General features: G+C 74.6%; 84 protein-coding genes, 3 tRNA genes, 1 pseudogene and 1 riboswitch. Of the genes and pseudogenes, 55 read left to right on the forward strand and 33 right to left on the reverse strand.

Translation table 11 applies throughout. The annotated features are described in order from the left end of the window. From FA014_RS19770 to FA014_RS00020, 5 genes and pseudogenes are all read left to right on the forward strand, one after another. A pseudogene (locus FA014_RS19770) lies at window positions 1–992 on the forward strand (hypothetical protein); the annotation flags it as partial. A gap of 95 nt (window positions 993–1,087) precedes the next feature. Beyond that, entirely contained in the window at window positions 1,088–2,149 is a 1,062-nt protein-coding gene (gene trxB / locus FA014_RS00005; protein WP_154727666.1) for a thioredoxin-disulfide reductase, read from the forward strand. 8 nt (window positions 2,150–2,157) lie between these two features. Next, window positions 2,158–2,496, forward strand: a complete 339-nt coding sequence (gene trxA, locus FA014_RS00010; protein ID WP_154727667.1) for a thioredoxin — start codon at window positions 2,158–2,160, stop codon at window positions 2,494–2,496. Between the two features lie 128 nt (window positions 2,497–2,624). Continuing rightward, window positions 2,625–3,965 (forward strand): aminotransferase-like domain-containing protein, encoded by a 1,341-nt coding sequence (locus tag FA014_RS00015; protein WP_154727668.1) that lies wholly within the window; start codon window positions 2,625–2,627, stop codon window positions 3,963–3,965. 147 nt (window positions 3,966–4,112) lie between these two features. Further along, complete coding sequence (locus FA014_RS00020) at window positions 4,113–5,075, forward strand: D-alanine--D-alanine ligase family protein (RefSeq protein ID WP_154727669.1); 963 nt, start codon at window positions 4,113–4,115, stop codon at window positions 5,073–5,075. Between the two features lie 74 nt (window positions 5,076–5,149). Here FA014_RS00020 and FA014_RS00025 read toward each other — a convergent pair whose 3' ends face one another. The 8 genes from FA014_RS00025 to rpmH all read right to left on the reverse strand — a co-directional run bounded on the left by FA014_RS00025 (window position 5,150) and on the right by rpmH (window position 13,387). After that, on the reverse strand, window positions 5,150–6,361 hold the full coding sequence (locus tag FA014_RS00025; RefSeq protein WP_154727670.1) for a ParB/RepB/Spo0J family partition protein: 1,212 nt from the start codon (window positions 6,359–6,361) through the stop codon (window positions 5,150–5,152). After that, window positions 6,358–7,347: an AAA family ATPase gene (locus FA014_RS00030; protein ID WP_328288154.1), complete on the reverse strand. Its 990-nt coding sequence runs from the start codon at window positions 7,345–7,347 to the stop codon at window positions 6,358–6,360. The genes FA014_RS00025 and FA014_RS00030 overlap by 4 nt, the downstream gene beginning before the upstream one ends. Continuing rightward, window positions 7,344–8,075 carry a 16S rRNA (guanine(527)-N(7))-methyltransferase RsmG gene (gene rsmG, locus FA014_RS00035; RefSeq protein WP_230322750.1) on the reverse strand — a complete coding sequence of 244 codons (732 nt, stop codon included), beginning with the start codon at window positions 8,073–8,075 and terminating at the stop codon, window positions 7,344–7,346. Before rsmG ends, FA014_RS00030 begins: the two co-directional genes overlap by 4 nt. A gap of 2,563 nt (window positions 8,076–10,638) precedes the next feature. After that, window positions 10,639–11,151: a Jag family protein gene (locus FA014_RS00040; protein ID WP_154727672.1), complete on the reverse strand. Its 513-nt coding sequence runs from the start codon at window positions 11,149–11,151 to the stop codon at window positions 10,639–10,641. Window positions 11,152–11,202: 51 nt separating this feature from the next. After that, window positions 11,203–12,522: a membrane protein insertase YidC gene (gene yidC / locus FA014_RS00045; protein ID WP_154727673.1), complete on the reverse strand. Its 1,320-nt coding sequence runs from the start codon at window positions 12,520–12,522 to the stop codon at window positions 11,203–11,205. A gap of 19 nt (window positions 12,523–12,541) precedes the next feature. Next, the gene (yidD, locus tag FA014_RS00050; protein WP_154727674.1) at window positions 12,542–12,859 is read right to left on the reverse strand and encodes a membrane protein insertion efficiency factor YidD; all 318 of its coding nucleotides are present in this window, start codon (window positions 12,857–12,859) and stop codon (window positions 12,542–12,544) included. Then, entirely contained in the window at window positions 12,856–13,236 is a 381-nt protein-coding gene (rnpA, locus tag FA014_RS00055) for a ribonuclease P protein component (RefSeq protein WP_154727675.1), read from the reverse strand. Before rnpA ends, yidD begins: the two co-directional genes overlap by 4 nt. A 13-nt stretch (window positions 13,237–13,249) precedes the next feature. Beyond that, a complete protein-coding gene (gene rpmH / locus FA014_RS00060; protein ID WP_010849920.1) occupies window positions 13,250–13,387 on the reverse strand; it encodes a 50S ribosomal protein L34 in 138 nt (45 codons plus the stop codon). 497 nt (window positions 13,388–13,884) lie between these two features. Between rpmH and dnaA the strand changes: the two genes are divergently transcribed. The 11 genes from dnaA to FA014_RS00110 all read left to right on the forward strand — a co-directional run bounded on the left by dnaA (window position 13,885) and on the right by FA014_RS00110 (window position 26,212). Continuing rightward, complete coding sequence (gene dnaA / locus FA014_RS00065) at window positions 13,885–15,321, forward strand: chromosomal replication initiator protein DnaA (RefSeq protein ID WP_230322755.1); 1,437 nt, start codon at window positions 13,885–13,887, stop codon at window positions 15,319–15,321. A gap of 730 nt (window positions 15,322–16,051) precedes the next feature. Continuing rightward, window positions 16,052–17,182, forward strand: coding sequence for a DNA polymerase III subunit beta (gene dnaN / locus FA014_RS00070; protein ID WP_154727677.1), 1,131 nt, complete (start codon window positions 16,052–16,054; stop codon window positions 17,180–17,182). Window positions 17,183–17,345: 163 nt separating this feature from the next. Next, window positions 17,346–18,278, forward strand: coding sequence for a phosphogluconate dehydrogenase (NAD(+)-dependent, decarboxylating) (gnd, locus tag FA014_RS00075; RefSeq protein ID WP_154727678.1), 933 nt, complete (start codon window positions 17,346–17,348; stop codon window positions 18,276–18,278). Window positions 18,279–18,288: 10 nt separating this feature from the next. After that, a complete protein-coding gene (gene recF, locus FA014_RS00080) occupies window positions 18,289–19,551 on the forward strand; it encodes a DNA replication/repair protein RecF (protein ID WP_154727679.1) in 1,263 nt (420 codons plus the stop codon). Beyond that, window positions 19,541–20,131, forward strand: coding sequence for a DUF721 domain-containing protein (locus tag FA014_RS00085; protein ID WP_154727680.1), 591 nt, complete (start codon window positions 19,541–19,543; stop codon window positions 20,129–20,131). The genes recF and FA014_RS00085 overlap by 11 nt, the downstream gene beginning before the upstream one ends. A 243-nt stretch (window positions 20,132–20,374) precedes the next feature. Then, a complete protein-coding gene (gyrB, locus tag FA014_RS00090; RefSeq protein ID WP_230322751.1) occupies window positions 20,375–22,375 on the forward strand; it encodes a DNA topoisomerase (ATP-hydrolyzing) subunit B in 2,001 nt (666 codons plus the stop codon). A gap of 50 nt (window positions 22,376–22,425) precedes the next feature. After that, window positions 22,426–25,041: a DNA gyrase subunit A gene (gene gyrA / locus FA014_RS00095; protein WP_154727682.1), complete on the forward strand. Its 2,616-nt coding sequence runs from the start codon at window positions 22,426–22,428 to the stop codon at window positions 25,039–25,041. Then, on the forward strand, window positions 25,038–25,775 hold the full coding sequence (locus tag FA014_RS00100) for a DUF3566 domain-containing protein (RefSeq protein ID WP_230322752.1): 738 nt from the start codon (window positions 25,038–25,040) through the stop codon (window positions 25,773–25,775). Before gyrA ends, FA014_RS00100 begins: the two co-directional genes overlap by 4 nt. Window positions 25,776–25,845: 70 nt before the next feature. After that, window positions 25,846–25,919: transfer RNA gene (locus FA014_RS00105), tRNA-Ile, on the forward strand. Between the two features lie 26 nt (window positions 25,920–25,945). Further along, window positions 25,946–26,065, forward strand: coding sequence for a DLW-39 family protein (locus tag FA014_RS20510; RefSeq protein ID WP_218707942.1), 120 nt, complete (start codon window positions 25,946–25,948; stop codon window positions 26,063–26,065). Window positions 26,066–26,136: 71 nt separating this feature from the next. Continuing rightward, window positions 26,137–26,212: transfer RNA gene (locus tag FA014_RS00110), tRNA-Ala, on the forward strand. Window positions 26,213–26,272: 60 nt separating this feature from the next. Here the strand turns inward: FA014_RS00110 and FA014_RS00115 are convergent. Further along, entirely contained in the window at window positions 26,273–27,142 is an 870-nt protein-coding gene (locus FA014_RS00115) for an AraC family transcriptional regulator (protein ID WP_154727683.1), read from the reverse strand. Window positions 27,143–27,255: 113 nt separating this feature from the next. Between FA014_RS00115 and FA014_RS00120 the strand changes: the two genes are divergently transcribed. Then, on the forward strand, window positions 27,256–27,696 hold the full coding sequence (locus FA014_RS00120; protein WP_154727684.1) for a universal stress protein: 441 nt from the start codon (window positions 27,256–27,258) through the stop codon (window positions 27,694–27,696). A 136-nt stretch (window positions 27,697–27,832) separates the two neighbouring features. Here the strand turns inward: FA014_RS00120 and FA014_RS00125 are convergent, their stop codons facing one another. Next, window positions 27,833–28,759 carry a hypothetical protein gene (locus FA014_RS00125; RefSeq protein WP_154727685.1) on the reverse strand — a complete coding sequence of 309 codons (927 nt, stop codon included), beginning with the start codon at window positions 28,757–28,759 and terminating at the stop codon, window positions 27,833–27,835. Between the two features lie 149 nt (window positions 28,760–28,908). Here FA014_RS00125 and FA014_RS00130 point away from each other — a divergent pair, with 149 nt between their 5' ends. Next, entirely contained in the window at window positions 28,909–29,451 is a 543-nt protein-coding gene (locus FA014_RS00130) for a peptidylprolyl isomerase (protein ID WP_154727686.1), read from the forward strand. 139 nt (window positions 29,452–29,590) lie between these two features. Next, window positions 29,591–30,310, forward strand: coding sequence for a rhomboid family intramembrane serine protease (locus tag FA014_RS00135; protein WP_328288155.1), 720 nt, complete (start codon window positions 29,591–29,593; stop codon window positions 30,308–30,310). A 257-nt stretch (window positions 30,311–30,567) separates the two neighbouring features. Here the strand turns inward: FA014_RS00135 and FA014_RS00140 are convergent, their stop codons facing one another. Next, the gene (locus FA014_RS00140; RefSeq protein ID WP_154727688.1) at window positions 30,568–30,816 is read right to left on the reverse strand and encodes a cell division protein CrgA; all 249 of its coding nucleotides are present in this window, start codon (window positions 30,814–30,816) and stop codon (window positions 30,568–30,570) included. Between the two features lie 120 nt (window positions 30,817–30,936). On the opposite strand from FA014_RS00140, the gene FA014_RS00145 reads away from it, so the two are divergent. The 5 genes from FA014_RS00145 (at window position 30,937) to FA014_RS00160 (ending at window position 34,829) form a co-directional block, all read left to right on the forward strand. Continuing rightward, a complete protein-coding gene (locus tag FA014_RS00145) occupies window positions 30,937–31,914 on the forward strand; it encodes a DUF881 domain-containing protein (RefSeq protein ID WP_230322753.1) in 978 nt (325 codons plus the stop codon). Further along, window positions 31,911–32,759 (forward strand): class E sortase, encoded by an 849-nt coding sequence (locus tag FA014_RS00150; RefSeq protein ID WP_154727689.1) that lies wholly within the window; start codon window positions 31,911–31,913, stop codon window positions 32,757–32,759. The genes FA014_RS00145 and FA014_RS00150 overlap by 4 nt, the downstream gene beginning before the upstream one ends. After that, a complete protein-coding gene (locus FA014_RS19775) occupies window positions 32,759–32,920 on the forward strand; it encodes a hypothetical protein (protein WP_166938077.1) in 162 nt (53 codons plus the stop codon). The genes FA014_RS00150 and FA014_RS19775 overlap by 1 nt, the downstream gene beginning before the upstream one ends. Before the next feature lie 2 nt (window positions 32,921–32,922). Continuing rightward, the gene (locus FA014_RS00155; RefSeq protein ID WP_154727690.1) at window positions 32,923–33,546 is read left to right on the forward strand and encodes an aminodeoxychorismate/anthranilate synthase component II; all 624 of its coding nucleotides are present in this window, start codon (window positions 32,923–32,925) and stop codon (window positions 33,544–33,546) included. Window positions 33,547–33,917: 371 nt separating this feature from the next. Beyond that, window positions 33,918–34,829 carry a hypothetical protein gene (locus FA014_RS00160; RefSeq protein ID WP_154727691.1) on the forward strand — a complete coding sequence of 304 codons (912 nt, stop codon included), beginning with the start codon at window positions 33,918–33,920 and terminating at the stop codon, window positions 34,827–34,829. A 140-nt stretch (window positions 34,830–34,969) separates the two neighbouring features. On the opposite strand, the gene pknB is transcribed toward FA014_RS00160, so the two are convergent. Genes pknB through FA014_RS00195 form a run of 7 tightly spaced genes read right to left on the reverse strand, consistent with a single transcriptional unit; the run spans window position 34,970 to window position 43,886 of the window. Further along, window positions 34,970–36,988 (reverse strand): Stk1 family PASTA domain-containing Ser/Thr kinase, encoded by a 2,019-nt coding sequence (gene pknB, locus FA014_RS00165; protein ID WP_154727692.1) that lies wholly within the window; start codon window positions 36,986–36,988, stop codon window positions 34,970–34,972. After that, the gene (locus tag FA014_RS00170) at window positions 36,988–38,385 is read right to left on the reverse strand and encodes a serine/threonine-protein kinase (RefSeq protein ID WP_154727693.1); all 1,398 of its coding nucleotides are present in this window, start codon (window positions 38,383–38,385) and stop codon (window positions 36,988–36,990) included. Before FA014_RS00170 ends, pknB begins: the two co-directional genes overlap by 1 nt. Next, a complete protein-coding gene (locus tag FA014_RS00175; RefSeq protein ID WP_154727694.1) occupies window positions 38,382–39,839 on the reverse strand; it encodes a peptidoglycan D,D-transpeptidase FtsI family protein in 1,458 nt (485 codons plus the stop codon). The genes FA014_RS00170 and FA014_RS00175 overlap by 4 nt, the downstream gene beginning before the upstream one ends. Next, a complete protein-coding gene (locus FA014_RS00180) occupies window positions 39,836–41,311 on the reverse strand; it encodes an FtsW/RodA/SpoVE family cell cycle protein (protein ID WP_154727695.1) in 1,476 nt (491 codons plus the stop codon). Before FA014_RS00180 ends, FA014_RS00175 begins: the two co-directional genes overlap by 4 nt. Continuing rightward, window positions 41,311–42,642 (reverse strand): Stp1/IreP family PP2C-type Ser/Thr phosphatase, encoded by a 1,332-nt coding sequence (locus FA014_RS00185; RefSeq protein WP_154727696.1) that lies wholly within the window; start codon window positions 42,640–42,642, stop codon window positions 41,311–41,313. Before FA014_RS00185 ends, FA014_RS00180 begins: the two co-directional genes overlap by 1 nt. An 8-nt stretch (window positions 42,643–42,650) precedes the next feature. Then, window positions 42,651–43,151, reverse strand: a complete 501-nt coding sequence (locus FA014_RS00190; RefSeq protein WP_154727697.1) for an FHA domain-containing protein FhaB/FipA — start codon at window positions 43,149–43,151, stop codon at window positions 42,651–42,653. A gap of 21 nt (window positions 43,152–43,172) precedes the next feature. Further along, window positions 43,173–43,886 (reverse strand): FhaA domain-containing protein, encoded by a 714-nt coding sequence (locus FA014_RS00195; protein ID WP_154727698.1) that lies wholly within the window; start codon window positions 43,884–43,886, stop codon window positions 43,173–43,175. 269 nt (window positions 43,887–44,155) lie between these two features. Here FA014_RS00195 and FA014_RS00200 point away from each other — a divergent pair. Then, a tRNA-Leu gene (locus FA014_RS00200) sits at window positions 44,156–44,238 on the forward strand. Between the two features lie 248 nt (window positions 44,239–44,486). Here the strand turns inward: FA014_RS00200 and FA014_RS00205 are convergent. Then, on the reverse strand, window positions 44,487–44,672 hold the full coding sequence (locus FA014_RS00205) for a hypothetical protein (RefSeq protein WP_154727699.1): 186 nt from the start codon (window positions 44,670–44,672) through the stop codon (window positions 44,487–44,489). Between the two features lie 40 nt (window positions 44,673–44,712). On the opposite strand from FA014_RS00205, the gene FA014_RS00210 reads away from it, so the two are divergent. Beyond that, window positions 44,713–45,078: a hypothetical protein gene (locus FA014_RS00210; RefSeq protein WP_154727700.1), complete on the forward strand. Its 366-nt coding sequence runs from the start codon at window positions 44,713–44,715 to the stop codon at window positions 45,076–45,078. A gap of 148 nt (window positions 45,079–45,226) precedes the next feature. Here the strand turns inward: FA014_RS00210 and FA014_RS00215 are convergent, their stop codons facing one another. From FA014_RS00215 to FA014_RS00240, 6 genes are all read right to left on the reverse strand, one after another. Further along, window positions 45,227–45,598, reverse strand: a complete 372-nt coding sequence (locus FA014_RS00215; protein WP_154727701.1) for a hypothetical protein — start codon at window positions 45,596–45,598, stop codon at window positions 45,227–45,229. Window positions 45,599–45,830: 232 nt separating this feature from the next. Further along, window positions 45,831–46,256 carry an ASCH domain-containing protein gene (locus tag FA014_RS00220; protein ID WP_154727702.1) on the reverse strand — a complete coding sequence of 142 codons (426 nt, stop codon included), beginning with the start codon at window positions 46,254–46,256 and terminating at the stop codon, window positions 45,831–45,833. Beyond that, window positions 46,256–47,773: a hypothetical protein gene (locus FA014_RS00225; RefSeq protein ID WP_154727703.1), complete on the reverse strand. Its 1,518-nt coding sequence runs from the start codon at window positions 47,771–47,773 to the stop codon at window positions 46,256–46,258. The genes FA014_RS00220 and FA014_RS00225 overlap by 1 nt, the downstream gene beginning before the upstream one ends. Window positions 47,774–47,893: 120 nt before the next feature. Next, complete coding sequence (locus FA014_RS00230) at window positions 47,894–49,939, reverse strand: GNAT family N-acetyltransferase (protein ID WP_154727704.1); 2,046 nt, start codon at window positions 49,937–49,939, stop codon at window positions 47,894–47,896. 1,629 nt (window positions 49,940–51,568) lie between these two features. Further along, window positions 51,569–52,330, reverse strand: a complete 762-nt coding sequence (locus FA014_RS00235; protein WP_154727705.1) for an SRPBCC family protein — start codon at window positions 52,328–52,330, stop codon at window positions 51,569–51,571. A gap of 134 nt (window positions 52,331–52,464) precedes the next feature. Then, complete coding sequence (locus FA014_RS00240; RefSeq protein ID WP_154727706.1) at window positions 52,465–52,962, reverse strand: small multidrug efflux protein; 498 nt, start codon at window positions 52,960–52,962, stop codon at window positions 52,465–52,467. Between the two features lie 153 nt (window positions 52,963–53,115). Between FA014_RS00240 and FA014_RS00245 the strand changes: the two genes are divergently transcribed. From FA014_RS00245 to FA014_RS00285, 9 genes are all read left to right on the forward strand, one after another. Further along, window positions 53,116–54,360: a sensor histidine kinase gene (locus tag FA014_RS00245; RefSeq protein ID WP_195969093.1), complete on the forward strand. Its 1,245-nt coding sequence runs from the start codon at window positions 53,116–53,118 to the stop codon at window positions 54,358–54,360. Next, the gene (locus FA014_RS00250) at window positions 54,357–54,959 is read left to right on the forward strand and encodes a response regulator transcription factor (protein ID WP_154727708.1); all 603 of its coding nucleotides are present in this window, start codon (window positions 54,357–54,359) and stop codon (window positions 54,957–54,959) included. The genes FA014_RS00245 and FA014_RS00250 overlap by 4 nt, the downstream gene beginning before the upstream one ends. 151 nt (window positions 54,960–55,110) lie before the next feature. Continuing rightward, window positions 55,111–55,827 (forward strand): GTP pyrophosphokinase, encoded by a 717-nt coding sequence (locus FA014_RS00255; protein ID WP_154727709.1) that lies wholly within the window; start codon window positions 55,111–55,113, stop codon window positions 55,825–55,827. A gap of 49 nt (window positions 55,828–55,876) precedes the next feature. Continuing rightward, window positions 55,877–56,035, forward strand: a complete 159-nt coding sequence (locus FA014_RS00260; protein WP_154727710.1) for a hypothetical protein — start codon at window positions 55,877–55,879, stop codon at window positions 56,033–56,035. Beyond that, a complete protein-coding gene (locus FA014_RS00265; protein WP_154727711.1) occupies window positions 56,029–56,175 on the forward strand; it encodes a hypothetical protein in 147 nt (48 codons plus the stop codon). Before FA014_RS00260 ends, FA014_RS00265 begins: the two co-directional genes overlap by 7 nt. Continuing rightward, a complete protein-coding gene (locus FA014_RS00270; protein ID WP_154727712.1) occupies window positions 56,172–57,128 on the forward strand; it encodes a universal stress protein in 957 nt (318 codons plus the stop codon). The genes FA014_RS00265 and FA014_RS00270 overlap by 4 nt, the downstream gene beginning before the upstream one ends. A 60-nt stretch (window positions 57,129–57,188) precedes the next feature. Beyond that, a complete protein-coding gene (locus FA014_RS00275; protein ID WP_230322754.1) occupies window positions 57,189–57,854 on the forward strand; it encodes a response regulator transcription factor in 666 nt (221 codons plus the stop codon). Then, complete coding sequence (locus FA014_RS00280) at window positions 57,851–59,065, forward strand: sensor histidine kinase (protein ID WP_154727713.1); 1,215 nt, start codon at window positions 57,851–57,853, stop codon at window positions 59,063–59,065. Before FA014_RS00275 ends, FA014_RS00280 begins: the two co-directional genes overlap by 4 nt. Window positions 59,066–59,124: 59 nt before the next feature. Continuing rightward, window positions 59,125–59,697 (forward strand): YdeI/OmpD-associated family protein, encoded by a 573-nt coding sequence (locus FA014_RS00285; RefSeq protein ID WP_154727714.1) that lies wholly within the window; start codon window positions 59,125–59,127, stop codon window positions 59,695–59,697. Between the two features lie 7 nt (window positions 59,698–59,704). Here FA014_RS00285 and FA014_RS00290 read toward each other — a convergent pair whose 3' ends face one another. Continuing rightward, on the reverse strand, window positions 59,705–60,154 hold the full coding sequence (locus FA014_RS00290) for a hypothetical protein (RefSeq protein ID WP_154727715.1): 450 nt from the start codon (window positions 60,152–60,154) through the stop codon (window positions 59,705–59,707). Between the two features lie 130 nt (window positions 60,155–60,284). Between FA014_RS00290 and FA014_RS00295 the strand changes: the two genes are divergently transcribed. Then, the gene (locus tag FA014_RS00295; RefSeq protein ID WP_154727716.1) at window positions 60,285–61,055 is read left to right on the forward strand and encodes a DUF1206 domain-containing protein; all 771 of its coding nucleotides are present in this window, start codon (window positions 60,285–60,287) and stop codon (window positions 61,053–61,055) included. A 42-nt stretch (window positions 61,056–61,097) separates the two neighbouring features. Beyond that, window positions 61,098–61,691, forward strand: a complete 594-nt coding sequence (locus FA014_RS00300; protein WP_154727717.1) for a dihydrofolate reductase family protein — start codon at window positions 61,098–61,100, stop codon at window positions 61,689–61,691. A gap of 9 nt (window positions 61,692–61,700) precedes the next feature. Here the strand turns inward: FA014_RS00300 and FA014_RS00305 are convergent, their stop codons facing one another. Then, a complete protein-coding gene (locus tag FA014_RS00305; RefSeq protein ID WP_154727718.1) occupies window positions 61,701–62,264 on the reverse strand; it encodes a dihydrofolate reductase family protein in 564 nt (187 codons plus the stop codon). 93 nt (window positions 62,265–62,357) lie between these two features. Here FA014_RS00305 and FA014_RS00310 point away from each other — a divergent pair, with 93 nt between their 5' ends. After that, window positions 62,358–63,305: an LLM class flavin-dependent oxidoreductase gene (locus FA014_RS00310; protein WP_154727719.1), complete on the forward strand. Its 948-nt coding sequence runs from the start codon at window positions 62,358–62,360 to the stop codon at window positions 63,303–63,305. Then, window positions 63,302–64,171 (forward strand): endo alpha-1,4 polygalactosaminidase, encoded by an 870-nt coding sequence (locus FA014_RS00315; protein WP_154727720.1) that lies wholly within the window; start codon window positions 63,302–63,304, stop codon window positions 64,169–64,171. The genes FA014_RS00310 and FA014_RS00315 overlap by 4 nt, the downstream gene beginning before the upstream one ends. Before the next feature lie 186 nt (window positions 64,172–64,357). On the opposite strand, the gene FA014_RS00320 is transcribed toward FA014_RS00315, so the two are convergent. Further along, window positions 64,358–66,844, reverse strand: coding sequence for an Ig-like domain-containing protein (locus tag FA014_RS00320; RefSeq protein WP_154727721.1), 2,487 nt, complete (start codon window positions 66,842–66,844; stop codon window positions 64,358–64,360). Window positions 66,845–67,115: 271 nt separating this feature from the next. Between FA014_RS00320 and FA014_RS00325 the strand changes: the two genes are divergently transcribed. Further along, window positions 67,116–67,511, forward strand: coding sequence for a winged helix-turn-helix domain-containing protein (locus tag FA014_RS00325; RefSeq protein ID WP_154727722.1), 396 nt, complete (start codon window positions 67,116–67,118; stop codon window positions 67,509–67,511). Window positions 67,512–67,553: 42 nt separating this feature from the next. On the opposite strand, the gene FA014_RS00330 is transcribed toward FA014_RS00325, so the two are convergent. Next, window positions 67,554–68,189 carry an NADPH-dependent F420 reductase gene (locus FA014_RS00330; protein ID WP_154727723.1) on the reverse strand — a complete coding sequence of 212 codons (636 nt, stop codon included), beginning with the start codon at window positions 68,187–68,189 and terminating at the stop codon, window positions 67,554–67,556. A 373-nt stretch (window positions 68,190–68,562) separates the two neighbouring features. Further along, complete coding sequence (locus tag FA014_RS00335) at window positions 68,563–69,138, reverse strand: GNAT family N-acetyltransferase (RefSeq protein ID WP_154727724.1); 576 nt, start codon at window positions 69,136–69,138, stop codon at window positions 68,563–68,565. A 61-nt stretch (window positions 69,139–69,199) separates the two neighbouring features. Here FA014_RS00335 and FA014_RS00340 point away from each other — a divergent pair, with 61 nt between their 5' ends. The 3 genes from FA014_RS00340 to map are packed head-to-tail and all read left to right on the forward strand — an operon-like array spanning window position 69,200 to window position 71,457. Beyond that, a complete protein-coding gene (locus tag FA014_RS00340; protein ID WP_154727725.1) occupies window positions 69,200–70,057 on the forward strand; it encodes an alpha/beta fold hydrolase in 858 nt (285 codons plus the stop codon). Continuing rightward, entirely contained in the window at window positions 70,050–70,655 is a 606-nt protein-coding gene (locus FA014_RS00345; RefSeq protein WP_154727726.1) for a TetR/AcrR family transcriptional regulator, read from the forward strand. The genes FA014_RS00340 and FA014_RS00345 overlap by 8 nt, the downstream gene beginning before the upstream one ends. A 31-nt stretch (window positions 70,656–70,686) precedes the next feature. Beyond that, a complete protein-coding gene (gene map / locus FA014_RS00350; protein ID WP_154727727.1) occupies window positions 70,687–71,457 on the forward strand; it encodes a type I methionyl aminopeptidase in 771 nt (256 codons plus the stop codon). Window positions 71,458–71,674: 217 nt separating this feature from the next. Here the strand turns inward: map and FA014_RS00355 are convergent, their stop codons facing one another. Continuing rightward, window positions 71,675–72,559 carry an NAD(P)H-binding protein gene (locus FA014_RS00355; protein ID WP_154727728.1) on the reverse strand — a complete coding sequence of 295 codons (885 nt, stop codon included), beginning with the start codon at window positions 72,557–72,559 and terminating at the stop codon, window positions 71,675–71,677. 168 nt (window positions 72,560–72,727) lie between these two features. Between FA014_RS00355 and FA014_RS00360 the strand changes: the two genes are divergently transcribed. From FA014_RS00360 to FA014_RS00385, 6 genes are all read left to right on the forward strand, one after another. Further along, entirely contained in the window at window positions 72,728–74,272 is a 1,545-nt protein-coding gene (locus FA014_RS00360) for a SulP family inorganic anion transporter (RefSeq protein ID WP_154727729.1), read from the forward strand. Between the two features lie 88 nt (window positions 74,273–74,360). Beyond that, complete coding sequence (locus FA014_RS00365) at window positions 74,361–74,876, forward strand: low molecular weight protein-tyrosine-phosphatase (RefSeq protein WP_154727744.1); 516 nt, start codon at window positions 74,361–74,363, stop codon at window positions 74,874–74,876. Between the two features lie 80 nt (window positions 74,877–74,956). Then, entirely contained in the window at window positions 74,957–76,141 is a 1,185-nt protein-coding gene (locus FA014_RS00370) for a pyridoxal phosphate-dependent aminotransferase (RefSeq protein ID WP_154727730.1), read from the forward strand. A gap of 94 nt (window positions 76,142–76,235) precedes the next feature. Further along, window positions 76,236–76,520, forward strand: coding sequence for a TFIIB-type zinc ribbon-containing protein (locus tag FA014_RS00375; RefSeq protein ID WP_154727731.1), 285 nt, complete (start codon window positions 76,236–76,238; stop codon window positions 76,518–76,520). A 157-nt stretch (window positions 76,521–76,677) separates the two neighbouring features. Continuing rightward, window positions 76,678–77,763 (forward strand): lactate/malate family dehydrogenase, encoded by a 1,086-nt coding sequence (locus tag FA014_RS00380; RefSeq protein ID WP_154727732.1) that lies wholly within the window; start codon window positions 76,678–76,680, stop codon window positions 77,761–77,763. Beyond that, entirely contained in the window at window positions 77,760–78,299 is a 540-nt protein-coding gene (locus tag FA014_RS00385; protein ID WP_195969094.1) for a hypothetical protein, read from the forward strand. The genes FA014_RS00380 and FA014_RS00385 overlap by 4 nt, the downstream gene beginning before the upstream one ends. A 7-nt stretch (window positions 78,300–78,306) precedes the next feature. On the opposite strand, the gene FA014_RS00390 is transcribed toward FA014_RS00385, so the two are convergent. Next, window positions 78,307–80,322 carry a DUF4214 domain-containing protein gene (locus tag FA014_RS00390; RefSeq protein WP_154727734.1) on the reverse strand — a complete coding sequence of 672 codons (2,016 nt, stop codon included), beginning with the start codon at window positions 80,320–80,322 and terminating at the stop codon, window positions 78,307–78,309. Window positions 80,323–80,440: 118 nt separating this feature from the next. Beyond that, window positions 80,441–80,556, forward strand: a riboswitch (glycine riboswitch). Window positions 80,557–80,755: 199 nt separating this feature from the next. On the opposite strand from FA014_RS00390, the gene gcvP reads away from it, so the two are divergent. The 6 genes from gcvP to FA014_RS00420 all read left to right on the forward strand — a co-directional run bounded on the left by gcvP (window position 80,756) and on the right by FA014_RS00420 (window position 86,892). After that, entirely contained in the window at window positions 80,756–83,782 is a 3,027-nt protein-coding gene (gcvP, locus tag FA014_RS00395) for an aminomethyl-transferring glycine dehydrogenase (RefSeq protein WP_154727735.1), read from the forward strand. After that, window positions 83,779–84,954, forward strand: a complete 1,176-nt coding sequence (gene gcvT, locus FA014_RS00400) for a glycine cleavage system aminomethyltransferase GcvT (protein ID WP_268865872.1) — start codon at window positions 83,779–83,781, stop codon at window positions 84,952–84,954. Before gcvP ends, gcvT begins: the two co-directional genes overlap by 4 nt. Window positions 84,955–85,023: 69 nt before the next feature. Next, on the forward strand, window positions 85,024–85,395 hold the full coding sequence (gene gcvH, locus FA014_RS00405) for a glycine cleavage system protein GcvH (RefSeq protein WP_154727736.1): 372 nt from the start codon (window positions 85,024–85,026) through the stop codon (window positions 85,393–85,395). A gap of 249 nt (window positions 85,396–85,644) precedes the next feature. Beyond that, a complete protein-coding gene (locus FA014_RS00410; RefSeq protein WP_154727746.1) occupies window positions 85,645–85,884 on the forward strand; it encodes a helix-turn-helix domain-containing protein in 240 nt (79 codons plus the stop codon). Window positions 85,885–86,050: 166 nt separating this feature from the next. Further along, entirely contained in the window at window positions 86,051–86,662 is a 612-nt protein-coding gene (locus tag FA014_RS00415) for a hypothetical protein (RefSeq protein ID WP_154727737.1), read from the forward strand. Next, window positions 86,662–86,892 carry a helix-turn-helix domain-containing protein gene (locus tag FA014_RS00420; protein ID WP_154727738.1) on the forward strand — a complete coding sequence of 77 codons (231 nt, stop codon included), beginning with the start codon at window positions 86,662–86,664 and terminating at the stop codon, window positions 86,890–86,892. Before FA014_RS00415 ends, FA014_RS00420 begins: the two co-directional genes overlap by 1 nt. Here the strand turns inward: FA014_RS00420 and FA014_RS00425 are convergent. Continuing rightward, window positions 86,889–87,815 carry a LysR family transcriptional regulator gene (locus tag FA014_RS00425; RefSeq protein ID WP_154727739.1) on the reverse strand — a complete coding sequence of 309 codons (927 nt, stop codon included), beginning with the start codon at window positions 87,813–87,815 and terminating at the stop codon, window positions 86,889–86,891. The genes FA014_RS00420 and FA014_RS00425 overlap by 4 nt on opposite strands. Between the last annotated feature and the right edge of the window lie 73 nt (window positions 87,816–87,888).

The raw sequence follows: 87,888 nt of genomic DNA on the forward strand, positions 1-87,888 counted from the left end.
ACACCCCGGACGACGCGGGCGCCGCCGCGCAGCCGGTGCGCCGCACCACCTCCGTGTTCGGCCGGTCGCCGGGGCGGGGCGCGGCAGCTTCGGGTGCCGCGGGTGCCGCGGGTGCAGCCGCCGCGCAGCCCACCACGTCGGCCGACGCCGCGACGTCCGCGCCCGTCGAGCCCGGTCCCGCCGGCGGCTGGCGCCCGAGCGTCCCCGATGCCGGGGAACCGCCGGTCTTCCCGCCGTTCGGCTCCGAGCCCGCCGGGACCGCGGGGGCCACGCCCGCCGACGGCCCGGCGGACCGCCCGGGCTGGGACCTGCCGTTCCCGGCCGAGGAGCGTGCGACGCCCGTCGCCGAGCGGCGCATCGACCCGACCCGCTGGGTGCTGGGCGGCGTCGCGCTGGCCGTGATCATCGGCGTGATCATCGCGATCAGCAACGTGCTCGCGCCGTTCCGGTCGCCGGGCGACGGCACCGCCGAGCCGGCTCCCGCCCCGGCCACCTCCGCGCCCGCCGCCGAGGCGCCCGCGGAGGAGCAGCCGCCCGCCGGTGAGGAGCAGGCACCGGCCGCGGCGCCTCCCGCCATCGCCGCCGTCACGACCATCGACCCGTCCGACGGCGACGGCGAGCACGAGGAGCTCGTGGGCCGGCTGGTCGACGGCGATCCCGCGACCTCCTGGTACACCCACACGTACAACCGGCCCGACTACGCCGGGTTCAAGGACGCCGTCGGGCTCGCGATCACCCTGCAGGCGCCCGCGACGGTCACGGCGATCACGCTCGACGTCAACGGGTCGGGCGGCGCCGTCGAGGTGCGCTCGACGGACGCCGCCAACCCGACGGCGGGCGACGTGCTGGCCTCCGGCGCCCTCGCGCCCCAGACCGTGCTGACCCTGTCGCAGCCGACCGAGACCCAGAGCATCGTGCTCTGGTTCCCCTCCCTGGCGCAGACGCCCGACGGCCAGAACCGCATCGAGATCTCCAACCTGTCGGTGTCCTGACCCCTGCGACCAGGCACCCCGGCGGCGCGGAACAGACCGCGCCTAGGATCTGTTCTCCGCTGCATCAGCTCGTTCCCCGACCTCGAGGAAGCACCGTGACCGAGACCCCCGTCCGCGACATCGTCATCGTCGGCTCCGGCCCCGCCGGGTACACCGCCGCGATCTACGCCGCGCGCGCGGGCCTGGCCCCCTACGTGGTGGCGGGCTCCGTCACCGCGGGCGGCGCGCTGATGAACACCACCGACGTCGAGAACTTCCCCGGCTTCCCCGACGGGATCCTCGGCCCGGACCTCATGGACAACCTGCAGAAGCAGGCCGAGCGGTTCGGCGCCGAGGTGCTCTGGGACGACGCCGTGGAGCTGGACCTGGCCGGACCGGTGAAGACGATCGTCACCGGCGGCGGCGAGACGATCCGCGCCCGCGCGGTCATCCTGTCGACCGGTTCCGCCTACCGCGAGCTCGGCCTGGACGACGAGAAGCGGCTCTCCGGCCGCGGCGTGTCCTGGTGCGCGACCTGCGACGGGTTCTTCTTCCGCGACCAGGACATCATCGTGGTCGGCGGCGGCGACTCCGCCGTCGAGGAGGCCACCTTCCTCACCCGGTTCGGCAAGTCCGTGACGATCGTGCACCGCCGCGACGAGCTCCGGGCCTCGAAGATCATGGCCGACCGCGCGAAGAACGACCCGAAGATCCAGTTCGCGTGGAACTCCGAGGTCGTGGGCATCCACGGCGACGAGAAGGTCACCGGCGTCACCCTGCGCGACACCGTCACCGGCGAGACCCGCGAGCACGGCGCGACCGGCGTCTTCGTCGCGATCGGCCACGTGCCGCGCACAGAGCTGCTGGCGGGCCAGGTCGACCTGGACGAGAACGGCTACATCGTCGTCGAGGGCCGGTCGACCCGGACCAACCTGCCGGGCGTCTTCGCCGCGGGCGACGCGGTGGACCACACGTACCGCCAGGCGATCACCGCCGCCGGCTCCGGCTGCTCCGCCGCGCTCGACGCCCAGCACTACCTCGCCGCGCTCGGCGACGTGGACCCCGCCTCGCCGGCGGAGATCCCCGCCGCCGTCGAGCAGGCGGACGTCGACGCCGCGGACGCGCTGGACGCGCAGGGCGCCGACACCGCCTCGGCCGCGGCCGCCGCCGGGCACTGAGCCCCGGCGTGGCCGCCCTCGCGGTGACCGCCGCGACCTTCGAGCAGGAGGTGCTGCGGTCCGAGCTGCCCGTCGTCGTGGACTTCTGGGCGGACTGGTGCGTGCCGTGCCGCATGGTCACGCCGGTGCTCGAGGAGCTCGCCGGCACCTACGCGGGTCGGCTGCGGTTCGTCGCCGTCGACACCGAGGCGGAGCAGGACCTGGCCGCTCGGTACAACGTCGTGTCGATCCCCACCCTGTACGTGTTCCACCAGGGCGACCTGGTCCGGACGCTGGTCGGGGCGCGCGAGAAGCGGGCCTACGCGGCCGAGCTGGACGCGGCGCTGGCGGAGATCGCCACCTGGTGACCGCCCCGCCCGGCACCCGCTGACCCCGGAGCCTCCCCGTCCCGCGGACGGGGAGGCTTCGTGCACGTGCGGCGCGCCCGCGGTGGACAGGGCGGGGGACGGCGGGAGTGGCGTGGCACACTCGGGAGATGACCGCTCTCGAGCGGCCCGACGGCACGGCGTCGGGCCCCCACCCGACCCCGGCCGCCGGCACGCGGCTCGACCCCTGGCTCGGCTCCTACGCCGAGCGCACGCACGGCATGCGCGCCTCGGAGATCCGCGCGCTGTTCGCCGTCGCCAACCGCCCCGAGGTGGTGTCGCTCGCGGGGGGCATGCCCTACCTCGAGGGCCTCCCCCTCGACGTCATCGGCGACCTCGCCCAGCGCGTCGTCGCGACCCGCGGCACCACCGCCCTGCAGTACGGCTCCGGCCAGGGCGACGAGACCCTGCGCGAGCAGATCCTCGAGGTCATGCGGCTCGAGGGCATCGAGGCGCACCCGGACGACGTGGTCGTGACGACCGGCTCGCAGCAGGCCCTCGACCTCGTGACCCGGCTGTTCGTCGACCCGGGTGACGTCGTGGTCGCGGAGGCGCCGTCGTACGTCGGTGCGCTCGGCGTGTTCCGCGCGTACCAGGCCGAGGTCGTGCACGTGCCGCTCGACGCCGACGGGCTGGTCCCCGAGGCGCTGGAGACGACGCTGGCGGACCTCGCGCGGCAGGGCCGGCGGGTCAAGTTCCTCTACACCGTCCCGAACTTCCACAACCCGGCCGGCGTGACGCTGTCGGCCGAGCGGCGGCCGAGGATCCTCGAGATCGCCGCCCGCTACGGCGTGCTCGTCCTCGAGGACAACCCGTACGGCCTGCTCGGGTTCGACCGGGAGCCGCTCCCCGCCATGCGGTCGCTGAGCGACGAGGGCGTCATCTACCTCGGCTCGTTCTCCAAGACGTTCGCACCCGGGTACCGCGTCGGCTGGGCGGTCGCACCGCACGCCGTGCGCGAGAAGCTCGTCCTGGCCTCGGAGTCGGCGATCCTCTCCCCGTCGAACGCCTCGCAGCTGGCCATCAGCGCCTACCTGGCGACCTGCGACTGGAAGGGCCAGGTCAAGGCCTTCCGCGAGCTGTACCGGGAGCGCCGGGACGCGATGGTCGGCGCGCTCGCCGAGCACCTGCCCGACGCGTCGTGGACCGTGCCGGACGGCGGGTTCTACACGTGGGTCCGGCTGCCCGAGGGCCTGGACGCCAAGGCCATGCTCCCGCGGGCCGTCACCGCCCGGGTCGCGTACGTCCCGGGGACGGCGTTCTACTTCGACGGGCAGGGCGCCGACCACATGCGGCTGTCGTTCTGCTTCCCCACCCCGGAGCGCATCCGCGAGGGCGTGCGCCGGCTGGCCGGCGTGGTCTCCGCGGAGAGCGAGCTCGTGTCGCTGTTCGGCACCGGCGCCCACGCGGCCCGCGGCGACGTGCAGTCCCCCGGCCCCGACCTGGCCTGACGCCCCGTCCGGGCGGCCGGGCGGCGCGCGCCCGGCCGCACCCCGCGACCCGGTACGGTCGAGGCGGCGCCCGCTGCCCGTGGACACCGGTGCCACCCCGCCCGTCGACGACCGGCCGCCCGCGGCCGTACCAGGAGGACCCGACCCGTGCCGCTCGACCCCGCCCCCGCCACCCCGCGCGTCGTCGTCCTCGCGGGCGGTCTGTCGCACGAGCGCGACGTCTCCCTCCGCTCGGGCCGGCGGGTCGCGGAGGCCCTGCGCTCGGCGGGCGTCGACGTGTCCGTCCACGACGTCGACGCCGACCTGGTGCCCGCCCTCGCGGAGACCCGGCCGGACCTCGTCTGGCCGCTGCTGCACGGCGCGAGCGGCGAGGACGGCTCCGTCCGCGACGTCCTCGAGCTCCTCGACGTGCCGAGCCTCGGCACCGGCCCCCGCGCCAGCCGGGTCGCCTGGAGCAAGCCGATCGCCAAGACCACGGTCACCCGCGCCGGGATCGCGACCCCCGAGTTCGTCACCCTCCCGCAGAGCCTGTTCCGCGAGCTCGGGGCCGGACGGGTCATGGACGCCGTGGTCGCGAAGCTCGGGCTGCCGCTCGTGGTGAAGCCCTCCCGGGGCGGCTCGGCGCTCGGCGTGACGCTCGTGCGGACCGCCGAGGAGCTCCCCGGCGCGATGGTCTCCTGCTTCGCCTACGGCGACACCGCGCTCATCGAGCGGGCCGTCGAGGGCATCGAGGTCGCGGTCGGCGTCGTGGACCTCGACGGGTCCCCCGTGGCGCTCCCCGCCGTCGAGGTCGTCACCGACGGGCCCTACGACTACGACGCCCGGTACAACCCCGGCCGCACTGAGTACTTCGCCCCGGCCCGGCTGCCGGACGAGCTCGCGGCCCGCGCCGCCGAGACGGCTGTGGCCGCCCACCAGGTGCTCGGCCTGCGGCACCTGTCCCGGACGGACCTCATCATCGACGCCGACGGCCAGCCCTGGTTCCTCGAGGTGAACGTCGCACCGGGCATGACGGAGACCTCCCTGTTCCCGCAGGGCGCCGAGGCCGGCGGGCACCACCTGCCGACGCTCTACCGCCGGCTGGTGGAGGCGGGCCTCGCCGACCGCTGAGGGCGGCCCGCGACACACGCAGCGAGGCGCCGGCATCCCGGACGGGGAAGCCGGCGCCTCGTGGCGTCAGGCGGTCAGGAGCGCAGGATGCCCGGGTCGTCGGGCGCCAGGCTCGACAGGATGCGGTTGAGGTCCTGCACCGACGCGAACTCCACCGTGAGCTTGCCCCGCTGCTTGCCCAGGTCGACCTTCACGCGGGTCTCGAACCGGTCGGAGAGCCGGCTCGCCAGGTCGTCCAGGGCCTCGTTGCGCAGCCCCGCACGCGGCCGCCGCTGCTTCGGGGTCCCGTCCTCGGCGCCGAGGGCGACGATCTCCTCGACCGCGCGCACCGACAGCCCCTCCGCCACGATCCGCTGCGCGAGCCGCTCGATCGCCGCGCCGTCGCTCAGGCCGAGCAGGGCGCGGGCGTGGCCCGCGGACAGCACCCCCGCGGCGACGCGGCGCTGGACGAGCGGGGGCAGCCGGAGCAGCCGCAGCGTGTTCGAGATCTGCGGGCGGGACCGGTGGATCCGCCGGGCCAGCTCGTCGTGCGTGCAGCCGAAGTCGTCCAGCAGCTGCTGGTACGCCGCCGCCTCCTCCAGCGGGTTGAGCTGCGAGCGGTGCAGGTTCTCGAGCAGGGCGTCGCGGAGCAGGTCCGCGTCCTCCGTCTGCCGCACGATCGCCGGGATCGTGTCGAGACCCGCCGCCTGGGTCGCGCGCCAGCGCCGCTCGCCCATGATCAGCTCGTAGCCGTCGTCCACCGCCCGCACCACGACGGGCTGGAGCACGCCGATCTCGCGGATGGAACCGACGAGCTCGTCGAGCGCGTCCTCGTCGAACACCGACCGCGGCTGCCGGGGGTTCGGGCGGATGGACCCGACCGGGAGCTCCGCGAACACCGCACCGGGCACGGGGACCAGGTCGTCCACCTCGGCCGTGGGCGGCATCGGCGGGACCTCCGCGGCCGGGGCCTGCTCGGCCGGCGCCTGCGACCGGGCGCGGGACGGCTGCCGGACGGTCAGCGAGGGCACGCCCTTGCGGCCGTTGGACCGCGTGGCGGTGGCCGCCGGAGAGGTCGCGGGCGACGCGGTCGAGGCCGGGGTCGAGGGGCCGCCGACGGGATCGGCGTCCGGCGGCGACTGGGTCGACTGTCGGGTATCCCTGCTGGTCAGCGCCTCGGGACGGCCGTCCGGGGCCGTACGGTCCGGGAAGAAGACGTCGACGGGCCGGTCCCCCTCACGGGGCTCCGCCCCGGTGGGGATGAGCGCGCCCAGGCCGCGCCCGAGACCTCGCCGCTTCTCGCTCACACGTCCTCCTTCTGCCGGGCGGCGGTGGTGCCGCGCTCGGCGAGCTCTCGCGCCGCCTCCAGGTAGGCCAGGGCACCGCTCGAGCCGGGATCGTACGTCAGGACCGTCTGCCCGTAGGACGGCGCCTCCGACACCCGCACCGACCGTGGCACGGTCGTCCGGAGGGTCTTGTCGGGGAAGTGCTCCCGGACCTCCTGCGCGACCTGCTGGGCCAGGTTGGTCCGCCCGTCGTACATCGTTAGCAGGATCGTCGACACGTGCAGGCCGCGGTTGAGGTGCGCCTGGATCAGCTCGATCGACTTGAGCAGCTGGCTCAGCCCCTCCAGCGCGTAGTACTCGCACTGGATCGGGATCAGCACCTCGTCCCCGACGACGAAGGCGTTGACGGTCAGCAGCCCGAGGCTCGGCGGGCAGTCCACGAGCACGTAGTCGATCCGGGGCTCGCCCCGGCGCTCGCGCTCCTCCAGATAGGCGTGCACGGCGTTCCGCAGCCGCGTCTCCCGGGCCACCATCGACACCAGCTCGATCTCGGCGCCGGACAGGTCGATCGTCGCCGGCGCGCACCACAGGTTCGGCACGTCCGGGCTGGGGTACACCGCCTCGGCGAGCGGCGTCCCGTCCACGAGCACGTCGTAGACCGAGGTCACGCCGGCGCGGTGGTCCACGCCCAGCGCCGTGGACGCGTTGCCCTGCGGGTCGTTGTCGATCACGAGGACGTGCAGTCCGGACTGCGCCAGCGCCGCCGCCAGGTTGACCGTCGTCGTCGTCTTGCCGACGCCGCCCTTCTGGTTGGCGACCGTGATGACCCGCGTCCGGTCCGGCCGCGGGAAGGTCCGCCCGCGCAGCTCGATGCGGCGGCGGGCGTCGCGCCGCAGCTCCGCCATCAGCGGGGTGTCGTCGTCCGCGGGCGGCAGGCTCTCGACGAGCGCGGCACGCCGCCGCTCGTCGGGGTCCTCGGTCGCCCAGCGGCTCGGGTTCGTCGTCACGCGCCCTGTCCCTTCGTCGAGCGGCGCGGTCGACGGGACCGGCCCTCCGTTCCACGTGAAACGCGGCGGGCCCCCGGGTCCGGCGCGACGCCGGGGCCCGTCCGGGTCACCAGCACCACGCTGGTCGGCTCCAGCCCAGGCAGGGTCGGCGCGACCTCGATCGACGCCGGTCCGCCTCCGAACCGCTCCCCCACCGCGGTGGCGGCCTCCGCCTCGTCCTGGGCCCGGCCGCCCTTGAGCGCCACGAGGCGGCCGTCCACCGCCAGCAGCGGCAGGGTCCAGCCGTACAGCTTGTCCAGAGCGGCGACGGCGCGCGCCGTGACGGCGTCCGCCCGCAGGGAACCGATCTGGTCCTCCGCGCGGCCGCGCAGCACGCGGGCGTTGGCCAGGCCGAGGGCGTCGACGACCTCGGTGAGCCAGTCGGTCCGGCGCTCCATGGGCTCCAGCAGGACCACCTCGGCCCTCGGTCGCATGGCCGCGACCACGATGCCCGGGAGGCCGGCGCCGCTGCCCACGTCGACGATCGTGCCGGTCTCGGGGAGGAACGGGACCACTGCGGCGGAGTTCACCACGTGCCGCTCCCAGAGCCGCGAGACCTCGCGCGGGCCGACCAGTCCGCGGAGAACGCCCTGGTCACGCAGCATGGCGTAGAAGCCCTCGACGGCCGGCCAGGCAGCGCCGAAGTGCTCCGGCAGCCGCGGGTCGCCGTCCAAGGGGTCGACGGCCACGTCGCGCTCCTCGTCGTCGCGCGCGGGGGCGGACTCAGGCCGCACAGCACTCCCCTGCTCTCGGGATCGGGTGGTGCGCGGGTCGATCACGGACCGGTGCGCACTGGAGTCCTACGGTACCGCGCGGCTCCGACGCGACTTGTCGCCGGAGGGGTGTGGCGGACGCTCATGTTCCACGTGGAACAGCGCGACGTGTGCTGTTCCACGTGGAACGAAGCTGCCCGCGCGGTGCCGGGGTGCCTCGCGGAGGTCGGCCTCGGTGGGTACCCGGGACCGCTCCATGCGTTGTCCGGCCGCTTCCGCCTCGGCCGCTTCCCCCGGACCGCCGGTCTGAGCCCGACCGGTTGCTCTCCTCGAGTTCGGCCGTCGGGCGGCTGCCCGGCTGCCGTCACTTCGCGGCCGCCGGGCGGACCTCGTGGGCTCGCGACGGTGCGGGCCCGCCGTCGGGCGCGCAGTACCGCGCGACGCTGCACGAGGGGCCACGCGTCCACGATCGCGGCGGCGTCCGGAGGGCCCGGGTGCCCGGTCGTCGGGGCGTCGCCGGGAGGGCCCGGGTGCCTGGTCGTGGCGGCGGCGCTCCACGTGAAACACGTCCCCGGGACGGGCGGGCGCCGCCCAACCCGGGACGGGCACGGCGCAGCCCGGCATGAGCGCCGTCCAGCATGCGCGCCGCCGGCGGAGCTCGGTACCTGGCCCGGGTCGGCCCCGCAGAGCGGACCGCGGGAATCGGGGCCGGCCGCGAGCCGAGATGAGCGCCGCCGGCCTGCAGGAGGCGGGGCTCGGCCCCTGCCGAGCGCCACACCGTGGCGTGCGCTGTTCGTGACCAGGGTGGCACTCGCCCCACAGGGCGCACGGGGCCCCCTGACGCGGAAGCCCGCAGGGCGGTCGCCGTCCGTCGGGAGGTCGGGCCGCGATCCACGTGAAACGCGACGCCAACACGTGCACCGGCGGACGATCGCCCGCAGGAGCCGGGGCGGCCCGCTCTCTCCTTGTGCCCCTGGCCGCGTGCCCCATGCCGCCCCAGGGGTGCGCGCGGATGACCCCGCTCGCTCACCCGCCACCAGGGTGCCCGCCGCCGCGTGCGCCGCATCGAGCGCCTGGAGCTGCGGCCCTTGCCACCCCACACGCGCTCGTGGCGCCCGCGGCGCGGGGAGCCGCCCGACCGAGATGCGCGTTCCACGTGGAACGGACCGCACAGGTGGGGCAGCGAGAGCCTCGCGCAGCAACCGACAGGCCGCTGCTCCATCACGACGAGCCCTGCGCCGCGGCACGCCGCGGCCACACGGTGTCGCGCCGGTATGTTCCACGTGGAACAGACCCCTTCTCACCATGCAGGATGGGCACGGGACCGCTCTGCAGGCGCGGGAACGGCATCGGTCGACCCACGCCGACGCGGGTCCGCGCACGACGACGCTGCGAGTGGGCCACGCACCGCCGCGCCCTCCGCACCAGGCGAGCGACTCGGGACGCCACCCGCTGCAGGGCCGCCTGTCCGATCAGGAGAGTGCGGCGCGCCGCACCACCCCGCGGCGTGATCGTGTGCGCCGTGGTGTGCGTGCCACGTCGACCGCCGCGTGCTCATCAGCCGGACGCGCGGCATCAGGTGGTGTCGTCGTGCGCCGATGCCCTCGTCGTGCAACCCCTCCGCCTCTCCCGGGCGCACTGCTCCTCCGGGGAACGCGGGGCATCCACGAAGGTCTTCCGGAACACCGGGTCACGGTCCTGAGACGCCACGCCGAGGCCATGCCCCGCCCCCTCGCACCCTGCTGACGGACGCTGACGCGCCTCCGTGCGTTCTTCGGACGGCGCGACGTGCGCCGAACGGCCCGACAGCGGCCTGCCCGCATGGCGTTCCTCCGCCGCCCTGACACCGGCCTGCCCAGCATCGCGTTCCTGCGCCGACCTGCCGTTCGCCCATTCGGCATCGCGTGCGCGCGACCGGTCTTCACCCCTACCGACTTGCCACCCACGCTGCTGCCCTCACGCGCGCGCTAAGCGGTGCCCCCGGGTCGCCGCGGTCGACACTCCCGCCGGCCATAGAGGAACGCGACCCGCCGGCCGTCCCGGCCGGCCGAGGAGACCGCCCTTGACCGAACGACCGCGCGCTCCCCTCCCCCGCCGGCGGGCCCGCGTGCTCGCCCGGCGACCAGGCGTCGCCGGCTCCCGGGCGGCACCCCTGACCGGGAGCTGTCCCGCGTGGGACCGCGCGCCCGTCCCCCGCACGCCCTCGCCACCGCCCCCTGGCGTCGGCACGGCCTCGCCGAGATCGGTGCTTCGCGTCGAGATCGGTGGTCGCAACGACCGATCTCGGGACGAAGCGCCGATCTCGGCGGACGAGCCGCGCCGGGCGCGCGGGGCGGGTGGCAGACGCGGTGAGACGCGTGGTCGGAGCCCTCCGCGCCCGCGCTTGGCAGCATCTCGATGTCCGCTCGGAATTCGCCGTCTCTTTACCGCGAAACGAGTTCGCACAGACCGCCTGAGAGGGCGGCCTCCGGAACGACGAGAGGCCGGTCCCGTCCGGGACCGGCCTCTCGATGGCTCCTGTCGAAGCGCCTGCCGAGCCTCAGCTCGCCGGCTTCACGACCACGTAGCGCGACGGCTCCACGCCCTCGGAGTCGGAGGTCATCCCGGCGGCCGCGACGGCGTCGTGCACGACCTTCCGCTCGAACGGGTTCATCGGCTCCAGCGACACCGCAGCGCCGGACGACCGCACCTCGGCGATCGCCTGCTCCGCCACCTCGACCAGCTCCGTCTTCCGGCCGGCCCGGTACCCGGCGATGTCCAGCATGAGCCGGCTGCGGTCGCCGGTCTTCGCCTGGACCGCGAGGCGGGTGAGCTCCTGCAGGGCGTCGAGCACCTCGCCGTCCTCGCCGACGAGCCGGCGGAGGGCGCGCTCGGTGCCCTCCTCCGCGACGATCTCGACGGCCGCACGGCCGTGGTCGACGTCGATGTCGATGTCCCCGTCCAGGTCGGCGATGTCGAGCAGCTCCTCGAGGTAGTCGGCCGCGATCTCGCCCTCCTCCTCGAGGCGGGTCACGGCGCCGGCCTCACCGGCTGCGTCGGTGGGAGTGGTCATGTGGGGCTCTCCTTGCTGGGAGGGTCGGGTCGCGCCGAGGGCGCGGAGGTCTCAGTCGTCGGTCGCGCTGCCGGACGGGGTGCCACCGGGCCGGCGCTGCGCCGCACCACCCGTGCCCTGGCCGGTGCCGCTCCGCTTCTTCTTGCCGGAGGTCGCCTGGCCCGAGCCCGCGCCGCCCGCGGGCCGGCTGCCCTGCCCGGATCCCGAGCCGGACGAGCCGGTCCCCGACGCCTTGGCCGCGCCGGCGCCGCCCTTGGCCGCAGCGCCCGCGCCCTTCGCCGTGCCCGCGCCACCCGTGGCCGCGGTGTCCCCGGCCCCGGAGGCGGCCTTCGCCGCACCACCGGACGCAGCAGCTGCGCCGGACGAGCTGCCGCCCGCCGCACCCGGCGTGCCCGCCGGACGCTTCTTCGCCCGCGCCTTGCCCACCGGCTGCTGCCGCTGGCCGCTGACCGGCTTCTCCTCGATCGTGAGGGTGTCGGACTCCTCGATCGCGATCCCGCCGTGGTGCGCGGCCTTCTTCGCCTGGCGGGCCTTGAGCGCCTTCTCGGCCTGCGACCCGGGCGCCGGCATCCGGCGGATCGTGTAGAACTGCTGGCCCATCGACCACAGGTTGGTGGTCGTCCAGTAGATGAGGACACCGATCGGGAAGTTCACGCCGGAGAAGGCGAAGATCAGCGGGAAGACGTACATGAGCATCTTCTGCTGCTGCGCCATCGGGCCCTCGAGGGCGGCCGGTGGCATGTTCTTCATCGTCAGCTGGCGCTGCGTGGTGAAGGTCGTGAGCGACATCGCGACGACGAGCAGGATCGTCACCCAGCGCACGTTCGCCGCGGCGTCGCCGAACTGGGCGGCGTTCATGAAGGTCGCCGACAGCGGCGCGCCGAAGATGCTGGCGCTCTCGGCCTGCGCGGCGAGCTCCTGGGTCAGCGGGCCGAGGTTCGGGCGCGGGTAGTCGCCGCTGGCGAGCTGCGGGAGCGAGTTCAGGACCCGGAACAGGGCGAAGAAGATCGGCGACTGCGCGAGGATCGGCAGGCACGAGGAGAACGGGTTGGTGCCGTGCTTGCGGTACAGCTCCATCGTCTCGCGGCTCATGGCCTCGCGGGACGCCGGGTCCGTCTTCCCCTTGTACTTCGCCTGGATCTTCTTCATGTCCGGCGCGAGCATCTGCATGCCGCGGGACGCCTTGATCTGCTTGAAGAACAGCGGGATCAGGATGATCCGCATCACGATCACGAGGCCGACGATCGAGAAGCCCCACGCGGCGCCGCCGGCCGGGTCGAGACCCAGCCAGGTCAGCAGCGAGTGGAACTGCACCATGATCCAGGCGACCGCGACCATGATCGGGTACAGGATGTTGTCGAACCAGGACATCGTGGACTTCTCCAGGTGGTCAGTGCGCGGAGGCGACCGCGTCGTGCGGGTGTCGACGGTGCGACCCCGCCGGTGGAACGTCGTCGACGCCGCCCGGGTTCCACGGGTTGCAGCGCAGGATCCGCCAGACCGCCAGCCGCGTGCCCTTCACGACGCCGTGCCGCTCGAGGGCGATCACGGCGTACGCGGAGCACGACGGGTAGAACCGGCAGGTCGGCGGGGTGAGCGGGGACAGGTAGCGCTGGTACCCGCGGATCAGGAGGACGAGCACGCGGCGGGGCAGCCGCACGACGGCACGCAGGGCGCGGGCCACGGCGCCCGCCCGGTCGGAGGTCATCGGCCCGGACCCGCCGAGGCCCCGGCCCGTTCGGCACGGCGCCGGGACGCCGTGCGCAGCGCCCCGTCGAGGTCGCGCCCGAGCGTGGCGTAGTCGGCCCCTGCCGACGGGGCCAGCGCCCGGACCACGAGGTCGGCGTCCGGAGGCAGTGCCCCCAGTCGCTCGCCCGTCAGGGCCCGCAGCCGCCGCTTGACCCGGTTGCGGGTCACGGCGTTGCCCACGCCCTTGGACACGACGAAACCGACCGCCGGACCAGGTCCGGGGTCGGTTCGCGTCACGAGGTGCACCACCAGCGTGCTCCGCCCGGCGCGCGCGCCGCCACGGACGGCCCGCTCGAAGTCGGCGGACCGGCGCATCCGGTGCGCGGCGGGCAGCACCGCGTCGGGTGGGTCAGGCCGACAGCTCGGCGCGACCCTTGCGCCGACGGGCGGCGAGGATCGCGCGGCCGGCACGCGTCCGCATGCGCAGACGGAAGCCGTGCGTCTTGGCGCGACGCCGGTTGTTCGGCTGGAAGGTCCGCTTGCTCACGATGGTCTCCAAGTACTTCGGTACATCGGCCGACGTCCGGCCAGGTCTGCTGTGCCCGTGCTCGACTGCTCCGGTACCCACGTCATCGACGCGGCCGACGTCAGGGCACGCCAGCAGGAGCCATCTCAAGGCTGGTCAACGTTACGTCGCCCGCGCTCATGGGTCAAACCGCGAGGCCCGGGCCGCGGGGCGGATCGCCCCGGCCCCCTCCCGCGTGGTCCCGGCGACGATTAGCATCGTCCACCGACGCGTCCCGCAGCAACCCGGTCCCCACCCCGTGGACAGAGCCGGCCAAGCCTGTGGACGACGCCGCACCGGACGACCGGACACGCCACGGCGAGCCCGAGATCCTGCGCGATCCACCGTCGCGCACAGGTGTGGACAAGTCTGTGGACACGTCACCGCGGCGTGCGACACTCGACCACGCGACTCACGACGGCAGCGAGGTACAGGTGTCAGGACAGGACGATCAGCTCACGCAGGTCTGGTCGGCCGCGATGGCGCAGCTCGAGGTGAGCCCCGACATCACGCCCCGCCAGCTCGCCTTCGTGCGGCTGGCCAAGCCGCTCGGCCTGCTCGACGGCACGATGCTCCTCGCGGTCGGCAACGACCTCACCAAGGACTACCTGGAGACCCGGGTCCGCCAGGAGGTGTCCGACGCCCTGGCCGCCGCGCTCGGCCGGGAGGCACGGTTCGCCATCACGGTGGACCCCTCGATCGACACCGACGCCCCCGGTCTCGCGACCGCACCGCCCGCGCGCGGCCCGGAGTCCGGCCCGACGCCGGTCGTCGCGCACGCCGCCACCGGGCACCCCAGCACCGGCGAGGCCGCGCAGGTCGAGCCGGCCCGCGCCGAGCCGTTCCGCCGCGAGCCCGCCGGGCCCACCCCGAGCGCCGAGCCGGCGCGGCTGAACCCGAAGTACCTGTTCGAGACGTTCGTCATCGGCTCGTCCAACCGGTTCGCGCACGCCGCGGCGGTCGCCGTGGCCGAGGCGCCGGCGAAGGCCTACAACCCGCTGTTCATCTACGGCGACTCCGGGCTGGGCAAGACCCACCTGCTGCACGCGATCGGGCACTACGCCCGGAACCTGTACCCCTCGGTGCGCGTGCGCTACGTGAACTCCGAGGAGTTCACCAACGACTTCATCAACTCCATCTCGGAGGGCAAGGCTGGCGCCTTCCAGCGCCGCTACCGCGAGGTGGACGTGCTCCTCATCGACGACATCCAGTTCCTGCAGGGCAAGGAGCAGACGATGGAGGAGTTCTTCCACACGTTCAACACCCTGCACAACGCGAACAAGCAGATCGTCCTGACGTCCGACCTGCCGCCCAAGCAGCTCAACGGGTTCGAGGACCGGATGCGCTCCCGGTTCGAGTGGGGCCTGATCACCGACGTGCAGCCGCCGGACCTCGAGACCCGCATCGCGATCCTGCGGAAGAAGTCGGCCAACGACAAGCTCCAGGCGCCGGACGACGTGCACGAGTACATCGCGTCGAAGATCTCGACGAACATCCGCGAGCTCGAGGGCGCGCTGATCCGGGTCACCGCGTTCGCCAACCTCAACCGGCAGCAGGTCGACCTGTCGCTCGCCGAGATCGTCCTCAAGGACCTGATCACCGACGAGGACCAGGCGGACATCACCGCGACCGCCGTCATCGGGCAGACCGCCGCCTACTTCGGCCTCACCATCGAGGACCTGTGCGGCTCGTCGCGGTCCCGCGTGCTGGTCACGGCGCGGCAGATCGCCATGTACCTGTGCCGCGAGCTCACCGATCTGTCGCTGCCGAAGATCGGCCAGGCGTTCGGCGGGCGGGACCACACCACCGTCATGCACGCGAACCGCAAGATCCGCGAGCTGATGGCCGAGCGGCGGTCGATCTTCAACCAGGTCACCGAGCTCACGAACCGCATCAAGCAGGAGAGCCGCGGCTGACCGGCCGCGGCGCCCTCAGCGCCCGAGCAGCACCCCGACGACCCGCCCCGGCACCCGCCGGCGGCGGGTCGTCGCGTTCTCGTGCCCGCAGGGCGCAGGATTCAGGCCTGGGACGAATGTGCACACCTGTGGACACGCCTGTGGAAACCGGTGGATGACCCCCTGCATTCGTGTGGACGGATCCTGCGGTCACGGTGGACGGAGAAGGACGCCTGGAGCACTGTCCACGTCCGACCGCGTCGTCCCCAACCGGTCCACAGGCACCGTGCACACGCCCCTCACGACCCTGACCAGCGCGAACACCAGCAATCCCCAGAGTGCACAGAAGCGACGATGACGACGACTGATCCCTAGGAAGAAGATCCACAGCCCGTCAATGCTCTGCCGGGCCGACCGGCGACCGACCGGCAGCGCTCCCGGCATGTCGGGAGACGAGCGCCAGGACGGACCGACCTGTGCACGAGTCGTGAGGTCCCGAAACGTTCGCCCAGCGCCCTCGTACGGGCGCCGGGCGCTGCCGCCGCACCGACCGGCGCCGCCGGGCCCGCTTCTGGTGCCGTCCTGACGCACGTTCCGAGCCCTCCACCGGTGTCCACAGGCCACCCCGGGTTCGGTACCGCACCCCTGGTCACTCGCGTAGTGTTCGGGGCGACCCCTGCCCTCCACCGGCCGGGGTCGTTCAGCACCGCGCACGGGATCCCCGCGATCCCCCAGACCGAGAGGGTGGGGCATGAAGTTCCGCGTCGAACGTGACGTCCTCGCAGAAGCCGTCACGTGGATCGCTCGCAGCCTGCCCACCCGTCCGCCGGTCCCGGTGCTGGCCGGTGTCCGCATCGAGGCCGAGGCCGACGGCACGCTCCGCCTGGCCTCCTTCGACTACGAGGTGTCGGCGCGCTCCGAGATCCCCGCGGACGTGAGCGAGCCCGGCACGGTCCTGGTGTCCGGCCGGCTGCTCGCGGAGATCTCCCGCGCCCTGCCGAACAAGCCGGTCGACGTGCAGCTCGACGGCACCAAGGTCTCCGTCACCTGCGGCGCGAGCCGGTTCACCCTGCTCACCATGCCGGTCGAGGACTACCCCCAGCTGCCCGCGATGCCGGCGCTGACCGGCACGGTCGACGGCGACGAGCTCACCCGCGCGGTCGCCCAGGTCACCGTCGCCGCGAGCCGCGACGACACCCTCCCCCTGCTCACCGGCGTCCGGGTCGAGATCGAGGGCGAGAAGGTCACGCTCCTCGCCACCGACCGCTACCGGCTGGCGCTGCGCGAGCTCACCTGGCACCCGGCCGACCCGGGCGTCTCCGAGGTCGCGCTGGTGCGCGCCCGCACCCTGTCCGACGCCGCGAAGTCGCTCGGCGCCTCCGGCTCGGTCAACGTCGGCCTCGCCGCGGGCCAGGGCGTCGACCTGATCGGTTTCGAGGCCGGCGGCCGGCACACCACGTCGCTGCTGGTCGACGGCGACTACCCGGCCGTGCGCCGGCTGTTCCCCGACGAGTCGCCGATCCACGCCGTGGTGAACACCCAGCTCCTGGCGGACGCCGCCAAGCGCGTCGCGCTCGTCGCCGAGCGGAACACCCCGATCCGGCTGACCTTCACCGACGGCCAGGTCGTCCTCGACGCGGGCCAGGGCGACGACGCGCAGGCGTCCGAGGCGCTGGAGGCCACGCTCGTCGGCGAGGACATCGCCGTGGCGTTCAACCCGCAGTTCCTGCTCGACGGCCTGGGCGCCCTGACCACGTCGTTCGTGCGGCTGTCGTTCACGCACCCGAACAAGCCGGTCGAGTTCACCGGCCAGGAGTCGCTCGAGGGCGAGGACCTCAAGGAGTACCGCTACCTGCTGGTCCCCATCCGCTTCGCGTCCTGAGCACGGGCGCACCGGCCCGGAGCCGGTGCGCCACCGGGTGTGACCTGCGAGACGAGCCCACCGGTCGTCAGCACCCACGTCGCCGCAGGAGAATGGCGGGCGACAAGGACGCCGCGGGACGCGAAGCCGTCCCGGCGGCGGTCGGGCGAGGAGAGGTGGAGCGATGCGGATCGGCCTGGTGGGTCTGGGCAGGATGGGCGCGAACATGCGCGACCGGATGCGGAACGCGGGGATCGAGGTCACCGGCTACGACCGGAACCCGGACGTCTCCGACGTCGCGTCGCTGGCCGAGCTCGTCGAGGCGCTGCCCGCCGGTGAGCGCGTCGTGTGGGTCATGGTGCCGGCCGGCGCCGTCACCCACTCCGTGATCGAGGAGCTGGGCGGCCTGCTGTCCGAGGGCGACCTGGTCATCGACGGCGGCAACTCGTACTTCGGGGACGACAAGGGCCACGCCGAGCAGCTCGGCGCCAAGGGCGTCCACTTCGTCGACGTCGGCGTCTCGGGCGGCGTGTGGGGCCTGGCGAACGGCTACGGCCTGATGGTCGGCGGCGACGCCGCGCAGGTCGAGCGCGTCATGCCCGTCTTCGACGCGCTGCGCCCCGAGGGCCCGCGCGAGGAGGGCTTCGTGCACGCCGGCGCCGTCGGCGCGGGCCACTACGCGAAGATGGTGCACAACGGCATCGAGTACGGCCTGATGCAGGCGTACGCCGAGGGCTACGAGCTGCTGGCCGCCAAGGACATCGTCACCGACGTCGCCGGGACCATGAAGGCCTGGCAGCGCGGCACCGTCGTCCGCTCCTGGCTGCTCGAGCTCCTGGTCAAGGCGCTCGAGGAGGACCAGCAGTTCGAGGCGATCGACGACTGGGTCGCGGACTCGGGCGAGGGCCGGTGGACCGTGGACGAGGCGATCGAGGCCGCGGTGCCGCTGCCCGTCATCACGGCCGCGCTGTTCGCCCGGTTCCAGTCCCGCCAGGAGCAGTCCCCCGCCATGAAGGCGGTCGCGGCGCTGCGCCAGCAGTTCGGCGGGCACGCGGTGAAGGCCGCGGGCGCCCCCATCTCCGGCGACGCCCCGTCGGGCGTGCGCTCGGAGGGCTGACGCCCCGCCGATGTACGTCTCGCACCTGTCCCTGACGGACTTCCGGTCGTACCACCAGGTCGACCTCACCTTCGAGCCGGGCATCAGCGCGCTCGTCGGGCCGAACGGGCAGGGCAAGACCAACCTCGTCGAGGCGATCGGCTACGTCTCGACGTTCAGCAGCCACCGCGTGCCGACCGACGCCCCGCTCGTGCGAGCCGGGGCGTCGGCGGCCGTGGTGCGCTCGCGCATCGTGCGCGCGCAGGACGACGGCTCGGAGCGCGCGCTCGTCATCGAGGCGCAGCTCGGCTCCGGCCGGTCGAACCGCGTGAAGCTCAACGGCGCCCCGTCCCGGGCCCGCGACGTCGTCGGCGCCCTGCGCTCGGTGCTGTTCGCCCCCGAGGACCTGGCGCTCGTCAAGGGCGACCCGGACGGCCGCCGGCGGTTCGTCGACGAGCTCGCGGTACAGGTGACGCCGCGGCTCGCGGGGGTGTTCTCCGAGTACGACCGCGTCGTCAAGCAGCGCACCGCCCTGCTCAAGTCCGCCGCGGGGTTCCGCGGGTCGCGGTCGAACCTGGACCTGAGCACGCTCGACGTGTGGGACGCCAAGCTCGCCGAGCTCGGCGCCCACGTCATCGTCGCCCGGCAGGCCGTCGTCGCGGCGCTCGACCCGTACGTCGGCGACGCCTACGAGCGGGTCAGCGACGGCCAGGGCGCGGCGCGGATCGGCTACCGGTCCTCGCTCGCCGCGGCGCTCGCCGGCGCGGACGCCGAGCGCGACACGCTGCCCCCCGTCGCGGGGCCGGCCCAGCCCGGCGCCGACTCCGCCACCCCCGCCAGGGCTGTCGAGGCCCAGATGCTCGAGGCGCTGGCCCGGGTGCGGCCCAAGGAGCTCGAGCGCGGGGTCTGCCTGGTCGGGCCGCACCGCGACGACCTGGTGCTGACCCTCGGCGAGCTGCCGGCGAAGGGCTACGCGAGCCACGGGGAGTCCTGGTCCGTCGCGCTCGCGCTGCGGCTCGCGTCCTACGAGCTGCTCACCCACGGCCCGCAGTCCGGCACCACCGAGGACGCGGCGCAGCTCTGGGTCGCCGACTCCGGGCCCGACGGCGAGCCGGTGCTCATGCTCGACGACGTGTTCGCCGAGCTCGACGCGAGGCGCCGCGAGCGGCTGGCCGAGATGGTGGCCGGGGCCCGGCAGGTGTTCGTCACGGCGGCGGTCCCGGGCGACGTGCCCGGGCGGCTGGCCGGGTCGCGCTACGACGTGCTGGCGTCGGAGGTCGCCCGTGTCGCCTGACGACGCGCCGACCACGCGCGAGGACGGCGACGCCGACGCCACCGCGCTCGACCCCGCGGTCCCCGTCTGCGAGCAGCTGGAGATCACCCCGCCCGCGCAGATGGCCCGGCTCTCCCTGGCCCGGTTCCGCTCCGTCGCCCGGTCGAAGGGCTACCGGCCCGGTCAGGCGCCGCGCGGCCGGTCGCCGCTGTCCCCCGCCGAGCGCGGCGGCCCGGGCGTGCACCCCCGCGACCCGCTCACCGTGTCCGCGACGATGGCGTCGCTGTTCCGGGACCGCGGCTGGGCGCAGGAGGTGTCGGTCGGCGGCGTCGTCGGCCGGTGGCGCGAGGTCGTCGGCGACCAGATCGCCGACCACTGCACGCCGGAGACGTTCGCCGAGGGGGTGCTGGTGGTGCGGACCGACTCCTCCGCGTGGGCGCAGCAGCTCAAGATGCTCGCCCCGCAGCTGGTCCGGCGGATGGCCGAGGACGTCGGCGAGGGCGTCGTGAAGGACGTGCGCGTCCTCGGCCCGCAGGGTCCCGGCTTCGGCAAGGGCAAGCGGTCCGTCCGGGGTCGCGGACCCCGGGACACCTGGGGCTGAGCGCGCGTCCACAGGCAGGGCGGTTCGCAGGGGTTTCCGGCGCGGGGCCGGGTACACTGGGAATCGACATCTCTGGCGCGTCTGCGCCGGTCCAGGACGCACGATCTCCGTCGTCGTGGAGTGATCCGCCCTCCCGCCCGGGGGACGGGCGCCTCCGCCGCGTGTGAGAACTGAGGAGCACCACCGCCCGTGGCTGACCAGAGTCCCTCCACCGGACCTTCCTCCGCCGCACCCGGGGGGACGGTGAACGGGACTCCCGCCTACGACGCGTCCGCGATCACCGTGCTCGAGGGCCTCGAGGCCGTCCGCAAGCGTCCCGGCATGTACATCGGCTCGACCGGCGAGCGCGGCCTGCACCACCTCGTCTACGAGGTCGTCGACAACTCCGTCGACGAGGCCCTCGCCGGCTACTGCGACCACATCGAGGTGACGCTGCTGGCCGACGGCGGCGTGCGCGTCGTCGACAACGGCCGCGGCATCCCCGTCGCGATCCACCCGACCGAGGGCAGGCCGACGGTCGAGGTCGTCATGACGATCCTGCACGCCGGCGGCAAGTTCGGCGGCGGCGGCTACGCGGTGTCCGGCGGCCTGCACGGCGTCGGCATCTCCGTGGTCAACGCGCTGTCGACCAAGGTGCAGACCGTCGTCAAGCGCGACGGGTACACCTGGGAGCAGGACTTCGCCGACGGCGGCAAGCCGAACGGCGAGCTCCGCCGGGGCGAGGCCACCGAGGAGACCGGCACCTCGCAGACCTTCTGGGCGGACCCCAGCATCTTCGAGACCGTCGAGTTCGACTTCGAGACGCTGCGCTCCCGGTTCCAGCAGATGGCGTTCCTCAACAAGGGCCTGCAGATCTCGCTGACCGACGAGCGCCCGCAGCACGGCGACACCGAGGACGAGGTGGCCGGCGACGACACCCCGGCCGCGGACGTGCCCGCCGCCCGCACCGTCACCTACCGGTACGACGGCGGCCTCGTCGACTACGTGAAGCACCTCAACTCGGCGAAGAAGGTCGACCTGGTGCACCCCGAGGTCATCGACTTCGAGGCGGAGGACGTCGAGCGCAAGATCTCGGTCGAGGTCGCGATGCAGTGGACCAGCGCCTACTCCGAGTCGGTGCACACCTACGCGAACACGATCTCCACCACCGAGGGCGGCACGCACGAGGAGGGCTTCCGCGCGGCGATGACCTCGCTGGTCAACCGCTACGCGCGCGACAAGGGCATCCTCAAGGAGAAGGACGACAACCTCACCGGCGACGACATCCGCGAGGGCCTGACCGCCGTCGTGTCGATCAAGCTCGGCGAGCCGCAGTTCGAGGGCCAGACCAAGACCAAGCTCGGCAACACGGAGGCCAAGACCTTCGTGCAGCGCGTGGTCAACGAGCAGTTCGGCGACTGGCTCGACTCGCACCCGAACGAGGCCAGGGACGTCATCCGCAAGGCCATCCAGGCGTCCCAGGCGCGGCTCGCGGCCCGCAAGGCGCGCGAGGCCACCCGCCGCAAGGGCCTCCTCGAGTCCAACTCGATGCCCGGCAAGCTCAAGGACTGCCAGTCCAACAACCCCGCCGAGTGCGAGATCTTCATCGTCGAGGGCGACTCCGCCGGCGGCTCCGCCGTCCGCGGGCGCAACCCGCAGACGCAGGCGATCCTCCCGCTGCGCGGCAAGATCCTCAACGTCGAGCGGGCGCGCCTCGACCGCGCCCTCGGCAACGCCGAGGTCCAGGCGCTGATCACGGCGTTCGGCACCGGCATCGGCGAGGACTTCGACCTCTCCAAGCTGCGGTACCACAAGATCGTGCTCATGGCCGACGCCGACGTCGACGGCCAGCACATCCGGACGCTGCTGCTGACCCTGCTCTACCGCTACATGCCGGAGCTCATCCTCAAGGGCCACGTCTACATGGCGCAGCCGCCGCTGTTCCGCATCAAGTGGTCGAACGCGCCGCACGACTACGTGTACTCGGACCGCGAGCGGGACGCCGTGCTGGTCGACGGCCAGGCCAACGGCAAGCGGATCCCGAAGGAGAACGGGATCCAGCGGTACAAGGGCCTCGGCGAGATGGACTACTCGGAGCTGTGGGAGACCACCATGGCCCCCGAGCACCGGACGCTGCTGCAGGTCACCCTGGACGAGGCAGCCGCGGCGGACGAGATCTTCTCGGTGCTCATGGGCGAGGACGTCGAGTCCCGGCGCTCGTTCATCCAGCGCAACGCGCGCGACGTGCGGTTCCTGGACATCTGACCCCGCTCTCCCGACGTCTCGTCGCGCCACCACCCGAAGGACACTGACCTGTGACAGAGCTGACCGGCGACAACATCGAGCACGGCCGCATCGACCAGGTGGACCTGCAGCTCGAGATGCAGCGGTCCTACCTGGACTACGCGATGGCCGTCATCGTGGGCCGCGCGCTCCCGGACGTCCGCGACGGCCTCAAGCCGGTGCACCGCCGCGTCCTGTACGCCATGTACGACGGCGGCTACCGGCCCGACCGGCAGTTCTCCAAGTGCAGCCGCGTCGTCGGCGACGTCATGGGCAAGTACCACCCGCACGGTGACACCGCGATCTACGACGCGCTGGTCCGCCTGGTGCAGGACTGGTCGCTGCGGTACCCGCTCGTCGCCGGCCAGGGGAACTTCGGCTCCCCCGGTGACGACCCGGCCGCCGCCCCGCGGTACACCGAGTGCAAGATGGCGCCGCTGGCCATGGAGATGGTCCGGGACATCGACGAGGACACCGTCGACTTCCAGGACAACTACGACGGCCGCACCCAGGAGCCGTCGATCCTGCCGTCGCGGTTCCCGAACCTGCTGGTCAACGGCTCGGCCGGCATCGCGGTCGGCATGGCGACCAACATCCCGCCGCACAACCTGCGCGAGGTCGCCGAGGGCGTCCGCTGGCACCTGGACAACCCGGAGGCCTCCAAGGAGGAGCTGCTCGCCGCCCTCCTGACGCGCATCAAGGGCCCGGACTTCCCCACCGGCGCCACGATCCTCGGCCACCGGGGCATCGAGGAGGCGTACCGCACCGGCCGCGGCTCGATCACGATGCGCGCCGTCGTCGAGGTCGAGGAGATCCAGGGCCGGATCTGCCTCGTCGTCACCGAGCTGCCGTACCAGGTCAACCCGGACACCCTGGCGAAGAAGATCGCGGACCTGGTCCGGGAGAACCGCGTCCAGGGCATCGCGGACATCCGCGACGAGACCTCCGGCCGCACCGGCCAGCGCCTGGTCGTCGTGCTCAAGCGCGACGCCGTCGCCAAGGTCGTGCTGAACAACCTGTACAAGCACACCCAGCTGCAGGACACCTTCGGCGCGAACATGCTCGCGCTGGTCGACGGCGTGCCCCGCACGCTCAGCCTCGACGCGTTCATCCGGCACTGGACGACCCACCAGCTCGACGTCATCGTGCGTCGGACGAGCTTCCGGCTGCGCAAGGCCGAGGAGCAGATCCACATCTACCGCGGCTACCTCAAGGCGCTGGACGCGCTGGACGAGGTCATCGCGCTCATCCGCCGCTCCCCCGACGCCGACGAGGCGCGCTCCGGCCTCATGGCCCTCCTGGACATCGACGAGATCCAGGCGAACGCGATCCTCACCCTGCAGCTGCGCCGCCTGGCCGCCCTCGAGCGCCAGCGCATCCTCGACGAGTACGCCAAGCTCGAGCAGGAGATCCTCGGCTACCGGGCGATCCTGGAGTCCCCCGAGCGGCAGCGCACGATCGTCCGCGAGGAGCTGGACGAGATCGTCGACAAGTACGGCGACGAGCGACGCACCACGATCCTGCCGTTCGACGGCGAGGTGTCCGTCGAGGACCTCATCGCCGAGGAGGAGATGGTCGTCACCATCACCCGCGGCGGCTACGCCAAGCGCACCCGGTCGGACAACTACCGGGCCCAGCGCCGCGGCGGCAAGGGCGTGCGTGGCGCGCAGCTGCGCGAGGACGACATCGTCGACCACTTCTTCGTGACGACGACGCACCACTGGCTGCTGTTCTTCACCAACCTCGGCCGCGTCTACCGCGCCAAGGCCTACGAGCTGCCCGAGGGCGGCCGCGACGCCAAGGGCCAGCACGTCGCGAACCTGCTGGCGTTCCAGCCGGGCGAGAAGATCGCCCAGGTCCTGGACCTGCGCGACTACGACCAGGCCGAGTTCCTGGTGCTCGCCACCAAGCGCGGGCTGGTCAAGAAGACCCGCCTGTCGGAGTACGACTCCAACCGTTCAGGCGGCGTCATCGCGATCAACCTGCGCGAGGACGAGGACGGCCAGCCGGACGAGCTGGTGTCGGCCCGCATCGTCGACTCGGTCAACGACCTGATCCTGGTGTCCCGCAAGGGCCAGTCGCTGCGGTTCACGGCCACCGACGAGGCGCTGCGCCCCATGGGCCGCGCGACCTCCGGCGTCACCGGCATGAAGTTCCGCGCCGACGACGAGCTGCTCGCGATGGACGTCGTCCGCGAGGAGGCGTTCCTGTTCACCGTGACCCAGGGCGGCATCGCGAAGCGCACCGCGCTCACCGTGGAGAACTACCGCGTCCAGGGGCGCGGCGGGCTCGGCATCAAGGTCGCCAACCTGCCCGAGGCGAACGGTGACCTGGTCGGCGCGCTGGTCACGGACGCGGACGACGAGGTGCTGGTCATCATGGAGCGCGGCAAGATCGTGCGCTCCGCCACGTCCGAGGTGAACGCCACGGGCCGCACGACCCAGGGTGTGATCTTCGCCAAGCCCGACAACGGCGACCGGATCATCGCGGTCGCGCGCAACATCGAGCGTCACCTCGGTGAGGAGGCGGGTACCGTGGGTGAGACGGGCGAGCCGGACGTGACCACGTCCGCGGCCCTCGAGGACACCAGCGCCACCACAGCTCCGGACGCCCCGGTGGCTGACGAGACCTCCGAGGAGGACGCGTGAGCGACACGCCTCCGTCGATCCCGCCCCGCAAGGGCGACGCCGGCGACAAGCCCACGGGCCGCACCGCCACCGAGCAGGCCGAGCGCGCGTCCGCGCCCGCCGCCAAGGCGCCCGCCGCCAAGGCACCGGCCGCGAAGGGCCCGGCGACCAAGGCCACCCCCGCCTCCTCGGGCGGGTCCGGGCGCACATCCGCCTCCGCGGCCCCGACGACCACCCAGGAGCCGGTCCGGCCGGCCACGGGCGGGTCGGCCAAGCCGGCCGCGGCGGGTGCCGCTGCGGCGGGCGCTGCCGCGTCGGGCACCTCGGGCGCGAGCACGGGGACGTCGACCGCCACCGCCGCGCGGCCCTCCGGGACGTCCGCGCTCACCGGTTCCGGCCCGCGCCGGGTGCGGCTCGCGATCTCGCGCGTCGACCCGTGGTCGGTCATGAAGCTGTCGTTCCTGATGTCGGTCGCGATCGGCATCATGATCGTCGTCGCGACGGCCGTCGTGTGGATCACGCTCGACTCGCTGCACGTGTTCGCCACGATCAACGACCTGGTGACCGAGATCCTCGCGGACTCGACCATCGACCTCATGCAGTACGTCGAGTTCGACCGGGTGCTGTCGATCGCCACGCTGGTCGCGGTCGTGGACATCTTCCTCATCACGGCGCTCGCGACGATCGGGGCGTTCCTGTACAACATCACGGCCGCTCTGGTCGGCGGCGTGCACGTGACGATGACGGACGAGTGACCCCTGGTTTGGGCGGGACGCCCCGGCTGGGGTAGTCTCGACCGGCACGCCAGCGCGCCTGGTGTGCGGAGGGCCTATAGCTCAGACGGTTAGAGCGCTTCCCTGATAAGGAAGAGGTCAGAGGTTCAAGTCCTCTTAGGCCCACTCCCGAAGACCCGCTGGAGGACTCCGTGAAGAAGCTGCTGCTCCTCGTGGCGGTCGCCGCCGCGGGTTACGTCCTCTGGACGCGGTACGCCGCCGAGCGCGACGACCGCGACCTGTGGGCCGAGGTCACCGACTCCGTCGAGTAGGACCCGCCCGCACCTCCGCCGCCGGCAGCGCGACGGAACCTGGTCGCCGCCCCCGGGGCGGACGGCCGCGCGGGGCCATGGCGCAATTGGTAGCGCACCTGCTTTGCAAGCAGGGGGTTAGGGGTTCGAGTCCCCTTGGCTCCACCACACGGCCGCTGAGCGCGGCCTGATCTCGCCGAGATCGGCGGTCCCGCCCGAGATCGGCACTCACAGCCGCCGATCTCGGCGCGAAGCACCGATCTCGGGCTCGTAGGCGTCCAGCACCGACGTGGACGCCCCCGCGGCCCGGTACCGCCCCGGCGTCATGCCGACGAGCGGGGTGAACTGCTCGATGAACTGGCTCGTCGTCGCCCAGCCGCAGGCGGCCGCGGTGTCGGTGACGCGCGCACCGCCGGCGAGCAGCACGAGCGCCCGATGCACGCGGAGCTGCAGGCGCCACTGCCGGTACCCCATCCCGGTCTCCGCGCGGAACAGCCGGCTGAGGGTCCGTGCACCGACCCCGACGGCCGCGGCGGCGTCCTCGAGGGACATGGGCGCGGAGAGGTCGGCGTCGACGAGCCGGGCGACGGCCCGCAGGCGCCGGTCACGGGGCTCCGGCAGGTGGAGGGGCTGCTCCGGGACGGCCGTCGCCTCGTCGACCACCACGCGCAGGAGGTGCGCTCGCGCGGCGGCCGACCGCGGGCGCCCGGCGGTGGCGGCGAGGACCGCCTCCCGGGCGAGCGGCGAGGCGACGAGGACCGCCGGCCGTTCGGGCAGCTCCGCCGCGAGGGCGTCCGCCAGGTACACGATGCGCATGTCGGTGCGCCCGTGCGCGCGGTGCCGGTGGACGAAGCCCGCGGGGACCCACGTGAGCCGGTTCGCCGGCGCGATCCACGTCCCGTGCTCCGTGATCAGGGAGAGCACCCCGGAGGCGGCGTGGACGAGGTGCCCCTGGCGGTGCGCGTGGTCCGGCGTGACCGCCGCGTGCTCGACGAGGAACGCCCCCGCCGTCGCGCTCCCGGCGTGGCCGCCGTCCTGCCCCCGCGCCTCGGACTCCAGGAGGGCCGTCCAGCCGGGCGCATGGCGAGAAACAGACATCACCGGGCACTCTACGTGTTCCGCGCCGCGCAGCGGGCGCTGTCTACTCGGGGCATGACCACGACCTGCACCCCCACCTCGGCCGCCCAGCTGCTCCGGGACGAGGTGGCGGCATGAGCCTGCGGAGCATCGTCGTCGGCGTCGACGGGGGCGAGAAGTCGTCCCGCGCGCTGGCCTTCAGCCTGGGCCTCGCCGGACGGGAGGCCGCCACGCTCAGCGTCTGCTACGTCCGTCCACCGGTGCCCTGGACGTCGTTCGCGCTGACGTCGATGTCGATGTTCTGCTGGGACGTCGGCGCGCTGGTGCACGCCTCGCACGACCACGTGGCGGCGGAGGTCGCCGCGGAGGCGTCCGACGCCTTCGCCCGCACCGGCGTCCGCGGCCAGCTCGTCCTGCGGAGCGGGGACGTGGTGGGGGAGCTCGCCGAGCTCGCCCGGGTCCGGGAGGCCGACCTGGTCGTGGTGGGTCGGTCCCGGCGCCTCGGGGGAGGCCGGTTCTCCGCCGCCCGCCGCCTCACGGACGGGTACCGGCGAGCGCTGCTCATCGCCTCGTAGCGGGTCCGCGCCCGCGCGCGGTCCTCCCGCGGCGGACCGGGACCGAGGACCCCCGGCGACGGCACGGCACAGGCCCCGCGACGGACGACGGCCCGGCCCCCTCTCGGGGAGCCGGGCCGTCGTCGTCGAGCGGGGGTCAGACGGTCGGGGTGCCGCCCTCGGTGCCCTCGGTCGCGCCGCCCTCGGCCGGCGTGTCCGGCTTCTTGGGGGCCGCGCGGCGCGGGGTCGCCTTCTTGGCGGCCTCGGTGACCTTCTCGGTCGCCTCGGCGACGCGCTCCTCGGCGGCCTCGCGGACCTCCGCGACGCGCTCCGCGGCCTTGTGGGTGGCCTCGCGGCCCCGGGCCACGGCCTCGCCGGCGGCCTGGCCGACCGCGTCCGCGGCGTCGCCCGCGCGGGAGCGGAGCTGGTCGCCGGCGGGCGCCTCGGGCTCCCACGGCTCGGCCCACGGGTCCGTGGTGGTCCGGGAGCGGGTCCAGGCGAACACCGCGGCGCCCGCGCCGAGGAGCGTCGCGACCAGGAAGAAGCGCTTGGCGCCCTTGTGCTGCTTCTTGTCCGCCTTCTTGGCGGCGGCAGCGGCGGCGGCCGCAGCGGCGGCGGCGCGCGCCTTCTTCTTGCCCGCCTCCTTGTCCGCGACGTGCTCGACGGCCGAGCCGGCACGCTCGGCGGCCTCGTTGACCGCCTGCACGAGCTTGGGCAGCAGGTCGTCGACGAGCTTGTCGTGCGCGGTGTCGATCACCGGGCTGGCCTTCTCGGCCGCCTTCTCGACCCGCGGCGCCGCCGCCTTGACGCTCTCCTTGTACAGGTGGTCGATGCGCGGGATGAGCCACTCGACCGCCGCCTCGACGCGCGGCTGGGTCCACTCGACCGCCTGCTCGGCGGCGCCCTTGGCCAGGACGGCCGCCTCGCCGGCCTGCACCTTCGCGGTCGCGGCGAGCTTGCCGGCGCCGTCGGCGGCCTTGCTGCCCGCCTCCGCGAGGGCCGCGGCTGCCTGGCCCTTGAGGCGCTCGGACGTCAGGTGGTCGGTGACGGCTTCGATCTTGCTCCGTCGGGTCAGGAACGCCATGTCCACACTCTCCTGCTCGGGCTGGTCAGGTGACCTCCCACTCTGCCACCGTCCGGCCTTCCGCGCAGGTGGCAGACGTGTGTTCGTCCCGCGTGAACACGCCATCCTCACCGGGTCACCGCCTCGTGGACCGTGACAGGATGACGGGCATGCGAGCGACCCTGCACACCAACCGTGGCGACATCCGCCTGGAGCTGTTCGAGAACCACGCCCCGAAGACCGTGGAGAACTTCCGCGGCCTCGCGACGGGTGAGAAGGAGTGGACCGACCCGGCGACGGGCGAGACCCGCACCGGCGCCCCGCTCTACGACGGCGTCATCTTCCACCGCGTCATCGACGGCTTCATGATCCAGGGCGGCGACCCGCTCGGTCGTGGCACCGGCGGCCCCGGCTACACCTTCGACGACGAGATCCACCCCGAGCTGCGCTTCTCCGAGCCGTACCTGCTCGCGATGGCGAACGCCGGCCTGCGCCGCGACCCCATCACCGGCCAGGTGGGCGGCACGAACGGCTCGCAGTTCTTCATCACCGTGACCGAGACGCCGCACCTCAACGGCAAGCACACGATCTTCGGCAAGGTCCTGGACGACGAGAGCCGCGCGGTCGTGGACGCGATCGCCACCACGCGCACCCGCCCGGGCGACCGCCCGGTCGAGGACGTGGTGATCGAGTCGGTCTCGTTCGAGTCCTGACGCCTCGATGACCCAACCGCAGCCGGGCCCCGCGCCCACCCCGCCCCCCGTCTGCCCGCGGCACCCCGACCGCATCGCGTACGTGCGGTGCCAGCGGTGCGGCCGGCCGGCGTGCCCGGAGTGCCAGCGCCCGGCTGCGGTGGGCATCCAGTGCGTCGACTGCGTGCGCGAGGGGCAGCGCGCGCAGCGCCCCGCCCGCACCGCGTTCGGCGGCCGCGTCGCCGGCGGCCGTCCCGTCGTCACGCTCACCCTGATCGGGCTGTGCGTGGCGAGCTACGTGCTCCAGCAGGTCAGCGACCGCTGGACGATCGACCTCGCGTTCGTGCCGTTCCTCGGCGAGACGGAGCCGTGGCGGTTCCTCACCTCGGCGTTCCTGCACTCGCCCAGCAGCCTGTTCCACATCCTGTTCAACATGGTGGCGCTCTGGTCGGTCGGGCCGTTCCTCGAGGCCTCGTTCGGGCGCTGGCGGTTCCTGGCGCTGTACCTGCTCAGCGCCATCGGCGGGTCCGTGATGTTCCTGCTGCTGGCGACCCCGTACTCGGCGTCCTGGTTCACCGTGCTGGTGGGCGCCTCCGGCGCGGTGTTCGGCCTGTTCGGGGCCGTGCTGGTCGTGCTGCGCCGGGTCGGCCGGTCCGCCGGCGGCATCGTCGGCGTGCTCCTGATCAACGCGGTGCTGGGCTTCGTGCTCCCCGGCGTCGCCTGGCAGGCGCACCTGGGCGGCCTGGTGGTGGGCGCCGCGCTCGGCGCGGCCTTCGCCTACGCCCCGCGGGAGCGGCGCACGGTGGTCGCCGTCGGGTCGTGCGTGGCGGTCGCCGTGCTGCTCGTGGGGGCCGCCCTGGTGACCTACGCGGGGGTCTGAGGTCGATCCCCAGCGTTGCTCACAGGTGTGGAATTACACCCGTGTAGTTATCCACAGGGTTGTGCACCGCTGGGGACACGGGGCCCGATCGCCCCGATCTTCCGCGAGAACATCGGGGGACGCACTGGGGACAACCCCGCCCGGCCTGGGGACGACGGGGGTGCGCCGCCGCGGCGGGGGACCGGCACGGCCCGCACGCCGGGCGGCGCGGACGCGGGACCGGACGACGGCGGCGTCGACCGGGTCCCGGCGCCCGGTCACTTCCAGCGCGTGGCCATCCCGAGCCCGACCAGCGCGAACGCGAAGCCGATGGCGAGGTTCCACGAGCCGATGCCCGGGATCGGGTAGCCGAAGTTCGTCAGGTAGGTCACGACGATCCACAGCAGGCCCGCGACGAGCAGGCCGCCCAGCACGGGGACGAACCACGGCGGGTTCACCGTGGGGCCGGAGGGGCGCTCGGTGGGCGCGGTGTAGTGCGACTTCTGCCGCGTCCTGGACTTGGGCACGGGATGCTCCTGACGTCGACCGTCTGGCTCGGCGGATCTCGCCCGCGCCGCGCAGCGGACGCGCGCACGGACCCGCGTGGACGTGGCCTAGCGTAGTGGGGAAGACCGAGGGGGATGAGCGTGCCCGAGCAGCACCCTGAGCGGCGGGCCCACGGGGTCCACGCGGCGCCGGACGCGGCAGACGCGCCGGCCGTCCCGGGCGTGCCCGCGGCGGCCCCGGAGCCGTCCGGGCCAGCCGAGCCGTCGGCGCGCCTGCGGGCCGCGCGGGAGCACGCGCAGCACCGCATCCAGCGGCACCGCCGGGGCCGCGCCCTGCGGGGGACGCTCTCGATCGGCCTGGTCATGGCGCTGGCCGGTGCCCTGTTCACGGCGAACGCCCGGCTCGCCAGCGGGACCGACACCCGGCAGCCCCAGGACCTCGCCGGGCTCCAGTCGAACGAGGACACCCGCCGGGAGCGCCTGGCCGACCAGGTCGCGGCGCTGCGGTCCGAGGTCGACGCCCTCACCCAGCAGCAGACCGACTCGGTGGGGCTCGAGTGGCAGTCCGCGGGCGAGGCGTTCGACATCGCCTCGGGCAAGGTCGCCGTGACCGGCACCGGCATCACGGTCAGCCTGGACGACGCGCCGGCCGACGGACCCCGCCCCGCCGGCACCGGGCCGGACGACCTGGTCGTCCACCAGCAGGACCTGCAGGCGGTCATCAACGCGCTGTGGGCCGGGGGAGCGGAGGCGATGGCCCTCATGGACCAGCGCGTCATCTCGACCAGCGCCTTCCAGTGCATCGGCAACGTGCTGTCGCTGCAGGGCCGCCGGTACTCGCCGCCCTACGTCGTCACCGCCGTCGGCGACCCGGAGGACCTGCTGGACGCGCTCGCGACCGACCCCGCCGTGCGCGCCTACCGGTCGTGGGTCGACGCCGTGGGGCTCGGGTACGAGGTCACCCGCCCGGACCAGGGCGTCCGGGTGCCCGCCTACGATGGCGCCGTCGACATGCGGTACGCCAGCGTCCCCCCCGGCACGGAGGTCCTCCCGGGGCTCGTCGCCGAGGACGGCACGGCGACCAGCACCGGCGCGCGACGGGAGGGCACCGAGGGATGAGCGGGACGGAGATCGCCCCGCCCGGGCTGGGCGGGCGCGGCGACGAGCCCGGGGCGTCCGGCGGGTCCGGCGGCGGACGGCGCGCCGCGCGGCGCGGCGACCGCTCGCGCGACCGCGAGCCCGCGCGCGGCGGCGTCGTCCTGGGCGCGGTGGGCGTGCTCGGCGAGCTGCTCATCACGGCGGGCGTCCTGCTGCTGGCGTTCCTGGCGTGGCAGCTCTGGTGGACCGACGTCGAGTCGAACCGCGAGCAGGCCCAGATCGTCCAGGAGCAGGGCTGGGACGAGCCGCTCGCCCCCCTGGACGCCCCCGACGGCCCCGCGATCGTCACCCCGCGCTACGACGAGCCGCCCGTGCCCGACGAGCCCGGGTACCTCACCACCTTCGCGTCCATGCGGGTGCCGCGCTGGGACAGCGAGCCGACCCGGACCATCACCCAGGGGACCGACCGTCCGAACGTGCTCAACCCGCTCGGCGTCGGGCACTACGAGGGCACCGCGATGCCCGGCGGCGTCGGGAACTTCGCGCTCGCCGCGCACCGCACCACGTACGGCAAGCCGTTCAACCGGATCGCGGAGCTCCAGGAGGGCGACCCGATCGTCGTCTGGACCGAGGACACCTGGTACGTCTACCGCGTCACGTCCTCGCAGATCGTCATGCCGGACGACGTGCAGGTCATCGCCCCGGTGCCCGACCAGCCGGGCGCCGAGCCGACCGAGCGGTACATCACGCTGACCACCTGCCACCCGATGTTCTCCGCGCGCGAGCGGTACATCGTGCACGGCGTCCTGGACTACTGGGCCCCCGTCTCCGAGGGCGTGCCCGCCGAGCTCGCGGAGGTCTCCTGATGTACGGGTGGCTGTGGCGGCACCTGCCCGGGCCGGCCCTGGTGCGCGTCCTGATCCTGCTGGTCCTCGCGGTGGCCGTCCTGGCCGCCTGCTTCGTGTGGGTGTTCCCCTGGCTCGCCCCGTACATGCCGTTCAACGACACCACCGTGGGGGAGGGCTGACGATGAGCCGCATCCTGGTCGTCGACAACTACGACTCGTTCGTCTACACGATCGTCGGGTACCTGGACCAGCTGGGCGCCGAGACCGTCGTCGTGCGCAACGACGCCGTGCCGCCGGTCTCCGAGCGGGCGGACTTCGACGGGGTGCTGATCTCGCCCGGTCCGGGGACGCCGTCCGAGGCGGGGTCGTCGATGCAGGTCATCCGCGACTGCGCCGAGGCGGGCACGCCCATGCTGGGCGTGTGCCTCGGGCACCAGGCGCTCGGCGAGGTGTTCGGCGGCACCGTCACGCACGCCCCCGAGCTCATGCACGGCAAGACGAGCCTGGTGTCGCACGACGGCACGGGCGTCTTCGAGGGGCTGCCGACGCCGTTCACCGCGACCCGCTACCACTCGCTGGCCGTCGTCGAGGGCACCGTCCCGGACGAGCTCGAGGTCACCGCCCGGGCGAACGGGATCATCATGGGCCTGCAGCACCGGACGCTGCCGCTGCACGGCGTGCAGTTCCACCCGGAGAGCGTCCTCACGGAGGGCGGCCACCGCCTGCTGGCGAACTGGCTGACCCTCACGGGAGAGCCGGACGCGGTCGCCCGCTCCGCGGACCTCCACCCCCTCGTCCGCCCGTAGCCCCGGGCGCCCGGCCGGCGCGGCACGTCCGCGCGCCCTCGCCCGCCGCGCCCGTTTCGGCGAGATCGGCGTTCCCGCTCGAGATCGGCGCCTCTGCGGACCGATCTCGGCGCAGGACACCGATCTCGGCGCCGCGCTGCGGCCGGGCTCCGAGTCCTCCACAGGGGGCGATCGCGCACGGGAGCGGGTCGGGCTGGGGACGAGCGCCGGTCCACCCGGCGGTCGGCCGCGACCGTCGAGGCATGCGCTCCCCTCGGACCCCTGCTCTCGCTCCCGCCTCCGCCCTCACCCCTGCCTCCGCACTCGCTCCCACCGACGACCGATCCCCCCGCCGCGCGCTCGCACCCGTCGTCCGGCCCGTCGTCCCGCGGGTGCTGCTCGCTCGCGACATCCCGCCCGACGACCTCCGTGCGCGGGTGCGGGACGGCAGCCTCGTGCGGGTCCTCCGCGGGGCCTACGCCGAGCCGGCGACCGAGACGGAGCCCTGGTCGGCCGCGCTGCACCTGCTCCTGTGTCGTGCCGTCGCGGTCCACGCCGCGCGACCGGGTGTGCACTGGTTCAGCCACCGCACCGCGGCGGCGCTGTGGGGCTGCGCGCTCGACCTCGTGCCGACGGCGGTCGACGTCACCGCCCCGGTGGCACGCCGGTCGACCCGCGACCGTCGGCGGACGGGCGTCGTCGAGCACTGGACGGCGGATGCCCGCCGCGCCGCCCAGGTGACCGACGTGCTCGCCCTGCCCGTGACGTCGCTGGCGCGGACGCTCGTCGACTGCGCGTCGACGCTCCCCGGGCCCAGCGGTCTCGTGGTCGTCGACTCCGGGCTGCGTGCCGGCGCCGACCCCGACGAGCTGCGCCGGGTCCTGGCGGGCTCGACCGGGCAGCGCGGGATCCGGCGCGCGCGGACCGTGGTCGAGCGGGGAGACGATCGGGCGGAGTCGGCGGGGGAGTCGCTCGTCAGGTGGCACCTGCTGGCGCAGGGTGTGCCCGGCCCCGAACCGCAGGTCGCGGTCGAGACCCGCCTGGGCCGGCGCTGGGTGGACCTCGGCTGGCGGGAGGAACGGCTGGCCGTGGAGTTCGACGGCCGGACCAAGTACGGCGGCGAGGGGCGCGCGGCCGCCGCCGCGGTGTTCGCGGAGAAGCGCCGGCAGGACGCTCTGGAGGAGGCCGGCTGGCGCGTGCTCCGCGTCACCTGGGCGGACCTGCGCGACCCGCCGTCTCTGGCGTCCCGCGTCCGTGGGGCGTTGCGCGCGGTGGGGCGTGGTCCGGCGAGATCGGTGGTCTGACCCCAGATCGGTCCTTGGGCGCACCGATCTCGGGTGGAGGCGCCGATCTCGGCGTGACGGCTCGACGTGGCGGCGGGGATGCGCGACGGGCCCCGGTCCTCCCGGAGGAGGCCCGAGGCCCGGGGCGGGTGCGGGGTGGGTCAGCCGCCGGTGTTGCCCGCGCTGCCGTTGTTGCCGGTGTTGCCGCCGTTGCCCTGGTTGCCGGCCGTGGGGTTCGGGCCGGAGGACAGGGTCAGCGTGACCGTGCTGCCGATCGCGACCTTCGAGCCGACGCGGGGGTCGGACGAGATGACCGTGCCGGCGGGCTGGTTGGACGGGTCGTCGGAGGACACGGCGTCCACCGTGAGGCCGAGGCCCTGGAGCTGCGCGGTGGCATCCGCCTCGGTCTTGCCGACGATGTCGTTCGGGATGGTCACGGTGGTCGGGGCCGTGGCGATCGTCAGGTTCACGACCGTCCCCTGCGGGACGAGCCCCGGCGCCCGGTCCTGCCGGATGACGGAGCCGGCCGCCACGTCCGCGCTCTCCTCGGTCGAGGTGTTCGCGGACAGCTTGAGGCCGTTCAGCGTCTGCTTCGCGGCGTCCTCGGTCTGCCCCGACAGGTCGGGGAGCTGGACCAGGCCGGAGGAGATCACGAGCGTCACCGGCGACCCCTCGGCGACCGACTGGCTCGCCCCGGGCTCCGTGCCGAGCACGCGGCCCTCGGGCTGCGCGGGGTTGTCGTCCTCGCGGACCGAGCCCACGGTGAGGCCCGCGTCGGTGAGCTGCTGCCGCGCCTGGTCCTGGGTGAGCCCCGAGACGTCCGGCACGGTGACGGCGGTCGGTCCCGTGGAGACGAACAGCGTGACCTCGGAGCCCTCCTCGGCATCCTCGCCGCCGGCGGGGTCGGTGCGCGTGACGCTGCCCTGGGGCACGTCGGCGCTCGGCTCCTCCTGGCGGACGACCTCGAACCCGGCGGTGGTCAGCGTGCTGGTCGCGGCGGCCTCGGCCTGGCCCGCGACCGCCGGCACCTCGACCATGCGGACGTCCGGCTCCCGGTCCTGCGTGAGCAGCCAGACGAGGCCACCGACCGCGAGGACCGCGATCACGCTGAGCGTGATCCACAGCCACCGCTTCGACTTCTTCTCCTCCTCGGGCTCCTCGCCGTCCTGCGCGGGCAGCACGGAGGTCCCGGGGCCGGTGGGCGCCCACGCGGGTGCGTCGCCGGGCATGACCTGGGTCGCGCCGGCGTCCGGGGTGAGCACCTGGGTCGCGGCGCCGGCGCCGAGCAGCGCGGGCGCGACGGCGGGTGCGGACACCGCGCCGCCGCGGGCGGCGGCCTCGAGGTCGGCGCGGAACTCGGCGGCGGAGGAGTAGCGGGCGTCCCGCTCCTTGGCCAGCGCCTTGGCGGTGATCCGGTCCAGCACCTCGGGGACGTCGGAGGCGACGGAGGACGGCGCCGGCGCGATCTCGCGGACGTGCTGGTAGGCGACGGCCACGGGCGAGTCGCCGGTGAACGGGGGCCGGCCCGTGAGGAGCTCGAACAGCAGGCAGCCGGCGGAGTACAGGTCGGAGCGGGCGTCGACGGTCTCGCCGCGGGCCTGCTCGGGCGACAGGTACTGCGCGGTGCCGATGACGGCCTGGGTCTGCGTCATGGTGGCCGCGGAGTCGGCGACGGCGCGCGCGATGCCGAAGTCCATCACCTTGACCGCACCCGTGGGGGTCAGCATGACGTTCGCCGGCTTGATGTCGCGGTGCACGATGCCGGCGTGGTGCGAGTACTCGAGCGCCGACAGCACGCCGGCGGTGATCTCGATGGCCTCCTCGATCGGCACGGCCTGCCCGTCGCGGAGGATGTCGCGGACCGTGTGGCCCTCGACGTACTCCATGACGATGAACGGCACGTGCGCGGTCGCGCCGGTCGGCTCGGTGTAGACGTCCTCGCCGGTGTCGTACACGGCGACGATCGACGGGTGGTTGAGCCCGGCGGCGGCCTGCGCCTCCCGGCGGAACCGCGCCTGGAAGGACGGGTCGCGCGCGAGGTCGGAGCGCAGGATCTTGATCGCCACGGTGCGCCCGAGGCGCGTGTCGTGCCCGATGTGCACCTCGGCCATGCCACCGCGGCCGATGAGCTCACCGACCTCGTACCGTCCGGCGAGGATCCGGGATCCGTCGTCCACCACTAGGCGTCCTTCGCTGTCGTCGTCTGCGCGTCCGGCGCGGCTGCGCCGGGCTGTGCTCGCCAGATCATCCCACCCTCTGCGGCCGCCCGGGTGTACTCGCCGGTACCCACGGGCGCGAGCGACCCCGTGTCCCCCGTCAGGCGGTCGGCCAGCGCCGCACCCAGGAGCGCCACGACGAGCACGGCCAGCACCAGGAGCGGCCAGCGGACGTGGAACCGCCCGCCGCCGGCGCCCGCCTGCACGCGGGCGTGCGCCCGGGTGGTCGGGTTGCTGTGCGCGCCGCCGCGGCCCGCTGTGGCGCGGTAGGTCGGCGCGACGGCACCGGCGCCGGTGGTCGGCCGGCCGGTGCGGGGGTCGAACGAGGGTGGTGCGTCGGCGGTCGCGGCGTGGGTGGGGGCGGCCGAGCCGCGCACCCGCATCGCCCCGGCCTCGCTGGGCCGCGACCCGGTGACGCCGCGCGCCGGGGAGTCGCCGCCGCGCGCACCCGCGCCGGTCCCGGCGGCCGCCGCACGGGCGCCGCCCGCGGACGACACCGCCCGTCCGGGCACGATCGACACCGGCGCGCTGCCGCCGGCGGGGGTGTGCGGGACGAGCGCGTCGAACAGGTCGGCGAGCTCCTCGGCGGTCCGCGGCCGGTCGGCGGGGTCCTTCGCGAGCAGCCGCATGACGAGCCGGGCGATCTGACGGTCGACCGACGGCGGGAGCGGCGGCACGGGCGTGTTCACGTGGGCGACCGCGATGTCGACGGCGGTCGGCCCGGTGAACGGCCGGTGCCCGACCAGGGCCTCGTAGGCGACGATCCCGAGCGCGTACATGTCGGACGCCGCCGTGGCGGGGCCGCCGACGGCCTGCTCGGGGGAGAGGTACTGGGCGGTGCCCATGACCATGCCGGTGGCGGTCATCGGGACCTGGTTGCTGGACAGCGAGACGCCGAAGTCGGTGATCTTCACCTTGCCGGTGGGCGTGATGAGGATGTTGCCGGGCTTGACGTCGCGGTGCACGACGCCGGCCTCGTGGGCGGCGTGCAGGGCGCGCGCCGTCTGGGCGAGGATCGGCAGCAGCCGGCGCGGGGGCAGCACGGGCTCGCGCTCCAGCAGGTCGCTCATGGGTTCGCCGACGATGAGCTCCATCGCGAGGAACGCGGAGCCGTCCTGCTCGCCGTAGTCGAACAGCGCGGCGATGCCGGAGTGCGACAGGCTGCCGGCGTTGCGCGCCTCCGTGCGGAACCGCTCGAGGAACCCGGTGTCGCCCGCGTACTCCTCGCGGAGCACCTTGATGGCGATGTCCCGGGCGAGGGACTCGTCGTGGGCGGCCCAGACCTCGCCCATGCCGCCGACGGCGATCTGGCGGGTCAGGCGGTAGCGGCCGCCGAGGACGACGCCGGGTGCGGGCCTCACTGGTTGATCACCGCCTCCATGACGGCCTTCGCGATCGGCGCGGCGACGCGCCCGCCGGTGGCCTCGGAGCCGACGGAACCGCCGTGCTCGACGATGACCGCGACCGCGACCTGCGGGTCGTCCGCGGGCGCGAAGCCGGTGAACCAGGCGTGCGGGGCGTCGCCCTCGATCCCGGTCTGCGCCGTGCCGGTCTTGCCGGCCACCCGGACGCCCGGGATCTGCGCGGAGGTGCCGGATCCGGACTGCACGACGCCGACCATCATGTCGGTCAGCTGCTGCGCCGTGGCGTCGGAGACCGCCTGGGACAGCTCGGACGGCTCGGCCTCGCTGACCACGTCGAGGTTGGCGGTCCGGATCGTCTGCACCAGGTACGGGGTCATGAGGGTGCCGCCGTTCGCGATCGCGGCGGCGACCATCGCCATCTGCACGGGCGTCGCGCGGACGGACTCCTGGCCGATCGCGGACAGCGCGGTCTGGGCGTCGTTCAGGTCGTCGGGGTACTGGGACGCCGCGACGCGCATCGGGACGGTGAGGTCGGTCTGGCCGAAGCCGAACTTCTCCGCCTGGGCCCGGATCGCGTCGTCGCCGAGATCGACGCCGAGGGACGCGAACGCGGTGTTGCAGGAGATGCGCAGCGCGTCGGCGAGCGTGGTCTGCTGGTTCGCGCCGCACGAGGAGCCACCGAAGTTCGGCAGCGTCGTCCGGGTGCCGGGCAGCGTGTACACGTCGGGCGCCGACAGCACCGAGTCCGGGGTGTAGCCGCCGGACTCGAGCGCGGCGGCGGCCGTGACCAGCTTGAACGTGGACCCGGGCGGGTAGTTCTCGCTGGTGGTCTTGTTGATCAGCGGGTCGCCGTCGGCGGCCAGCAGCTGCTGGTAGGCGGCGTTCGCCGCGGTGGTGTCGTGCGTGGCCAGGGCATTCGGGTCGAAGCCCGGCGTCGACACCATCGCGAGGATCCTGCCGGTCGACGGCTCGACCGCCACGACCGCGCCCTGCTGGCCGCCGAGCGCGTCGTACGCCGCCTGCTGCGCCGCCGGGTCGATCGTGAGCTCGATCGACGAGCCCTGGGGCTGCGCGCCGGTGATCAGGTCCTGGATGCGCGACCAGAACAGGGAGTCGGCCTGGCCGGTGAGCACGTCGTTCATGGCCCGCTCGAGCTGCGACCCGCCGTTGACGACCGAGTAGAAGCCGGTGACCGTCGAGTAGAGGTCGGGCTGGCTGTAGGCGCGCTGGAAGCCGAACGGGTCGTCCACGGGGGTCGACTGCGCGATCGGCTGGCCGGCCACGATGATCGGCCCGCGCGGCTTGCCGTACTCCCGGTAGAGCGTGCGGACGTTGCGCGAGTCGTTGTTCAGCGCGGACGCCTGCCCGAACTGCACCCAGGTGGTGCCGGCGAGCAGGGCCAGGAACATGACGACGACGACCGTCGCCAGGCGGCGGAGGGCGGTGTTCACGCGCGACCACCTCCGGACGTGCGGCGCAGCTGCTCGGTGGGCTGGTCGTCGCCGGCGACGGCGACCGGGTTGCGCGCGTCCTCGTCGAGCGGCAGGCCGCCGGCGGGGGTCGACAGCAGCTCACCGCCGGGCTCGGGCGCGGGGCGCCGGGCGTCGTCGGAGATCCGCAGCAGCAGCGCGGCGACGATCCAGTTGGCGAGCAGCGAGGAGCCTCCGTAGGCGAGGAACGGCGTGGTCAGGCCGGTCAGCGGGATGATCCGCGTGATGCCGCCGACGACGACGAAGCACTGGAACGCGATGACGAACGCGAGGCCGGCCGCGAGCAGCTTGCCGAACCCGTCGCGGACGCCGATCGCGGTGCGCAGGCCGCGCTGGCACAGCACCAGGTAGACGGTGAGGATCGCCATGAGGCCGGTCAGGCCGAGCTCCTCGCCGAGCGAGGCGATGATGAAGTCCGACTCGGCGAACGGCACCAGGTCCGGGCGTCCCTGCCCCCAGCCGGTGCCGAACAGGCCCCCGCTGGCCAGGCCGAACAGCCCGCGCACGAGCTGGCCGGAGCCGCCGGGGGACCGCTCGAAGACGTCCTGGTCGAGCGCGTGCAGCCAGATGTGGAACCGCGCGGCGACGTGCCCGAACGTGGCGGTCGCGACGGCGACGCCGCCCGCGAACATCACCAGGCCGATGATGATCCAGGACAGCCGCTCGGTCGCGACGTAGAGCATGGCGACGAAGAGGCCGAACAGCAGCAGCGACGTGCCGAGGTCGCTCTGCAGCACCAGGACCGCGATCGAGGCGGCCCAGACGACGGCGATCGGGCCGAGGTCGCGCAGCCGGGGGAGCTGCAGGCCGAGCACCTTGGGTCCCGCCAGCGCGAGCGTGTCGCGGTGCGTGACGAGGTAGCCGGCGAAGAACACGGCCAGCGCGATCTTGGCGAGCTCCGCGGGCTGCAGCGAGAACCCGAGCGCGCGGACCCAGATGCGCGCGCCGTTGATCGTCACGCCCAGCCCCGGGACCAGCGGCAGCACGATCAGTACGAGACCGACGACCATCGCGGTGTAGGTGTAGCGGCGCAGGGTGCGGTGGTCGCGCAGCACGACCAGCACCACGCAGGCCAGCACGACGGAGATCGCCGACCAGGCGAGCTGCTTGCCGGCGAACATCTCCGTGCCGCCGCGGGCCTGGCGTGCCAGGTCGATCCGGTAGATCATCGCGAGCCCGATGCCGTTGAGCGCGATCACCGACGGCAGGATCACCGGGTCCGCGTAGGGCGCGCGCCAGCGCAGCACGAGGTGCACGACCAGGGCCAGACCCGCGAGGCCGGCGCCGTAGCCCAGCACGTCGGCCGGCAGCTCGTCGGTCGCGCCCAGCCCGACCAGCCCGTACGCCGCGATGGCGATCGCCAGCGCCAGGACCAGCAGACCCAGCTCGGTGCCGCGGCCGGCGCGCACGCGGTGCGCCTCCACCGTCGCCATCAGGGGCCCACCGGCGGGGCGGTGGCACCGGGCGTGGCGGCCGGGGCGGTGGGCTTCGTCGGGGTCGGCGTCGGGCTCGGCTCCGGCTCGGCGTCCTCGGCGAGCGACGCGACGCGCTCGCGGGCGTCGGCGAGCGTCGCGGTGTGGATGGTCTGGTCGAGGCGCTCGCGCACGAACGCCGGCAGGTCGTCGACGACCACGTCGCTCGTCTCGACGACCTCGGAGAGCGCCAGCGGGCCCACCGACTGGGGGATGCCGCGGTAGATCGCGACGACCTCGCCGTCCACGCCGACGTAGTACTGGGTCTGCGTCCAGCGGTAGAAGCCGAACGCGGCCCCGGCCACGACCACGACGGCCAGCACGCTCAGCACGACGCGGCGTGCCCGTCGGCGCCGGCGCGCGCGTCGCTCGTCCGGGTCGTCCTCCGCGTCGTCGGCGTCGTCCACCACGGCCACGCCCCCGCCCGGGGTGCTGGCCTGGCGGGACAGCTCGGCCGCCCGCGCGGCGGGCCCGTCCTGCGCCGCGGTCGGGCGGTTGCGGGACACGGCCGCCGAGCCGACGACCACGGCGTTCGTGGTCGGCCCCGCGCCGTCGCGCACGTCGTTGAGCTCCAGCACGTCGGCGACGACGACCGTGACGTTGTCCCCGCCGCCCGCGCGCAGCGCGAGCTGGACCAGCCGCTCGGCGCAGGTGTCCACGTCCGGCAGCTCGTACAGCGTCCGGGCGATCGTCTCGCCGCTGACGAAGCCCGAGAGCCCGTCGGAGCACAGCAGCCACCGGTCCCCGGCGCGCGCCTCGCGGACGGACAGGTCGGGTGCGATGTCGACGTCGAAGTCGCCGAGCACCCGCATCACGACGGAGCGCTGCGGGTGCGTCTCCGCCTCCTCGGGCGTGATCTTCCCGGTGTTGACCAGGTGCTGGACGAACGTGTGGTCGGTCGTGACCTGGGTCAGCACGCCGTCGCGGAGCAGGTAGCCGCGGGAGTCGCCGAGGTGCACCATCGCGAGCTTGTTGCCGGCCCGCAGGATCGCCGTGACCGTCGTCCCCATGCCGGCGAGCTCGGGGTTGGACTCCGAGCGGCTGATGATCTCCTCGCGGGCCTCCTCGAGCGCGCGCTCCAGCTCGTCCAGCGCGTCGTCGGGGCCGTGCGACTCGCCGTCCAGGGGCGCGAGCGCGGCGATCGCCACGGACGACGCGACGTCGCCGCCGGCGTGCCCGCCCATGCCGTCCGCGACCACCAGCAGGTGCGGACCGGCGTACGCCGAGTCCTGGTTGTTCGACCGGACCAGCCCCACGTCGGACCGGGCGGCGTACCGCAGCGCGATGCCCACGATCCCCGCTACCCCTGCAGCTCGAGGACGCTCTGGCCGATGCGGATCTGCGCACCGGGGCGGACCTGGACCGCGGAGGTGACCTTCTGGTCGTCGAGGAACGTGCCGTTGGTCGACCCCATGTCCTCGACCAGCCACTGGCCGCCCTCGGGGTACACCCGGGCGTGCCGCGAGGACGAGTAGTCGTCGTCCAGCACCAGCGTGCAGGAGGGCGCCCGGCCGATCAGGACCGCCGTCGACCCGAGCGGGAGGGTGGTGCCGCGCAGCGGGCCCTCGGTCACGACGAGCCGGGTCGGACCGGTGCGCCGGCCGCGGCCGCGCTCGGCGGCGGGTGCCGGTGCCGGGGTGGTCGCGGGGCCGGCGGCGGGGGCCGCGGCGCGCGGCTTGCGGCGGCTGGTGATCCGGGTCCCGTAGAGGTCGCGGCGCAGCACCCCGATCGCGGACAGCACGAACGCCCACAGGAGCACGAGGTAGCCCAGGCGGAGCAGGGTGACCGTCAGCTCACTCATGCGTGCCTTGCGTGCCGTGACTCACTCGTCCTGGTCCTGTCCGTCGCCGTCGCCCGTCCAGAACATGATGCGGGTCCGGCCGATGGTCAGCGTGTTCCCGTCCAGGAGTGTCGCGGCGGGGACCTGGTGGCCCTCGACGAACAACCCGTTCGTGGAGCCGAGGTCCGAGGCGACGACGCCCTGCGGGGAGACGCGGATCTCCAGGTGCCGCCGGGACACGCCCGGGTCGTCCACCACGATGTCCGCCTCCGAGCCGCGGCCGATGACCGTGACCGGGCCGGTGAGCAGGTAGCGCTGCCCGTCGATGTCGATGAGGGGGTGCCGCGGGCTCGGGGCGGCGGTCGTCGCCGGGGCGGCCGCGCCGCGCACCGTCGCCGACTTCACCCGGAACCGGCCCGTCTCCAGGTCCTCGTACTCGTGGAACGCCACGGTCACCGGGCCCACGAACGCGTACCGCTGGCTCGTCGCGTGCTCCGTGACGTTCGCGGCCAGCTCGTCGGCGAGGGCCTCGGCGCCCCACGCCTCCACCTGGTCGTAGTCCGACGGGGACAGCTCCAGCGTGAACTCGTTCGGCACGACCGTGCGGTCACGGCCCACGACGGCGGCCCGGTCGTCGACCTCGCGGCGCAGGGCGCTCGCCAGCTCGACGGGCTTCACCTCGCTGCGGAAGGCCTTGGCGAACGCGGTGTTCACGACGCGCTCCACACCGTGCTCGAACCGGTCCAGGATGCCCAACGCCCACCACCTCCTCACCGCACGCGCGAACGGTCGGGCACGGACGTGCACCCGACACACTGCGTCGATGGTAGCCGCGGACCAGGTGCGCGGGCTCTCCCTGTGGACGACGGGAGTGGCGCGTCCCTGGTGAAGACGTCGCGGCGGGGCGTGCGGAAGGTGTGCAGGTGGGGTCGCCGGGCGGGTCCAGGGGTGGCGCGCAGGCCGCCCGGGCCCCGCACCGGGGAGTGGTCAGGAGGCCCCGCGGAATCGTGTTAATCTTCTGCGGCGCGCGAGTGGCGGAACGGCAGACGCGCTGGCTTCAGGTGCCAGTGTCCGAAAGGGCGTGGGGGTTCAAATCCCCCCTCGCGCACACAGGCTTGTTCGTCTAGGACAGGCAGAGCAGTCCGGGTAACCCCCGGTCGGAGAGTCTCCGACCGGGGGTTCTTCGTTTCTGGGCCTGACCTGCGGCTTCGTTACACGCTGGTGTGCTGGGCGCCGCGCGGGAGGTCGTCGGCGGCGCTCGCGGGCGCACGCCGAAGTGCCCGCTGACCGTGGTGGTCAGCGGGCTCTGCGGATGGTGCTGTTCAGTTCGTGCGGCGGAGTCGCCCGCCCGTTGGCCTAGCCGGGTTGGTGCGGTGGGGTGTGGTCCTGCGCGTCGCGGGCGGTGCCGGCGGTGTCGGACTCGGCCCGGGCAGCGGCCTCGGCGGCTGCGCGCAGGTGCTTGGGACCCAGGTGCTTGGGCACGAACGGGTACCGGGCGCGGGGTTCGGTGCGGCGGGGGATGTCACCGGTGGTGACCCGCACGTGCAAGGCCGTGCCGCGGGGCTCCGCGGCACGGCGTGGCGTGAAGCTCGTTGACCCCGCGAGATTCTCCGGGCGCTGGCTCGTCACAACGAGCTCGGGTGCCCGGCACCTGGTCGAATCCACGCCGGGACCGCTGTGGACGATCACCATCACGCGGATCGGCTCCACGACCGGTGGTGAGGCAGCTGGGTTCGGGATGAGCGACCTGCGGCGGGACGGCGCGCCGCTACGTGTCGGGTCCGTCCGGCACTTCCACGACGGAGCCGCTCACAGCGGTATCCGCGTGAGGGAAGAAGTGCACCTGATCCTCGAGCCTCTCGACCCCGCTGCGCTCCTCACCGTCCGCTGCACCACCCCCGTCGTGAGCATCGAGGAACTCCTTGACGAGGACGGCGACGACGAATGACCGCGGCCGGGGGAGTGCGCGTGCCGCACGGCCCCGACCTCGTCACAAGTCGGCGGACGGTGAGTACGCACCCCGAGCGGCCGAGTCCCGGCGCCACGATCCGGGCCGCCCGGTCAGCGGCCCAGCCCGGATCGTGCGTGCCGTGGCCTCACTCGTAGTAAGGGTCGTTCAGATCATCGATGTCGGGCTCCCCGACAGTGATGGTGACGGAACCACTCACCTGACCGTTGACGACCTCGGTGGTGTAGACGGTCTCGTCGCCCCGGGCGTCCTGACCCGCTAGCGCTCGACGGACCTCCACTGCAGCGGTGTAGGACGCGGTCGCGTCGTCCCCGTCGTCCTCGATCTTGAGGGAGTCGACGTGCACGGTGACCGTGGTCTGGTCCTGGTCCTCGAACGTCTCGTACTGCTCCGGGCGGTCACCGACGAAGTCCTGGATGATCTCGCTGTTCTCGAGGTGGTGAGCAATCGCGCGCCGCAAGTTCTCCTCGGAGTTGAACGCGTCTCGGCCGAACGTCATGGTGCTTCGCCTCTCATATCCGTGAGCGGGATCCAACGGCCGGCCCGCTGCCGCCTGCCGTCGCCGCCGGGTAGGTGACCCATGCCCACGTTGCCAGGTGGACGGACACGAGAGCCGTGAGACGGCGCTGACCGGCGACGGATCACCCGTCCGGCTCAAGAGGGCCCGCTTGCCGTGAAGGAAGCGTGGGCGACGTGGGGCTGGGCGGTGGGTCGAGTTTGGCTGGGCGGCGCTATCCCACGAGCGCGAGCTCCGCGCGGAGCTGCGCTTGCGCTGTTGAAGCGGCAGCGTGCGGGTTCAGGGGCAAGTAGAGGAAGCTCTGCGGCGCCGTGAGCTCCAGGTCCAGCTCGCTGAGCCGCACAGGGCGAGCGAGTCGCCGTGCGTCTCTCACCAGAATGCCCACCGCCAACGGCGAGCCGCGGTAGTACTCGCGGTAGCCGACTCGTGTGATCCCGGCATGACCCTTGTGCCGCTCCCAGACGGCCGTGGGACTGGCGATGTCGTAGCCGGCGACCTCGAAGGCGCCGACGATGCGTCCGACAGGCATCGTGGAGTAGATCAGTACCGTGCTCACATCGGGCGCCAGGCGGCGCTTGCGGAACTCGACCCGTTTCGTCCCCGCGAGGATCGCGTCGGCGAACTGCGGCTTGATCGACATCACTGCGACGCGGCCAGCTGCTGGTGCACCCACGGTCGTCCTCCTTCACGTACTTCGGTGATGCTCTGCGGCGGCCCGTTCAAGGCCCCCATCAGGCGCAACGTCCTGAGCGAGACCGGGGGATCGAGCAGCCGGTCCTGCCTGAAGATCAGGGCGTGCAGTTCACCATGGTCTGCCTCCATGTCCGCCAGGTCTTGCGGCGTGTACACGGTGCGTCGTCCGACGAACTGTCTGATCGACTCGGAGTCGGTCGAGACGTGCACATCTTCCACCACGCCTACGACAGTCGCGGCCTGCAGGTCTGCGGACCGGTAGAACAGCAGGGTGTCTCCGGCGCCCACGAGGCGTGAGCGGCTTCCGCTGACGTACGCCTTGCGTAGCGCGTTGCCGTACGCGTGGTTGCCGGTCCACAGACCGAAGCCCATCTCGAAATCCGGGAAGAGTGCATCGTGCCAAACCGGGATGACCGGGACGACGAACGCCCGCGCAGCGGGGTGGACGTACGGCGGCCCGTGCAGCTGGTGTGCGGTGAGTGGGTCGGTCACGGAAGGATCGGCTGGCCGCCGGTACTTCACCAGGACCAGTTCCTCGTCCTCGGTGGCTGGCGAGTTGTGGTGCACGAAGCCGAAGTCCCCTAGAAGTTCGATCAAGCGGTCTTGCTTGGGGTAGGTGGTCACGTACACCGTGTCGTAACTTCCGGCGTGCAGGACCCCGAACAGCGTCTTGAGCAGCAACTCGCCGTACGCGCGGCCCATCGCATGCGGAGCGACCTTGAACGTGCAGAGCTTCAGAACCTTGCCCGGGAACTCGGTGTCCTCCGGTGGCTCGTCCTTGACGATCATCAAGGCGCCGTAGCTGCCGTCTTCGACCTCGATCACCCAGGAGGGACGTCCCGGGGCCTGACGTGCTCGTGCGAACCAGGCGTCGAACCCGGTGTAGTCCTCGCGCAGGGAGTCGAAGATCGGATCGTGCGGGTCGAGGTTGTACGTCCGCAACGGAGTCACCGCCGGAGGTGGCACGCTCGCGCGTGGCATGAGTCGGCGGAGGAACGCGACTGCCTCGACGATCGTCAGGACTCGCTCGCCGATCCCGGCTCGGACACCACGACGCCGCAGCTTGTTGTCCTGGGTGACGAGGAAGTCGACCGCTCCCACCCAGACGGCTGCGAGCATCTCAAGATCGACGTCGTTGTTGTGGTGACGGCCCGGAGGCGGGGCGTCTTCTTCGAGGACCGCAAGCAGGTCTGCCGGTGGCGTGATCGGTTCGAGGTGTTGGTACTTGCGCGCCAGCAGGTGGTTCGCGCGGCGGCGTTCGGTTCGTGCGTCACGGTCGATGTCGTGACTGGTTCCGGCCGAGAGGTAGAACCGGTGGCCGCCGAGCTGTGCGAGGTGCACCAGCTCGGCTGCATCTGGCAGGTCGCTCTGGAACGACGGTGACGTCGGCTCCAACGCGATGAAGGCGTTGGTATCCAGCAGAAGCGCGAAGCGCGAAGCCGGGTCAGCGCCGCCTGTGCTCACGACGGAAGCATCTCGGCCGTAGTGCGACGGGGGAACAGGACACGCCGACCTGGGGCTGGATGCACCTGGATGGCGCCGTTGGTGGGCGTCAGGTCGATGCGTGCACGCACGGTCAGCACGTCATCGGGCGGTGCCGGTGCCATAGGCGTAGATCGCGCCGAACAGCTCGCTCGAGATCTTGCTCGGTCCGCGAAGTGTCGGGATCTTGTCGGCGTCGGGCAGGCGGCGCAGCCGTTCCAGCGGCACCTGACGCTCGAGACGTTCGGTGTCGACGTACCGCAATGCGGAGGCCCTCCCGGCAGGGTCGTACCTTTCGAGGTCTTTCCGCTGGTAGACGCCGAGCCTGCGGTAGCGCCGGAACAGGACGTTCGGGGTCGCGGTCTCGACCTGAATCAGGAGCGAGACCGCGACGACCGAACTGATCTGGTCTCCGGCGTCGTCGCTGGATGCGTACCAGGCGATCCGTGCGGGAGCCTGCGGGTTGGCACGCGGGGAGCGGTAGTACACGTGCTCACGGCTCGTGCCGAGCAGGTCGTTCTCGACCCAGAGCGTCTCGGTGAGGGCGAACAACGGGCGGGCCCAGCGGGGCTGGATCGGCACGAGGTAGCACGGCAGGTCCGTATCGAGCAGTTTGGCCGGCCAGAGCGTGCGCTCCAGAGCCGCTACCCGCTCTGGGGACGAGGCAGCGGACACCGTGTCGCGTACGACCGCATGCAGCGGGTGCGTCGGGTCGAGGGCGTCAGCCGCGGAAGGGGTGTCGCGGACGTCAAGGACCGCCGCCTGCATGCCCATGCGTGTTCGTAGGTACCCGTCCGACTTCAAGTCCCTCAGGAGATTGTCGGGGATGGAGGGGTCGGTGACGAGAATGGAGTTCAGGTTCTGCCGGCGCGCGTCGTGGCGCAGCCGGAACGCGATCAATCGGCCGAGAGTGGCGCCCGCAGTGGTGTCGACGACCCGGAGGAACGGGACCTCCAGCGTCCGCGTGGTCGGCCGCGGGTGCCAGCCCCACGCTGCGACGAGCGTTCCCGACGGGTCCCGGACCCACCAGCCGCGGGCCTCGGCTTGTCCGGCAAGCTCACGCAGGATGCGGTGGTACTTGCTCTTGTGTTCCCCCGATCGGTGAGACAGAAACAGGTCGAGCTCGCGCTCCGCCCCGACGCCGTACTCGCTCACCTGGTAGTTCGTGCCCCGCAGATCCACCGGACGGTAACGCGATCCGTTGACGAGCTCGTCGAGGTGCACGGTCAGCTCGGAAGGGCGGATGACGGTGACGCCGAAGATGTTGTACGCGTGCTCCGCGTACCTCTCGATCAGCTTGTCGTCTCTCGTGACGAAGATGCGCGCGCCGCCGGCGGCAGTGCTGATCAAGTGATCGCGATCGGCGCTGTCCTTCTTGGGGACCTCCGGCACGACCGACCGCCATCGCGTGGCCGCTTCATCGCGCTGGGCGGGGGAGTGCTGGAGCGCTGGGAAGGCGCTGAGGGTGTTCAGCTGGCGCTGTCGTTCGCGCTCGTCCGTGTTCTTCACAGCCTCCTGGGCCGAGACCGCGGTGACCTTCAGGACGACGGATTCAGGCAGCCATTCGTCGGTCAGCCAACGCGACTCCTCAGCGCCGGAGCGTGTGGGGTCTAGGAGGTCCATGAAGATGTTGTGGTCGATCGCGACGACGATGTCGCCGTCTGACTCCGAGACCGAGAACAGGTCAGGCAGGTGGTGAGACAGCCACCAATGGATCAGCTGTGCGCGGTCACGACCGCGACCCGAGCTCTCTCCGGTCGGTGCGAAGCCCAGGACCGGCCACGCGGCGGTCGCCTCGACATAATCGCGTCGGCACCGCACCCCGATGCCTGTGGTCTCGGGGTGCAGCTCACTGATCCGACGAACCAGCGCGCGCGCGACCCCCCGCCGGCGGTGCGCTGCAGCGACGCACAGGTGAATGAGCCGGACTCGCCCTCGGGCAACCGAGAACAGCGCGTAACCGGCGAGACCGTCGCCGTCGCGGCACGCGAGGAGGCCGCCTGCCGCTGCCAGTTCCGGGAAAGCGCCCCGCGGCATGAGGCCGAGCGTCACGCGGTTCTGGTCAGCAAGTTCGACGACCGACTGGAGAAGACGTACGTCTTGGGGCCGGACCAGAGTCAGGCTGAGGGTGGAGGGCAGCGCTCCCATGCGAGATTCGTACCGTTCACGATCAGGGCGCTGCGCCCGCCATTCGGGTGCTCTCGTGCAGGCAGGAACCAAGGCCGCCTGGTCCGACAGAAATCACGCAAGAGCCACGAGGGTGTTCGCGACTGGACGTCTTGGTCGCCGTGATCCCCCGGCGCGGCGTGGACACGTACCGGGCGCGGCTCGCGCCTCGGCGCTCTCAGCGCGCGGCAGGCCCGGAGGTGGCAGCGGAATCGTGAGGCACGCAAGCGGGTGTGAACGGCCCCCGGTCCCACGGAGCCTCTCAAATCACGGAGGATCGCAGTCATGGCTGCACGGAGGACGTAGCGGCTCAGTGCATCTTGAGTGCGTACATCCGCTCGGTTCGCATGACGTCCGCCCACTGACCTACCAGCGTCGTCTCACCGACCTGGTAGTAACCGATATCGGAGCCCTTGTGGTTCATCCCACCGCAGGAGCACACGCAGTCGTCGCCCTCGGCCTCCACGCAGCGCGTGTCGCACTTGGTGCTCTGCGAGACCCGGCTGTCGGTCACAACGTGGCACGAGCCGTACTCCTGCAGCAGCGCGGACAGCAGTGTCCCCTGGTGGTCGCGGCTGACCTCCCACTTCTTGGTGCCGCGGTTGAACTGCGAGCGCGTGCGATCTCCGAGGCACGAATCCGGGTTGGATGGTGGGTCCGCGAAAGGCGAGATTCCGGGCTCGCGTGAACGGCGAGCCTGCCTGCCCGCGCGCCGAGCTTGCCGATGCGGTGCGGGACATCCCGCCTGTACACACCACCGCCCTCAGCCTGTACACGGCCTCTGAGCAGTGAAGACGCACCACCTGGTCGGAGAGTTAGCCGAACATGCCACACATGACGGGGAACCCCCGGTCGGAGAGATCCGGCCGGGGGTTCTTCGCGTCCCGGGCCGAGGTGCAGCCGGCGGCGTGCTGAGCGATCATGCCGCCGCCCTCCCGGGCCGGGCCGGTCACGCTTCAGCGCGTCCCGGGCCTTCGACGGCCGGGTGCGCGGAGGCAGCGTGCGCAGGGTCGTGAGCAGCGCCCGCAGCGCCCAGACGTCGTGCTCGGTCGGCTCGGGCCGCGGGTGGCCGGCGAGGTCGTCCAGCGCGAGCGCGTGCTCGGCGACGGCGCCGTCGATCGGTGCTCCCTGGGTGTGCCGCAGCCACCGCTCGCCGGCGGGGTCGAGCCCGTGGCCGTCGCGGTGGCCGCACACGCGGCAGACGTCGGAGGCGGGGGAGTACGGCTCCGCGGGGTGCACCGGGACGACGGCACCCACCGCCGCGCCGGTCAGCGCGCTGCGCCAGCCGAACGGTGCGGACCACAGGCCCGACACCCACGCCGCCGCTGCGTCCTGCAGCGTCCACCGCGCCGCGTGCGCGCGCAGCGCGGCGACCGCGTCGTCGTGCCCGAGGGCACGCTGGTCCGGGGCGCGACCACTGCCCTCGGCGGGGCGCAGGTCGGCGATCAGGGCGGCGTGCGTGGGGGCGGTCACCCGCCGCATCATCTCCGGTGGGGCGGCACGCGGCCAGCCCTCTCGGCACCGAGGACGAGGGCTGAGACGACGCGCGGACCCAGCCGGATCGCTCCGGCCGGGGTCCGCGCGTCAGCGGGGGCCGCGCCCCGGGGTGGGTCAGATCCGCGCGGCGGGGTCGGTGCCGTCGTCGGGGGCCGTGCCGGGCGGCGGGACGTCGACCACGGGCTCGGTCTCGACGACCACGGTCTCGGTCTCCACGACGACCGCCTCGACCGGCTCGACGTCGTCGGCCGTCGTGCCCTCGCCCGTCCGCCCGGCCCGCGCCGTCCCGGCCACGGCGGCAGCGGCACCGGCCGCGGCCACGCCGAGCCCCGCCGCGACGGCCTTGCCGGAGAGGCCCGCCTTGCCGGAGTCGCCCTCCGACGCGGCGGCGTCCGCGACCCCGGGGGTGCCCACGCCCGCGCCCTCGCGCACCTCGCCGCGCCAGGCACCGGTCGCGTAGCCCTCGGCCTCGATGAAGTCCTTGAACCGCTCGAGGTCCTTCGCGGCGCGGTTCTCCACGACGTGCAGCTTGTCGCCGACCTTCTCGACCAGGCCCTCGGGCTCGTACTCGAGGGACAGGTGCACGGAGGTCTGCCCGCCGCCCAGGTCCTCGAACGTCACGGCCCCGGCGTTGGTCGCGCCCTCGGTCGCCGCCCAGGCCACCTTGCTGTCCCGGACCTGCTCGAGGATCCGCGCCTCCCACTCCCGCTTGACGCCGGCGATCTCGGCGACCCAGCGGAGCCGGTCGTCGCTCAGCTGCGTCACGGACTTCACGCCCCCCATGAACCGCGGGAACTCCTCGAACTGCGTCCACTGGTTGTACGCGACGCTCACCGGCACGTTCACCAGGACCGACTCCTCGACCTTCGTCGTCATGACGTCTCCTCGTCCGAGCTGGGCGCCGGGCGGCAGCGCTGCACCCGGCCCGTCCAGCATGCGCGCGGACGCGTGGCAGCGCCCGCGGTCACCGCGCGGACGCGATGAGCGCGGGCGCCAGGGGACGCCCGGGGTCACCGCGCGAACGCGATGACTCCCGTGATGACCAGGCTGATCGCCACGGTCCACAGGGTGATCGCGACGCCCTGCCACGTGAGGATCCGGGCTCGGGAGACCCCGGACGCCGAGAGGGCGGCGGCGGTGAAGTGGGTCGGGATGAGCAGCGGGCCGAGCAGGCTGACGCCGGCGACGCCGTACCGGGCGAACGCGCGGTCGAACTTCTGCCGGCGCGGGCTCGGGGCGACGGGGGCACGGCCCCCGCGGGTGACGACCGCCGCGCGGGTGCGGACGCCGACCGTCACGACGAGCAGCACCGCGAGGAAGTTGCCGGCGATCGCCGCGGCGACGGCGGCGACGGGGTGGATCCCGCCGACGACGCCGATCGCGGCGGCGCCCTCGCCCTCGACGAACGGCACGGCGCCGGCGAGCGCGACGCCCGCGGGCTGCAGCCAGTCGGGCAGCTGGGCCACGAGCTCCTGGAACTCGGGGACGATGTCGGGCAGACCTGCCATGGTGACCTCCGGGGGATGCGGCTGGGGTGGTGCTCGTCGGTGCCTCCAGCCAACGGCGTCGCGGCCCCGCGCGGCAGTGCCGCGGTGTCACCGGCGCACGTGGGGTCGCGCGCGTCCGCCCGTGACGGATGTCATGGCCGTACGGTCGGCGGCATGGCTTCTCCGGCGGCAGGGATGGGTGCCGCGGTCGGCAGCCCGTACGCCGGCGGCGTGCGGGCCACCTGGTGGTACACGGTGGCCGGGCTCGTGTTCCTCGACCTCGTCGTCCTGATGAACTGGTGGCTGTGGCTGGGCCAGCTCCCGGCGCACGCGGTGCTGCCCGGCGGGCCGGCGCTCGCGGCCCTGGGCGTGGCGCTCCAGCTCGGCGCGGCGGCGGTGCTCGTGCGGGACTACCCGGTCGCGGTGCCGCCGGCCGACGCCGAGGACACCGTGACCGCGCCCCGCCGCCGCCGGGGCGCGGTGGCCCTGGCCGTCGGCACGGTCGGGGCGGCGCTGCTCGGCGTGACGACCGGGTCCTGGATGCTCGGGGTCGGTGTGCTCGCGTTCCTGCTGAGCCTGCTGCCCTGGCCCCGAGGCGTGCGGTGGCGGCTGGTCGCGCTGCTCACGCTGGTGCTCGCCGGGCTGTGGGTGGTGGACGCGCCGCGGCTCGGCATCGACACCGCCGACGCCGACCTGTCGACCCTGCCGCCCACGCTGATCCTGCTGCTGCCCGCCCTGTCCGCCTTCTCGCTGTGGTGGTGGGACCTGGTGCGGGAGCTGGACCGCGCCCGGGAGGCCGCGGCGGCGGTGTCGGCGATGCGCGAGCGGCTGCGGCTGGCCGGCGAGGTGCACGACCTGCAGGGCCACCACCTCCAGGTCGTCGCGCTCCAGCTCGAGCTGGCCGAGCGGCTGATCGACCGCGACCCCGCCGCGGCGGCGGAGCAGATCCGGACCGCGCGGACGTCGGTCGACGAGGCCCGCGCCGGCACCCGCGACCTCGCGACCCGGTTCCGGGGCGTCCCGCTGCCGGACGAGCTGGCGAACGCCGCCGACCTGCTCCGCGCGGCGGGCCACGAGGTGCAGGTCGAGCTCGACCGCGGGGCCGGGACCGCGCCCGCCGACGTGCTGGGGCCGCTGGTCCGGGAGAGCGTGACGAACGTCCTCAAGCACGGCGCCGGCACCCGCGCCCGGATCAGCCTGCGGCGGGAGGGCGGCATGTGGCGGTACGCGATCGCCAACGACCGGGACCCCGCCGCCCCCGGCCCCGGGGCGTCGCGGGGGACCGGGGTGGCCGCGATGCGGGACCGGATCGCGGCGCTCGGCGGGACGGTGGAGGTGCGGGCCGACGACGAGTTCGTGCTGACGGTCGCGGTGCCGGACGGGGCGGTGCCGGACGCGGCGGACGGGACGGGCGCATGATCCGGGTGCTGATCGCCGACGACGAGGACATGATCCGCACGGCCCTCGCGGCCCTGCTCCGGCTGGAGCCCGACCTCGACGTGGTCGCCGAGTGCGCGTCCGGCGACGAGGCGCTCGCGGCCGCGGTGCGCACGCGCCCGGACGTGTGCCTGCTGGACCTGGAGATGCCCGGGACCGACGGGATCGACACCGCCGCACGGCTGGCGCGCACGGTGCCGACCCGCTGCCTGGTGGTGACCCGGCACGCGCGCCCCGGGGTGCTGCGCCGCGCGCTGCAGGCGGGGGTCGACGGGTTCCTGCCGAAGTCCCGGCCCGCGCAGGACGTGGCCGAGGTCATCCGCCTGGTGGCCGCCGGCCGCCGGTACGTCGACCCGGAGGTGGCGGCGGACGCGCTGGCCGACGAGCGCAGCCCGCTGACCGACCGCGAGCTGGACGTGCTGCGCGCGGGCCGGCGGGGCGAGACCGTCGCGCAGATCGCGGCCGCGGTGCACCTGTCGCCCGGGACGGTGCGGAACCACGTGTCGTCGGTCCTCGGCAAGCTCGGGGTCGCGACGCGGCAGCAGGCGGTGCTGGCGGCGGAGGAGCGCGGCTGGATCTGAGCCCGCCGCCGGGTGCCGCACGCCCGTGAGCCGCGGCGGACCCGGGTAGCCGGACCCCGCGTGCGTGGTTCCACGCAGACGGGGGCCGGTGGCGCCGCGCCCTCGCGTGAGATCAGGGAGTCACTTTCCCGACGAGCACCGAGGAACCACCGTGCACGCCACCCTGACCGCCCCGTCCGCCCTCGCCGGGACCGCGCTCGAGGACCCCGCCGTCCCGGCGGTCCCCGCGGCCGCCCGCACCGGCGCGGTCGACACCGACCGGCTCCTGCTCGACCACCGGCACGCGCTCGCGCTGCTCCTCCTCGAGATCGCCGGCCTCCGCGACCAGGTCCGCGACGGCAGGGCGCACGACCCGGTGGAGAACATGACGTGGCGGCTGAAATCCGCCGCGTCCATCGAGGCCAAGGCCCGGCGCAAGGGCATCCCGCTGGACGACGACGCCCTCCGCCGCGACATGCAGGACCTGGCCGGGCTGCGGGTCGTGTGCGCGTTCCTCTCGGACCTGCGCGAGGTGCGGGACGCGGTCCTCGCCCTGCCCGAGCTGGCGCTCCTCGAGGAGCGGGACTACACCGCGCGACCGAAGGCCAGCGGCTACCGCAGCCTGCACCTCGTCGTCGGCGTCCCCGTCCGCGGCGCCGGGCAGGTCACGGTCGAGATCCAGCTCCGCACCGTGGCCATGGACTTCTGGGCCTGCCTCGAGCACCGGCTCGCCTACCGGCACCACGCCCCGGCCCCGGTCCCCGTCGCGGCCACGCTCCGGCGCGCCGCGGGGGTCACGGCGGCGCTCGACCTCGCGATGGACCGGCTGTGGTCCCGCACCGCGGCACCGACCCCCACGCCCGCCCTCGCCGCGCCCCGGGGGGCGTGACCGCCGAGGATCCCGCCCGCCCGGCCCCACCCCGACCCAGGAGGTCCTGATGTCCCTCACCCTGTCCACCACCGCGTTCACCGTGGCGCTCGGCGCGCTCGTCGCCGGGTTCGTCGGCGTCGCCTTCGCGCTGCACCACGTCGGCGCCGCGGCGTCGCCCGCCACGGACCCCGTCCCCGTCGTCCTCCAGGAGGTGTCGTCGTGCTGACCGACCTGGCCGTCCTCGGCGGTCTGCTCGCCCTGCTCGCCGTGGCCCACCGCGTGTGGACCACGCTGATGCGCGATCCCCAGCACTCGCTCGACCGCGCCGCCGTGGCACCGGCGCCCCGAGGGGGGTGGCGGTCGTGACCCGGCGGGACACCGTGCTCGTCGGGATCGACGGCACCGCACCGAGCCTGCAGGCGCTGGACTGGGCGGCCGCGTACGCGCGGCGGACCGGCCGCTCGCTGCACCTCGTGTGCAGCTACCAGCTCCCCGACACCCACGCCCGCGGCGACTGGCCGTACGCCCACCCGCTCATCGAGGACTGCGCGGTCCGGCGCCGGGTCGAGCAGGTGCTCGAGGAGGGGCGGGAGCGCGCCGAGCGCGCCGGCGTCCCGGCGTCGACCGAGCTGGCGGCGGGCGAGCCGACAGGCGTCCTCGTGGAACGGTCGGCCGAGCACGCGCTCGTCGTGGTCGGGGCGCGCAACGCGGGTCGCGTCGCCGAGCGCCTCCTGGGCACGGTCTCCGCGACCCTCCCGGCGCACGCGCACTGCCCGACCGTCGTCGTGCCGTCCCGCCACCACCCGGTACGGCGCGGCGCCCCGGCCGCGCGGCTGGAGGCCCCGCGGCACGGGCGCGTCGTCGTCGGCGTCGACGGGTCGCCCGGCTCCGAGGCCGCGCTGCACCACGCCGTGCAGCAGGCGCGCGCGTGGCGGTCGTCCCTGCTCGTGGTGCGGGCGGTCCCGACCGGCACCTGGCGGCGGACGCCGTGGCAGCGGTCCGCCGTCCGCGACGACCTGGTCTCGGTCGCCCGGGACGACCTGGCGGGGGTGACGGGTCGGCTGGGGACGCAGCACCCGGACGTCCCGGTCGAGGGCGCCGTCGTCGAGGCGACCGCGCCGGGGGCGCTCCTGGAGAAGATGACGTCGGCGGACCTCCTGGTCGTCGGCTCCCGCGGGATCGGCGGGTTCCGCGGCCTGCTGCTGGGGTCCACCTGCCAGCAGGTGCTGCACCGGGCGCACTGCCCCGTGCTCGTCGCGCGGCCGGTCGCCGGGCACCTGCCCGCGGAGCACCTCCCGGTGGAGCTCACCACGGCGTGATCAGCCGCCGGGGCACCGGCTCCCCTGCGGGAAGCCGGAGCCCCGGCCTACGATCGCCGCATGGTGACGCCCATCACACGGGTCGGCATCGTCGAGGACGAGGCGCTGCTGCGCGGCATGCTGGAGCAGACGCTCGCCGCCGAGGAGTCGATCCGCGTCGTGCACGCGGTGCCGGGCGTCACGGAAGCCCGCCTCGTGTTCGCGCCCGGCACGTGCGACGTGGCGCTGCTCGACGTCAACCTGCCGGACGGGAACGGCGTGGCCCTCGGGGTGACGCTGCAGCGGGCCGACCCGCGCCTGGCGGTGATGCTGCTGTCGAGCGAGGACGTCATGGGGCTGTTCACCACGGTCCAGGAGCAGGTCAGCCGCCCGTGGAGCTACCTGTCGAAGCGGTCCAGCTTCGCGCGCGACGTGCTGGTGCGCGCCGTCCTCGCCACCGCGCGGGGTCAGGTCGTCCTCGACCCCTACCTGGTGCAGCGCTCCACGCCCCGTGCCGGCTCCGCGGTGGCCGAGCTGACCCCGGCGCAGTTCGGGGTGCTGCGGCTCGTCGCCGAGGGGCTGTCGAACCAGGCGGCGGGGGAGCGGCTCGGCATCAACGAGCGGTCGGTGGAGAGCCACCTGAAGTCGATCTACCAGCGGCTGGGGATCGACGGCGAGGGGCACAACCGCCGGGTGGCCGCCGTGCTGGCCTTCCTCGAGCAGACCGGACGGTCGTGGCGGGGGTGACCACGCCCCGCGGCGCCCCGCCACCGGCCGTGCGGGACCGCGCGGCGGCCGCTGACCGGGACGAGCGCGACCGGCGACGGATCACGATCATCGTCGGCGTCACCAACGTCACGCTGTACGCCTTCATGGCGATGGGCGCCTGGGTCGCGTGGGGCGGGCTGCAGGAGGCCGTCGACCACGAGCGGAGCGCGCTCGGCGTGGTCGCGGACGCCGTGGTCCTCGTCCTGATCAACCTGGCGTACGGCCTGGTGGTGCTGTCGGGCACGCTCGCGCTCGGTGCGCTGCGCCGCGGGTGGGGCGCCCGCGTCCTGATCACCGCGGCGGTCGCGGCCGCCGCCTCGGTGCCGCGGATGCTCGCGCTGCTCGCCGTCAGCAGCACGCCGACCGGCACGACCTACGTCGTCGCGATCGGGTCGCTCGGCTTCCTGTCCGGCGTGGTCGGGATGCTCGCCGCGTTCTTCGCCGCGACGCTCGTCGACCGCGCGCGGACCGAGGAGCGCCGACGCGAGGCCGAGGCCGCGCGGGCGCGCCGCGCGGTGGACGCGCTGCAGGAGGAGGAGATCCGGGTCCGCCGCATGGTCTTCGACCAGCTGCACGGCACCCTGCAGTACCACCTGGTCAGCGTGACCGCGGGGCTCGACGGGCTCGCCGCGCAGCTCGACGCCCAGGGGGACCGGGACCGCGCGGCGGACCTGCGGACGTGGGCGGAGACGCTCGAGGAGATCCGCGAGGAGGACGTGCGGTCCCTGAGCCACGCCGTGTTCCCGAGCGGCGCCGACCTCGGCACCGAGGAGGCGATCGCCCTGCTGCTGCACCGCCTGCCGCCGCAGGTCCGGACGTCCATCGAGGTCGGGCCGACCTACCGGGAGTTCGTCGAGAGCGGGGCGGCCCGCATGCCGATGGCCGAGCGGCTCGTCGTGATCTACACCGTGGAGGAGGCGGTGACCAACGCCCTCAAGCACGGGCACGCGGCCACCGTCCGCGTCCGGGCGGACGCCGAGCCGACCGACGACCCGCTGCGCTGGGTGTTCACGACCGTCGTGGACGACGACGGCACCGGGCCGACCCAGCCGGACCCGGCCCTGCACGGCCTGCACCGGCACCGCGAGCGGATCGAGCACCGGGGCGGCACGCTCTCGCTCGGCACGAATCCCGAGGGCGGCGGGCGGCTCACGTTCCGTCTCCCGTTCGTGGTCACCGTCGGCCGGTGACGGCGCGGCGAGCGGCCGGGGTGCTTGTGCCCGGCCGGGCGTCGCCCCAGGCTGGGCGCATGACGGCACCCGACCCGGCCGAGGCCCCGCTGGTCGTCGCCGACGCCGCCGCGTGGCGCGCGTGGCTCGACGCCCACGAGCACGAGACGCACGGCGTCTGGCTGGTGCTCGCCAAGAAGGGCACCGTCGAGCCGACGAGCCTGACCTACGCGCAGGCGCTGGACGAGGCCCTGTGCAGCGGCTGGATCGACGGGCAGAAGCGGAGCCGGGACGACGCGACGTTCCTGCAGCGGTTCACGCCGCGACGGGCGCGGTCGATCTGGTCGCAGCGCAACGTCGAGCACGTCGCCCGGCTGACGGCCGACGGCCGGATGCGGCCGCGCGGCCACGCCGAGGTCGAGCTGGCCCGCTCCGACGGCCGGTGGGACCGCGCCTACGCCGGGTCGGCGACCGCGGAGGTGCCGCCGGACCTGCTCGCGGCGCTCGACGCGGCCCCCGGGGCGCGGGCCGCGTTCGACGCCCTCGACCGGCAGGCGCGGTACTCGGTGCTGCACCCGCTGATGGTCGCGCCGAGCCCGGAGGTGCGCGCACAACGGGTGGCGCGGGCGGTGCGGTCCCTGGCGGGGGAGTAGCGCGGCGCTACCGCGGCGACCCGGGGCGCCGCACGCCCGGGCCCAGGCGCACCGGCGCGGCCCGCCGGCTCGACGCCAGCCGGTCCCGGAGCCGGGCGTTCTCCGCCTCCAGCAGGCCCACCCGCTCCGCCAGCGCCCGGGCACGGTGCTGGGCGTCCGCGAGCCGGCGCCGGAGCGCGGCGTCCCGCCGGTCGACGGGCTCCGGCGGCACGGTGGCCTGCAGCGCGCGGATCCGCGCGGCGAACTCCCGGTGCTGGCGCAGGTACGCGACCGAGCAGTGCGCCGCGATGGCGATGGACAGGAAGTCGAACGGGCCGCCGCCGCGCTCGGCCAGGTCGATGGCGTGCTCGACGTGGTCGCGCACCACCTCGGCGCGGTGCCGCGCCTGCTGGATGACGTCCTGCCCGAGCCCGTCCTGCTCGAGCACGTCCCGTTGAGCCCACTCGTCCGACTGCACGGGCCCCACCCTGCTCCCCCGTCGACCGTGGGCAGGTGCGACCATCGGCCCAGGTGGCGTGTGACGCGCGCCTCCGGCGTGACGCCCCGCTCGCCGCGCGCCCCGGCCCGCCCGGTGCGACGCTCGGCGCATGACCGGAGACGTCCAGCACGCAGCCGCCCGCGCCGGTGACCACCCCCTCCTCGAGAAGGGCGCCCGCCTCGGCTACGCCGCGAGCGGCGTCCTGCACCTGCTGCTCGCCTGGGTGACCGTGCAGCTCGCGTGGACCTCGGGCGGCGAGCAGGCGGACCAGCAGGGTGCCCTCCAGCAGCTCGCCGGCAACGGCTTCGGCCAGGCGCTGCTCTGGGTGCTGCTGGTCGGGTTCGTGCTCCTCGCGCTGTGGCAGGCCACCGAGGCGATCGCCTGGGGCGAGGCCTCCGACCGGGCCAAGGCCGCCGCGAAGGCCGTTGTGTACGCGGTGCTGGCGGTCACGACCGTCTCGGTGCTCACCAGCGGGTCGGGCGGGTCCTCGGGCGGCGCGACGTCGGGGCTGCTGTCCTCCGGGATCGGGCGCGTGCTGGTCGGGGTGGTCGGCGTCGGCGTCGTGGCCGTCGGCGGCTACCACGTGGTGAAGGGGTGGCAGGAGAAGTTCCTGGAGGACCTCGGGTCCAGCCCTGCGCCGTGGGTGCGGACCGCCGGGAAGGTCGGCTACATCGGCAAGGGCGCGGCGCTGGCGGTCGTCGGCGTGCTGCTGGTCGTCGCGGCCGTGCAGGCCGACCCGGAGAAGGCCTCGGGCCTGGACGGGGCGCTGCACGCCCTCGCCGGACTGCCGTTCGGGCCGCTGCTGCTCACGCTCGTGGCGCTCGGGTTCGCGGCGTACGGCGTGTACGCGTTCGGGCGGGCACGGCACGCGAAGGTCTGAGCCCCCTCCCCGGCGCGAGGCCCAGCGGCTACCGTCGGCGGCATGGGCCAGGTCATCGCCTCGGCGACCACGTCGCTCGACGGCTTCATCGCGCGGCAGGACCACGGGATCGACGAGCTGTTCGGCTGGTACGACGCCGGCGACGTCGTGGTGGAGAACCACGGCGACCTCCCGGCGTTCCGCCTGACCGAGGAGAGCGCCGCCTACTGGCTCGCGTGGCGGGAGTCCCTCGGGGCGCTCGTCGTCGGCCGCGAGCTGTTCGACCTCACCGACGGCTGGGGCGGGACGCACCCGCTGGGCGTGCCGTACGTGCTGCTCACCCACCGGCCGGTCACGTCGTCGGCGGCGCTCGGGTCGCCCGACCTGGTGGTGATGCACGAGGGCATCGGCGAGGCGGTCGCCGCGGCGCAGGAGCTCGCGGGGGACAAGGTCGTCGGCGTCGCGGCCGGGACGATCGCCTCCCAGGCCTACCGGGCGGGGCTGCTGGACGCGGTCAACGTCGACCTCGCGCCGGTGTTCCTCGGGTCGGGCCGGCCGTACTTCACCGCCGACGCGGGACCGGTCGCCCTGGGCGACCCGACGACGGTCGTGCCGTCCCGCGGGGTCACGCACCTGAGCTTCCCCGTCCGGCGCTGAGCGCCGGGGTCAGTGCACCTGGTGCACCCGGTGGTGCAGGTGCGCCACCCCGTTCGCGAACCGCTCCAGGCCCAGCAGCTCCAGGTCCACCCGCACGTCCCGCGGCAGCGCCCGCGTCCCGCCGCCGACCAGCACCGGCGACACGAACAGGTGCACCTCGTCCACCAGCCCGGCGCGCAGCGCCTGCCCGGCCAGGTGCGCGCCGCCGATCAGCACGTCGTGCGACGAGCTGTGCAGCAGCCGGCGGACCGCGTCGGGGTCGAACGTCGTCTCGACCTGCGTCCGCGTGCTGCGGGGCTCGGTGAGGGTGGTCGAGTAGACGACCTTGTGCGCCGCCCGCCAGAGCTGGGCGTACTCCTGCACGGCAGGCGGCTCGTCGGCGGTCTCCATCGTCTCCCAGGCGACCATGACGTCGTACAGCCGGCGGCCGTACAGGTACGTGCCGACACCCCGGTGCAGCTCGTTGACCCGCTGGTGCACCGCCTCGTCCGGCATGCTCCAGCCGAACCGGCCGTCCCGGTCCGCGACGAAGCCGTCGAGGGACGTGATCGCGGAGTAGACGAGCCTGGCCATGGCCGACCTCCCGGCGTGGGCGGGTCCCGCGACGCTGCGGGTCAGGGGACCAGGACAGCACACGCGGACCCCGTCCGCCCGTAGGGTCGGGCCATGAGCCTCGACGTCGGTGTCCTGCTGCCCCGTGACCTGCCCGCCCACCAGGTGCTGCCCTACGCGCGGCGCGCCGACGCCCTCGGGTTCGCCGAGCTGTGGGTGGTCGAGGACCTCGGCTTCCGCGGCGGGATGGCCCAGGCCGCGGCGGTGCTGGCGGCGACCGAGCGCATCCGGGTCGGCGTCGGCATCCTGCCCGTCGGCGCGCGCAACGTGGCGTTCGCCGCGATGGAGGCGGCCACGGTCGCCGAGCTGTTCCCCGGCCGGCTGCACCTCGGCATCGGCCACGGCATGCCGGACTGGATGCGGCAGGTCGGCGCGTGGCCCGCGAGCCCGCTGACCGCCTTCGAGGAGTACGTCACCGCGCTGCGCGCGCTGCTGCGCGGCGAGGAGGTGACCGTCGACGGCCGGTACGTCCGGCTGGACGGCGTCCGGCTGGAGAACCCGCCCGCCGAGGTCCCGCCGGTGCTGGCCGGGGTGCGCGGGCCGAAGTCGCTCGCCGCGGCCGGCCGCTGCGCCGACGGGACGGTGCTCGCCGAGCCCGTCGGTCCCGAGTACCTGGCCACGGCGACCGCGCAGATCGGCCACGTCCCCGGGCACCGGGTCGTCGCCTACGACGTCGCGGCCGTGGACGCCGACCCCGCCGCCGCACGCGACCAGGTGCGGCCCGCGCTCGCGTGGATCGGCGACCCGGGCTGGGCGCCGCACATCGACCCGATGGACTTCGCGGCGCAGTTCCGCGACCTGCGCGACCGCACGCCGGACCGGGCGGCGTTCGCCGCGGCCCTGCCGGACGCCTGGGTGGACCGCCTCGCGGTCGTCGGGACGCCGGAGCAGGCGCGGGCGCGGCTCGACGGGCTCGCGCTCGCGGGGGCGGACGCCGTGGTGCTCGCGCCCGCGGGCCCCGACCCGCTCGCGGCGCTCGAGGGCCTCGCGGCGGTGCTGTGACCGCACGGGCGCGGTTCGCCCGGTCGGCGCTCCTCGGGGCCACGGCGCTCGCGCTCGTCGCCGGGTGCGGGCCGGACCGAGGCCCCGGCGACGCGGGCCCGGCGGCCTCGTCGGACGGCGGCGCGGTGCCGTCGGCCGGCCGGCCGGGGGGACCGCCCGCGGGCGTGGTCGTCGACTACCAGCTCGGCGGCGGCTACCCGCCGGCGGCGGGCGTCGGGGGCGTGGTCCGCGACGTGACCGACGAGCCCGAGCCGGACCGGTGGTCCGCCTGCTACGTCAACGGGTTCCAGACCCAGCCCGGTGACCGGGACGCGTGGCTCGCCGAGCACCCCGACCTGGTGCTCCGGGACGAGGCGGGGGACCCGGTGGTCGACGAGGGATGGCCGGACGAGCTGCTGCTCGACACGTCGACCGCCGCGAACCGGGCGGCGCTCGCGGACGTCGTGGGCGGGCAGGTCCGGACGTGCGCGGAGCGCGGCTTCGTCGCCGTCGAGCTCGACAACCTCGACTCCTGGACCCGGTCCGGCGGCCGGCTGGACGAGGACGACGCCGTCGACCTGGCGAGGCGGCTCGTGGCGGTCGCGCACGAGGCGGGGCTGGCCGCGGGGCAGAAGAACACCCCGCAGCTCGGGGACCGCGGGCGGGACGAGGCCGGGTTCGACTTCGCGGTGGCGGAGGAGTGCGCGCAGTACGACGAGTGCGCGGCGTACACCGGCGTCTACGGCGCCGCGGTCCTGGACGTGGAGTACACGGACGAGGGCTTCGCCGCGGCCTGCGCCGACCCGGACCGCCCCCCGTCCACGGTCCGCCGCGACCGGGACCTCACCACCCCCGGCACCCCGGGCTACGCGTTCGCCACCTGCTGACCCGCGCGGGCGCGGTGGGTGGCGGCCGCGTCGGGTGGCGGCCGCGCGCTGATCCCCACCTGATCGGCGCGGACCCACCCGATCGATCGGGGTGCGGCGCGACGATCGGGTGGCGACGAGCCGGGTGCCCGGCACGACGACGGCCCCCCGACCCGATCCGCGGGTCGAGGGGCCGTCGATGCGGCGTCAGCGCGTGGCGCGCAGCCGGCGGGTGGCGAGCACCAGGGCGCCGCCGAGCCCGAGGAGGAGCGCCGCGGCCACGCCGAGGGCGCCGCCCTCGGAACCCGTCACCGCGAGCTCACCGGCGCGGGTCGCCACCGGCGTGACGGCCGCCGGGGCCGCCGCGACCGGGGCGGCCACCGGAGCGGCCACGGGGGCGGCCACCGGGGTGACCACCGAGGGCACCGGCACGGCCAGCTGCACCGCGAGGGTCGCCCAGCGGGCGGTCGTACCGCCGGTGGCGAACACCGTGTGCGCGCCCGTCGGGACGTCGGCGGGGACGGTGGCCATCAGCCGGGCGACGCCGTTGGCGTCGGCGACCGCGGTCCCCAGGAACACCGGCTCGGAGTGCAGGTAGAACGCGACCGTCTCCCCGGGCTGGAAGCCCTCGGCGACGAGCTCCATCTGCTGCCCCGGGGCGGTGGCGGCCTTCGGGGTGTCGAGCTGCGCGGACGGCGTGGTGCCGGTCCGGACGGGCTCGCCGACGACGGTGACCGTGACGGTCGTGGAACCGGCGGTCGACCACGCGGTGGCGGGCACCTCGAGGACGAGGGTGTGCGTGCCCGCGGCCAACACCGGCACTGTGACGGCGAACCGGCCGTCGTGGGTCGTGCCGTGGCTCAGGACGGTGCCGCCCTCGCGGAGGATCCAGGTGCCCGGGACCTCGCCGCCGGGGACCGAGACCGTGGCGTCGAAGGCGGTGCGCATCGCGACCGGGACCTGGAGCGTCGCCGGCGCGGAGACCGTGGCGGCGGCCGGGCGCACCGTCAGGGTGCCCTCGGCCTGCGCGGACGTGTACCCCCCGGACGAGGCGCCCAGGATCGAGACGGAGCGCGCCCAGATCATGTCGCCCGCGTAGGTCGCCGTGAGCTCGTAGCTGCCGGCACCGAGGTCCGGGACCGAGTAGGTCACGACGCCGTTCTCCAGCCACTGGCCGCTGAGCGGGAGGGACAGGCCGTCGCCGACCACGAGCAGGTCGACCGGGCCGGTGACCTCGGGGCCCTTGGCGGGGCCGGTGACCGAGACCGTCACCTTCGCGGTGGAGCCCGCCGTGATGGTCGGGGCGGACACGGTGACCGTGGGCTTCGCCTGGACGAAGCCGGCGGAGCGGGAGTCCACGAGCTCCTGGTAGCCCGCGGCGCGCACCTCGTACCGCAGCTCGACGAACCGGCCGATCTGGCCGGCGGACGGGGTGAACGTCCAGCCCTCGCCGACCTGGACGCCGTCGATGGTCCAGCGCACGACGTACTCGGCGCCCGGGGCGAAGCCGGTCGGGCTGGCCGTGTAGGTCCGGCCGTAGGTCAGCTGGTAGCCGTTGCCGGAGTCGATCCGCAGCGAGCCCTCGGGCATCGGCTGGAGCTCGACGGGCGCGTCCGGGTCCGCGACGGTGTAGTCGGCGAGCGTCTGCATGATGCCCTCGCCGGTCGGCTCCCCGTCGATCTCGGGGTAGATCTCCACGGTGATGGCCCCGTGCCCGACGTCCTCGGGCTGCGGGACGTAGGTGGACGCGTCGGAGACCTTGGTCTTCCCGACGTACCAGTCGTAGTCGAGGTCGGGACCGGCCCAGCCCGGTCCGGGCGTGGCGGACAGGGTGCGGCCGACGACGGCGTACTGGTACTCCTCGGCGTCGAGGAGGAACCCGCCGAAGGTGAAGTCGCTCGCGTGGATCACCGGGCCGTCGGTGCCCGGGTCGCCGTCGCCGGGCGTGGTCGGGCCCGGGTTGACGGGGCCGGAGGCGGGCGCCTCGGCGAGCACGACGCCCAGGGTCTCGGTGAAGACGGAGTGGTACGCGTCGTCGGCGTAGGCGATGACGGTGAGCACGAGCTGCTTGCCGACGTCGGCGGAGGTCGGGACGAACTCGGCGGCGTTCCCGCGCCACCCCCCGGCCGTGCGCCAGTCCCACTCGTACCGCGTGCCGGCGGGTGCCGGCTCCGTGCGCTCGAGGGTCAGCGGCTGCCCGACGACGGAGACGCGGTTGCCCTGCTGGTCGAGCGAGTAGCCCGACACGCGGAAGCCGTCGGCGGAGAACGACGGGCCCGTGTCGCCGGAGCCGGAGCCGGAGCCCGAGCCGTCGCCGGCGTCCGGGACGTCCTGGTCGGGCGTCGTCGAGCCGGTCGGGGGCTGCTCGGTGACCGGGGTCGTGCCGGTGTCGGTGCCGGAGGGGACGTCGGTGCCGGACGCGTCCCCCTGCGCCGGGGCGTCGGGCGTCGGCGTGGTGCCCTGCTCCTCGACCGGCGTGGTCGTGGCCGGCGTCGTCGACCCCTGGTCCTGCGGGTCCGCCGGCTGAGGCTCCGGCTGCGGGTCCGTGACCGGCTCCGGCTGCGGGTCGGCCGGCTGGGGCTCCGGCTGCGGGTCCGGCTGCGGGTCCGTGTCGGTGACGGGCTGCGTGTCGGTGACGGTGTTCGGGTCGGTGACGCCCTCGTCGGCGGACGCGGCGCCTGCCGGGATCAGCATCGCCGCGACGACCGCGGCGGTCGCGAGGGCGACGGGACGTCGCAGGCGCCCTGATCGCGTGCGCGAAGTGTGCACTGGGTTCTCCCCCTGTCGGACGGGGGCGACCCCCGTGCTCGTGCGGAACGGGGGCCTCATCGGCGGCTCCGGGCACGGCTCCAGGGGAACTGAGGGTCGCGCTCGCGCGACTGGGTGCTGGCACCCACGCCCCGTCCCGACCGGCGGCGAGGAGCCTGCCCGCGCGCCCGCGAGGCGTGCGACGTACCGTGAGCCGATGGCGATCGGAGACGACTCCGGCCTCGACGACGGCCGGGTGCTGGTGCGCGGGGACCTCGTGGTCGAGGTGCCCGCGCGGTGCGTGCGCGTCGCGGACCGGCAGGTCCCGCTCACCCGCAGCGAGTTCGAGATCCTGGTGGCGCTCGCGGAGCGCGCGGGGCAGCCGGTGTCGAAGGACGAGCTCGCCGTGGCGGTCGCGGTGCACGGACCGCACGCGGTGCCGACGCCCACCGACGCGGACCGGCGCAGCATCGAGGTGCACATGGCGAACCTGCGCCGGAAGCTCGCCGAGGGGTCGGGCGACCGGACGGCGATCAGCACCGTGCGCGGCCTGGGGTACCGGCTGGCGCCGGAGGTCCGGGTCCCGGACCAGCGCGACGGCACCACGGGCTGAGCCGCGGGGCCGCCGCGCCGGACCGGGCGCGGGGCGGTCGGGTCAGCGGGTGGCCGCGGCGAGCGCCGCGCGCAGCCCCTCGGCGTCGAGCTCGGCGCCGTACGCGGGGGTGTCCCGCTGGAAGCGCCAGCCCTCGGACAGCGGGCCGGCGTCCACGACGTCGAAGCCCCACCGGTCGATCAGCCGGGTGACGACGGCCTTGGCGTCCGCGTCGTCGCCGGCGATGGCCAGCGCCCGCCGGCCGGGGGTGCCCGCCGGGGTGCCCTTCGAGCCGAGGTCGGCGGCGGTGATGTGGTTGAACGCCTTGACGACGCGGGCATCGCCCAGGTGGTCGGCGAGCAGCTCGGAGCTGGTGGTGGAGCCGTCGTCCAGAGCGGCGACGTGGCCGTCGCGCTCCCAGTAGTAGTTGTTGGTGTCGATGACGACCTTGCCGGCGAGCGGCGCGGCGGGGACCTGCTGGTACGCGTGGAACGGCACGGTGACGACGACGACGTCCCCGTCCGTCGCGGCCTCGTCCGCGGTGCCGGCGCGCGCGCCGTCGCCGAGCTCGGCCACCAGGTCGACCAGGGTGTGCGGGCCGCGGGAGTTGCTGACGACGGGCGACTGCCCGTGCTGGACGGCCAGGCGCGCGAGGGCGCCGCCGATGTGGCCGGCGCCGATGAATCCGATCGTGGTCATGACGGGGGCAACGGGCTGGGCGCCCCCGTTGTTCCTGGTCAGCGCAGCCGGTTCCGCCGTGGGGAAAATCCGTTGGCCGGCCCACCGGTGCGGACGTACGGTCGAGGCACACGGGAAGGAGGTGGTCCGAGACATGACGTCTTCTTGGACGAGTGAGGTGACTGCCCGCTAGTCGCGGACAGCAGAGTTCGGACGGATTGCGATCCGTTCGCCGCCCCGCCGGGACGACCGGCGGCCGCGACGGGCGAATCCCCGCAGTCACCGCAGCCCGTGGGAGCCGCGACCTCGTCCTTCGCGGCAGGGCCCTCCAGCAGGGGGCCCGGCCCACGGGCTGTTCCCTGCCCGGGCACGGGCGCCTCCGCGCGCCGCGGGGTCAGGCGGACCCGAGCCGCGCGAGCAGGCCCGCGCGCACCCCCGGCCACTCGGCCGGGAGGATCGAGAAGTAGGCGGTGTCGCCCCGGGTGCCGTCGGGCGCGAGCCGGTGGTTCCGCAGCACCCCCTCGGGGACGGCGCCGAGCCGGGTGATGGCCGCGACGGAGCGGCTGTTCCGGGTGTCGGCCCGCAGCGCGACCCGCGCGCAGTCCCAGGTCCCGAACGCGTGCTCCAGCATCAGGAGCTTGCACGCCGGGTTGTTCGAGGTGCCCCACCAGCGCGGGGCGAAGAAGGTGTGGCCGATCTCGACCCGCCGGACGCGCGGCTCCCAGTCGTAGAACGACGTGCTGCCGCGGACCTCGCCCGTCGCCGCGTCGAGCGCGGCGAGGGCGAGCCGGCCCGGCGCCTCGCGGGCGGCCGTGATCTCCTCCCGCCAGGCGGCCACGCCCTCCGGCAGCGCGGACGACATCCCGGCCCAGACCTGCGCGTCGACGAACGCGGCGAGCGCCTCGGCGTGCGGGAGGTCGAGCGGGACGAGGCGGGTTCCGTGGCCCTCGAGGGCGAGGTCGTGCAGCACCCGAGGAGCATCCCAGACGCGCCCCTTGCCGACGAAGGCTAATGGCATTAGCCTGTGGGCTATGTACAACATCGACGCACGACGCACGCTGCACCTGCCGCGGCCGGAGGGACGGGTCGCGTACGACGACGCCGGCACCGGCCCGCTCGTCGTCATGGTCCCCGGGATGGGGGACCTGCGCTCCACCTACGACGAGCTCCGCGCCGCCCTGCTCGGCGCGGGGTACCGGGTCGTCACCACCGACCTGCGCGGCCACGGCGACTCCGACGCCGGCTTCACCACGCACGGCGACGAGGCGACCGCGGGGGACGTCGCCGCGCTCGTCGAGCACCTGGACGCCGGGCCGGCGGTCCTGGTCGGGAGCTCGATGGGGTCGTCCGCGGCGGCCGTGGTCGCTGCCGACCGTCCGGAGCTGGTCCGCGGGCTGGTCCTGCTGGCCCCCTTCCTGCGCGACCCGGCGCAGCCGGCCGCGGTGCGCGCGCTGCTGCCCGTCGCGTACCGCGTGCTGTTCTCCGGGCCGTGGGGGGCCGCCGTGTGGGCCGCGTACTACCGCTCGCTCAACAGGGGCACCCGCTCGCCGCGGCTCGCCGCGCACACCGACGCGATCCGGGCCGCCCTGCGCCGCCCCGGGTACCTGCGCGCGTTCCGGCACCTGACGCTCGCGCTCACGCACGCACCCGTCGAGGCGCGGGTGCCGCGCATCCACGCGCCGGCCCTCGCGGTCGTCGGCGCGCTCGACCCCGACTGGCCGGACCCCGCCGCCGAGCTGGCGTGGGTGCGGGACGCGATCGGCGCCCGGGCGCTGCTGGTCGAGGACGCCGGGCACTACCCGCAGCACCAGGCGCCCGAGGTGGTCGCGGCGGCGGTGCTCGGCCTGCTCGCCGACGTCGCGCCGGTGGACGCGGTGCCCGGTGCCTAGGGCCGGGCTGTCCCGCGAGGCCGTCGTCCGGATCGCGCTCGACCTGGTGGACGCCGGCGGGCCCACCGGGTTCGCCGACCTGACCCTCGCCAAGGTCGCGGCCGAGGCGGGGGTGGCGACGCCGAGCCTGTACAAGCACGTGGGCTCGCTCGCCGCGCTGCGGCGCGAGGTCGCGGTCCTGACGGTGCAGGACCTCACGGCGCGGCTGGTCGACAGCACGGTCGGGCGGTCCGGGCCCGACGCGGTCCGGGCGCTGGCGCACGCGATGCGCGACTACGCGCACGCGCACCCCGGCCGGTACGCGGCCGTGCAGGTCGCGCCGGACCCGGACGACCCGGAGGCGGCGCCGCTCGCCGCCGCGGGCGCGCGCACCGTCGAGGTGATCGCCGCGGCGCTGCGCGGGTTCGACCTGCCCGAGGAACGGTCGGTCGACGCGGTGCGCGCCGTGCGGGCCGGGGTGCACGGCTTCGTGGCCCTCGAGCTCGGCGGCGGGTTCCGGATGGCGCGGGACCGGGACCGCAGCTTCGACGTGCTGGTCGGGATGCTGGTCGCCGGCGTGGCGGCGCTGGCGGCCGGGACGGCGGGCGCGACCGGCTGAACCGCGCCGCACGCGCGTCTAGGGTGGGCCCGTGGCCGACCTGAAGACACCCCGCGAGATCGAGGCGATGCGGGCGGCGGGCGCCTTCGTGGCCCGCGTGCTGAGCAGCCTGCAGGACGTCGCCCGGGTGGGCACGACCCTGAAGGAGCTCGACGCGCACGCGCACCGGCTGATCGACGACGCCGGCGCGCACTCGGTCTACCTCGGCTACCACCCGTCGTTCGGTGCGATGCCGTACCCCGGCGTGCTGTGCACCAGCGTCAACGACGCGGCGCTGCACGGGCTGCCGTCGGAGCAGGTGCTCGCGGACGGGGACGTCCTGAGCATCGACTTCGCGGCCCAGGTGAACGGCTGGGTCGCCGACTCGGCCCTGACCTTCCAGGTCGGCACCCCGGACCCGGAGTCGCAGCGGCTCATCCGGGTCACCGAGGAGGCGCTCGCGGCCGGCATCGCGCAGGCCCGCCCGGGCAACCGGATGGGCGACATCTCCGCGGCGATCGGCGAGGTGGGGCGCGCCGCCGGGCTCGGGATCAACGCCGACTTCGGCGGCCACGGCGTCGGGCGCACCATGCACGAGGAGCCGCACGTGCCGAACCTCGGCCGACGCGGCACCGGGCTCAAGCTCAAGGCGGGCCTGGTCATCGCGATCGAGCCGTGGTTCATGGCCGGCGGCGACGGCTACGTCATCGACCCGGACGGCTGGACGATCCGCACCGCCGACGGGTCGCGCGCCGCGCACGCGGAGCACACGGTGGCGATCACGCCCGACGGGCCGCTGGTCCTCACGGCGCGCAGGGGCTGACCCGCCGCGCCCGGCCCCGGTCGGCGCGCCCGACCCGCGACCGACGCGCGACCGACGCCCCGCGTTCACCCCGGGGACGCTCCCCGGCCAGCCCGGTCGGCGAGCGTGAGCCGGACGCCCGTCGCGGTCGCGCGGACGCCTGGACGGGCGGGGGCGGCGCACGCTCGGGGGAGGTCGGGCGCCGCCCCCGCCTCTCCGCCGCACGCGCCGCGGGGCGTCACGCGCGCAGGTGCGCCCACTCCTGCGGGTTGAGCGTCAGCCACTCCTGGAGCGACTGCGCCGGCCGGCCCGCGAGCCGGCGCACCACCGGCGACGGGGCCGCGAGCTCGCCCGCGGCGATGGCGGCGTAGGACGACACCCAGCCGGCCACCTCCCACGGCTCTGCGGCGTAGACCGCCCGGGAGGCGTAGGCCTCCTCGACCGTCTCCGGGTGGTACGCGATGTCCCGGCCGGTCGCCGCGGACAGCACCTGCGCGGCCTCCGCGAGCGTGTAGCCGCTCGGGCCCGTCACGTCGTAGGCGGCGCCGTCGTGCGCCCCGTCGCGCTCGTCGAGCAGCACGGCCGTCGCCACGTCCGCGACGTCGTCGTGCGCGACGGCCGCGACCAGGCCGTCGCCCGCCGGCCCGCGGATCACGCCGTCCTCGCCCACGAACCGCACGATCGCGTCGTGGTACAGGCAGTCCCGCAGGAACGTGAACCGGAGCCCGGACGCGCGGATGTGCTCCTCGGTGGCCCAGTGGTCGCGGGCGAACGTGAACGTCGCGTCCGGCGCGGCGCCCATGAACGACAGGTAGACGACCCGCTCGACGCCGGCGTCCACGGCCGCGTCCACCGCGGCCCGGTGCTCGGTGACCCGGTCGGCGGACTCGCGCCCGGACACCAGGAACACCGTGCGGGCGCCCGCGAACGCCGCCCGCATCGACGCGACGTCGAGGTAGCCCGGGCTCAGCGCGACCTCGGTCTCCGTGCCCGGGAGCGCGGGCGCGCGGTCCGCCGAGCGGACCACGACCCGCTGGTGCGCCCCCTCCGCCGCCAGCCGGACGGCGAGCCGCCGCCCGACCCGGCCCGAGGCGCCCGTCACCACGATCAGGTCGTCGTCCACGCGTCTCCTCCGTACCGGTCGGGCCCCGCGGGCGCGCGCCCCGGGTGGCAGCGACGGTAGCGGGGCCGCGGCGCGGCGGCGACGGGACCGGGTCGCCCGGGGGGCAACCCTCACGCGACGTGAGAGTACGATCCGTCTGCCTCCCCCTCGACCCGGAACGGATCCCGCGTGCCCGCGACCCCCCAGCCCGCCCCGGCGCAGCCCGCTCCCGCGCACCCCGCCGTCCCCGAGGCGGACACCTCGTGGTCGGTCCGCTCGGCCCTGCGGTCGCCCGCGCGCCTGCGCACGGAGGTGCTCGCCGGCCTCGTGGTGGCCCTCGCCCTGATCCCCGAGGCCATCTCGTTCTCCATCGTCGCCGGCGTCGACCCGCGGGTGGGGCTGTTCTCGTCCTTCGTCATGGCGGTGACGCTCGCGTTCCTGGGCGGGCGCCCGGCGATGATCTCGGCCGCGACGGGTGCCGTCGCCCTGGTGGTCGCCCCGGTCGTGCGCGACCACGGGGTCGAGTACCTGCTGGCGACCGTGGTCCTCGGCGGCGTGATCCAGGTCGCGCTGGGGCTGCTCGGGGTGGCGCGGCTGATGCGGTTCATCCCGCGGTCGGTCATGGTCGGGTTCGTCAACGCGCTCGCGATCCTGGTCCTCCTCGCGCAGCTGCCGCACCTGGTCGACGTGCCGTGGGTGGTGTACCCGCTGGTCGTGGCGGGCATCGCGATCATCGCCCTGTTCCCGCGGCTGACCGGCGTCGTGCCCGCCCCCCTCGTGGCGATCGTGCTGCTGACCGTCGTGACCGTCGCGGCGGGCCTGGCCGTGCCGCGGGTCCGCGACCAGGGCGCGCTGCCGGACAGCCTGCCCTCGCTGGTGCTGCCGGACGTGCCGCTGAGCCTCGAGACCCTGCGGATCATCGCGCCGTACGCCGCCGGGCTGGCCCTGGTCGGGCTGCTCGAGTCGCTGATGACCGCGAAGCTCGTCGACGACGTCACCGACACGCACTCCGACAAGACCCGCGAGGCGTGGGGCCAGGGCGCCGCGAACGTGCTGTCCGGGCTGTTCGGCGGCATGGGCGGCTGCGCGATGATCGGCCAGACGATGATCAACGTGAAGGTCTCGGGCGCGCGCACCCGGATCTCGACCTTCCTGGCCGGCGCGTTCCTGCTCGTGCTGGTCGTGGTGCTCGGCGACGTCGTCGGCGCGATCCCGATGGCCGCGCTGGTGGCGGTCATGGTGATGGTCTGCGTCGCGACGTTCGACTGGCACTCGGTCCGGCCGGCGACCCTGCGCCGGATGCCGCTGAGCGAGACCGCGGTGATGCTGGTGACCGTCGCGATCACGGTCGCCACGCACAACCTGGCGTACGGCGTCGTGGCGGGCGTCCTCGTCGCCACGCTGCTGTTCGCGCGCCGGGTCGCGCACCTGACCACCGTGACCCGGCTGGACACCGGCGAGGACCCGGGTGTCCGCCGGTACGCCGTGTCCGGCGCGCTGTTCTTCGCGTCGTCCAACGACCTCGTCTACCAGTTCGACTACGACGGCGACCCGGCGCGGGTCGTGATCGACCTCGCGGACGCGCACGTCTGGGACGCCTCGACGGCGGCGACGCTGGACGCGATCACCACGAAGTACGCCGCGAAGGGGAAGACGGCCGAGGTGGTGGGGCTGAACGAGGACAGCGCGCGGCGGCTCGGGCGGCTGGCGGAGGCGCTGGGCGGCGGGCGCTGAGGGTCCCGGCGCCGCGGGTGCCAGGATGGGTGCCGGACCCGACGACCCCCTGGGAGGACCCGGCGTGACGGACGACCCCTACCGCGTGATGACGGTGTGCACCGGCAACATCTGCCGGTCCCCGATGGCCGAGGTGGTGCTGCGCGCCCGGCTGGCCGACGCCGGGCTCGGCGACCGGGTGGTCGTCGACTCGACCGGGGTCAGCGACGAGGAGCACGGCAACCCCGTCGACCGGCGGGCCCGGGCGGCCCTCGCCGCGCGCGGCTACGACGTCCCGCGGCGGGAGGCGCGCCAGGTGCGCGCGGCCGACCTGGCCGACCGGGACCTGGTGCTGGCGATGACGGCGTCGCACGCGCGGGCGCTGCGCCGGATCGCCGACGGCGACGCCGACGTCGCCGGGCGCGTGGTGATGTTCCGGACGTTCGACCCCGCGGCGCCGCGGGTCGCCGACCCGCGCGACGAGCACCTGCTCGACGTGGACGACCCCTGGTACGGGGGGCCGGAGAACTTCGAGCACTGCCTCGACGAGATCGAGGCGGCGGCGGACGGCGTGGTCGACGCGGTCCGTGCGGCCCTCTCGGACCGGGACGCCGCCCGGGCCTGACCCGCGGGGCGGACCCACCGCCGCACGGGGATCGGACGCGCAGCGGGCGCGCCGGGCACCCGCCGGGGCAGGATGGCCGGGTGAAGGTCTCCGCGCGGTCCCAGGTGCCCCCGTTCGCCGTGATGGACATCGTCGCGGCCGCCAACGCGCGGCGCGCCGCGGGGCAGTCGGTCCTCAACCTGTGCGTCGGCGAGCCGTCGACGGGCGCCTCCGACGTGGTGCGCGAGCGCGCCGTGCAGCTCCTCGCCGGCGGGGACCTCGGGTACACCGAGGCGCTCGGCAGCCCGGCGCTGCGCGCGGCGATCGCGGGGCACTACCGGTCCTGGTACGGCGTCGACGTCGACCCCGCGCGGGTGGCGGTGACCACCGGGTCGTCGGGCGGGTTCATGCTCGCGTTCCTCGCCGCGTTCGACGTCGGCGACCGCGTGGCGCTGGCCCGGCCGGGGTACCCCGCGTACAAGAACATCCTCGCGTCGCTGGGCTGCGAGGTCGTCGAGCTGCCCTGCGGCCCGGAGACCCGGTACCAGCCGACGGTCGAGCAGCTCGAGGCGCTGGACCGCCCGGTGGACGGCCTCGTGGTCGCCGGGCCCGCCAACCCGACCGGCACGCTGATCGACCGGGCGTCGCTCGACGGCCTGGCCGCGTGGTGCGCCGAGCACGGCGTCCGGCTGGTGTCCGACGAGATCTACCACGGCATCACCTACCCCGACGCGGTCGCCGCCGAGCCGGGGCCGGCCGGGGCACCGACCGCCGCGACGTCCCTGGGCACCGGGACCGTGGTGGTCAACTCGTTCTCCAAGTTCTGGGCGATGACCGGCTGGCGGCTCGGCTGGCTGCTGCTCCCCGAGGACCTGGCGGCGCCGGTGGACGCGCTCGCCGGGAACGTCGCCCTGTGCCCGCCGGCGCTCGCCCAGCACGCCGGCGTCGCCGCGTTCACGCCCGAGGGCTACGCGGCGGCCGAGGCCAACGTCGCGCAGTACGCGGCGTCCCGGCGGTCGGTGCTCGACCGGCTGCCGGAGCTCGGCTGGTCCCGGGTCGCGCCCGCCGACGGCGCGTTCTACGTGTACGCCGACGTGTCCGCGGCCGGCCTGGACTCGCGGACCTGGTGCGCCCGGCTGCTCGACGAGGCCGGTGTGGCACTCACCCCCGGCACCGACTTCGACTCCGTCGACGGCCACGACTGGGTGCGGTTGTCGTTCGCGTCCGCGCCGGACGTGGTCGCGGAGGCGGTGGACCGGGTCGTCGCCTGGCAGCGGACGCTGTAGCCGCCCGCAGCGGCGCGGAACCGGCCCCCGGGCCCGTCCGTTGGGCGGGGCAGGACGCGCGTCCGCGGGGCCGCGCACGGGCGAGGAGGTCGACATGAGGTGTCCCACCGACGGGGCCGAGCTGGTCATGGCGGAGCGGCAGGGCGTCGAGATCGACTACTGCCCGTCGTGCCGCGGCATCTGGCTGGACCGCGGCGAGCTGGACAAGATCCTCGACCGCGCCGCCGGCACCCCCGCTCCCGCGGCCGCGGACGCCGGCCCGGCGGCGGCACCAGGCGGCTACCCGCCGCCGCCCGGCTACGACGGCTACCGCGAGCCCGGGTACCGGGACGACGGTGGCTACCGGGACCCCGGCTACCGCGAGCCCGGGTACCGGTAGGGCGGCTACCGCGACGACCGCCGGTACGACGACCGCCGCGACCCCCGCTCCCCGTACGGCAGGAAGAAGAAGCGCGAGTCCTGGCTCGGCGACCTGCTCGACTTCGACTGAGGCCGGCCGCGCGCCCGCCGCGCGCCGGGTGACCTAGGGTCGCCCCGTGGACGTGGCGGTGCTGGGAGCGACGGGTGACGTCGGGCGGCAGGTGTGCGCGCAGCTGATCGAGCGGCGGGTGCTGCCGACCACCTCGCGGCTGCAGCTCGTCGGCCGCCCGGGCGGGGCGTCCGGACGGGCGTCCTACGGGCTGCGGGCCGACCTCGTCGACGCCTACGACGAGCACGCGCCCCTCATCGACGTCGCCCTGGACCCGGAGGACGTGGTCGCGGACGTCGTGGTGCTGACCGCCGGCCGGACGGCCCCGGCGCGGGCGGGTGCCGTCGCCGACCGCGCGGCGCTCGCTGCCGAGAACCACGAGGTGTTCGCGTCCTACGCCCGCGCGATCGCACGGCACGGCTCGGGCCACGAGGTGGTCGTGGTGGTGTCGAACCCGGTCGAGCTCGGCGTGGCCGTGGTGGCCCGCGAGCTGGGCCGGCACCGGGTGATCGGGATGGGCGCGTGGCTGGACACGCTGCGGTTCCGGCGCGAGGTCGCCGTCTCGCTCGGCGTGCGCCGGCACCGGGTCGGCGGGTTCGTGGCGGGGCAGCACGGGGACGACCTCGTGCCGCTGTGGTCGACGGTCCGGATCAGCGGGCTCGACGTCGAGGAGCGGCGGCGCGCGGTCGCGGCCCTGCGCGGCGGACGGACCCTGGACGGGTTCGCGGCCGAGATCGAGGACGCCAAGCGGGACCTCGCCGGGCTGATGGCCGACGACGTGGCCGCCGCGTTCGACCTGGTCGAGACCTGGCCGCCGGACCTGCGCGGCGTCGCGCGGCCGTGGCTCACGCACCAGAGCGGGGCGAAGACCGCCGCGGCGACCGCGAACGCGACCGTCGACCTGGTGGACACCGTGCTGGACGGGCGGGACATCGTGGTCGCCGGGCAGGTGGCGCTGGACGGCGAGGTCGCCGTGGCGGGGACGGCGCTGCGCGGGGTGCTCGGGGTGCCGGTCGTGCTCGGACCCGAGGGGTGGACGCGGGTCCTGCTGGACGAGCCCGCCCCGGACGAGGCGCGTCGCCTGCTCGCCTCGGCCGCGCGGATCGACGCGATGCTCGCGCCGTGGGGGCTCGCCGCGGGGGCGGCCCGGTGACCGCGGTCGGACCGGTCGGCACGGCCGCGGCCGCCCCGGACCGCCGCTGGGTGGCCTTCGTGAGCGGCGCCGACGCCACCGGCACGCTCACCGCGCTGGCCGGCGTGTTCTCCACGCGCGGTGTCTCGTTCGACTCGCTCAGCACGGGTGACGTCGCCGACGGCGTCGGCCTGATCGTCGTGACGTTCACCGCGACCGAGCGTCGCCAGCGGCTGCTCGCCCGGACGGTCGGCCGGCTCGCCGCCGTGCGTGCCGTGGCGGTGCGGGCGGTCGACGACCCGGCCGTGCGCGCCGCGGCGGTGGTGCACCTGCCCCCCGACGCCGGGCCGTTCGCGCCGCCCGCCGGGGTCGCCGTGCGCTGGGCCGGGGACGTCGCCGCCGGTCAGCCGGTGCTGGTCGAGGGCGTGCTGCCCGACGTCGAGGCGGTCGTGGCGCACGCCCGCGCCCGGGGCGCGGTGTCGGCCGCGGTCGTCGTGCTGCCCCTGCCGGAGGTCGCCGGCGCGGCGACGCGCGCGGACGCGCCGCCGGCGCGCTGACCGGGCCTCAGAGCCGCCCGTAGTACTCCGTGCTGGCGATGATGCCGCCGATCACGGCCTCCACCCGCGCACCCCGCTGGATGTCCCCGACCCAGGAGCGGGCGCCGGTCGGGTCGATGTGCCGGCCGAGCAGGTGCACGTAGTGGCCGTCGACGACGGTGGTGAGGTGCTCGGTCGACAGCAGGAAGCCCATCGCCACCTGCTGCCGCGACGCGCCGCGCGCCAGCGCCGTCGTCCAGGACGCGACCTCGGACTGGCCGGGCGTGCGGTGCAGGACCTGCTGGTAGAGGCGGGTCACCCAGGCGGGGTCCGTCCCGCCGCTGGTCGCGTAGTGCTCGGGCGACGCGAGGAACCCGGACTCCATCTCCTGGATGATCATCCCCGCCTGCATCGCGCGCAGCCATCCCGCGGCGCCGACCGCGTCCGGCTGGCGACCGAGGAACGTCGCGTAGGAGTCGGCGATCAGGCGGGTCCGGTACTCCGGGGAGTAGGTGATCGCGTTCGCCACGGCGATCCGCGGGGTCCCGGAGTCCAGCGCCTGCGTCCACGTCGCGAGCCCGACCGGGTCCGGCTGGCGACCGAAGAGGTCCGAGTACACCCGGGCGACGTAGCGCTGGGTCTGCGAGCCCGCGCCGTCGGGGACGACCGTGACGCGCGCGGTCGCCCCGACGGCGTCCGTCCGCAGCGCCGCGCCCGCACCGGGCACCGCCCACGACGCGCCCGCGGGCAGCTGCGGCGTGCTGAACGGCGGGCGGGTCGGCTGCAGGTCGAGCAGGTAGCTCGTCGGGAACCGGAACCGGGCGTCCGTCAGGACCAGGTGGGCCTGCACGCCGGCCCAGGCGGGCCGGTGCAGCGCGTCGGGCCCGGCCGCCGGGCGGTAGTCGGCGAACACGGGTCCGGCGGACGACTGGATCCGCAGGCCGCGCAGGGCGGCCGTGCCGGCGAGCGGGGCGAGGTCGAGCGTCGTGGCCGAGGTGACGGGACCGCCGACGTCGGCGACGGTCGCCCACCCGAGGTGCTGGGCGAAGCCCGTGCTGATGTTGCCCGGGTCCGTGGCGTTCCGGCCCTGGCCCATCACGTCGGCGTCGTCGCCGTACTCGGTGACGGAGCAGCTGCTGAGCGCGGCCAGCGGCACGCGTGCACCACCGGAGGTGCACGTGAGGGTGTTGGCGTGCCCGAGGCCGAGGTTGTGCCCGAGCTCGTGCGCGAGCACGTACGGCTGCGCGGCGCCGTTCAGCCAGATGCTCCCCCCGTTGATCGTGGCACGGCCGGCGAACCCGCAGGTCGGGATCGCGGGGAAGTGGACGGCGACGTGGGTGGTCGCCGACGGCGTGAGGCCGGGGTTGGCCGCGAGGGCGGCGCTCATGATCGCGGCGTCGTCGCAGCCGGCGGGCTGCGGCACGACCCGTGGGGCGCGCACCGACTGCTGGACGTCCACCCGGCCGGCGCTCTGCCGCTCCCAGTACGCGGCCGTGCCGTCGGCGGCGGCCTGCAGGGCGGCGGTGGGGGCGGTCTGGCCCGCGGCCCACACGACGGGCAGCACGACGAGCTGGTGCACGCCCGCCAGGTCGGCCTGCGCGGAGAGGTCGGCGGTGCGCACGGGCTCGACGTCGGTCACGGAGGCGCGCAGGTCGGCGTCGCCCGCGGCCGCCGCGACCGCCTGGGTCGCGTCGAGCCCCGGGTCGGCCTCGATGGTGACGACCACGTCGGTGCCGTCGGCCAGCGCGTCCGCCGGCGGGTGCTCCGTGCCGACCACCGGCTCCTGGACCGCCGACAGGTCGAGGAGCGTGCCGTCGACGTCCGCGTAGGCCTCGGTGACCGAGCCTTCGTGGAAGTGCTCCCCGTCGTCGTGCGGCACGGGGTCCGAGACCACGTAGACGACGGTGCCGTCGACCTCGTAGCGGGCGTCGGGCTCGTCGGCGGCGGCGCCGACGGACCCGGTGACCCCGGTGACCCCGAGGAGCGCGGTCACGAGCGCGGCGGTGGCGCGGCGGCGTCGCGGGCGGGCGACCTGTGCGGTCATGCGGGGATCCTCCTGGACCGGGCGGCGTCGCGCACGTGCGCGTGCTCCCGACCCCATCGGCGCGGAGGGCGCCCGTCGTGAGGGTTACGCTGTGACCTGGACAACTCAACACGCTGCTCGAACCGCGGCGGGAGAGCCCTCCCGCGCGACCGCCCCCGGGCGGCCGTGACCGCGAGGCGCCGAAGGAGCAACCCTCCCCGGGAATCTCTCAGGCCCCCGTACCGCCGTGGCGAGGCAACTCTGGAAAGCGGCCGGCGCACGCCGGCCCACCGACGGTGCAAGCCGGCGCGCCCCGGCCCTCACGGGCACGGCGGACCGGCAAAACTCTCAGGTCGCACGCCCGCGGACGCCCGCGGCCGGCGGATGACAGAGCGGGGAGACGCGCACCACCCGCCCGTCCGCCCATGCACGCCCGACCGCCCGGAGCAGCCGCGTGACCCACCTCGAGGACCTCCCCACCGACGCCCGCACGACGGCCGCCGGGACCCCGCGCGCCGCCGCACCCGCGGACCGCACCGACGCCGCGCGCGGCTTCGCCGACCGGCACGTCGGGCCCCGCCCGGGCGACGTCGCGGGCCTGCTGGCGCACGTCGGCGACGGCTGGCCGACCCTGGACGCGCTGATCGACGCCGCCGTCCCGGCGAGCATCCGCACCGACCGCCCGCTCGCGCTGCCCGAGGCCCGCGGCGAGTCGGAGGTGCTGGCCGCGCTGCGGACGATCGCGGGCAAGAACACCGTGCTGACCCAGATGATCGGCCTGGGCTACCACGACACCGTGACGCCGCCGGTGATCCGCCGGAACGTGCTCGAGTCCCCGGCCTGGTACACGGCGTACACCCCGTACCAGCCGGAGATCGCCCAGGGCCGGCTCGAGGCGCTGCTCAACTTCCAGACCGTCGTCGCCGACCTCACCGCGCTGCCGGTCGCGAACGCCTCGCTGCTCGACGAGGCCACGGCCGTCGCCGAGGCCGTCGCGCTCATGCACCGGGCGGCGAAGGGCCGCACCGGCGTGGTCGTGCTCGACGCCGACTGCCTGCCGCAGACGCTCGCGGTCACCCTGGGCCGTGCGGAGGCCGCCGGCCTGGGCGTGCGGGTCGCGGACCTCACCGACGGCCTGCCCGACCTCGGCGACGAGGCGCTCGTCGGCCTGGTGCTGCAGGCGCCCGGTGCGTCCGGTGCCGTCCGCGACCTCGCCCCGCTGATCGCCGCCGCGAAGGACGCGGGCGCGCTGGTCGCCGTCGCCGCCGACCTGCTCTCGCTGACGCTGCTCACCCCGCCGGGGGAGCAGGGCGCGGACATCGCGGTCGGCTCCGCGCAGCGGTTCGGGGTCCCGCTGTTCTACGGCGGCCCGCACGCCGCCTACATGGCCGTGCGCACCGGCCTGGAGCGCTCGCTGCCCGGCCGCCTGGTCGGGGTGTCGGTCGACGCCGACGGCGCGACCGCGTACCGGCTCGCGCTGCAGACCCGCGAGCAGCACATCCGCCGGGAGAAGGCGACGAGCAACATCTGCACGGCGCAGGCCCTGCTGGCGATCGTCGCCTCGATGTACGCGGTCTACCACGGCCCCGACGGCCTGCGGGAGATCGCCGAGCGGGTGCACGCGCGGGCCGTGGCGCTGGCGGACGGGCTGCGCGCGGGCGGCACCGCCGTCGAGCACGCGCAGTTCTTCGACACCGTCCGGGCCGTCGTCCCGGGCCGGGCGCGCGCCGTGGTCGCCGCGGCGGCGGCCCGGGGCATCAACGTGTGGGCCGCCGACGAGGACCACGTCCAGGTGACCTGCGACGAGGTGACCACCGAGGCGCACGTGGCCGACGTGCTCGCCGCGTTCGCCGACGCCGTCCCCTCGCCGAGCGCAGCCGGGAGTCGCCATCTCGGCGAAGGTGCGGGGCGCGCGGGGGCGATTCCCGCGGGGCTGCGCCGCACCTCGGACTACCTCACGCACCCGGTGTTCCACCGGCACCGGTCCGAGACCGCGATGCTGCGCTACCTGCGCGCGCTGTCCGACAAGGACCTCGCGCTGGACCGCACGATGATCCCGCTGGGCTCGTGCACGATGAAGCTCAACGCGACCGTCGAGATGGAGGCCATCTCCTGGCCCGGGTTCGCGGGTCTGCACCCGTTCGTCCCGGCCGAGCAGGCCGCGGGCTACGCCGAGCTCATCGCCGACCTGACGGGCTGGCTCGCCGAGATCACCGGCTACGCCGCGGTGTCGGTGCAGCCGAACGCGGGCTCGCAGGGCGAGTTCGCGGGGCTGCTCGCGATCCGCGGGTACCACGAGGGCCGCCGTGCCGAGGCGGTCGCCGCCGGCGCCGCGCCCGAGGACGTGCCGGTGCGCGACATCTGCCTCATCCCGGCGTCGGCGCACGGCACGAACGCCGCGTCCGCCGCGCTCGCCGGCATGCGCGTGGTCGTCGTCGCGACCGCCGAGGACGGCTCGGTGCAGCTCGACGACCTGCGGGCGAAGCTCGAGCAGCACGGCCCCCGCGTGGCGGCGATCATGATCACCTACCCGTCGACGCACGGCGTCTACGAGGAGGACGTGCGCGAGGTCTGCGACCTGGTGCACGCCGCCGGCGGTCAGGTGTACATCGACGGCGCCAACCTCAACGCGCTGGTCGGGCTGGCCCGGCCGGGCGAGTTCGGCGGCGACGTCTCGCACCTCAACCTGCACAAGACGTTCTGCATCCCGCACGGGGGCGGCGGCCCGGGCGTCGGCCCGATCGGCGTCGCGGCGCACCTGGTGCCGTACCTGCCGGCGACCGACGCGGTGTTCACCGGCGACACCGGCGCGCTGGCGGGCGGCGCGGCCCCCGCCGTGTCCGCCGCGCCGTTCGGGTCGGCCGGCATCCTGCCGATCTCCTGGGCCTACGTGGCGCTCATGGGCGGCGACGGCCTGCGCCGCGCCACCGAGACCGCGGTGCTGTCCGCCAACTACCTGGCCTCGCGGCTCGCCCCGCACTTCCCGGTGCTCTACACCGGGCCCGCGGGCCTGGTGGCGCACGAGTGCATCCTCGACCTGCGCGCGATCACCAAGGAGACCGGGGTCACCGCCGAGGACGTCGCCAAGCGGCTCATGGACTACGGGTTCCACGCGCCGACGCTGTCGTTCCCGGTCGCCGGGACGCTGATGGTCGAGCCGACGGAGTCGGAGGACGTCGCCGAGCTGGACCGGTTCGTCGAGGCGATGGTGTCGATCCGGGCGGAGATCGACGCGGTCGCGGCCGGGCGCTGGGCCGTCGCCGAGTCCCCGCTGCGGAACGCCCCGCACACGGCCGCGTCGCTGGTCGCGGACGCCTGGGACAAGCCCTACGGCCGCGAGCTCGCGGCCTACCCGGTCGCGGGGCTCCGCGCCGGGAAGTACTGGCCGCCGGTCCGGCGGATCGACGGCGCGCACGGGGACCGGAACCTCGTCTGCGCCTGCCCGCCCGTCGAGGCCTACGCCGAGGGAGCCGCGCTGTGACCGAGCCGACCACCACCCCCGCCACCGACGAGGTGTCGGGCGCCGTGCTGTCCCCGCTGCACGCGGAGCACGTCGCGCTCGGGGCCACCATGACGCCGTTCGCCGGCTGGCTGATGCCGCTGCGCTACGCGGGCGACCTGGGCGAGCACCAGGCCGTCCGCACGGCCGCCGGGCTGTTCGACCTGTCCCACATGGGCGAGCTGCACGTCGACGGCCCCGGTGCGGGTGCGGGGCTGGACCACGCGCTGGTCGGGAACATCTCCGGCCTCGCGGTCGGCCGTGCCCGCTACACGATGGTCGTCCAGGAGGACGGCGGCATCCTCGACGACCTGATCGTCTACCGGCTCGGCGACGAGGAGTACCTGGTCGTCGCGAACGCGTCGAACGTGGCGGTCGTGGCGGGCGCGCTGGCCGAGCGGCTCGCGCCGTTCGACGCCTCGCTCACCGACCGGTCCCTGGAGACGGCGCTGATCGCGGTGCAGGGCCCGCGGGCGGCCGAGATCGTGGTCGGCCTCACCGACCCGGCGCACGCCGACGCGGTCCGCGACGTGAAGTACTACGCGGGCGTCCCGGCGACGGTCGGCGGCGTCGAGGCGCTCGTCGCCCGCACCGGCTACACCGGGGAGGACGGCTTCGAGCTGTTCGTGCCCGCGGACGCGGCGCCGGGCCTGTGGCGCGACCTGCTCGCCGCCGGCACCCCGCTCGGCCTGGTGCCGGCGGGGCTGTCCGCCCGGGACAGCCTCCGGCTGGAGGCCGGGATGCCGCTGTACGGCAACGAGCTCGACACCACGACCGCCCCGCACGACGCGGGCCTCGGCCGGGTGGTGCGCCTGGACAAGACGACCGCCGACGGCGAGCCGCTGCCGTTCGTCGGCCGCGCCGCGCTGGCGTCCCGGGCGCACGCGAACCCGTCCCGGGTGCTGGTCGGCCTGGTGGGCTCCGGGCGGCGTGCGGCCCGGCACGGGTACGAGGTGCTGACCTCGACCGCGGACGACGCCGTGGCGGTCGGCCGGGTGACCTCCGGCGCCCCGTCCCCGACCCTGGGCACGCCGATCGCGATGGCCTACGTGACGCCCGAGGTCAGCGCCGAGGGCACGGAACTGGCCGTGGACGTGCGGGGCCGGCGCGAGCCGGTCCGCGTCGTCGCGCTGCCGTTCTACCGTCGGTCCTGACCGCGCCCGCCCGCCCCCCTTCCCCCGCCCGCCGAGCGTCCCGCTCGCGAGAACCCCGGAGTGCACCCCATGAGCGACGTCCCCACGAACCTGCAGTACACCGCCGAGCACGAGTGGATCGACGGCGCGGAGCCCGCCACCGTCGGCATCACCAAGAACGCCGCCGACGCGCTCGGCGACATCGTCTACCTGGAGCTGCCGACCGTCGGCAGCGAGATCGCGGCGGGCGCGGTCGTCGGCGAGGTGGAGTCGACGAAGTCGGTGTCCGAGCTGTACTCCCCGGTGGCCGGCACCGTGGTCGAGGTGAACCAGGAGGCGGTGGACGAGCCGTCCGTCGTCAACGGCGACCCGTACGGCGCCGGCTGGCTGTTCCGGGTGGACGTCACCAGCACCGGGCCGCTGCTGTCCGCCGAGGAGTACGCGGCGACGCTCACGGACTGAGACTCCCCCGGACGGCGGTTAGCCCGTTCGGGTGTTTCTGAGGGGACTCTCAGGAGACCGCTTCCCGCACGGTGACCAGGGACTTCGGTCCTAGCACATGGGCCCGAGGTCCCGCATCCTCCGGACCCTCCGCAGAACGGGTGAGAAACCAACTGCGATCACGGCGACCACACTTGCCGATCAACACCGGTAGACGGCCGCCGGAGACCACCAGCAGCCGGGACTCGCCACATGCAACCGGAGGACCAGATGGCCACCCTGGAGATCGCCCCCACCGCGTCCACCAGCATCCTGGGTGAGCCGCTCACGACCCGTGAGCGGGTCGTCCTCGCCGAGCTGGCGGAGGACGTCACTCTCGAGGACATCGCCCGCAAGCTGTTCGTCACGCGCAACACCGTGAAGTCGCAGGTGCGGTCGGTGTACCGCAAGATCGGCGTCTCCACGCGGGCCGAGGCGGTCGCCTGGGCCGAGGCCGCCGGCATCCGCTGACGCCCCGCCCCCGCGCAGGGGGCGCCGGCACCCGGGGCCGCGACCCGCCACCACGGCGGGTCGCGGCCCTGCGTCGTCCCGGTCCCGCCCGGCCGAGGTCGACGGGGCGCGGCTCGTGGCATATCGTCCATCGATAACATCGATCCTCGATATGCATGGAGCTGACATGACGACGACCCGCGCGCCGTGGTTCACCAGCCGGTCCGACCTGCTGTCCGTGCTGGTGGTGGGCGGACTGGTCATCGTCTGGCAGGCGATCGGGCTGATCGCCTCGGTGGCCAGGATCGCGCCGAACAGCGACGCGCCCGTGGACGTGCTGCTGATGGGTGCCCCGGTGGAGCTGCCGCTGGGCCCCGACGGCGCCCCGCTCGCGGCCACCGTCGACTCCGCGACGCTGACCGTGTCCGACATGCCGATCGCCACGCACCTGGCGGCGATCGGCGCGGCCGCCGTGCCGCCCCTCGCCACCATCGGCGTCACGGTGTGCGTCCTGCTGCTGTGCCGCCGGATGCTCGCGGGGCAGTTCTTCTCCGGCACGATCACCCGCCTGATCACGGCGGTGTCGCTGCTGATCGCCGGCGGCTGGGTCGCCTGGTTCGGCTGCTCGGTGCTGGCGTCCAACGGGGTCCTGGCGCTGGTCGCCGACCGGGCGCTCGCGGAGCAGATCACCTTCCAGGTGTCCTGGACCCCCATCCTCACCTCGATGGCCGTCGGCGCCCTCGCGGCGGCGTTCCACGCGGGCGAGAAGCTGCAGCGCGACACCGAGGGCCTCGTCTGATGCCGCCCCAGGACGACGCGGGCCGGATCCACTGCCGGCTCGACGAGCTGCTCGCGGAGCGCGGGATGACGCTCGCCCGGCTCGCCGAGCTGGTCGGCGTGACCGTCGTGAACCTGTCGGTGCTGAAGAACGACCGGGCGCGCGCCATCCGGTTCTCGACGCTGACCGCCGTCTGCGACGTGCTCGGCTGCCAGGTCGGCGACCTCCTGGTGGTCGCCCCGCGGCCCTAGCCCGGGGTGGTCGCGCGGACCACGTGCGCGGCGAGGTCCCGCGCGGCGGGCGCGGGCTGCCGGGACCGCGCCCAGACCATGCGGAGCGTGCGGCTCAGGTCCACGCCGTCGACGGGCACCCGGACCAGGTCGCCGCGGGCGACCTCGTCCGCGACGGTGAGCCGGGACAGCACGGCCGCGGCGCCGCCGCCCCGGACCACGTTCTTCACCGCGGACGTCGACCCGAGCTGGGCCGGTGAGCCGGAGAGCGGGTGGCCGGCGGCGGCGAGCGCGCGCTCCAGCACCGCGCGGGTGCCCGACCCCGCCTCCCGGACGGCGAGCGGGGCGCCGGCCAGCTCGGCCGCGGTGACCGGCCGGCGGCGGCGCGCCCACGGGTGGCCGGGCGCCACGACGACGACCAGCTCGTCGTCGCCCACGGAGCGGGCGTCCAGGCCGTCGGCGACGTCGGGGCCCTCGACGAAGCCGAGGTCCGCGCGGCCGTGCAGCACCGCGTCCACCACGTCCCGGGAGTTCGCCACGACGAGGTCGACGAGGGCCGACCCCGCGGGCCGCGACGCGAGCCACCCCGGCACCAGGTACTCCGCGATGCTCAGGCTCGCCGCGACCTGGACCCGGCCCTGCCGGGCGGTGCGTAGGGCCGCGACCTCCCGCTCCAGGGCGTCGGAGGCGGCGAGCACGTCGCGCGCCCGGGCGAGCAGGGCGGTGCCGGCGGGGGTCAGGCTCGTGCCGGACGCGGCGCGGGTGACCAGGGTGAGGCCCGTCTGCCGCTCGAGGCGACGCAGGCCCGTGCTGACCGAGGGCTGGGCGAGCCCGAGGGCGCGGGCGGCGGCCGACAGCGACCCGTGCGCGTCGACGGCGGCGAGCAGCTTGCGCGGCCAACCCGACGACCCCGCGCCCGGACAACCCGAGCACCCCGGCCGCACCCGCGCAGCCGACCGCCCCGAGCAAGGCGGCGCTGGTGAACCCCACCAGCCGCTACTTCGGCATGTACACCGA

Source organism: Cellulomonas hominis, assembly GCF_005239125.1.
Lineage (GTDB): Bacteria > Actinomycetota > Actinomycetes > Actinomycetales > Cellulomonadaceae > Cellulomonas > Cellulomonas hominis_A.

Coding starts and splice junctions, on each gene's coding strand:
- FA014_RS00015 (WP_154727668.1), top strand. CDS start 2,625: ATGACCGCTCTCGAGCGGCCCGACGGCACGGCGTCGGGCCCCCACCCG.
- FA014_RS00040 (WP_154727672.1), bottom strand. CDS start 11,151: ATGACCACTCCCACCGACGCAGCCGGTGAGGCCGGCGCCGTGACCCGC.
- yidC (WP_154727673.1), bottom strand. CDS start 12,522: ATGTCCTGGTTCGACAACATCCTGTACCCGATCATGGTCGCGGTCGCC.
- yidD (WP_154727674.1), bottom strand. CDS start 12,859: ATGACCTCCGACCGGGCGGGCGCCGTGGCCCGCGCCCTGCGTGCCGTC.
- dnaA (WP_230322755.1), top strand. CDS start 13,885: ATGGCGCAGCTCGAGGTGAGCCCCGACATCACGCCCCGCCAGCTCGCC.
- dnaN (WP_154727677.1), top strand. CDS start 16,052: ATGAAGTTCCGCGTCGAACGTGACGTCCTCGCAGAAGCCGTCACGTGG.
- gnd (WP_154727678.1), top strand. CDS start 17,346: ATGCGGATCGGCCTGGTGGGTCTGGGCAGGATGGGCGCGAACATGCGC.
- recF (WP_154727679.1), top strand. CDS start 18,289: ATGTACGTCTCGCACCTGTCCCTGACGGACTTCCGGTCGTACCACCAG.
- FA014_RS00115 (WP_154727683.1), bottom strand. CDS start 27,142: ATGTCTGTTTCTCGCCATGCGCCCGGCTGGACGGCCCTCCTGGAGTCC.
- FA014_RS00120 (WP_154727684.1), top strand. CDS start 27,256: ATGAGCCTGCGGAGCATCGTCGTCGGCGTCGACGGGGGCGAGAAGTCG.
- FA014_RS00125 (WP_154727685.1), bottom strand. CDS start 28,759: ATGGCGTTCCTGACCCGACGGAGCAAGATCGAAGCCGTCACCGACCAC.
- FA014_RS00130 (WP_154727686.1), top strand. CDS start 28,909: ATGCGAGCGACCCTGCACACCAACCGTGGCGACATCCGCCTGGAGCTG.
- FA014_RS00150 (WP_154727689.1), top strand. CDS start 31,911: ATGAGCGGGACGGAGATCGCCCCGCCCGGGCTGGGCGGGCGCGGCGAC.
- FA014_RS19775 (WP_166938077.1), top strand. CDS start 32,759: ATGTACGGGTGGCTGTGGCGGCACCTGCCCGGGCCGGCCCTGGTGCGC.
- FA014_RS00155 (WP_154727690.1), top strand. CDS start 32,923: ATGAGCCGCATCCTGGTCGTCGACAACTACGACTCGTTCGTCTACACG.
- FA014_RS00180 (WP_154727695.1), bottom strand. CDS start 41,311: ATGGCGACGGTGGAGGCGCACCGCGTGCGCGCCGGCCGCGGCACCGAG.
- FA014_RS00190 (WP_154727697.1), bottom strand. CDS start 43,151: ATGAGTGAGCTGACGGTCACCCTGCTCCGCCTGGGCTACCTCGTGCTC.
- FA014_RS00215 (WP_154727701.1), bottom strand. CDS start 45,598: ATGACGTTCGGCCGAGACGCGTTCAACTCCGAGGAGAACTTGCGGCGC.
- FA014_RS00220 (WP_154727702.1), bottom strand. CDS start 46,256: ATGTCGATCAAGCCGCAGTTCGCCGACGCGATCCTCGCGGGGACGAAA.
- FA014_RS00230 (WP_154727704.1), bottom strand. CDS start 49,939: ATGGGAGCGCTGCCCTCCACCCTCAGCCTGACTCTGGTCCGGCCCCAA.
- FA014_RS00235 (WP_154727705.1), bottom strand. CDS start 52,330: ATGACGACGAAGGTCGAGGAGTCGGTCCTGGTGAACGTGCCGGTGAGC.
- FA014_RS00240 (WP_154727706.1), bottom strand. CDS start 52,962: ATGGCAGGTCTGCCCGACATCGTCCCCGAGTTCCAGGAGCTCGTGGCC.
- FA014_RS00245 (WP_195969093.1), top strand. CDS start 53,116: ATGGCTTCTCCGGCGGCAGGGATGGGTGCCGCGGTCGGCAGCCCGTAC.
- FA014_RS00250 (WP_154727708.1), top strand. CDS start 54,357: ATGATCCGGGTGCTGATCGCCGACGACGAGGACATGATCCGCACGGCC.
- FA014_RS00260 (WP_154727710.1), top strand. CDS start 55,877: ATGTCCCTCACCCTGTCCACCACCGCGTTCACCGTGGCGCTCGGCGCG.
- FA014_RS00275 (WP_230322754.1), top strand. CDS start 57,189: ATGGTGACGCCCATCACACGGGTCGGCATCGTCGAGGACGAGGCGCTG.
- FA014_RS00285 (WP_154727714.1), top strand. CDS start 59,125: ATGACGGCACCCGACCCGGCCGAGGCCCCGCTGGTCGTCGCCGACGCC.
- FA014_RS00295 (WP_154727716.1), top strand. CDS start 60,285: ATGACCGGAGACGTCCAGCACGCAGCCGCCCGCGCCGGTGACCACCCC.
- FA014_RS00300 (WP_154727717.1), top strand. CDS start 61,098: ATGGGCCAGGTCATCGCCTCGGCGACCACGTCGCTCGACGGCTTCATC.
- FA014_RS00305 (WP_154727718.1), bottom strand. CDS start 62,264: ATGGCCAGGCTCGTCTACTCCGCGATCACGTCCCTCGACGGCTTCGTC.
- FA014_RS00310 (WP_154727719.1), top strand. CDS start 62,358: ATGAGCCTCGACGTCGGTGTCCTGCTGCCCCGTGACCTGCCCGCCCAC.
- FA014_RS00320 (WP_154727721.1), bottom strand. CDS start 66,844: ATGCTGATCCCGGCAGGCGCCGCGTCCGCCGACGAGGGCGTCACCGAC.
- FA014_RS00325 (WP_154727722.1), top strand. CDS start 67,116: ATGGCGATCGGAGACGACTCCGGCCTCGACGACGGCCGGGTGCTGGTG.
- FA014_RS00330 (WP_154727723.1), bottom strand. CDS start 68,189: ATGACCACGATCGGATTCATCGGCGCCGGCCACATCGGCGGCGCCCTC.
- FA014_RS00340 (WP_154727725.1), top strand. CDS start 69,200: ATGTACAACATCGACGCACGACGCACGCTGCACCTGCCGCGGCCGGAG.
- FA014_RS00365 (WP_154727744.1), top strand. CDS start 74,361: ATGACGGTGTGCACCGGCAACATCTGCCGGTCCCCGATGGCCGAGGTG.
- FA014_RS00375 (WP_154727731.1), top strand. CDS start 76,236: ATGAGGTGTCCCACCGACGGGGCCGAGCTGGTCATGGCGGAGCGGCAG.
- FA014_RS00390 (WP_154727734.1), bottom strand. CDS start 80,322: ATGACCGCACAGGTCGCCCGCCCGCGACGCCGCCGCGCCACCGCCGCG.
- gcvH (WP_154727736.1), top strand. CDS start 85,024: ATGAGCGACGTCCCCACGAACCTGCAGTACACCGCCGAGCACGAGTGG.
- FA014_RS00410 (WP_154727746.1), top strand. CDS start 85,645: ATGGCCACCCTGGAGATCGCCCCCACCGCGTCCACCAGCATCCTGGGT.
- FA014_RS00415 (WP_154727737.1), top strand. CDS start 86,051: ATGACGACGACCCGCGCGCCGTGGTTCACCAGCCGGTCCGACCTGCTG.
- FA014_RS00420 (WP_154727738.1), top strand. CDS start 86,662: ATGCCGCCCCAGGACGACGCGGGCCGGATCCACTGCCGGCTCGACGAG.